This is a genomic window from Novosphingobium mississippiense (assembly GCF_044029535.1).
Taxonomy (GTDB): domain Bacteria; phylum Pseudomonadota; class Alphaproteobacteria; order Sphingomonadales; family Sphingomonadaceae; genus Novosphingobium.
The window spans coordinates 285,540-398,841 of sequence record NZ_CP147001.1; the positions used below are offsets into that span (position 1 = coordinate 285,540).

The 113,302-nt window shown below is 65.6% G+C and carries 106 protein-coding genes and 1 tRNA gene (1 of these 107 running past the window's edge); 72 read left to right on the forward strand and 35 right to left on the reverse strand.

The window, feature by feature from the left end; all coding sequences use genetic code 11:
- Positions 1-146: 146 nt before the first annotated feature.
- The 3 genes from WBP06_RS01345 to WBP06_RS01355 form a co-directional block, all read right to left on the reverse strand.
- A complete protein-coding gene (locus WBP06_RS01345; protein WP_395331094.1) occupies positions 147-1,508 on the reverse strand; it encodes an HD-GYP domain-containing protein in 1,362 nt (453 codons plus the stop codon).
- Positions 1,509-1,599: 91 nt separating this feature from the next.
- Complete coding sequence (locus WBP06_RS01350; RefSeq protein ID WP_395331096.1) at positions 1,600-3,237, reverse strand: DUF389 domain-containing protein; 1,638 nt, start codon at positions 3,235-3,237, stop codon at positions 1,600-1,602.
- 161 nt (positions 3,238-3,398) lie between these two features.
- The gene (locus WBP06_RS01355; protein ID WP_395331098.1) at positions 3,399-5,048 is read right to left on the reverse strand and encodes an alpha-amylase family glycosyl hydrolase; all 1,650 of its coding nucleotides are present in this window, start codon (positions 5,046-5,048) and stop codon (positions 3,399-3,401) included.
- Positions 5,049-5,346: 298 nt separating this feature from the next.
- Between WBP06_RS01355 and WBP06_RS01360 the strand changes: the two genes are divergently transcribed.
- The 5 genes from WBP06_RS01360 to glgX are packed head-to-tail and all read left to right on the forward strand — an operon-like array spanning position 5,347 to position 14,524.
- A complete protein-coding gene (locus tag WBP06_RS01360; protein ID WP_395333982.1) occupies positions 5,347-7,728 on the forward strand; it encodes a glycogen/starch/alpha-glucan phosphorylase in 2,382 nt (793 codons plus the stop codon).
- Between the two features lie 14 nt (positions 7,729-7,742).
- Positions 7,743-9,920 (forward strand): 1,4-alpha-glucan branching protein GlgB, encoded by a 2,178-nt coding sequence (gene glgB / locus WBP06_RS01365; protein ID WP_395333984.1) that lies wholly within the window; start codon positions 7,743-7,745, stop codon positions 9,918-9,920.
- A 50-nt stretch (positions 9,921-9,970) separates the two neighbouring features.
- Positions 9,971-11,230: a glucose-1-phosphate adenylyltransferase gene (glgC, locus tag WBP06_RS01370; protein ID WP_395331100.1), complete on the forward strand. Its 1,260-nt coding sequence runs from the start codon at positions 9,971-9,973 to the stop codon at positions 11,228-11,230.
- A gap of 22 nt (positions 11,231-11,252) precedes the next feature.
- Positions 11,253-12,710 (forward strand): glycogen synthase GlgA, encoded by a 1,458-nt coding sequence (gene glgA, locus WBP06_RS01375; RefSeq protein ID WP_395331102.1) that lies wholly within the window; start codon positions 11,253-11,255, stop codon positions 12,708-12,710.
- Positions 12,707-14,524, forward strand: a complete 1,818-nt coding sequence (gene glgX, locus WBP06_RS01380; protein ID WP_395331104.1) for a glycogen debranching protein GlgX — start codon at positions 12,707-12,709, stop codon at positions 14,522-14,524. Before glgA ends, glgX begins: the two co-directional genes overlap by 4 nt.
- Positions 14,525-14,703: 179 nt before the next feature.
- On the opposite strand, the gene WBP06_RS01385 is transcribed toward glgX, so the two are convergent.
- Entirely contained in the window at positions 14,704-15,411 is a 708-nt protein-coding gene (locus WBP06_RS01385) for a sugar transferase (RefSeq protein WP_395331106.1), read from the reverse strand.
- 992 nt (positions 15,412-16,403) lie between these two features.
- Here WBP06_RS01385 and WBP06_RS01390 point away from each other — a divergent pair.
- The 9 genes from WBP06_RS01390 to WBP06_RS01430 all read left to right on the forward strand — a co-directional run bounded on the left by WBP06_RS01390 (position 16,404) and on the right by WBP06_RS01430 (position 28,832).
- Positions 16,404-18,623: a GumC family protein gene (locus WBP06_RS01390; RefSeq protein ID WP_395331108.1), complete on the forward strand. Its 2,220-nt coding sequence runs from the start codon at positions 16,404-16,406 to the stop codon at positions 18,621-18,623.
- 25 nt (positions 18,624-18,648) lie between these two features.
- On the forward strand, positions 18,649-20,502 hold the full coding sequence (locus tag WBP06_RS01395) for a type I secretion system permease/ATPase (RefSeq protein ID WP_395331110.1): 1,854 nt from the start codon (positions 18,649-18,651) through the stop codon (positions 20,500-20,502).
- On the forward strand, positions 20,495-21,868 hold the full coding sequence (locus tag WBP06_RS01400) for an HlyD family type I secretion periplasmic adaptor subunit (protein ID WP_395331113.1): 1,374 nt from the start codon (positions 20,495-20,497) through the stop codon (positions 21,866-21,868). Before WBP06_RS01395 ends, WBP06_RS01400 begins: the two co-directional genes overlap by 8 nt.
- A 96-nt stretch (positions 21,869-21,964) precedes the next feature.
- A complete protein-coding gene (locus WBP06_RS01405) occupies positions 21,965-23,431 on the forward strand; it encodes an MBOAT family O-acyltransferase (protein ID WP_395331115.1) in 1,467 nt (488 codons plus the stop codon).
- Between the two features lie 20 nt (positions 23,432-23,451).
- The gene (locus WBP06_RS01410; RefSeq protein WP_395331117.1) at positions 23,452-24,615 is read left to right on the forward strand and encodes a hypothetical protein; all 1,164 of its coding nucleotides are present in this window, start codon (positions 23,452-23,454) and stop codon (positions 24,613-24,615) included.
- Positions 24,616-24,779: 164 nt separating this feature from the next.
- Positions 24,780-25,445, forward strand: a complete 666-nt coding sequence (locus WBP06_RS01415) for a polysaccharide biosynthesis/export family protein (protein ID WP_395331119.1) — start codon at positions 24,780-24,782, stop codon at positions 25,443-25,445.
- Between the two features lie 9 nt (positions 25,446-25,454).
- Positions 25,455-26,453, forward strand: coding sequence for a glycosyltransferase family 2 protein (locus tag WBP06_RS01420; protein ID WP_395331121.1), 999 nt, complete (start codon positions 25,455-25,457; stop codon positions 26,451-26,453).
- Positions 26,450-27,874 carry a lipopolysaccharide biosynthesis protein gene (locus WBP06_RS01425; protein ID WP_395331123.1) on the forward strand — a complete coding sequence of 475 codons (1,425 nt, stop codon included), beginning with the start codon at positions 26,450-26,452 and terminating at the stop codon, positions 27,872-27,874. The genes WBP06_RS01420 and WBP06_RS01425 overlap by 4 nt, the downstream gene beginning before the upstream one ends.
- A 472-nt stretch (positions 27,875-28,346) precedes the next feature.
- The gene (locus tag WBP06_RS01430; protein ID WP_395331125.1) at positions 28,347-28,832 is read left to right on the forward strand and encodes a PilZ domain-containing protein; all 486 of its coding nucleotides are present in this window, start codon (positions 28,347-28,349) and stop codon (positions 28,830-28,832) included.
- A gap of 61 nt (positions 28,833-28,893) precedes the next feature.
- Here the strand turns inward: WBP06_RS01430 and WBP06_RS01435 are convergent, their stop codons facing one another.
- The 5 genes from WBP06_RS01435 to WBP06_RS01455 form a co-directional block, all read right to left on the reverse strand.
- Positions 28,894-29,391, reverse strand: coding sequence for a hypothetical protein (locus WBP06_RS01435; protein WP_395331127.1), 498 nt, complete (start codon positions 29,389-29,391; stop codon positions 28,894-28,896).
- A 290-nt stretch (positions 29,392-29,681) separates the two neighbouring features.
- Positions 29,682-30,011, reverse strand: a complete 330-nt coding sequence (locus WBP06_RS01440; protein ID WP_395331129.1) for a hypothetical protein — start codon at positions 30,009-30,011, stop codon at positions 29,682-29,684.
- Positions 30,012-30,134: 123 nt separating this feature from the next.
- Entirely contained in the window at positions 30,135-31,175 is a 1,041-nt protein-coding gene (locus WBP06_RS01445) for a glycoside hydrolase family 16 protein (protein WP_395331131.1), read from the reverse strand.
- Complete coding sequence (locus WBP06_RS01450; RefSeq protein WP_395331133.1) at positions 31,172-32,488, reverse strand: glycosyltransferase family 2 protein; 1,317 nt, start codon at positions 32,486-32,488, stop codon at positions 31,172-31,174. The genes WBP06_RS01445 and WBP06_RS01450 overlap by 4 nt, the downstream gene beginning before the upstream one ends.
- An 81-nt stretch (positions 32,489-32,569) precedes the next feature.
- Positions 32,570-35,518, reverse strand: a complete 2,949-nt coding sequence (locus WBP06_RS01455) for a family 16 glycosylhydrolase (RefSeq protein ID WP_395331135.1) — start codon at positions 35,516-35,518, stop codon at positions 32,570-32,572.
- 535 nt (positions 35,519-36,053) lie between these two features.
- Here WBP06_RS01455 and WBP06_RS01460 point away from each other — a divergent pair.
- Together WBP06_RS01460 and WBP06_RS01465 are read left to right on the forward strand one after the other, a co-directional pair.
- A complete protein-coding gene (locus tag WBP06_RS01460; RefSeq protein ID WP_395331137.1) occupies positions 36,054-37,076 on the forward strand; it encodes a hypothetical protein in 1,023 nt (340 codons plus the stop codon).
- 160 nt (positions 37,077-37,236) lie between these two features.
- Positions 37,237-38,568 carry an O-antigen ligase family protein gene (locus WBP06_RS01465; protein WP_395331139.1) on the forward strand — a complete coding sequence of 444 codons (1,332 nt, stop codon included), beginning with the start codon at positions 37,237-37,239 and terminating at the stop codon, positions 38,566-38,568.
- On the opposite strand, the gene WBP06_RS01470 is transcribed toward WBP06_RS01465, so the two are convergent.
- Positions 38,558-39,817 carry an outer membrane beta-barrel protein gene (locus tag WBP06_RS01470; RefSeq protein WP_395331141.1) on the reverse strand — a complete coding sequence of 420 codons (1,260 nt, stop codon included), beginning with the start codon at positions 39,815-39,817 and terminating at the stop codon, positions 38,558-38,560. The two genes, WBP06_RS01465 and WBP06_RS01470, sit on opposite strands and share 11 nt — an antisense overlap.
- A gap of 451 nt (positions 39,818-40,268) precedes the next feature.
- On the opposite strand from WBP06_RS01470, the gene WBP06_RS01475 reads away from it, so the two are divergent.
- The 3 genes from WBP06_RS01475 to WBP06_RS01485 all read left to right on the forward strand — a co-directional run bounded on the left by WBP06_RS01475 (position 40,269) and on the right by WBP06_RS01485 (position 43,705).
- Positions 40,269-40,703, forward strand: coding sequence for a Rap1a/Tai family immunity protein (locus WBP06_RS01475; protein WP_395331144.1), 435 nt, complete (start codon positions 40,269-40,271; stop codon positions 40,701-40,703).
- Entirely contained in the window at positions 40,682-41,752 is a 1,071-nt protein-coding gene (locus WBP06_RS01480; protein ID WP_395331146.1) for a cell wall hydrolase, read from the forward strand. The genes WBP06_RS01475 and WBP06_RS01480 overlap by 22 nt, the downstream gene beginning before the upstream one ends.
- 216 nt (positions 41,753-41,968) lie before the next feature.
- Positions 41,969-43,705, forward strand: coding sequence for a TolC family protein (locus WBP06_RS01485; protein WP_395333986.1), 1,737 nt, complete (start codon positions 41,969-41,971; stop codon positions 43,703-43,705).
- A gap of 28 nt (positions 43,706-43,733) precedes the next feature.
- On the opposite strand, the gene WBP06_RS01490 is transcribed toward WBP06_RS01485, so the two are convergent.
- On the reverse strand, positions 43,734-44,744 hold the full coding sequence (locus WBP06_RS01490; protein WP_395331147.1) for a glycosyltransferase family 2 protein: 1,011 nt from the start codon (positions 44,742-44,744) through the stop codon (positions 43,734-43,736).
- On the reverse strand, positions 44,741-45,943 hold the full coding sequence (locus WBP06_RS01495; protein WP_395331149.1) for a hypothetical protein: 1,203 nt from the start codon (positions 45,941-45,943) through the stop codon (positions 44,741-44,743). The genes WBP06_RS01490 and WBP06_RS01495 overlap by 4 nt, the downstream gene beginning before the upstream one ends.
- Positions 45,944-46,275: 332 nt before the next feature.
- Here WBP06_RS01495 and WBP06_RS01500 point away from each other — a divergent pair, with 332 nt between their 5' ends.
- The gene (locus tag WBP06_RS01500; RefSeq protein WP_395331151.1) at positions 46,276-47,640 is read left to right on the forward strand and encodes a glycosyltransferase; all 1,365 of its coding nucleotides are present in this window, start codon (positions 46,276-46,278) and stop codon (positions 47,638-47,640) included.
- Here WBP06_RS01500 and WBP06_RS01505 read toward each other — a convergent pair.
- From WBP06_RS01505 to WBP06_RS01540, 8 genes are all read right to left on the reverse strand, one after another.
- Positions 47,559-48,401 carry a TorF family putative porin gene (locus tag WBP06_RS01505; protein WP_395331154.1) on the reverse strand — a complete coding sequence of 281 codons (843 nt, stop codon included), beginning with the start codon at positions 48,399-48,401 and terminating at the stop codon, positions 47,559-47,561. The genes WBP06_RS01500 and WBP06_RS01505 overlap by 82 nt on opposite strands.
- A 305-nt stretch (positions 48,402-48,706) precedes the next feature.
- Positions 48,707-50,236 (reverse strand): SulP family inorganic anion transporter, encoded by a 1,530-nt coding sequence (locus WBP06_RS01510; RefSeq protein ID WP_395331156.1) that lies wholly within the window; start codon positions 50,234-50,236, stop codon positions 48,707-48,709.
- Positions 50,233-50,922 carry a carbonic anhydrase gene (locus WBP06_RS01515; protein WP_395331159.1) on the reverse strand — a complete coding sequence of 230 codons (690 nt, stop codon included), beginning with the start codon at positions 50,920-50,922 and terminating at the stop codon, positions 50,233-50,235. The genes WBP06_RS01510 and WBP06_RS01515 overlap by 4 nt, the downstream gene beginning before the upstream one ends.
- A gap of 379 nt (positions 50,923-51,301) precedes the next feature.
- Positions 51,302-52,627: an ATP-binding protein gene (locus WBP06_RS01520; protein ID WP_395331161.1), complete on the reverse strand. Its 1,326-nt coding sequence runs from the start codon at positions 52,625-52,627 to the stop codon at positions 51,302-51,304.
- Entirely contained in the window at positions 52,627-53,364 is a 738-nt protein-coding gene (locus WBP06_RS01525; protein WP_395331164.1) for a response regulator transcription factor, read from the reverse strand. Before WBP06_RS01525 ends, WBP06_RS01520 begins: the two co-directional genes overlap by 1 nt.
- 115 nt (positions 53,365-53,479) lie before the next feature.
- A complete protein-coding gene (locus tag WBP06_RS01530; RefSeq protein ID WP_395331166.1) occupies positions 53,480-54,121 on the reverse strand; it encodes a hypothetical protein in 642 nt (213 codons plus the stop codon).
- Positions 54,118-54,426: a hypothetical protein gene (locus WBP06_RS01535; protein WP_395331168.1), complete on the reverse strand. Its 309-nt coding sequence runs from the start codon at positions 54,424-54,426 to the stop codon at positions 54,118-54,120. Before WBP06_RS01535 ends, WBP06_RS01530 begins: the two co-directional genes overlap by 4 nt.
- A 208-nt stretch (positions 54,427-54,634) precedes the next feature.
- Positions 54,635-54,726 (reverse strand) — tRNA-Ser (locus WBP06_RS01540).
- Positions 54,727-55,048: 322 nt separating this feature from the next.
- Here WBP06_RS01540 and WBP06_RS01545 point away from each other — a divergent pair.
- The 3 genes from WBP06_RS01545 (at position 55,049) to WBP06_RS01555 (ending at position 57,854) form a co-directional block, all read left to right on the forward strand.
- Positions 55,049-55,801, forward strand: coding sequence for an EipA family protein (locus WBP06_RS01545; RefSeq protein ID WP_395331170.1), 753 nt, complete (start codon positions 55,049-55,051; stop codon positions 55,799-55,801).
- A 323-nt stretch (positions 55,802-56,124) separates the two neighbouring features.
- Positions 56,125-57,303, forward strand: a complete 1,179-nt coding sequence (locus WBP06_RS01550) for an aromatic amino acid transaminase (RefSeq protein ID WP_395331172.1) — start codon at positions 56,125-56,127, stop codon at positions 57,301-57,303.
- A gap of 17 nt (positions 57,304-57,320) precedes the next feature.
- Positions 57,321-57,854, forward strand: coding sequence for a GNAT family N-acetyltransferase (locus WBP06_RS01555; protein WP_395331174.1), 534 nt, complete (start codon positions 57,321-57,323; stop codon positions 57,852-57,854).
- A gap of 241 nt (positions 57,855-58,095) precedes the next feature.
- On the opposite strand, the gene WBP06_RS01560 is transcribed toward WBP06_RS01555, so the two are convergent.
- The 6 genes from WBP06_RS01560 to WBP06_RS01585 form a co-directional block, all read right to left on the reverse strand.
- Positions 58,096-58,713: a riboflavin synthase gene (locus WBP06_RS01560; protein WP_395331176.1), complete on the reverse strand. Its 618-nt coding sequence runs from the start codon at positions 58,711-58,713 to the stop codon at positions 58,096-58,098.
- Positions 58,714-58,716: 3 nt separating this feature from the next.
- The gene (ribD, locus tag WBP06_RS01565) at positions 58,717-59,688 is read right to left on the reverse strand and encodes a bifunctional diaminohydroxyphosphoribosylaminopyrimidine deaminase/5-amino-6-(5-phosphoribosylamino)uracil reductase RibD (RefSeq protein WP_395331178.1); all 972 of its coding nucleotides are present in this window, start codon (positions 59,686-59,688) and stop codon (positions 58,717-58,719) included.
- Positions 59,685-60,212: a hypothetical protein gene (locus WBP06_RS01570; protein WP_395331180.1), complete on the reverse strand. Its 528-nt coding sequence runs from the start codon at positions 60,210-60,212 to the stop codon at positions 59,685-59,687. Before WBP06_RS01570 ends, ribD begins: the two co-directional genes overlap by 4 nt.
- Positions 60,213-60,432: 220 nt before the next feature.
- Complete coding sequence (locus tag WBP06_RS01575; protein ID WP_395331181.1) at positions 60,433-61,158, reverse strand: M48 family metallopeptidase; 726 nt, start codon at positions 61,156-61,158, stop codon at positions 60,433-60,435.
- Between the two features lie 2 nt (positions 61,159-61,160).
- Positions 61,161-61,664: a YcgN family cysteine cluster protein gene (locus tag WBP06_RS01580; RefSeq protein WP_395331184.1), complete on the reverse strand. Its 504-nt coding sequence runs from the start codon at positions 61,662-61,664 to the stop codon at positions 61,161-61,163.
- Between the two features lie 19 nt (positions 61,665-61,683).
- Positions 61,684-62,307 (reverse strand): SCO family protein, encoded by a 624-nt coding sequence (locus WBP06_RS01585; protein WP_395331186.1) that lies wholly within the window; start codon positions 62,305-62,307, stop codon positions 61,684-61,686.
- A 132-nt stretch (positions 62,308-62,439) separates the two neighbouring features.
- On the opposite strand from WBP06_RS01585, the gene WBP06_RS01590 reads away from it, so the two are divergent.
- The 6 genes from WBP06_RS01590 (at position 62,440) to WBP06_RS01615 (ending at position 67,184) form a co-directional block, all read left to right on the forward strand.
- On the forward strand, positions 62,440-63,081 hold the full coding sequence (locus WBP06_RS01590) for an ankyrin repeat domain-containing protein (protein ID WP_395331188.1): 642 nt from the start codon (positions 62,440-62,442) through the stop codon (positions 63,079-63,081).
- Positions 63,082-63,110: 29 nt separating this feature from the next.
- Positions 63,111-63,791, forward strand: coding sequence for a COQ9 family protein (locus WBP06_RS01595; protein ID WP_395331190.1), 681 nt, complete (start codon positions 63,111-63,113; stop codon positions 63,789-63,791).
- Between the two features lie 16 nt (positions 63,792-63,807).
- A complete protein-coding gene (fdhD, locus tag WBP06_RS01600) occupies positions 63,808-64,644 on the forward strand; it encodes a formate dehydrogenase accessory sulfurtransferase FdhD (protein ID WP_395331192.1) in 837 nt (278 codons plus the stop codon).
- Positions 64,645-64,737: 93 nt separating this feature from the next.
- Positions 64,738-65,964 (forward strand): toxic anion resistance protein, encoded by a 1,227-nt coding sequence (locus tag WBP06_RS01605; protein WP_395331194.1) that lies wholly within the window; start codon positions 64,738-64,740, stop codon positions 65,962-65,964.
- A 33-nt stretch (positions 65,965-65,997) separates the two neighbouring features.
- Positions 65,998-66,723: a hypothetical protein gene (locus WBP06_RS01610; RefSeq protein WP_395331196.1), complete on the forward strand. Its 726-nt coding sequence runs from the start codon at positions 65,998-66,000 to the stop codon at positions 66,721-66,723.
- Positions 66,724-66,794: 71 nt separating this feature from the next.
- Entirely contained in the window at positions 66,795-67,184 is a 390-nt protein-coding gene (locus tag WBP06_RS01615; RefSeq protein WP_395331198.1) for an EthD domain-containing protein, read from the forward strand.
- 217 nt (positions 67,185-67,401) lie between these two features.
- Here the strand turns inward: WBP06_RS01615 and WBP06_RS01620 are convergent, their stop codons facing one another.
- Complete coding sequence (locus WBP06_RS01620) at positions 67,402-68,193, reverse strand: SDR family NAD(P)-dependent oxidoreductase (RefSeq protein WP_395331201.1); 792 nt, start codon at positions 68,191-68,193, stop codon at positions 67,402-67,404.
- 197 nt (positions 68,194-68,390) lie between these two features.
- Between WBP06_RS01620 and WBP06_RS01625 the strand changes: the two genes are divergently transcribed.
- The 4 genes from WBP06_RS01625 to WBP06_RS01640 are packed head-to-tail and all read left to right on the forward strand — an operon-like array spanning position 68,391 to position 73,175.
- On the forward strand, positions 68,391-69,104 hold the full coding sequence (locus WBP06_RS01625; RefSeq protein WP_395331203.1) for a CoxG family protein: 714 nt from the start codon (positions 68,391-68,393) through the stop codon (positions 69,102-69,104).
- Positions 69,101-69,970 (forward strand): FAD binding domain-containing protein, encoded by an 870-nt coding sequence (locus tag WBP06_RS01630; RefSeq protein ID WP_395331205.1) that lies wholly within the window; start codon positions 69,101-69,103, stop codon positions 69,968-69,970. Before WBP06_RS01625 ends, WBP06_RS01630 begins: the two co-directional genes overlap by 4 nt.
- The gene (locus WBP06_RS01635) at positions 69,967-70,458 is read left to right on the forward strand and encodes a (2Fe-2S)-binding protein (protein WP_395331207.1); all 492 of its coding nucleotides are present in this window, start codon (positions 69,967-69,969) and stop codon (positions 70,456-70,458) included. The genes WBP06_RS01630 and WBP06_RS01635 overlap by 4 nt, the downstream gene beginning before the upstream one ends.
- Positions 70,455-73,175, forward strand: a complete 2,721-nt coding sequence (locus WBP06_RS01640) for a xanthine dehydrogenase family protein molybdopterin-binding subunit (RefSeq protein WP_395331209.1) — start codon at positions 70,455-70,457, stop codon at positions 73,173-73,175. Before WBP06_RS01635 ends, WBP06_RS01640 begins: the two co-directional genes overlap by 4 nt.
- A gap of 323 nt (positions 73,176-73,498) precedes the next feature.
- Here the strand turns inward: WBP06_RS01640 and WBP06_RS01645 are convergent, their stop codons facing one another.
- Entirely contained in the window at positions 73,499-74,317 is an 819-nt protein-coding gene (locus WBP06_RS01645) for a ferredoxin--NADP reductase (protein WP_395331211.1), read from the reverse strand.
- A gap of 602 nt (positions 74,318-74,919) precedes the next feature.
- The gene (corA, locus tag WBP06_RS01650) at positions 74,920-75,885 is read right to left on the reverse strand and encodes a magnesium/cobalt transporter CorA (protein ID WP_395331213.1); all 966 of its coding nucleotides are present in this window, start codon (positions 75,883-75,885) and stop codon (positions 74,920-74,922) included.
- A 177-nt stretch (positions 75,886-76,062) separates the two neighbouring features.
- Here corA and WBP06_RS01655 point away from each other — a divergent pair, with 177 nt between their 5' ends.
- Positions 76,063-76,410: a hypothetical protein gene (locus tag WBP06_RS01655; RefSeq protein ID WP_395331215.1), complete on the forward strand. Its 348-nt coding sequence runs from the start codon at positions 76,063-76,065 to the stop codon at positions 76,408-76,410.
- A gap of 183 nt (positions 76,411-76,593) precedes the next feature.
- Here the strand turns inward: WBP06_RS01655 and mprF are convergent, their stop codons facing one another.
- Genes mprF through WBP06_RS01670 form a run of 3 tightly spaced genes read right to left on the reverse strand, consistent with a single transcriptional unit; the run spans position 76,594 to position 80,431 of the window.
- Complete coding sequence (gene mprF / locus WBP06_RS01660) at positions 76,594-79,188, reverse strand: bifunctional lysylphosphatidylglycerol flippase/synthetase MprF (RefSeq protein WP_395331217.1); 2,595 nt, start codon at positions 79,186-79,188, stop codon at positions 76,594-76,596.
- A 29-nt stretch (positions 79,189-79,217) separates the two neighbouring features.
- Positions 79,218-79,643, reverse strand: coding sequence for a DUF2147 domain-containing protein (locus WBP06_RS01665; protein ID WP_395331219.1), 426 nt, complete (start codon positions 79,641-79,643; stop codon positions 79,218-79,220).
- Between the two features lie 8 nt (positions 79,644-79,651).
- Positions 79,652-80,431, reverse strand: coding sequence for an AcvB/VirJ family lysyl-phosphatidylglycerol hydrolase (locus WBP06_RS01670; protein ID WP_395331221.1), 780 nt, complete (start codon positions 80,429-80,431; stop codon positions 79,652-79,654).
- A gap of 168 nt (positions 80,432-80,599) precedes the next feature.
- Here WBP06_RS01670 and WBP06_RS01675 point away from each other — a divergent pair, with 168 nt between their 5' ends.
- The 5 genes from WBP06_RS01675 (at position 80,600) to WBP06_RS01695 (ending at position 85,079) form a co-directional block, all read left to right on the forward strand.
- The gene (locus tag WBP06_RS01675; protein WP_395331223.1) at positions 80,600-81,067 is read left to right on the forward strand and encodes a PDZ domain-containing protein; all 468 of its coding nucleotides are present in this window, start codon (positions 80,600-80,602) and stop codon (positions 81,065-81,067) included.
- 44 nt (positions 81,068-81,111) lie between these two features.
- A complete protein-coding gene (locus WBP06_RS01680; RefSeq protein WP_395331225.1) occupies positions 81,112-81,798 on the forward strand; it encodes a winged helix-turn-helix domain-containing protein in 687 nt (228 codons plus the stop codon).
- Entirely contained in the window at positions 81,795-83,198 is a 1,404-nt protein-coding gene (locus WBP06_RS01685; protein ID WP_395331227.1) for a sensor histidine kinase, read from the forward strand. The genes WBP06_RS01680 and WBP06_RS01685 overlap by 4 nt, the downstream gene beginning before the upstream one ends.
- 53 nt (positions 83,199-83,251) lie before the next feature.
- A complete protein-coding gene (locus tag WBP06_RS01690) occupies positions 83,252-83,752 on the forward strand; it encodes a hypothetical protein (protein WP_395331229.1) in 501 nt (166 codons plus the stop codon).
- A gap of 1,123 nt (positions 83,753-84,875) precedes the next feature.
- Complete coding sequence (locus WBP06_RS01695; RefSeq protein ID WP_395331231.1) at positions 84,876-85,079, forward strand: hypothetical protein; 204 nt, start codon at positions 84,876-84,878, stop codon at positions 85,077-85,079.
- Positions 85,080-85,123: 44 nt separating this feature from the next.
- On the opposite strand, the gene WBP06_RS01700 is transcribed toward WBP06_RS01695, so the two are convergent.
- On the reverse strand, positions 85,124-86,098 hold the full coding sequence (locus tag WBP06_RS01700) for a DUF1254 domain-containing protein (protein WP_395331233.1): 975 nt from the start codon (positions 86,096-86,098) through the stop codon (positions 85,124-85,126).
- Positions 86,099-86,499: 401 nt separating this feature from the next.
- On the opposite strand from WBP06_RS01700, the gene WBP06_RS01705 reads away from it, so the two are divergent.
- The 4 genes from WBP06_RS01705 to WBP06_RS01720 all read left to right on the forward strand — a co-directional run bounded on the left by WBP06_RS01705 (position 86,500) and on the right by WBP06_RS01720 (position 90,710).
- Positions 86,500-86,946, forward strand: a complete 447-nt coding sequence (locus WBP06_RS01705; RefSeq protein WP_395331235.1) for a spore coat U domain-containing protein — start codon at positions 86,500-86,502, stop codon at positions 86,944-86,946.
- The gene (locus WBP06_RS01710) at positions 86,946-87,752 is read left to right on the forward strand and encodes a molecular chaperone (protein ID WP_395331237.1); all 807 of its coding nucleotides are present in this window, start codon (positions 86,946-86,948) and stop codon (positions 87,750-87,752) included. The genes WBP06_RS01705 and WBP06_RS01710 overlap by 1 nt, the downstream gene beginning before the upstream one ends.
- Before the next feature lie 148 nt (positions 87,753-87,900).
- Entirely contained in the window at positions 87,901-90,186 is a 2,286-nt protein-coding gene (locus tag WBP06_RS01715) for a fimbria/pilus outer membrane usher protein (protein ID WP_395331239.1), read from the forward strand.
- A complete protein-coding gene (locus WBP06_RS01720; protein ID WP_395331241.1) occupies positions 90,183-90,710 on the forward strand; it encodes a spore coat U domain-containing protein in 528 nt (175 codons plus the stop codon). The genes WBP06_RS01715 and WBP06_RS01720 overlap by 4 nt, the downstream gene beginning before the upstream one ends.
- Positions 90,711-90,731: 21 nt before the next feature.
- On the opposite strand, the gene WBP06_RS01725 is transcribed toward WBP06_RS01720, so the two are convergent.
- Positions 90,732-91,304: a hypothetical protein gene (locus WBP06_RS01725; RefSeq protein WP_395331243.1), complete on the reverse strand. Its 573-nt coding sequence runs from the start codon at positions 91,302-91,304 to the stop codon at positions 90,732-90,734.
- A 417-nt stretch (positions 91,305-91,721) separates the two neighbouring features.
- Between WBP06_RS01725 and WBP06_RS01730 the strand changes: the two genes are divergently transcribed.
- The 5 genes from WBP06_RS01730 (at position 91,722) to tuf (ending at position 97,729) form a co-directional block, all read left to right on the forward strand.
- Entirely contained in the window at positions 91,722-92,777 is a 1,056-nt protein-coding gene (locus tag WBP06_RS01730; RefSeq protein ID WP_395331247.1) for an acyltransferase family protein, read from the forward strand.
- A gap of 524 nt (positions 92,778-93,301) precedes the next feature.
- Entirely contained in the window at positions 93,302-93,673 is a 372-nt protein-coding gene (rpsL, locus tag WBP06_RS01735; protein ID WP_007682177.1) for a 30S ribosomal protein S12, read from the forward strand.
- Positions 93,674-93,775: 102 nt separating this feature from the next.
- On the forward strand, positions 93,776-94,246 hold the full coding sequence (gene rpsG / locus WBP06_RS01740) for a 30S ribosomal protein S7 (RefSeq protein ID WP_395331251.1): 471 nt from the start codon (positions 93,776-93,778) through the stop codon (positions 94,244-94,246).
- A gap of 117 nt (positions 94,247-94,363) precedes the next feature.
- On the forward strand, positions 94,364-96,448 hold the full coding sequence (gene fusA, locus WBP06_RS01745; RefSeq protein ID WP_395331253.1) for an elongation factor G: 2,085 nt from the start codon (positions 94,364-94,366) through the stop codon (positions 96,446-96,448).
- 90 nt (positions 96,449-96,538) lie between these two features.
- Positions 96,539-97,729, forward strand: coding sequence for an elongation factor Tu (gene tuf / locus WBP06_RS01750; protein WP_395331255.1), 1,191 nt, complete (start codon positions 96,539-96,541; stop codon positions 97,727-97,729).
- A 99-nt stretch (positions 97,730-97,828) separates the two neighbouring features.
- Here tuf and WBP06_RS01755 read toward each other — a convergent pair whose 3' ends face one another.
- A complete protein-coding gene (locus WBP06_RS01755; RefSeq protein ID WP_395331257.1) occupies positions 97,829-98,329 on the reverse strand; it encodes a hypothetical protein in 501 nt (166 codons plus the stop codon).
- A 213-nt stretch (positions 98,330-98,542) separates the two neighbouring features.
- Between WBP06_RS01755 and rpsJ the strand changes: the two genes are divergently transcribed.
- The 24 genes from rpsJ to secY all read left to right on the forward strand — a co-directional run.
- Complete coding sequence (gene rpsJ / locus WBP06_RS01760; RefSeq protein ID WP_007011873.1) at positions 98,543-98,854, forward strand: 30S ribosomal protein S10; 312 nt, start codon at positions 98,543-98,545, stop codon at positions 98,852-98,854.
- 347 nt (positions 98,855-99,201) lie between these two features.
- Entirely contained in the window at positions 99,202-99,957 is a 756-nt protein-coding gene (gene rplC / locus WBP06_RS01765) for a 50S ribosomal protein L3 (RefSeq protein WP_142635117.1), read from the forward strand.
- Positions 99,958-99,959: 2 nt separating this feature from the next.
- Entirely contained in the window at positions 99,960-100,586 is a 627-nt protein-coding gene (gene rplD, locus WBP06_RS01770) for a 50S ribosomal protein L4 (protein WP_395331261.1), read from the forward strand.
- Complete coding sequence (locus tag WBP06_RS01775; protein WP_086490055.1) at positions 100,579-100,890, forward strand: 50S ribosomal protein L23; 312 nt, start codon at positions 100,579-100,581, stop codon at positions 100,888-100,890. Before rplD ends, WBP06_RS01775 begins: the two co-directional genes overlap by 8 nt.
- Before the next feature lie 5 nt (positions 100,891-100,895).
- On the forward strand, positions 100,896-101,732 hold the full coding sequence (gene rplB, locus WBP06_RS01780; RefSeq protein ID WP_267219974.1) for a 50S ribosomal protein L2: 837 nt from the start codon (positions 100,896-100,898) through the stop codon (positions 101,730-101,732).
- A 6-nt stretch (positions 101,733-101,738) separates the two neighbouring features.
- Positions 101,739-102,020 (forward strand): 30S ribosomal protein S19, encoded by a 282-nt coding sequence (gene rpsS, locus WBP06_RS01785; RefSeq protein ID WP_142635109.1) that lies wholly within the window; start codon positions 101,739-101,741, stop codon positions 102,018-102,020.
- Entirely contained in the window at positions 102,017-102,394 is a 378-nt protein-coding gene (gene rplV / locus WBP06_RS01790; protein WP_132386855.1) for a 50S ribosomal protein L22, read from the forward strand. The genes rpsS and rplV overlap by 4 nt, the downstream gene beginning before the upstream one ends.
- Positions 102,395-102,397: 3 nt before the next feature.
- A complete protein-coding gene (gene rpsC, locus WBP06_RS01795) occupies positions 102,398-103,093 on the forward strand; it encodes a 30S ribosomal protein S3 (protein ID WP_395331266.1) in 696 nt (231 codons plus the stop codon).
- A 22-nt stretch (positions 103,094-103,115) separates the two neighbouring features.
- Positions 103,116-103,550 carry a 50S ribosomal protein L16 gene (rplP, locus tag WBP06_RS01800; RefSeq protein WP_147091447.1) on the forward strand — a complete coding sequence of 145 codons (435 nt, stop codon included), beginning with the start codon at positions 103,116-103,118 and terminating at the stop codon, positions 103,548-103,550.
- A gap of 12 nt (positions 103,551-103,562) precedes the next feature.
- A complete protein-coding gene (rpmC, locus tag WBP06_RS01805; RefSeq protein WP_395331269.1) occupies positions 103,563-103,763 on the forward strand; it encodes a 50S ribosomal protein L29 in 201 nt (66 codons plus the stop codon).
- Positions 103,764-103,775: 12 nt separating this feature from the next.
- On the forward strand, positions 103,776-104,045 hold the full coding sequence (gene rpsQ / locus WBP06_RS01810; RefSeq protein ID WP_021233437.1) for a 30S ribosomal protein S17: 270 nt from the start codon (positions 103,776-103,778) through the stop codon (positions 104,043-104,045).
- 204 nt (positions 104,046-104,249) lie between these two features.
- On the forward strand, positions 104,250-104,618 hold the full coding sequence (gene rplN / locus WBP06_RS01815) for a 50S ribosomal protein L14 (RefSeq protein WP_395331271.1): 369 nt from the start codon (positions 104,250-104,252) through the stop codon (positions 104,616-104,618).
- Entirely contained in the window at positions 104,618-104,935 is a 318-nt protein-coding gene (gene rplX, locus WBP06_RS01820; protein WP_395331274.1) for a 50S ribosomal protein L24, read from the forward strand. Before rplN ends, rplX begins: the two co-directional genes overlap by 1 nt.
- Complete coding sequence (gene rplE / locus WBP06_RS01825; protein WP_142635097.1) at positions 104,928-105,509, forward strand: 50S ribosomal protein L5; 582 nt, start codon at positions 104,928-104,930, stop codon at positions 105,507-105,509. Before rplX ends, rplE begins: the two co-directional genes overlap by 8 nt.
- 26 nt (positions 105,510-105,535) lie before the next feature.
- Entirely contained in the window at positions 105,536-105,841 is a 306-nt protein-coding gene (gene rpsN, locus WBP06_RS01830; RefSeq protein WP_086490047.1) for a 30S ribosomal protein S14, read from the forward strand.
- Positions 105,842-105,853: 12 nt separating this feature from the next.
- On the forward strand, positions 105,854-106,249 hold the full coding sequence (rpsH, locus tag WBP06_RS01835) for a 30S ribosomal protein S8 (RefSeq protein WP_395331277.1): 396 nt from the start codon (positions 105,854-105,856) through the stop codon (positions 106,247-106,249).
- Positions 106,249-106,782, forward strand: a complete 534-nt coding sequence (gene rplF / locus WBP06_RS01840; RefSeq protein WP_395331278.1) for a 50S ribosomal protein L6 — start codon at positions 106,249-106,251, stop codon at positions 106,780-106,782. The genes rpsH and rplF overlap by 1 nt, the downstream gene beginning before the upstream one ends.
- Positions 106,782-107,120 (forward strand): 50S ribosomal protein L18, encoded by a 339-nt coding sequence (gene rplR, locus WBP06_RS01845; RefSeq protein WP_207078134.1) that lies wholly within the window; start codon positions 106,782-106,784, stop codon positions 107,118-107,120. Before rplF ends, rplR begins: the two co-directional genes overlap by 1 nt.
- 2 nt (positions 107,121-107,122) lie before the next feature.
- Positions 107,123-107,827: a 30S ribosomal protein S5 gene (gene rpsE / locus WBP06_RS01850; protein WP_395331282.1), complete on the forward strand. Its 705-nt coding sequence runs from the start codon at positions 107,123-107,125 to the stop codon at positions 107,825-107,827.
- 6 nt (positions 107,828-107,833) lie between these two features.
- Positions 107,834-108,010 carry a 50S ribosomal protein L30 gene (gene rpmD, locus WBP06_RS01855; RefSeq protein WP_395331284.1) on the forward strand — a complete coding sequence of 59 codons (177 nt, stop codon included), beginning with the start codon at positions 107,834-107,836 and terminating at the stop codon, positions 108,008-108,010.
- Between the two features lie 251 nt (positions 108,011-108,261).
- Positions 108,262-109,689 (forward strand): hypothetical protein, encoded by a 1,428-nt coding sequence (locus WBP06_RS01860; RefSeq protein ID WP_395331287.1) that lies wholly within the window; start codon positions 108,262-108,264, stop codon positions 109,687-109,689.
- A 117-nt stretch (positions 109,690-109,806) separates the two neighbouring features.
- Positions 109,807-111,168: a hypothetical protein gene (locus tag WBP06_RS01865; RefSeq protein WP_395331289.1), complete on the forward strand. Its 1,362-nt coding sequence runs from the start codon at positions 109,807-109,809 to the stop codon at positions 111,166-111,168.
- A gap of 152 nt (positions 111,169-111,320) precedes the next feature.
- Positions 111,321-111,800, forward strand: a complete 480-nt coding sequence (gene rplO / locus WBP06_RS01870) for a 50S ribosomal protein L15 (RefSeq protein ID WP_395331292.1) — start codon at positions 111,321-111,323, stop codon at positions 111,798-111,800.
- Positions 111,801-112,037: 237 nt separating this feature from the next.
- On the forward strand, positions 112,038-113,302 hold the 5' portion of the coding sequence (gene secY / locus WBP06_RS01875; protein ID WP_395331294.1) for a preprotein translocase subunit SecY. It continues 103 nt past the right edge of the window; the window shows 1,265 of its 1,368 coding nt (coding positions 1-1,265); it begins with the start codon at positions 112,038-112,040; the stop codon falls past the right edge of the window.

The window sequence follows — 113,302 nt, forward strand, 5'->3', positions numbered from 1 at the left end:
GATCCCGCTTGTTCTTGAGGCGGGGAGAAAGGAAGCGGGCTCCCACCTTCGCGGGGGCGACGGAGCTTGGTTCGAGAGTCAGGTTTGAGCTGGGCCTGACTTGTTTGGTCGACAGTTCCGCCAGGCAGCCCGCAATCCCGCCCGCCTCAAACCATCCGCGAAATCTGTCCGGCAATGCGTTCGCGCAGGCTGCTGGCGGGGGGCAGGGCATAGCTTTCCAGCCGCGCCACGCTGACAATCGCATCTTCGCCGAAGCAATGCGCCAGCGGGATCGTGTGGCCGCTGATGTGGCGCTCCGTCTCGGTCGAGTAGAAGGCGTGCACGGTCGGCAATTCGGGCTCTTCCGGATCCTGATCGACCACCATGGCGATCCGGCCGGAGCGTAGCAGCACGAAGGAGCCGATCGGATAGACGCCCATGGCCTCCACGAAGCGGGCGACGATCTGCCCGTCGTAACGGTTCGGCTGGTCGATCAACTGGGTGAGCACGGCCGATGGGTCCTGCACATGGCCGGTCAGCGCGCCGCAACAGGCCAGATCGTAGAAATCGCAAATCGCCGCCATGCGTGAGAACAGGTCGATGTCCTGTTCCTTCAGCCCCAGCGGGCGGCCGGAACCGTCCAGCGCCTCATGATGGCGGGATACGGCGCGCAGCACGTCCTCGGGCATGTCGCCCGCCGCTTCCAGCAGGTCGCGGCCGATGAACGTGTGGCGATCCCACAGCTTGGGGTCGAGCCGGCCGACACCGCCGGCTTCCTCCGCGATCTCCACGTCCAGCCGGCTGACGCCGACGTCCAGCAGCAGCCCGGCCATGCCGGCAACCCGCGATTCCGCCGGGGACAGGCGCATCTGCCGCGCCAGCGAGACCATCAGCGCGCTGGTCGCCAGCATGTGGCGATAGACCGGTTCGCTGTCGCTCTTGCAGCGCATCAGGCCGGAAAAGGCGTAGGGATTGCGCTCGATCGAGGCGTGGATGTCGTCCACCACCGGCGCCACTTCCACCACCCGCGGGGCCTTGCCCAGCCGGGCTTCCAGGAACACCTTGGACACCGCCTTGCGCGCCTTGCCCGCCACCAGCCGGGCATTGCCGAATTCGCGGCTGATCGGGATCGGGCCGGACCGCAAGGAGGCGCCATTGGCGATGATCGGGCCGCGAAACGCGGGCGGGACCAGGCTGGGATGCTGCGGCGCCGGGCGTTGCGCGGCGGCACGCAGCTGGGTGGGCGTAGGCACGGCCTGCAACGCGGGCGCGGTGTCGGCGACCATGGTCGGAAGGTCTCCGCCGCGCTCCGTATCGATCACCACCGCTTCCAGTTCGCTGTTGCGCACGGCGGCCAGTCGTTCGCGATCCTCGATCAGGAACTGCGCGCGCCAGAACGGGTGGCGCAGCCAGTTGCCGTGAAAGGACTGGATGAACATCCCCATTTCCACCTGCGATGGAGATATGCGCTTGAGAACCATGCCGAACCCGCGATTTGGAGAAGCCCCCTGTCGCGATAACGTGAACATGGCTGTGCTGGCGTTCGCGGGGGGATCCGTATGTTCCCGTATTATAGAGGATAATGGCCGGTGACCGGGGCGGCGGCGGGTTAAATCTGCGTCAGGGCTGTTGGGAAGGGCGGGCCGGATAGACGGTGGCGGTGACCAGCGGTGGCGGGGTGCGGCTTTCCGGTTCGGCGCGCGATGGGGGGAGCGGCGCGGGAACGGGCGACTGGTACTGCGCGGCGATCCCCGCATCGGTGAATTGGCGGGTGACCAGCGCCACCGCCTGCGGATCCTGGCCCGAGAGCATGACTTTCGCCATGCCCCAGCGTTGCAGTGCCCACACGGCAAGGTCCGGCGGCACGGCGTCGGCCGGCCGGTCCTTGCCGTTATTGCCGTCATTGGCGTCGTCACCCCCGGTCCATATCGCCAGGGTCGGTTGCGCGGGCGGCACCAGTCTTACCGTCCATCCCGGGGTGGAGCCGCTGACCCGCGCTTCGGTGGCGCGATAATCGGCCAGCGACCAGCCGGGCAGCGCGATCGGCTCCAGATAGACCTGCCGCTGCGCCCGGTCGGCCCAAAGGCTGCGGGTCGGCAGGCCGATGGCGGTGCGGATCGCGTTGTACGGCGGCGTATCGGCGGTGATCCCGGCGGCGGTGCGCTCCATCGCCGCATCGACCATGGCGCGTGTCTGGGCCTGCACATCGGCGGCCAGTATTTGCTGGAGCGTGATGCCGACATGCTCGCCCAGCGTCTGTTGCAGCCGGGTTTCCGCATTGGCCTGGGCATTGGCGGCATAGGCCGGCGTCACCACCAGGGCCTTGACCGAAGGCTCCCCGAACAGCGCCGATTGCACATCGAGCTGGGCGATCGTGCAGCCCTCTCCGGAGGCGGCGAGGATGGCCGAACGGGCGGCGATGCGTACGCGCCCCTCCTGCGAAAGCTGCATCAGCGTCATCGACAGCGGGGTGGCCAGCACAAGGAAGGCCAGGATCAGCGCGGCCACGTAGCGCGGCGTCCATTCCACTTTCCCCAGCGGCCGCGCCGCGCGGGACAGCCGCGTCACCAGTGCGACGCTGAAGGTGATGGCGGCAAGGTTGGTGAAGAACAGCAGCAGCGCGCCCAGCGCGAACATCGGCTGCAGCACGGCGATGCCATAGCCGATGACGGTCAGCGGCGGCATCAGCGCGGTGGCAATGGCCACGCCGATGGCGGTGCCGCCCTTGCCGGTAACGGTCGCATAGCCCCCGGCGATTCCGGAAAACAGCGCCACGGCAAGGTCCAGCAATGTCGGCTTGGTGCGCGAGAGGATTTCGGGCGTCGCGTCGCGGATCGGTGAAAGCAGCGTTAGCAGCAGTCCGGTGAGGATGCCGATGGCCGCGCCCACCGCAACCACGCGCGCAGCTTCGCGAATGCGTTGCCCGTCCAGCGAGGCAAAGCCGATGCCCAGCGCGGCGATCGGGCTCATCAGCGGAGAGACCAGCATGGCCCCGATCACCACGGCGGTGGAGGATTGCAGCAGGCCCAGAATGGCGATCCCCGCCGCCAGCGTGCACATCAGGACATAGCCGTTGGTCAGTTCGCCCTCCTTGCGCACCGTCTGGCGCAAGTCGAAGGCCTGATCGGGCGTCAGTTCGGGCAGCAGCAGGATATGGATGAAGCGGGTGCGCAGGCGATGGAGCCGCGCGCGTAGCAGACGCCAGCGCAGCGACGTGGCGACGTCCTGCTTTGCGGCCGGAGGCGTTTCGCCGGTCATGAGGGCAATAATCCGGACCGCGCATGGGCCGGGGCGAACGGAGGGAACGTGCGCATGACCATCAGCCTAACGCGGCGGTGGCGACATTCAAGCGTGACGGATCAAGGCGTTTTTCGGAGTTCGCCGGCGAAGCGCTCGTCGAAATGGCTCTTGTTTGGCGGTCAAACCCCCAGCCACAGCGCCCCATGGCCCGGCAGTTGTTCGTGATCGGCACCGTTCACGGACAGGATCACCATGCCCTCGGCAGGCTCGTCAAGGTCGATGGGGTCTGGGGAGAGGTTGAACAGGCAGCGCACGCGCGCGGTGCCGGCGTCGCGCTCGAAAGTGAGTAGTGAACCCTCCGCCGTGCAATCGATCAGGCTGCCGTGATGCAGCGCCGGGATCGCCTTGCGGAGCGAAAGCAGGTGGCGGGTGAAGTGCAGCAGCGAGGTGGTGTCCGCCTCCTGCGCGCCGGCCGCACGCGCCAGGTTCTCGTCCGACATCGGCAGCCACGGCGTGCCGGTGGTGAAGCCGCCTAGCGGCACGGCATCCCACGGGAAGGGGGTGCGCACGCCGTCGCGCGAGAGGGTGAGCGGCCAGTTGGCGATGGCTTCCGGGTCCTGAAGCTGTTCGTAGGCGATATCGTCCTGCACCAGCCCCAGTTCCTCGCCCTGGTAGACGATCACGTTGCCGCGCAGCGCCATCAGCAGCGCCATCTTCACGCGGGCGAAAGCGGGGCGATGTTCCGGCGCGCACCAGCGGGAGACGGCGCGCGGGGCATCGTGGTTCTCGAACGCCCAACTGGGCCAACCGCCGGTCTCCTCCGGCGCCAGTTCCCAGCGCGCCAGCGTCTCGGCCACGAACCGCGCGGTGAGCGCGGGGGCATAGAGAAAGTCGAAGCCATAGGCGCTGTTCAGCCGGTGGTCGCCCGCCGTATAGGCGCGCCGATCGGCCTGCGGATGATCGCCGCCGATCTCGGCCACGGTGTGGATGCCGGGAAAGCCATCGCAGACCGCGCGCAGCTTTTCGACCACCGCGACCATGCCGGGGTGCGACTGGCTATAGGTCTTCAACTGATAGTCGAAGGGGCGCGACCGTACCCGGCCGTCTTGCGGTGCCGGCGGATTGTTGCGCAATTCGGGATCGTGCATCGCGTGGTTCAGCGCGTCCAGCCGGAAGCCATCCACCCCGCGCTCCAGCCAGAACCGCGCGACGTCCATGATCGCGTCCTGCACTGCCGGATTGTGCATGTTCAACTGCGGCTGCTCCTTCAGGAACGTGTGCATGTAATACTGCCGCCGCCGCGCGTCCCAGGTCCAGGCCGGGCCACCGAACACCGATTGCCAGTTGTTGGGCGGGGTGCCGTCTTCGTTCGGATCCTGCCAGACGTACCAGTCGGCCTGCGTATTGTCCCGGCTCTGGCGGCTTTGCGCGAACCACGCGTGAAGGTCGGAGGTATGGGCGTAGACCTGATCGATCAGCACTTTCAGCCCCAGTTCGTGCGCGCGGGCGACCAGCGCGTCGAAGTCCGCCATCGTGCCGAACACCGGATCGATCCCGCAATAATCGGCCACGTCATAACCGAAATCGCGCATGGGGGAGGTGAAGAAGGGCGATATCCAGATCGCATCGACGCCCAGCGCCGCCACATAGTCCAGCCGGCGGGTGATCCCGGCCAGATCGCCCACGCCGTCTCCATCGCTGTCCTGAAAGCTGCGCGGATAGATCTGGTAGATCGCCGCGCCTTGCCACCACGGCAGGGCGGGTTGGGCGTCAGCCGCCTCGGCCGGTTCTGGATGGTGGGTATCGACGAGGGTGTGGTCGAGGGTCATGCGCACCTTTCGCGAAGGCTGGCGGAGCGTGCCGCTATAGCATCGGCCGGGCGGGCTGGCGAATTTTTTGCGGCAGCGCACAATGGCTCTTGCCGCTCTGCAACGCTGTGCTAGCCATGGGGGAAGGAAGACGGGAAGGGATGGGGATGCTTCCGCCGCGAAGCATCCTGACGATGACGTAAACCGCTGCTGCTGGGCGATTTCCTGTCCGGCGGTCGGCCCGTTCAGGAGTGTGCCCGTGGCTACCGATCCTGTGTCAGACAGTGCCCTGCTGGCTTCCGTGCAAACCCCGTCCGAAATGGATCAGCACATCGTTCGCGTGCTGCGCAACCGCGTGGGCAAGGACGAGCGCGCGGCCAAGCAGTACGACTGGTACACCGCATCGATCTATGCGTTGCGCGACAAGATCATCGACCGGTGGTTCGAATCCACGCGCCGCACGTACGATACGGGTGGCAAGCGGGTCTATTACCTCTCCATGGAGTTCCTGATCGGCCGCCTGCTGCGCGACGCGCTCTCGAACATGGGCATGACGCGGGAGTTCGAGAAGGCGCTGGCCGCGCATGGGCTGGACCTTGCCGCGCTGGAAGAGCTGGAGCCCGATGCGGCGCTGGGCAACGGCGGACTTGGGCGACTGGCTGCGTGCTTCATGGAAAGCCTGGCGACGCTGGACATCCCCGCCTACGGATACGGCATCCGCTACAAGAACGGCATGTTCCGCCAGCGCATCGACGATGGCTGGCAGGTGGAACTGCCCGAAACCTGGCTGGCCCACGGCAACCCGTGGGAGTTCGAGCGGGTGGAAAGCACCTACCGCATCGGCTTCGGCGGCGAAGTCGTGGCCGAGGGGGAGGGTGTTTTCTGGCACCCGGCCGAGCAGGTGGAGGCCACCGCCATCGACACCCCGATCGTCGGCTGGCGCGGCAAGCGGGTGAATACGCTGCGGCTGTGGACGGCCAGCCCGCTCGATCCTTTGAAACTCGATGCCTTCAACGCGGGCGATCACTTCGGCGCGCTGGCGGAGCAGGTGCGGGCGGACAGTCTGGTGCGTGTGCTCTATCCCGCCGATTCCAGCCCCGCCGGGCAGGAACTGCGGCTGCGGCAGGAGTATTTCTTCACCGCCGCCTCGATCCAGGACATCGTGCGCCGCCATGTCCAGTACGAGGGCGATATCCGCACGCTGCCCGAAAAGGTGGCGATCCAGCTGAACGACACGCACCCCTCGGTGGCGGTGGCAGAGCTGATGCGCCTGCTGGTCGATGAAAACGGCCTTGAGTTCAACGAGGCGTGGGACATCTGCCGCCAGACGGTATCCTACACCAACCACACCCTGCTGCCGGAAGCGCTGGAATCCTGGCCGCTGCCGTTGTTCGAACGGATGCTGCCGCGCCACATGCAGATCATCTACGCGATCAACAGCCGCGTGCTGCGCGAAGCGCGCAAGGCGGGCTGCGACGATGCGCAGATCGCGGCAATCTCGCTGATCGACGAGGGCGGAGAGCGGCGCGTGCGCATGGCGAACCTGGCCTTCGTAGGGTCGCATTCGGTGAACGGCGTGGCCGCGCTCCATACCGAACTTATGAAGGAAACGGTCTTCGCCGACCTTCACAGGCTCTATCCCACCCGCATCAACAACAAGACCAACGGCGTCACCCCGCGCCGCTGGCTGCAGCAGTGCAATCCCGGCCTGACCCGCGTGATCCGCGATGCCATCGGCGATGGGTTCCTGGACGATGCGGAAAAGCTGGTGGACCTCAACGCCTTTGCCGAAGACGCACAGTTCGGGGAGCGGATTTCCGAAGTGAAGCGCGCCAACAAGGTGGCGCTGGCGGACTATATCAAGAAGACGATGGGCGTGCGCCTCGATCCTGATGCGCTGTTCGATGTGCAGATCAAGCGCATCCACGAATACAAGCGCCAACTGCTCAACCTGATCGAGACGGTGGCGCTCTACGACCAGATCCGCAGCCATCCGGAACGGGACTGGGTGCCGCGCGTGAAGATCTTCGCGGGCAAGGCGGCGCCCAGCTATCACAACGCCAAGCTGGTGATCAAACTGGCGAACGATATCGCCCGGCGCGTCAATGCCGATCCCTCCGTCGGCGGGCTGCTGAAGGTGGTGTTCGTACCCAACTACAACGTCAGCCTGGGTGAACGCATCTTCCCGGCGGCGGACCTTTCCGAACAGATTTCGACCGCGGGCATGGAAGCCTCCGGAACCGGGAACATGAAGTTCGCGTTGAACGGGGCACTGACCATCGGCACGCTCGATGGTGCCAATGTCGAAATCAGGGATCACGTGGGCAATGACAATATCGTGATCTTTGGCCTTACTGCCGAAGAAGTCGCCCAGAAGCGCGCTAATGGCTACAATCCCCGCGAAGTGATCGAATGCTCGCGCGAGTTGAGCCAGGCGCTGACGGCAATTTCGTCCGGCGTATTTTCTCCCGACGATCCGAACCGCTACAAGGATCTGATCGGCGGCATCTACGACCATGACTGGTTCATGTGCGCGGCCGACTTCGACAGCTATGCCGGCGCGCAGCGTTCGGTTGACGCGTGGTGGGAAGATACTGCACGCTGGCGTGCGGCGACGATACGCAATATTGCCAATGTCGGCTGGTTTTCGTCCGACCGGACGATCGCCGAATATGCGCGAGAAATCTGGAAGGTTCTGTGACGCCAAGGGACAGTCTGCAACCACCGGAAAGTGCGATAGAGGCTCTCCTTCAAGGCGTTCATGCCGACCCGTTCTCGCTGCTGGGCGTGCTGCCGGGCCCTGACGGCACGTTCCTGCGCGTCATCCTGCCCGGCGCGGAGGAGGTGGAGGCGTTCAGCCTGGACGGCCGGCGGCTGGGCGTGCTGGGCAAAGTGGACGATCGCGGCCTGTTCGAAGGCCGCCTGATCGCCAAGCCCCAGCCGATCCGCTACCGCTGTTCGGACGGGCATCACCAGTGGCTGGTCACCGATCCCTATACGTTCGGCCCGGTGCTGGGGCCACTGGACGACCTGCTGATCGCGCAGGGCACGCATTTCCGCCTGTTCGACAAGCTGGGCGCCCACATCATCACGCATGAGGGCGCCAGCGGCGTCCATTTCGCGGTCTGGGCGCCGAACGCCCGGCTGGTCAGCGTGGTGGGGGACTTCAACGACTGGGATCCGCGCCGCCATGTCATGCGCGATCGCAAGGACATCGGCGTGTGGGAAATCTTCATCCCCGACATCGCCGACTATCGCGCCTACAAGTACCACATCATCGGTGCGGACGGCGCCGAACAGCCGCTGAAGGCCGATCCCTTCGCCTTCATGTCGGAAATCCGCCCGGCCACCGCCTCGATGACCGCGCATCCGGCCAAGCTGGACTGGGGGGACGAGGCGCACCGCGCGCACTGGGCCTCCATCGATCCGCGCAAGGTGCCGGTCTCGATCTACGAAGTGCACGCCGGATCGTGGCAGCGCGATCGCTGGAACTGGTTCCTCAACTGGGACGATCTGGCCGACCGGCTGATCCCCTACGTGGTCGAGATGGGCTTCACCCATATCGAGTTCCTGCCGATCAGCGAGCATCCCTACGACCCGTCATGGGGCTACCAGACCACCGGGCTCTACGCCCCCAGCGCCCGCTTCGGCGAACCGGCCGGTTTCGCGCGCTTCGTGGACGGCGCGCACCGGGCGGGGATCGGCGTGATCCTGGACTGGGTGCCCGCGCACTTCCCAACCGACCAGCACGGCCTCGTCCGTTTCGACGGCACCGCGCTTTACGAACATGCCGATCCGCGCATGGGTTTCCAGCCGGACTGGAACACGCTGATCTACAACTTCGGCCGGCGCGAGGTGGTGAGCTTCCTGGTCAACAACGCGCTGTTCTGGGCGGACCGCTATCACGTGGATGGTCTGCGCGTGGATGCCGTCGCATCGATGCTCTACCGCGATTACTCGCGCAAGGAAGGCGAGTGGCTGCCCAACGCGCAGGGCGGGCGTGAGAACTGGGAGGCGGTGGATTTCCTGCGCGCCGTGAACCGCGCGATCTATGGCCAGCATCCCGGTGTCATCACCATTGCCGAGGAATCGACGGCGTGGCCGGGCGTTACCCAGCCGGCATACGAGGTGGACGACGGCAAAAGGGCCAGTTCGCTGGGTTTCGGGTTCAAGTGGAACATGGGCTTCATGCACGACACGCTGCGCTACATGGCGCGCGATCCGGTGCATCGGCGCTACCATCATAACGACATCACCTTCGGGCTGACCTACGCTTTCAGCGAGAACTACGTCCTGCCGCTCAGCCATGACGAAGTGGTCCATGGCAAGGGATCGCTGCTGGGCAAGATGAGCGGGGACGACTGGCAGCAATTCGCCAACTTGCGCGCCTATTACGGCATGATGTGGGGCTATCCCGGCAAGAAGCTGCTGTTCATGGGGCAGGAATTCGCCCAGCGCCGCGAATGGAGCGAGGAGCGCCCGCTCGATTGGGAACTGCGCGAGGCCCCCGCGCATGAAGGCGTGCGCAATCTGGTGAAGGACCTGAACGCGCTCTACCGCGCCCGGCCGGCGCTCCACGCGGGCGATTGCGATGCGGGCGGGTTCGAATGGCTGGTGGTGGACGATGCCGAGAATTCGGTCTTCGCGTGGCTGCGCAAAGCGCCGGATGCAAATCCCATCGCCGTGATCTCCAACATGACCCCGGCGCTGCTGACCGGTTATCGCCTGCCGCTGCCGCTGGCGGGCAACTGGAACGAAGTGCTCAACACCGATGCGCTGACCTATGGCGGCAGTGGCAAGGGCAATCTGGGGCACGTTACCGCCGCCGATGGCCATGCCACCGTCACGCTGCCGCCACTGGCGACGATCATGCTGGAATTCGACGGAAACTGAATACGCGCGCCCATGTCAGGGGCTCTGGATGCTTAAGGAGAGTGATTTAGATGCGTACCTCCGGATCGCCGCTCGCACGCGACGCCATGGCCTATGTGCTCGCGGGGGGGAGGGGTAGCCGACTTGCCGAACTGACCGACAATCGCGCCAAGCCGGCGGTCTATTTCGGGGGCATGAGCCGCATCATCGACTTTGCGCTGTCCAACGCAATCAATTCCGGCATCCGCCGCATCGGCGTGGCCACGCAGTACAAGGCGCATAGCCTGATCCGGCACATGAACCGCGCGTGGAACTTCATGCGGCCGGAACGTAACGAAAGCTTTGACATCCTGCCCGCCAGCCAGCGCATTTCCGAAATGCTGTGGTACGAAGGCACGGCGGATGCGGTGTTCCAGAACATCGACATCATTGCATCGTACAGCCCCAAGTACATGGTGATCCTGGCGGGCGACCACATCTACAAGATGGATTACGAGTTGATGCTGCAACAGCACGTCAATTCCGGCGCGGACGTGACGGTGGGCTGCCTTGTCGTGCCGAAGAAGGAGGCGACCGCTTTCGGCGTGATGCATGTCGACGAGAACGACGTGATCACCTCGTTCCTCGAAAAGCCGAAGGATCCGCCGACGATCCCCGGCGATCCGGACAATTGCCTGGCTTCCATGGGCATCTACGTCTTCGATACGGAGTTCCTGTTCGAACAGCTTCGCCGTGACGCGGCCGAGCCCGATTCCAAGCGCGATTTCGGAGGCGATATCATCCCCTACATCGTCAAGCACGGGAAGGCGCAGGCCCACCGCTTCACCAATTCCTGCATCCGCGCGGCGGAAGAGATCGAGGAATACTGGCGCGATGTCGGCACCGTGGATGCCTACTTCGACGCCAATCTCGACCTGACCGACACCGTGCCCAAGCTCAACATGTACGATCGCGACTGGCCGATCTGGACCGACACCGTCGTCGCCGCACCCGCCAAGTTCGTCCATGACGAGGAAGGGCGAAGGGGCGAGGCGATATCCTCGCTGATTAGTCAGGACTGCATCGTCTCCGGATCGCTGGCGCGGCGTTCGCTGCTGTTCACCGGGGTGAAGATGGGCAGTTATTCGTCCGTCAACGAAGCGGTGATCCTGCCCTATTGCAACATCGGCCGCCACGCCCGGCTCAGTCGCGTCATCATCGATTCCGGCGTGCGCATTCCGGAAGGGCTGGTGGTGGGCGAAGACCCCGTTCTGGACGGGCAGCGTTTCCGCCGCACCGACAATGGCGTATGCCTGATCACCAAGCGCATGATCGAGCGGCTGGAACTATAACCGGCCTGAAAAGGATAGATAATTGAAGGTTCTGTCGGTCGCATCCGAAGCGGTTCCCCTGATCAAGACCGGCGGGCTGGCCGACGTTGCCGGGGCATTGCCCGGCGCGCTGGCACCGAACGGTGTGGAGGTGACCACGCTGCTGCCCGGCTACCCATCGGTGCTGAAGACGATCGGCCGGGCCAAGGCGGTCCATGCGTGGGAGTCGCTGCTGGGCGTGCCGGCGCGGCTGCTTTCGGCCAAGATCGACGGATATCCGCTGCTGGTGCTGGATGCGCCCGCACTCTTCACGCGCGACGGGGCGCCTTACACCGATGGCGCGGGGCGCGACTGGGGTGACAACTGGCGGCGCTTTTCCGCCTTCGGCCGGGCCGCTGCCGATATTGCGGGCGGGGTGGTCGTCAGCCGTGGCAAGCCGCAGCGCTTCGACGTTCTGCACGCGCATGACTGGCAGGCGGCGATGGCCTGTGCCTATCTGCGTTTCGCCCCGCTTGGCGGGGAGGAGGGCCGCGTGCCCTCGGTGGTCACCGTCCATAACATGGCCTTTCAGGGCTGGTTCGGCGCCGAGATCTTCCCCAGCATTGGCCTGCCCACGGCGGCATGGACGATGGACGGCGTGGAATACCACGGCGGTCTGGGCATGTTGAAGGCAGGCCTCGCCTGCGCCGATGCGGTCACCACCGTCAGCCCGACTTACGCGCGCGAAATCCGCTCGTCGAACTTCGGCATGGGCTTGGAGGGGCTGGTGATCGCGCGCGGCCATGCGGTGTCCGGCATCCTCAACGGCATCGACACCGAACTGTGGAACCCGGCTGCCGATCCGGCCCTATCCGCCCGCTACACCGCGCGGACGTTGGACAAGCGCAAGACTAACAAGCGCGCGCTGGAGATCGAGTTCGGGCTGGACGAGGATGACGGCCCGCTGTTCATCGCCGTCAGCCGGTTGACCTGGCAGAAGGGCATGGACGTGCTGCCCGAAGTGCTGGACCATCTGGTCGGCATCGGCGGCAGGCTGGCACTTCTCGGCGCCGGGGACCGCGCGATCGAGCGCCAACTGCGCGAAGGGGCCGCGCGTCACCCGGGGCGGATCGGCCTGCGCTTCGGCTATGACGAGGACCTGTCGCACCGCATGCAGGGCGGCGGCGATGCGATCCTGATCCCTTCCCGCTTTGAACCTTGCGGGCTGACCCAGCTATACGGCCTTGCCTATGGCTGCATTCCCGTGGTGGCACGCACCGGCGGGCTGGCGGACACCGTGATCGACGCCAATCCCGCGGCGCTGGCGGCAGGCGTTGCCACCGGCGTGCAGTTCGATGGCGTGCACTACGACGCGATGGCCGCTGCGCTCACCCGCACGCTGGAGCTTTGGCAGGAGCCGGAAACCTGGGCCGCGATCCAGCGCAACGCGATGAAGGCGGACTTCTCGTGGAAGGCCAGCGGCGCGGCTTACGCAAGGCTCTATCACAAGATCGCCAGATGAGCGGCTTGGGCGTCGAGCTGGCGGCAGGGATGACGCGCTTTGCGGTGCGTGCGCCCGCCGCCGACATGGTCTGGCTCTGCTGCTTCGACGATGCGGGAGAAACGCGCCACGCCATGGCCCGGCAGGGGCCGAGCTGGACATTGGAACTACCCGGCACGCTGACCGGCCTGCACTACGGCTATCGTGCCGCCGGGGAATGGGCGCCCTCGCGCGGATTGTGGTTCGATCCCGCCAAGCTGCTGGTCGATCCGCGCGCGATCGAACTCGATCGCCGTTTCGTGCAGGATCCCCGGCTGGCGCAGTTCGGGGAGGATACCGCCGATATCGTGCCGCGCGCCGTGGTGCCTGCACCGTTGGAGCCGGTATTGCAGCAGCCGGTTCATTTCGCGCCCGGCGGACTGATCTACGAAGTCAACGTCCGCGCTTTCACCAAGCTGCACCCCGACGTGCCGGAGGACATGCGCGGCACCGTTGCCGCACTCGCGCATCCGGCGGTCGTCGCGCATCTGAAGAAGCTGCACATCTCCGCTGTCGAACTGATGCCGATCGTGGCGTGGATCGACGAGCGCCACCTGCCGCCGCTCGGCCTCGTCAACGCCTGGGGGTACAACCCGGTGGCGGTCTCGGCGCTCGATCCTGGCCTCTGCCCCGGCGGCGTGGCCGAACTGCGCGCGACGGTGGCGGCCCTCCATGCCGAAGGGATCGGCGTGCTGCTGGACATGGTGTTCAATCATACGGGCGAAAGCGATGTGCAGGGCGGCGTGGTCTCGCTGCGCGGGCTGGACAATGCCGCCTATGCGCATGCACCCGATGGCACGCTAATCAATGATACCGGTTGCGGCAATACGCTGGACTTCGCCAATCCGGCGGTGCGCGATCTGGTGCTGGACGCGATGCGGCATTTCGTGACCGCGTGCGGGGTGGACGGCTTCCGCTTCGACCTGGCGCCGGTTCTGGCGCGCGGCCCGGGCTTCGATCCCGCAGCGCCAATCTTTGCCGAGATCGCCGGCGATCCGGTGCTCTCCACCCGCGTGATGATCGCCGAGCCGTGGGACGTGGGCCCCGGTGGCTATCAACTGGGCAACTTCCCCAGCCACTGGCTGGAATGGAACGACCGCTTTCGCGACGATGTGCGCCGTTTCTGGCGGGGCGACGAAGGCATTGGCACGCTGGCGACGCGGCTGGCTGGATCGTCCGACGTGTTCGGCCCGGTTCAGCCCGGCGCCGCCTGCCGCTCGGTCAATTTCCTGGCCGCGCACGACGGCTTCACGCTGGCCGATACGGTATCCTACGAAAACCGCCATAACTGGGCCAATGGCGAGAACAACCGTGATGGCCATGGCGAGAATTTCAGCTGGAACCACGGCGCGGAAGGGACGACGGACGACCCCCAGATACTCGCTGCGCGCAAGGCCGACCTGAAGGCGATGCTGGGCACGTTGTTTGCTTCTACCGGCACGATCATGCTGACTGCGGGTGACGAATTCGGCCGTACGCAGCACGGCAACAACAATGCCTATTGCCAGGACAATGCGATCGGCTGGGTGGATTGGGAACACCGCGACCGCGAACTGGAAGACCATGTGGCGGCACTGGCCGAATTGCGGGCGAAGAACCTGAAACGCTTCCGGCGCTTCGACGATCTGGGCACGTGGCGTGGCCGCGATGGCCAGACCATGACGGTGGCCGATTGGGAGCGTCCGGGGGGGGACTGGCTGCGCTGGTCCGCGTCGGACCCGGCTGCCCCGCTGGACATGCAGATCGATCGCGAACGCCGGCAGGTCATCGTCACGTTACGCCCGCCGGTCGGCTGAATATCAGCCGGGTTCGGGCGCTTCCGTGGCGGCCTTGCCTGTTCCGGATCGTTGCCGAACCTCCCGCGCCAGCGTGGCCTGCCGCAATTTGTGGGCAAGGAGCACAGCGGTGCGCAAGGCGCGGGAATGCGGCCGATCATCTGCAAACTTCATTGTGGCACTGCTCTTCGAAAATCCGTTCAATAACAGCCGCGTGAAGCCAGCACGGCCGGAACGGTACGGAGGCAGATCGCCAGATCGTAGTAAAGCGACTTGCGTTGAGCATACCGCGCGTCAAGGCGAACGCGCGCTTCGTAAGAGACTTCGTTGCGGCCGCTGACCTGCCAAAGGCCCGTCAATCCCGGACGCACGGAGCAATAGGCATCGAAGCGGCGGCCATAGCGGTCGATCTCCGCCATCACGATCGGGCGTGGCCCGACAATGCTCATGTGGCCCAGCAGGACGTTGAGCAGTTGCGGCAACTCGTCGAGGCTGCTCTTGCGCAGGAACCGGCCGACCGCAGTGATGCGCGGATCGCGGCGCAGTTTCTGGTCACGCTCCCATTCGTCCCGCGCGTCCGGCGATTCCGCCAGAAGCCTTTCCAGCACGTCCTGCGCATTGCAGACCATGCTGCGAAACTTGAAGCAGGGGAACAGGCGGCCCCCATGGCCGACGCGTTGCTGCACGAACAGCACTGGCCCCCGGCTGGACAGCCGCACCGTCAGCGCCACCAGCAGAATCATCGGCAGGAGCGCCACCAGCGCCAGCGCGGAGGCAAGGATGTCGAAGCTGCGGCAAAGCGACGATGGGATGCCATCGGGCATTGCAAAATCGTCGGCGGGCCATGACGCCTCGGTGAAAGCGGCGCTTCCCACCAGCCGTATGGCGGAGCGTTCGGGCAGGGGCATTGCCCCAAGTGTTGCCGTTGTTGTTGCCGTTGTTGTTGCCGTTGCCGCCGCCGCTGTCGGGGTTCGCTCAATCAATGCGCTGGTCATGTCGGGCGTCCTGTCGGCGGATGGCGCGCCTTGGCCCGATCCCGGACGGGTCGGCGGCGCCACGAGTGGTGTTCCGGCAGGGATCTGGCACGGCGCAGCGCGTGCCGTTCCGGCTGAAAGCGGGTCTATCCATGCCGCTTCGCCTAGCGGGCTGTCGCCGGCCTGCGTTTCCCGCACATGCGGAGATGCGCCGCGTGGGCTGGAAAGGGGCAGGTCTATTCGGGAGACTATAGCGTCCATCGATCCATCCAACTGAAGAAGAAACAGTTTTGGGAAGCGACCGACTTGTTTTTGTTGACGTCATCGTAATTGAAGTTGAGTGGTCGTCAATAGATCGATGCTGCAGTGCGGAATGTATAAATGATCCGTATCGTATGAAAAAATACGAGATTTACTGAAGGGATCAGCGAAAATCGCCGGGATCCGTCATTGGATGAGGGTGATGTTCAATCCATTTTGGTATGTCTGCGGCATAATGTCTCCATAACGGCGGCGTATGGCGCGTTTTTCTGCCCGATTTACGCAATATCGGATCATTATCGAATGGTTCCTGCGCGCGAAGATGTGTCAGTCAGGCACGGTCTCCTGATCGGGGGCGACAGACCTGGTTCGAGAACCGCAGATTTCATCCCCCTATACCCGTACGGGACGGAATGGTGTTCCGTATCGGACTATTGATGTGAAGGAATTGCCGGAGTTTTCGCGCGCCGGGCGGCGATTAGATCCAATACAGGCGTAAATCTCCGCAAAATGGGCGAAATCGGAATAATACATAACTTGATCGATTTCTCGTTACTTGTTGCAATGCAGATATTGGGGTGAGCGGCGGGTAACGGAAAAGCGCGTTATTTCGGCGCGATTGCGTGGAGCGGCTGACCGTTCGGCGGTTTGTTAAGGGGCATTTGATGGCGAGCATCGCGTCCGGTGATGGTGTGGGATTCGTTCGAACCGCCGGGGAGGCCCGGCGCACGCGCCTGCTTCCCGATCCCCGGCATGTCTGGATGGTGTTCCGGCGCCGGCAGTGGCTGTTCGCGATCGTTGCGGGGCTGGCCTTCTCGGCCGTTGCCGCTGCCGTGCTGCTGGCGCGGCCGGTCTATGTCGCCACTGCCAGCGTGCTGATCGAACCGCGCAAGGCCGATACGATCGATCTGCAATCGGTGGTGCAGGGCCTGCCCGCCGATACCAATGTGGTCGATACGCAGACGCAGATCATGGCCTCACCCGCAACTTCGCTGGCGGTGGTGCGCCAGCTTCATCTCGATCGGGAGCCGGACTTTACCGGTGATGCCGGCCTTCGCGGGGGCGCGAAGGGCGCGCCCTCTTCGGCGCAGCCTGTTTCCAGCCAGGACCCCGATCAGGCGATGAGCGCGGCCGAACGGCGTGCCTCCGCCATCCTGCAGAAGATCGTCACCGTGCGGCGTCAGGGGCTGACCTATGTGATCGACATTGCCGCGCGATCGGGAGATCCGCGTCGTGCCACCAACATCGCCAACGCCTATGCATCGCAATACATCGCCATGCAGGTGGCGCACCGGGCCGGCGTGACGGAGCAGGCATCGCAGTTCGTGTCCCGTCGTGCGGACGACTTGCGCCAGCAGGCCGTGGCCGACGATGCGGCGGTGCAGAACTACATGATCGCGCACAATCTGATGAGCGCCGAGGGCGCCACCATGGCCGAGCAGGAGGCTTCCCAGCTCAACCAGCAGATCACCCAGGCGCAGGCCACGCTGGCGCAGGAACGCGGCAAGCTGGCGGCTGCACGCGCGCAGCTCAGCCGCGGCGGGGGTTCGGACATCGGCGCCGTACTTGCGTCCGAAACGATCCGCGCGCTGCGCTCTCAGGAGGCTGTCGCCAGTGCCGAAGTGGCGTCACTGGCGTCGCACTATGGCGACAGTCATCCCGAGATGAAGCGCGCCCGCCAGAATCTGGCCGACATTCGCGGCCAGATCGCGGCCGAGCAGGAACGGATCATTTCCACGCTGCAGGCCAATGTGCAGGTGGCCGAGAGCGGGCTGGAATCGTTGCTGGCCAGCCGTTCGCATGCGCGTACCGCGCTGGCGACGAACGGCACCGCGCAAGTGGGCCTGCTGGAATTGCAACGCAAGGCGGAAGCCAGCCGCACGATCTATTCGGCTTTCCTACAGCGCGCGAAGGAAACATCGGCGGCGGCGAACCTGCCGCAGGCGGACGCCAGCATTTCGTCTCTGGCGCGCCTTCCCGACTATCCGGTCTGGCCCAACTATCGGCTGGGGCTTGCGCTGGGTGCAGTGGGGGCGATCATCGTCGGCCTGCTGGCAGTAGGGCTGGCCGAATACCTCGATGGCAGCATCGTCACGCGTGAGGATGTGGAAAGCCAGTTGGGGGCGACTTACGCCGGCGCCCTGCCAGATCTGCGGACCTCCGCCGGGCGTGAGCATCGCCAGACCGCCCCGCACCTCTACATTCTGGAGCGGCCGTTCTCCGTCTTTGCAGAGGCGGTACGCGCGGCCGGTGCCGTCGTCGTCCGTTCCAAGGATCGCGGCGGGCAGGTGATCGCGGTGACGTCCGCCCTCCCGCGTGAGGGCAAGACCACCTTTTCCATCTGCCTGGCGCGCATTCTGGCGGCGGGCGGCCGCAAGGTGGTGCTGGTGGATGGAGATTTGCGCCGCCATTCGGTGACGTCGACCTTGCTGCCCGAACTGGGCGCGGATGAGCGCCTGCTGGCGGTGCTGGAAGGCAGGCTGCCGCTGGATGACGCGCTGGTACGCGATCCGCTGGTGCCCTTGATGGTGCTGCCGACCGCTGGACCCACCGGGACGGAGGATTACCTGACCGACGATCGTGTGAAGGCGCTCTACGCCGCGCTGCGCGAACGGTTCGAAGTGGTGATCGTCGATACCGCGCCGGTCCTGGGCGTCGTCGATACGCGCAGGCTGACGACGCATGCCGATGCCACGATGATGCTCTGCCGCTGGCGCAAGACGGCGATCCGCGCCGCGCAGGCTGCCGTCGACATTCTCGACCAGGCGGGCGTGCGGACGCTGGCCGTCAGCCTGTCCCAGGTAAACATCCGCCAATACGCCAGCGCCGGTCACAACGACGTCTATGGCTATCAGCAGAAATTCGCCGGCTACTACGTGAGCTGATGCGGCGGTCGGTGGGAGAAATCATATGATCGCCTTTCCCGATACGCCTGCCGCCCGGCCGATCCGGCAGGCGATTGCGCGTTGCCGCCGGCATTTCATCAATGCCGGCCTGTTCAGCGCCTTTCTCAACGTGCTCTACCTGGCGCCGTCGATCTACATGCTGCAGGTCTACGACCGGGTCGTGCCGACGCGCGGCGTGCTGACGCTGGCGGGGCTGACAGCGATCTTCATCGTCGCGATCCTGTCGGTGGGATTGCTCGATCTGGTGCGCAGTCGGCTGTTGCTACGGGCCGGCGCGCGGCTGGATCAGCAACTGGCCGCGCCGATCATGGAGGCGCTGCTGGAAGTGTCCACGGTGCGCGGTGGGCAGGTCAACGCGGCGACCTTGCGGGAATTCGACGTGCTGCGCCAGACGATCACCGGGGTTGGCGTGCTGGCGCTGTTCGATGCGCCCTGGGCGCCGATCTACATCATCGTCTGCTTCCTGATTCATCCGGCGATCGGGCTCCTGTGCATCGGCGGCGCCGTGGTGCTTTCCCTGCTGAGCTGGCTGAGCGAACGCAGCAGCAGCGGGCCGATGAAGGAGGCGATCCGCCGCGAGCAGTTCGCCTATTCCAGCCTGGAACTTTCGCTGAGCGCATCCGGCGTGATCGGCGCGCTGGGTATGCGCGATGCGATGGTGCAGCGGCATCTGCGCGAACGGCTGGAAGCCAACGGCATGGTCAGCCGGGCCGGGTTGAAGGCCACGCGCTATACTTCGACGATCAAGGCCGCGCGCCTGCTGCTGCAATCGCTGGCATTGGGCATGGGGGCGCTGCTGGCCATCGAGCAGCAGATTTCCGGTGGCGCGATCTTCGCGTCCTCGCTGCTGATTGCGCGCGCCCTGCAACCGATCGAACTGGTGAACGGTGCCTGGAAGAACCTGCTGCAGGGCGCAGCGGCCTACACCCATATCGTCGAACTGTTCGGCCAGCGTGGGGATGACCGGGTGCCGACCGCGCTGCCCGCGCCAAGCGGGGCGATTGCCGTGGAGAACCTGGGCATCGCCGCGCCCAGCCGCGATCGGCTGCTGATCGGCGGCGTGACTTTTGCGCTGGAGCCGGGCGAACTGCTGGGTGTGATCGGGCCAAGCGGTGCCGGCAAGTCCACGCTGGCGCGCGCGTTGGTGGGCATTCTGCCGCCGGCGCAAGGCGCGGTACGGCTGGATGGATCGGACCTGCGCAATTGGCCGGCGGCGCAACTGGGGCAGGCGATCGGCTACGTTCCGCAGGAACCGGTGCTGTTTCGCGGCACGATCAAGGAGAACATCGCCCGCTTCGCCACCGAAGGCGCCATGCCCGGCACGCTGGACGAACGGGTGATCCAGGCGGCGCAAGTTTGCGGGGCGCATGACTTCATCGTCCGCCTGCCGCAGGGCTACGATACCGAACTGGGCTGGGCAGGCGGCGGCCTTTCGGTGGGCCAGGCCCAACGCATCGCGCTGGCGCGGGCGCTGTTCGGCGATCCGGTGCTGATCGTGCTGGATGAACCCAATGCCGCGCTCGATGCCGAGGGGGAAATGCGGCTGGGGCAGGCGTTGGACAGTCTCAGGAAGAAGGGCGTGACGCTGGTGGTGATCGCCCATCGCGCCGGCATTCTGCAAAGCGCGGACAAGCTGCTGGTGCTGCGGGGCGGGCGTGTCGACATGTTTGGAGAGCGTAACGAGGTGGTTGCGCAGCTGAACGCGCCGAAAGCCCCGGTTGCCACGGAGGGGACTGCCGACGCCAGCGCGCGCCCGTTCGTGGCCCCGCCGGAGCAAGCGGACGGTCAGGGGAAACAGGGCGGCCAGCAAGGCGGAGAATCGCGCTCGGTCGAAACGGAAGGGGTGGAGCATGGCTAGCCAGGTCGCGACGATCGACGGCGTCTTGGCGCCATGGAATGCGGTTCCCGCCGCGCCGCTGGAAGACAGCGAGGCCCGCGACAGCCGTTTGGGCTGGATCGTGGTGCTGCTGTTCTTCGGCGTGTTCCTGGGCTTTGCCACGGTCGTCAGGCTGGACGCGGCAGCTTATGCCGATGCGACGGTCAGCGTGGCGGGAAGTCGGCAGGCGGTGCAGCACCGCGATGGCGGCGTGGTGGCGGCGCTTCACGTGCATGAGGGGCAGCACGTGAAGGCGGGTGACGTGCTGATCGAACTGGCGGGCGCGGAAGTGGCCGCCAACGAACGCGCGGCTGCTTCGCAAGTGATCAACCTTCAGGCCGAACGCGCCCGGCTGCTGGCGCAGCGCGCCGGCGTGCAGACCCTGGTGGCGCCGCCGGAGTTTCGTGCGCTGACGGGGGAGGACAGGCTGCTGGCGGAAGAGGCGATGCGCCTTCAGGCCGGGCTGCTGGGCAGCCAGCGGCGCTCGGTCGTGGCGCAGAAGGATGTACTGGATCAGCAGGCGGCCCAATTGCGCGAGCGGATCTCGGGCATCGGCAACCAATTGGTCGAAAACCACAAGCAGAGCGAACTTTTCGACGATCAGTTGGAAGGCATGAATCTGCTGGTCGAGAAAGGGTATGCCAGCATCAACCGTGTGCGCGAGCTGGAGCGCGCGCGCGCCAACGTGGCCAGCGATCGCGCCAACCTGGCCTCATCCGGTGCTGCCGCGCGGGAACAGATCGGGGAACTGCGGATGCAGGCGCTGACGATCGACGCCAAGACGCTTCAGGACGTGTCGCAGGCGCTGCGCGAAAACGAACAGCAACTGGGCGAAGCGCTGCCCAAGTGGCAGGCCCTGCGCCGCCAGCGCGACCAGACCTTGATCCGTGCACCGGCTACCGGGCAGGTGGTGGGGCTGAAGATCTTTACCGTCGGTGGCGTGGTGCCGGCGGCACAGAGCCTGATGGAGATCGTGCCCGATGCCGCGCCGCTGGTCATAGAGGCGCGTTTCAGCCCCAACGATGCGGACGATGTCCATGTCGGGCAGACCGCCGAAATCCGCTTCACGACCATGCATGAGCGAGACATTCCGGTGTTCGAGGGCACGGTGACGCGGTTCTCGGCGGACAGCTTCACCGATGAACACACCGGGGCGCGCTACTACACGGGCGAGGTTACCGTGCCGGTGGAGGCGCTGCGCGTGCTGCGGGACATCAAGGGCAGCGCGGACGGCATCAAGCCGGGCCTGCCGGTGCAGGTGCTGGTGCCACTGAAGAAGCGCACGCTGCTGCAATACCTTGTCGAGCCGCTCAACCAGGTGCTGTGGCGCAGCGGCCGGGAGCATTGAGCGCACGCCGCCGCCTCCCGCGATCCGCCTCCCGCCCATCCATTCCGCTGCCGGGCGACCTGTGCCCGCCCACCTTCCATGGAGTGCCAAACCGCGATGTTGTTCGGATCGCTCGTCTTCATCTTCGCGTTCCTGCCGGTAGCGCTGTTTGGCTATCACGCCTTGCGCCTGTCTGGCCGGCAGGGCGGGGCCAAGGCCTGGATGGTGGCCTGCTCGCTGGTGTTCTACGGGTGGTGGGATTGGCGCTACCTGTTCCTGGTAGGCATCTCGATCGTGGCCAACTTCCAGTGGAGCCGCGTCATGGAACGGCATCCGCAGGCGCGCTGGATGCTGGGCGCGGGCGTGATGGGCAACCTGATGCTGCTGGGGTACTACAAGTACGCGAACTTCTTCGTGCAGGCGGCCGATAGCCTGACCGGGCTGGACTGGCAGGTGGGGCGGATCGTGCTGCCGCTGGCGATCAGCTTCTACACGTTCCAGCAGATCGCCTATCTGGTGGAAAGCCGGCGAGACGGAAAGGCGGCGGACAGCATCATCGATTACGCGCTGTTCGTCCTGTTCTTTCCGCACCTGATTGCAGGGCCGATCACCCATCACAAGGAGATGCTGCCGCAATTCGCGGTGGCCGGCCGTGGACCTCTGCCTGCCTCCTACGTGCGGATCGGAACCACGATCTTCGTGCTGGGGCTGGCCAAGAAAGTGCTGCTGGCGGACGGTTTCGCGCTGCTGGCGGATCCGGCGTTCAACGCCGTGCGCGATGGCGCGGTGCTGGGAACCGCCGACGCATGGCTGGGCGCACTGGGCTATACCTTGCAGCTCTATTTCGACTTTTCCGGCTATTCGGACATGGCGATCGGGCTGGGGCTGATGTTCGGCATCCTGCTGCCGGTCAACTTCGCATCGCCCTACAAATCGACGAGCGTGGTGGAGTTCTGGCGGCGCTGGCACATCTCGCTCTCACGCTTTCTGCGCAACTACCTTTACATCCCGCTCGGGGGGAACCGGCACGGAACCGTGCGGCGCTATGGCAATCTGCTGGCGACGATGGCGCTGGGCGGGCTGTGGCACGGCGCGAGCTGGACGTTCGTGCTGTGGGGCGTGCTTCACGGGCTCTACCTGATCGTCAATCACGCCTGGAACGCCATGGTGCCGGGGCGTTCGGCAAGCGCCATGACCCGCGCTCTGGCCTGGTTGCTGACCATGCTGGCGGTGGTGGTCGCCTGGGTGTTGTTCCGGGCGGAATCGTTTGCCAGTGCCGCATCGGTGCTGCTCAGCATGGGTGGGTGGCACGGACAGGGTACGGTGGCGGGCTTTCTCTTCGCGCGGCCGCTGGGGTGGACGGCGGTGATCGCCGGCTGGATCGTCGTCACCCAGCTTCCCAGCGTGCTGGAACTGGCGCGCTATCCGCAATCCACGCCGGGCCTGCCGATCGAGCATGACGGCATCGTTCCGGTGCGCCGCGAAACACGGCCCTGGGCGGCGGCCGCTGCGCTGGGCGCGATAGCGGCCCTGGCCTTCGCCCGCCTGCCCGATCCGGGCGTGTTCCTCTACTTCAACTTCTAGCGCGCGGAGCCCAGGCAAAGATGACCGGACCCGATCACACTGGCCCGAAAACGGCGCCGCTTTTCGCGATTGGCGTGGCCACGTTCCTGGCCACGCTGGCGCTGATGGTGGCCCTGCCGCATCGCGACTATATCCGCTGGCAATCGGTCCAGACGGAGGCCTATGCGCGGCTCGGCTGGTCTTACGAGCGCATTCACGACGATCCCGCGCCGCTGGACATCGCGCTGATCGGCACATCGCACACCATGAACGGGATCGACGGGCTGGCGGTGGCGCAGACGCTGGCGGCCAGTGGCGTGCGCGATGCCGGCGGGCGGTGCCTGACGGTGACGAACCTGGCGATTCCCAATTACGGGCGCAACCTGCATTACCTGATGACGCGCGAGCTGCTGTCCGCCCGCAAGCCGCGCGCCATCGTTCTGGAAGTGCTGGAGAACGAAACGCGCAAGGCGCATCCGCTCTATTCGCACGTGGCCGGTATTGCCGACCTGATCGATGCACCGCGCATCGGCAATGTGAACTATCTGTCGGACCTTGCGCGGCTGCCCTATCGTCAGCTGGTGCTGGGGGTGGAGAGCCTTGCCCCGGCCGAATTCGGCCTGAAGCCCAGTTTCGATCCCGCGAACTATGACGGGTCCACCGTGGACAATACGCGCGTGGTGAATGTCCACGGCCGGGCGCTGACCCCGTCGCTCGACACCGCGATCGCGCCGGACAGACTGGAGCGGGAGGCTATGGCCCTGCGCGCCGACAAGCGCCTCAATTACCTGCCGAAAGCGCTGGAGGATTACGAATATGCGATGCCCCGTCGCTATGTCGCCGCCATTCTGGACCTTGCCGACCGGCAGGGGGTGCCCGTCTACCTGTTGTATCTGCCCGGATACGGAAAGCCGGACCGTCCCTATGACATGAGCTATTACGGCAATCGGCCGATGCTGGCGCTGAACGATCTGTTGGCCCGCCGCGACTATTGGCACGATGTTCATCACCTCAATGCCCAAGGGGCGGCGGCGGTTTCGCACCGGTTGGGGGAACTGCTTTCCCGCCGGCTGGCCGGCACCGCCGCGCCGGGCGTCGCGGAGCGGGGGACATCCGCTTTCGATTGCAACTTCGGGATCGCTCAAAGGCCGCTCACCGTGCCGTTTGCGGGGCACCGCGCCATCGCGTCCGCCTCGGCAGATTGAGCGTGTTGGGGGGAGGGGAGAGTTTCATCCGAAATGGCGGCATGGCGGGACTGGGTAATAATCCATGCTAGCCTGCGGAATGCAAAAGTGCCGCTGCCGGGGGGCTCGGCCGACACGGCGGATCCCTGCAATCGAACGCGCCACCCTATGGTGGGAAGGAGTGAATGATGACGATCCATTGCCGACTGTCGACCGCGCGGACGCTTGTGATCGCAGCGGCCCTGGCCGTCCTGTCCGCAGGCGTGGCGCCGCATGAGGCGGCAGCGCAGCAGGCCCCGTCGCTGGCAGCGATCGCACCGCTGGCCTCCGCGCCATTGACCAGTGCGGCGCCCGGCGCCGCTGCCGTCGCGGTCGCCCAGCGGGATGACCGATACAAGCTGGGCGCTGGCGACAAGGTGCGGATCACCGTGTTCGGCGAAGCGGCGATGACGGGCGATTACGCCGTGGCACCGAATGGAGAAATCTCGTTCCCGCTGATCGGCACGGTGGATGCGCGCGGCCACACGCTGGACGAAGTGGCGCAGGATATCCGCAAGCGCCTGCTGGACGGATATCTGAACGATCCGCGCGTCGCGATAGATCTGCTGGAATATCGCACGTTTTTCATCCTGGGAGAGGTGAACCGGCCCGGCGCCTATCCGTTCACGGCAGGGCTCACGCTGGGGCAGGCCGTGGCTACCGCAGGCGGCTACACCTACCGTGCGCGCAAGTCGAAAGTGCATGTTCGCCATGACGGCACGGCGCAGGACCAGCTTGTCACCATCGAAGACATCGGCGGGCTGGCCATCGAGCCGGGCGATACCATCACCGTTCCCGAACGGTTCTTTTAGGCCATGGCCGTGGCACCGGCCTCCATCGATGTGATCATCGCCTGCCACGATGCCGCCGGCACGATCGTGCGTGCCATCGATTCCGCGCTGGCCAGTCCGCACGTGCGCTGCGTGATCGTGGCGGACGATGCGTCGAATGACGGTACGCCCGACCTTGTCGAGCGTCACTACCAGGGCAACGCGGCGGTCACGGTGTTGCGGGCCACGCGCAATGCCGGGCCGGCACAGGCCCGCAATCGTGCGATCGAACATGTGCAGGCGCCGTGGTTCGCGATCCTGGACAGCGACGATTTCTTCCTGCCTGGTCGGTTCGATGCAATGCCGGCCACCGGTGATTTCGATCTCTGGGCGGACAATATCCTGTTTACCGACCGGCCGGATCGCCTGCCTCCGCCGGCCGAGCGAAGGGCAGTGGCGGATGCGGGCGAGACGATCGATGTTGCGCGCTTTCTGCGCGGAAATCTGGCCAATTTCCGGCAGCGGCGGCACCAGCTCGGCTTTTGCAAGCCGGTGTTCGGCACGCAATTCTTTCGCGCCTGCGGGGCCAGGTATGATGAGCGTCTTCGGCTGGGGGAGGACTTCGTGCTGGTATTGGGCCTGCTGATCGCGGGCGCCCGATTCCGGTTCACCCGGCACTGCGGCTATGTGGCGATAGAACGTTCGGATTCGCTCAGTGCCGCGCACACCCTTGCCGATCTTGAGCACTTGCTGACGGCGGAAGAGCGCCTGTTTCGGGACTATCCGCAGGGCGGCGGGGCGCAAAAGGCATTCGCGCGACGGCTGCGCGAAACCCGCTGCAAGGTCAACCACCTGACCACGCTGGCGCGCCGACAGGAACGCGGCGTGCTTTCCGGCATGACGGGGGCGCTTTCGCTTCCCGGCCGGCAGCGATGGGATCTCGCCGGGGCGATTGCGGCGGACAAGGCCAGGGCCGCGCTTACGCGTCTATCGCCGCCGCGGGTAAGTTTTGCCTACTATCTGCAGCCGCCCCACGGTTTCGGCGCATGAGCGAACGGCGGTTGCTGGGCGGTGCGGCGGCGATGTCGATCGCGGGTATCGTCCGGGTCGGCCTGCAGACGCTGAGTCTGCCGATCCTCGCCCGCATACTGGGGCCGCATGAATATGGGCTGGTGGCGCTGGCCATGCCGATCGTCATCCTTTCGATGATCCTCTGCGACGGCGGGCTGCCCGCGCCGCTGATGCGCCGCGTCGAAGATGACGAACGCGTCTGGGCCACCGCGCATTGGACGATCTGCGCCAGCGGGGCCGTGCTGGCGCTGTTGGTGGCGATTGCGGCGTGGCCATTGGCATGGCTTTGCGATCAGCCGGATCTGGCCCCGGTGGTGATGGCGCTGGCCTTCACGCTGGTGTTGCAGGGCTTCGGTGCGGTGCCCGCAGCGCGCCTGCAAAAGGCGCAGGATTTCCGCAGCCTCAGCCTGGTGGAAATCGGCGCGACGCTGGGCGGCGTGGCGGCGACGTTCGCCTTTGCACTGCACGGTGCCGGAGCATGGTCGCTGGTGGCGCAACAACTGGCGTACTGGCTGCTGCGGATCGCCAGCGTGACGATCCTGTCGCGCTGGCGCCCGCTGCGCCAATACGATTTCCACCTGATTGCACCGGATTTGGCATTCGGCTGGTCGGTACTGAAAGTGAGCCTTGTCAATTTCGCCACGCGGTCGCTCGACGTGGTGCTGCTCGGCATGGTTCGGGACAGTGCGCAGGTCGGCCTTTATGCCATGGCGCTGCAGGTTGCGCGCCTGCCTGCCAATGTCATTCTGGGGCCGTTCCAGGGCGTGTTCCTGTCGCATCTGGTGCGGATCAAGGACAGTCCGGAGCAAGTTGCCGCGATGCTGGTCAAGGTGTCTGCCGTGATGGCGGCGCTGGTGGTGCCCTCTACTGCTTGCGCGGCGCTGATCGCGCCCGATATCTTCGCCGTCATGCTTTCGGAAAAGTGGCGCGCGGCCGGGATCATCTATGCCGCGCTGGTGCCGGGGGCGGCAATCCAGGCGGTGGTCTTTCTGGTCATGCCATGTCTGGTGGCGCTGGGGCGCCCCGATCGGCAATTGCGGCAGACCGTGCGGCTGACGGGGCTTTGGCTGGCCTTTGCGACATTGGGCGCGATGGGCGGCGCGATAGGTATCGCGACGGGCATCGGCTGCGCCTATCTGATCGGTGGCCCGTGGATGATCCTTTCGGTGCGGGACGTGGTTCCCGTGCCCTTGCGCGCCTATCTGGGCGTGATCGCGCAGAGCCTGCTGGCGGCGACTGTTGCCATGGCTGCCTTGGCGGCATTCCGGCAGATCAGTGGCGTGACCGGGATTGCGCTGGTTGCTGCCGGCGCGGTCTGCGCGGGTACCGGCGTGGTTCTGGCGCTTGCCCTGAACAGGTCGATCCTGGGCGTGCGGCGGAGCTTGCCGATCGCCGCGTAAGGCGTGCGGCCCGTCATCAAAGGTGGAACTGGCGCGGTGGCAGACCTGGCTCCGGCAGACCCCGGCCGACCGTATCGGACTCCAGGCTACGGGTTGATGCTTCCAAATCGGATGTGATTTCTATAGTGCGGTCGAAAACGACTCGGCCGATTCTCGATCAGGAATGGATGCTTTTGGTTTCTTGGTTCCGATTACTTGCATCGGTGCGTCGTTGGGCGGTGCGCGTCGTGGGCCATGTGAAGCCGTATCAAGCTATTGAAAATACCGCATAAATACATGTTCGCGCGCATGTGGGCCGCTTTTTCGGTGCTCGTTCGTCTCTCGAAAGGTGCCATTGAAGAGGCTTGGAAAAAGTCATTATCGGTCGATTTTGCCCCTGTTTTGCCAATTTTTGCTGTGGAGCTGAACGGAGCGAAGTATAACGACTTATATACTACGGCGGGGCTAATCGTCGCCAGACGGGAGAACTGCGATGCTGAATGCGACGATCAAGATCTATCATGCTGCCGATCGGGACGACCGGCGCGATCGGGATGATCCGCGGTTTTCCGTCGATCAGGACAGCACCCTGCGCAAGCCCGATGGGGAGCCAGTGGCGATCAAGGTGGAGAATTTCTCATCACGGGGATTCCGCTTCAATTCGCGAAGCTGCGATCTTGATGTCGGCACCGTGGTCTGCGTGGGGCTGGACGGCGCCGGATCGCAAAGGGCGGCAGTGGTGTGGCGATCGGGCTCCATCTACGGCTGCGAATTCCTGACCCCCGTTCCGCGCGATCGCATGGCCAAGGCGTTTACCCATGCCCGGGTCGCCCGTGGCCGGTTCGCCAGGCATGGCGGCCACGCGCAAGAGCCGCAGGTTGCCAAATGGCCGGGATCGGTTCGCCTTGCCTTGCTGCTGTCCGGGGCCATCGGTTCCTGGGCGCTGCTCTACGCCGCGGCCAGGTTCCTGCTTTCCTGATTGGGGGCATGATGGAAATGGAACGGGAGAGCCGCACCGTGCAGGCCCTCCCGAAACGCATTCAGACGGGAACCGACGAATAGAAGTGGAAATCGTCGGTGGTCAGCAGCTTGCCGTTCGTGGAGGTGACCATGATCGTCTCCGAATGGCCCGATGCGGCATCGTACAGCGTGTACTTGTAGATCGTGCCCCGGCCGTCGGGCAGAACCTGCCCGCGTCCATCGGTGGTGAAGGTCGATCCCTCTCCGAAGCCATAGAATATCATGTCATCGCCGCTGGCCACACCGGCGCCTTCGAAATCGTAGACCATGTCGACAGTGGCGTTGTCATCGCTGAGGTCGGACGCATGCCAGAGGAAGGTGTCGTTGCCGGCGCCGCCCCACAGGAAGTCGTTGCCCTTGCCGCCGGTCAGCACGTCGTGGCCCGAACTGCCGTTCAGATGGTCCCGGCCCGCGCCGCCATCAAGCTGCGTGCCGCCTTTCAGTGCCACAAGAACGTCGTCACCGGTGGTGCCGACGACATAGAATGTGCTGCCGTCGCCATAGATATTGTCTGCCATTTTGAATAGCTCCATCTGAATTGAATCGTTCAGACCCCCTGTTAGGTCGCTAACGATCGTGGTTTGATGATGTGGTTACAATTGAATTTACTAATGATGTTTACTTTGATTTGGGTAACCCGCGCGCATCGTACCTTTGCGTAGTTACGGCGGTTGCAGTGATGAAAGCGGAATTTTCAAGGGTCTTGAAATTCTGCTTTCAATGTCGCTTTTTATTATGGGGAGACCCGATCATCGTATCGTAGGCGTCGCCGCAGGGGGCGGCGCAATGCGGCGCAGGGACGGAAACGTCACGCCGTGGAAGTTTGAAACTCCAGGAAATCATGGGTGTTGGACGAGATCATCCAACTGATGCGATCGTACCGCTTGCGCAGATCCTCGAAGCTTTGCAGCGGCACCCAGTAGCGCGGATCGCCCAGGCGGCCTTCGACGCAGTCGCACTGTTCCAGCCGTTCGGACAGGCCGTCGATCAGGGCTGCCAGCTTGCGGAACTGCTGGGCGGGCATGGATACCGGCGTTTCGTCCGCTGCCTGGGCGACGGCGTTCACCATGCGACGCGCCTCCAGGCGGGCAAGCGTCGCAAAATCGTCGGATCGCGGATCCTGGTTCAGATTGCCCATCGCGCCAGCCTTGCAGGGAAGGCGCGCCGCGTCACGGTAAGCCGTCGCGGTTAACGCCTTGGTCGAGACTTGCGAATAGGCTGCGCGGGGCGTTGTACAAAGTATAACCCGATCCGAATCCGATCAGCTCTGCTCCGATTGTCGGTGTTTGCAAGAATTGATCGGGTTGTCTTCCGAAATTAGCGGATAAACCCGTATGTAATCGACGGTAATAGTGCCGTTGACGGGATGGTCGGGGGCCGGATCATGCGCCCAGGGGCCGCCCACGGCCAGGTTGACCAGCAGATACATCGGTGTGTGCATGTCTGCCGGCGTCGGCATGCGGGAGATTTCGCGGTCGTCCAGATAGAAGGCGATCTGTTCCGGCGTCCATAACAGGCCGTACGTGTGGAAGGCGCTGGCTGCTGTGGGCAGGGTGGCGACGGCGTGCGTATGGACGGGGCGCTTTTGCCCCGATGTGGTTGCGTTGGACACGGTGCTCATGGTGATCGTCGCGGGATCGCGCCCCAGTTGTTCGAACACGTCTATTTCCGGCGGCCACGATCCATCCGCCGGCAGCAGCCAGAAGGCGGGCCACAGCGATGCGCGATCCGTCAACCGCGCGCGGATTTCGAAATAACCGTAGCGCTGCGCGAAACTGTGCCGCGTGGTCAGGAGGCCCGAGGCATAGCGATAGCCCCACATCTTGCCCGCCTGCGCGTCGGTGACGGGCGCGGCGGTGATCGTCAGCATTCCCTTGGCAATGTTGAAGGGGTTCAGGCCCAGCGGCGATGACGCCGTTCCGCGAAAATCGCGATCGACGTAGAGTTGCTTTTCGCCATTGCTGGCCAGCGTGTAGGCGGCAATGCCCGCATAGTCGAAACGGGTGCGCCATGGCCCGCCCTGGCCCTGCAGCCGCAACTGGTCGAACTCTTCCGCGAATGACGGATGGCGTCGGTCTATCGGCAGAGGTGTGGGGAGCGGCGGGTTTACGGGTTGGTCGGCGGCGGGGGCACGCGTCAGGTCCGGCGCCAGAACCAGCAGCAATGCCAGCATCGACAGGCCGAGCATGAGCCCGCTTGTCAGTTGGAGCAATCGGGGATGATGGCCTGCCGCCACCGCTGCCGCCGCCGCCGTCCGACTCCACCATGTACGCTCGCGCGGGGGCATCGGTCTTGCGGTCATGCCGGACCGGGCATCGCGTGGGAAAATGCGCCGTCCGGCGGGGCCGCGCTCGACATCGGCGGCGCTTCACGCCCCGCAGTTTCGAGCGGGGCCGCCATCGCGCCATCCGCGTGGACGATGGCATATCCGCCATCGTCGGCGGAGGCGGGCGGGGCGATGAAGGAGGCTTTCAGTGCCGGCAGGCCGTTGACCAGCATTGCCCGTGCCGCATCGTCAACGGGGGGTGGGCGCGTGACGATCTTCGTGCCGGCCGCCGCAAGCTGGGCGATCTGCGCGTGAAGCGCCGTGCCGCGCTCGACCGTGCCGATAACCAGCGCGACCGGGGCCGATGCGGGGCGCGGTTGCGGCCGCGATGCCAGCCTTCGGCCCACGCCCTCCCACGCCGATGCCGCCAGCAGAGACCATGCGCGCCAGTCGCGGCCAAGCGCGCGCAGGGCCGCGCCGGGATTCCGAGCCTTGAGGTGGCCGATCGCGCGGGTGTGGCGCAGCGATGTCCCGATGCCGGCCTTCCTTTGCGCAACCGCGGAACGCAGATCGGCGGTGCTGCCGCTGCCGAGCACGGCATCGGCGGCAGCCAGCATGGCCGAAAGGTCGGTCTCGCTCTGGCGGTGAGAGGTGGAGGCGCCGTGCCGGCGATAGAAATAGGTCGGCCGGGGCAGGTAGGCGAAGCGGGCGCCGCGCGCCATCATGCGGGCGACAAGATCGTAGTCCTCGGCAATGCGCAGGTGGGGATCGTAGGCCAGATCGTGGCGGCGCAGGAACGCCAGATCCAGCAGCGGCTTCAGATAGCCGGCGCAGACCGGATCGCCGAAGGCGCTGTTCGCGCGTACATATTCGGCCAGCCCGACCTCCCGGGCGACACGCCAAGGTGGCGTCTTGGCGAACAGGGCGGTTTGGGCCACGCCTTGCGTGATGGCGAAGCTGACCATGTTGGCGGCAACGATTTCCGCCCTGCTGACGCGCGCTTCTGCAACAAGCCGTTCGATGTGGCGAAAATGGAGCAAGTCGTCGCTGTCGAGAATGGCTGCCCATCGCCCGCGCGCGGCGGCGAGGCTGGCGTTGCGGACGGCGGCCAGCCCGATGCGGGGGCCGTCGATCACCCTGACGCGCGGATCTTGCGCCGCATGGGCAAGCGCGATGGTGCGTGTCTCGTCGGTCGATCCGTCGTCGACGACGATGATCTCGATATCCGCGAAACTCTGCGCCCGGGCCGAGCGGAGCGCGGCGCCGATGAACGGCGCAGTGTTGCGCGCCACCATCAGCAGGGAGACTTGGACTGCCGATGCGGAACCGGCGGATGGGGATGGCGACATGCAATACCGGACCAGATGCTGACAAAAGGAAACGGGGCCCCCGAACGGGAGCCCCGAACCCTTGCTCCGGCTATTCTTGGATCAGCCGTAGAAGCCGAAGTCATCCGAAGAAAGCGCCGATCCGGACATGGAAGTCACGTGTAGCGTTTCGTAGTGCTGCGTGGCGGTGTCGTAGAGCTTGTAGACGAAGACGTTGTGGCCGGCGCCGTCGAGATAAGTGCCGTTCTTGTAGGTGCTGGTATCCAGCGACAGCGTGGAACCGGCGCCGAACCCTTCAAGGCGCAGCTTGTCACCACCGGACACGCCGGCGCCTTCGAAGTCGTAGATGCGGTCCACGGTCTTGTTGTCCGTGCCGATATCGCCGGCGGCGAAGACGAAGGTATCGTTGCCGGCTTCGCCGCGCAGGAAATCGTTGCCTTTGCCGCCGTTGATCGTGTCGTCACCCGCGCCGGCATTGATGCTGTCGTTGCCGTCCATGCCCATCAGCACGTTGTTGGCGCTGTTGCCGGTGATGGTGTTGGCCAGTTCGTTGCCGGTGCCGTTGATGGCGGTGGTGCCGGCCAGCGACAGGTTCTCGACATTGGCGGTCAGCGTGTAGGAGATGCTGGCGCAGACCGTATCGGTGCCTTCGTTGAGCTGTTCGACCACCAGATCGCCGGCGCTGTCGACGCGGTAGTAGTCGTTGCCCAGGCCGCCCACCATCTTGAACTCACCGCCCACGCCGGTGAGCGAGTCGGCGCCGTCGGTGCCGGTCTTCACCGAAGTGAAGGGGACCACGCGGTCGGCGAAGGTGTAGTCATCGGCGCCGAGCGGCGCGCCCGACAGCGAGGTGACGTGCACCGTTTCGAAGTGCTGCGTGGCGGCGTCGTAGAGCTTGTAGACGAAGACGTTGTGGCCGGCGCCGTCGAGATAGGTGCCGTTCTTGTAGGTGCTGGTGTCCAGCGTCAGCGTGGAACCGGCGCCGAAGCCTTCGAAGCGCAGCTTGTCGCCACCGGCCACGCCGGCGCCTTCGAAGTCGTAGATGCGGTCGATCGTCTTGTTGTCGGCGCCAAGGTCGTTGGCGTCGAACAGGAAGGTGTCGTTGCCGGCTTCGCCGCGCAGGAAGTCGTTGCCCTTGCCGCCGATGATCGTGTCGTCACCCGCGCCGGCATTGATGCTGTCATTGCCGTCCATGCCCGAGAGCACGTTGTTGGCGCTGTTGCCGGTGATGGTGTTGGCCAGTTCGTTGCCGATGCCGTCGATGGCGGCAGTGCCGGCCAGCGACAGGTTCTCGACATTGGCGGTCAGCGTGTAGGAGATGCTGGCGCAGACCGTGTCGGTGCCTTCGTTGAGCTGTTCGACGACCACGTCGCCGGCGCTGTCGACGCGGTAGTAGTCGTTGCCCAGGCCGCCGACCATCTTGAATTCGCCGCCCACACCGGAGAGCGAGTCCGCGCCGGCAGTGCCCAGCTTCAGCGTGGCGGTGGGAGTGGGTGCGGTAGTTCCAGTCGTAGTTCCAGTCGTCGTGCCAACGGTGGTTTCCGTCGTGGGAGCGGTCGTGGTGGGGCCAGTGGTAATGGGGGCAGTGGTGGTCGGGGCAGTAGTGGTCGGAGCCGTCGACGTGGAACCGCCGGCGGTGATCACGGCCGCGGCCTGATCCAGCGAATAGGCATGGACATAATCGATCGAATAGGTGCCGGACACGCCGTCTGCCGGGGCGCCCGCCCAGCTGCCGCCCACCGCAAGGTTCAGCAGCATGTACATCGGCTTGTTCATGTCGGTCGGGGTCGGCACCTGGCCCACTTCCACGCCGTCGATGTAGAAGGTCAGGTAATCCTTGTCCCACAACACGCCGTACTTGTGGAATTCGGTGGTGGCGGTGGGCACTTCGATGATGTCGTGCGTGTAGGTCGCCTTCCCGCTCGCCTTGGAGATCGAGGTCATCCACAGCGCGGTCGGATCGCGGCCAAGCTGTTCGAACACGTCCAGCTCGGGCGGCCACGAACCGTCGGCGGGCAGCATCCAGAATGCGGGCCACAGGCCCTGGCCCGCCGGCAGCTTGGCGTTTACTTCAAAATAACCATAAAGCTGCGAGAAAGTACCCTTCGTGGTCAGCAACCCCGAAGCATAGTCGTAACCCCACATCGCGTTCGACTGGTCGTCGGTCACCGGCTTGGCGGTAATGTCCAGCACGCCGTCGTGGATGTTGAAGGGGTTGAGGCCCAGCGAGGTGCTGCCGGAACCTTTGAAATCGGCGTCGACGTAAAGCTGCCGCTCTCCGTTGGAGGTCAGCGTGTACTTGGCGATGCCCGCATAGCCGTAGTTGGTGTTCCACAGGCCGCCGGCCGACTTCAGCGAGAGGCTGTTGAATTCGTCGTCGAACGTCATCTTCATCTTGCTGGTGTCGATCTGCAGCTGGAAATCGTCTGCCGTGAAGTCGCCGACCGAATGGTTGCGGAACAGCAGCCCTTCGCCGCTGGCCAGCGTCAGCTTCACATCGCTGCCGACTTGCGTAAGCAGCGGGCGGACCTGATCGAACGAGGTAAGGCCGAAACCGTCGAGGCGGACCGAGTCCACGCCGTTCTGGAAATCGACGATGACATCGGTGCCGCCGCCCTTGGACATGACGAAGGTATCGTTGTCGGCGCCGCCGACCAGCACGTCGTTGCCGCCCATGCCGTTCAGCGTCTGATGGCCGGCCTGGCCGATCAGCACGTTGTCCAGCGCATTGCCGAAGCCGGTGGTGTTGGTCAGCGACAGCGAGAGGATCTCGACATTGTCGGGCAGGACGTAGCTGACGGTGGAGCGGACCATGTCGATGCCGCCGCCGGCCAGCTCGGTGACCACGCTGTTCTTGTTGTAGACCTGATAGGTGTCATCGCCCAGTCCGCCGGCCATCGTGTCGGCGCCATCGTTGCCGAAGAACCAGTCGTTCTTGGCGGTGCCGGTCAGCACGTCGGCGCCGGCGGTTCCGTAGATCGAAGAATTGCTTGCGGCCTGATTCCCGATGGTCACTTCGAAAGCGTTCAAATAGGAAGTCTGAATACCCATGGCATTTATTCCTGATCAAAGAGCCGGGGGGGCTCGGTGTGATCGAGGAAATAGCCGAGCGGATTAAGCGAACTCGCAACGCCTTTGGTTTCCAGCGTGGTAATAATTTTAACCGATTGGAAATGATAATAGTCTATTTCGTTACATATAGGTATATGCCGAAAGCTGTATTCGTAAGTTGCGATTTTTGCGGCGTTATTTTACAGTCGATCGCCCCGTGAATTCGGAGCGTGCCCGCTCGGTAGCGTAATTTTATTGCGCACAGGGGAGGGGGAGGGCCGATTTCTTGCAAAGGATTGCTGCTTTTGCCGGATGGGCTCGGCGCCCGGCCGCGCGGCTCTGCAAAAAATTTTTGCGCTTCCTGGTCCGATCGACACGCAATGGCGTGGCGGCACCCGAAATCCCGGCAGTTTACACCATTTCGGAGGCTGTATCCGGGCCCGAATCGGGGCCGATCCATTGTCGCATCCCATTTTTTTCATAGGCTTGGACGATCGCCGACCGTGATTCGCAGGTCGTGTTTGAGAGGTTCAGAATGGGGCTTCATTCCCGTCAGGCCGAACGCGTCGATCTGGCCCTGCGCCCCGGCGTGGATGCCTATGCCTTTGTTTGCATGGACGACTTTTCGATTTCACCGGCGGCCGAACCGCCGTTGGACGATTCGCAAATCGCCTGCCTGCGCGATGCGATGGTGCCCTATGCGGTGGATTGGCGGCGGCGGCAGATGCTTTTCACGCTGCACGCGTCGCGCGATTTCGCGGCTGGCCATGCCTTTCTCTATCAGGCGCAGCGCGAACAGGCGCAGCAGGGGGTGCTTGTTTCCTTCGATGCGTTGGACGCCTTGTTTCCGGCATCGCTGCCGCCCACGGGCGTGACCTTTCTCTTTTCGGTGGGGCGGTGCGGATCCACGCTGGCGGCAGACCTTCTGGGCGCGGTGGGCATTCCAAGCGCGTCCGAACCCGGCGTCTATGAGCAACTGGTGGCCGGGCATCGCCGGTCATGGCTGAACCGGCGCGACAGGGCGCGGGTGATCCGCGCGACCACGCGGGCCCTCAGCGCTTTCGTCGGCGAACCGCTGGTGGTGAAGCTGCGCGCGCAATGCACCATCGTCGCGCGCGAAATCGCCGTGGCCACCCAGGGGCGTTGCGCGATGATCCTGCGGGCGCTGGAACCCTGGGCCATGTCCACCTATCGCGCCTTCGGGCAATGGCCGGACAATCGACCGGACGAACTGGCGTGGCGCTATGCCAACGCGGTCAGGGTGTTCGACGTGCTCACCCGCGCCGGCCGTCGCCCGCAACTGGTATGGTATGAAGACATGCTGCGCGATCCCGCCACGCTGCTGCAGGCGGTGGGTGCGCAAGCGCCGGTTTCCGCACCGCAGCAGCAGGCGCTGGCCGCCACCTACCAGCGGGATTCGCAGGAAGGGCTCAGCATCGGCCGCGCGGGATCGAGCGCCCGGATGCACGCGGACGTCCTGCAGGAATTCAAGCATCGATGGGCGCGACAGGCGCCGCATCGGCTGTTGCATCGCTATGGCATTGCCGATCGCCTGTGATGGCGGGGGTGAACGCCGGTACCCCGCGTGACCGGGTGACAGATTCGCGCCGCGATTGGCTCCGATACGGTCGCTTCCGATCCCATGGGGCTTCTGCGATGCTGTACGATTCCGGCAAGGCGGCGCGGTCTTGCGGCGCGTTCCCTTCATCCGGATGACCATGCAAGCACCAGATCAGTCGGGCTTCGATTGCCCCGATCCCGATTCCCAGTCCGATCCCGAAACCAAAGCCGGCCTTGAAGAAAGCGCCGTCGCCAAGGCGCTGTCTTCCATTCTGGCGGCCGCGATCCTCTTTGCCCATCTGGGCAGTGCGCTGGGGCCGGTGGTTCCGGTCGTTTCGCTTGGTGCGCCGCTGGCGATCTTCCTGTTGCTGAGGAACCGCGTGGACGCCCGGTTGCAGCCGGTCGGCTGGTTGCTGGCCCTGCCGACCTTCGCGCTGGCATCGACGATATGGTCGCGCATGCCGATGATGACGTTCCATTATGCCGGGCAACTGGCGATCACGGTGCTGGGCGCGCTGGCGATCTGGCTGACGGCGGACGTGCGCGGCTTCGTTCGGCAACTGTTCGCGGCATCGCTGGCGATCTGCCTGGTCTCGCTTGCCTCGGGTCATACCGGCCCTTCGACAACCGGGCCGGTGCTTGTGGGCATTACCGGCAGCAAGAATGCCATGGCGGCGGTTGGCCAATGCGTGGTGTTCTGCGGCCTGGCGCTGGCGCTGGACCGGGGGCAGCCACCGTTGTGGCGCGTGGCCGGGGCACTGGCCACGCCGCTGGGCGGATGGATCGTCGCGGTTACCCAGGCGGCCACGATCAAGCTTCTGACGTTGCTGGCACCGGTGATCTGCGTCGCGGTCATGGCGCTGCATGCGTGCCCGGCGAAGATCCGCCCGTTCCTGACGGCGGGCCTCCTGCTTGCCACCGTGGCCGGTGGCTCCGTCGCGGGGAAAGTGGCGGAGCGGGCGGAAGACGCCACGCTCAAGACCTTCAACAAGGACAAGGGGCTTACCGGCCGCACCTATCTTTGGGACGTGGCATGGCAGAAAATCGTGGAGCGGCCCGTGCAGGGATACGGCTACAAGGCCTTCTGGATGAGCGGGTCCGCCGATTCCATCGGCCTGCTGCGATCGCAGCGCATCGCCGATCCGCGCACCTTCAGCCTGCATCAGACGTATCTGGAGGTCTGGCTGGACCTGGGGCTGGGCGGACTGGCGATCGCCGCGACCATGTTGGCCAGCGGCCTGATCGCCGCGCTCTATCGCGCGGTGCGGTTTTGCGCCGCGCCGGATATCTTTCTGGCGGTATCGTTGGTCAGTCTGGTCGTTCGTTCCTTTGGCGATACGCTGTTCCAGCCCTTCTATGCCTACGGCACGATCGCGGTGGTCCTGATTGCCTTCGCCTTGTTCGGCGCCGGTACGTCGGAGCGTTCGGTTGCCGTCGCCGATCCGCGTCGGCGCCGCCAAGATCGGGCGGCGATGTCGTTCAGAACGTGACCAGCGTGGCGATGGTCACGCGATTTTCGCGATAGGTATGGTCCACGCTGGCAGAAGTGCGGTCGGCAAACCGATAGCCCAGGCTGACCGAAAGGCGGCGGTTCAGCAGCAGCCGTGCACCGGCACTTGCGCGGATTTCGTGGCTGGAGGGGGCGGGCCCCAGCGGCGCGATGGTCACGTGCCGGGCGCTGGCCGAAAGGATCAGGTTGCGGCGGTATTCATGGTCTGCGGCCAGCCCGAATTCGGTCACGCGATTGCCCGCGATCGTGGCGGAGGCAGCCTCGTCGATCCGCTTGTCCGCGCTGAAGCGCAGCGATGTCAGACCGGTGACGTTCCACAAGAGGTCCGCGCCGAACGACGGACCTGCCGTGTCGCGCAATTGGCCCGCACTGTAGTTGCGCCGAAGATAACCGACACGCGCCTCCCCCGTCAGCAGACTGGTCAGTTCGAAGCGCAGCCCGGCTTCGATGCGAAGGCCGCGTGAATCGCGGTTGAGGTGCGATGGCTGGCGCGGATCGTCGGCGGGCAGCGTATAGTCGATATGATCGACAGCGGCGCGCACGATGGCGCGGATGCCGGGCCGGAATTCATAGCCGATCAGCAGATCTGCGGCATAGGCGTTGTTGTCGCGATAGCGCTGCGAAAGGCTTTGCCCACCGGCGTAGGCGACGGACGAGAAGCGCAGCGCCGTGATCGAACCACCCGCGCCCAGCGTAAGCCGGCCAAGGGTGCGCTGGGCCTTCAATGTGCCGCCTTCGCGCGAAAAGCGGGAGGGTTCCGATGCGCCGGTGGGGCTGTTGAAGCTGCTGCGCGGCTCCACCTCCCGGTCCGCCGTGCCGGAGGCGGCGATCCAGCTGTCGGTAGCGATGTCGTACCGGCCCTCCAGCCGCGCGCCATAGCGCGAGACGTTCTCCGACGTCTGCCGCGCATGAAAGGACCGGTCGTAATGCGCCGAAAGGTCCAGCGCGTGCCGGGTGAAACCGGATTGCAGAGAGGCTTTCGTCGTCAGCAACGCGTCGAGATCGGATCGGCGGTTTTCGGCAGTGGCCAGCACGTTGTCGGTGGCTTCGGCGCCAAGGCCGAATTCGGGATAGACGAAGAACGAGCCGATCCGCCCGCCGATCGGGGCATATTCGGGGCGCGGGCGATCGGCTACGCTGGCTCCCTGCGTCGGCATGGCCGACTGGGCAAATGCCGGCGCGGCCGGAACCATAAGCGCGAATATGCCGAACCAGCCCCTTTGTCGCATAAGTCCCGGACCCCCATTCCTGCCGCGCATGCGCTCTATGACCAGCCATGCGCAGGCCCCCGGGGATCATGCATAGGGGCAGGGGCGGCGGGCAGTTACCGGTGAAGGATCGGAAACGCACCTTTTCGTATCTCTGCAAGCACGCCCCGTTCGGTCGGTGCCGCGCGGCGCGTTCCCGAGGTGCCCTTGGCGTGCCGTTGGGTGCGGGAAAGCATGGCGATGCGGGGCGGAGGAGATGCATCCGGAACGGAGGAGGAATGCGCTGATTTGAACGAGTTATACGGTTACCGCGCCGGGAAGAACTGCCAAATACTTGCCCAGGTCGCCTCGGGATATTCGTTGCCGGGCCGCCCGTGCCGTTCATCGCCATTGAAGGGAGCCAGCCCATGCCGGATCGTCGGCCCTGCCCATGCGAAGCGCCGCTATCGCCGATTCCGTGCGGCGGGTCTGCATGATCCGCGCGGTCGCCCTCCTGGTGGCGCTTGGGCTGTTCCTTGGCGGTGCCGATGAAGGGCATTGGCAGCCGCAGGCCCGCGCCGCCACCCCGGTTTCGGCGTCTTCCCCCGCTGCCATGAAGGCCGACGATGCGGCCGCGATCGGCTTTCTCACTGCCGGGCAACTGGCCCAGCAGTGCCGGGAGGGAACGGCCTTTTCGGTCACCTATTGCCTGGCCTTTCTCGCTGGCGTGCACGATTCCATGCGCGCTTACGAACAATGGCTGGACCAGCGCGAATTCTGCGCGCCGAACACCGTGAAGCAGCGGGATCTGAGCAATGCCTTCCTGGCCTTCGTGACGGCCCACCCGGAATATCGCGACGGATTGGCATCGTCGGTGGCCGTGGTCGCGCTGAAGGAGGCATGGCCATGTACCAGCCCAGGCCGCTGATCGCCGACGAAATCGCGGCAGCGCGCACCGAAGGCGAGCCGCCGGTGCGCCATCTGCCGCCCCCTCTGGCGCTGGCGGGCGGGGTCCTGCTGCTGGCGCTTGCCCTGATAGTGGCGACCGTGTTGGCGGCAGGCGATGACGGGCAGGGGCAAGTCGCGGCCGGGCGGGCGCCAGCGCCCACGCAGTCCGCGCGACAATTGGATCCGGCCCGTCTTGTCGTGGCCGATCCATCCCAGATCGAAGCGTTGACGCAGGCACAGGCGCAGGCGGTGAATGCGGGCCGGCCGATCTCGGCACTGCCCAACCCGCCCGCGCAGGCTTTCATGCTGGCAAACCATGCGCCCGATTATCCTCGTGCGCTGGCCTGCCTGACGGCCGCGATCTATTACGAGGCGGCCTACGAGCCGGTCGATGGGCAGCGGGCGGTGGCGCAAGTCGTGCTCAACCGCGTGCGCCACCCGCTCTATCCGCATACGGTCTGCGGCGTGGTGTTCCAGGGGGCGGAGCGGGCCACCGGCTGCCAGTTCACTTTCACTTGCGACGGTTCGCTGGCACGGGCCCCGGTTCCCGCCGTCTGGGCGCGGGTGCGCACTGTCGCGGAGGCGGCGCTGGCCGGTTATGTCTTTGCCGCCGCCGGCCTGTCGACCCATTATCACGCGGATTATGTGGTTCCTTATTGGTCGGGGATGATGGTGAAGTCGGCGGTGATCGGCCAACACGCATTCTATAGAATGCCCGATGGTTACGGTCGGCCCGGCGCCTTTGCCGCGCGCTATCAGCAGGCCGAGCCTGTCGTGGCCTTCGGCATGGCGGCGATGCTGGCAGGCGTGGACGATGCACCGGCAGCGATGGCGGAAGTGACGCCCGAGGCACGCCCCGTTCTGGACCAGTCGGGCGCCATTGTCGGAGCGGATGGCGATCCGGCGGCAAACGCGGCAAATCCCGTCCGAACCGCCGTGGTCCGCAAGGGCGAAGGGCGCTGGATCATCGGGATGGATGGCAATCGAAAGGCGTCCACCGCAAGTATAGGCTATGAATCGGTCAATTGATTGCTCGGTTTTGAAGCTAACCTTTCTTGCCCGGAATGCGCCAATGCTTGATCACTTTGGGTGAAGGGCGGCCGCTGGCGGTCCGGTTTCGACATTTTCTCTGACATCGGGCCGATGGACGGATGACACGCGGGCAGGATGTTCCTGCGCGGTGCTGTCGTGCGCCCGGCTCGTGCCCGGGCACAGGACTTCCAGGGGGGAAGCGGCGTGACGATCATGGCCTTGAGGCCGATCCTGCTGGTCTGCACGGCAGGATTGGCAAGCTGCCTGGCGGCAGCGCCGCTCTCCGCGCAATCCGGGCAGGTGCAATCCGGGCAGCCGCAATCGAAGGCGTCCTCTTCAAAGCCCGCGCGATCGCCGGGCGCCAGGCCCGACGCCATAGCCGAAGCAATGGAGGCATCCGCCTCCCGGCAGCCCGTTGCACCCACGCCGATGGGCGTCACGGCCACGGCGGTTCCTTCGCCGGACGCGCTGGGCGCTTATCCGCCGCCGCTCTATCATCCGGATCCGGGCGGCACCCAGCAAGCGATGCCGGCGCAAGTCACCACATTAAGCGCGGCCCTGGCATTGGCCTATGCCACCAACCCGCAACTGCTTGCTGCCCGGGCGGAGGCGCGCTCGGCCGACTATGGCTTTGCGGAGGCCCGCTCCGCCTTCGGGCCGACGCTGTCCGCCTCCGCCAACTATGCCTTCACCCGGCTGCGGGAGGAGACGGCGTCCGGCCCCTTCGTGGGCGCGCAGGGATGGGCCAACGGGGCCAACCTGGTGCTGTCGCAACCGATCTGGAGTTCGGGCCGTCTGGCCGCCGGGCAGGAGGCGGCGCTGGCCACATCGCAATACCGGCGAGAGGCCCTGCGCCTGACCGAGGCGCAAGTGCTGGGCAACGTGATCTCCGCATATGTGGCGGTGCGCCGCGATGCCCAGTCGGTAACGATCGCGCGAGAGAACCTGCAGCTGCTGGAACAGCAACTGGAAGAAAACCGGACGCGCTTCGGCGTGCGCGACCTGACGCTGACCGAACTGGACCAGACGCGCACCCGGCTGGAACTTGGCCGTGCGCAACTGTTGCAGGCGCAAGGGCAACTGGGCCTGTCGCAGAAGCAGTTCCTTCAATACGTCGGCGCGCCGCCGGGGGAACTGGCGGTGCCCGACGTGCTGGACGTTCGTTTCGCCTCGCTTGAGGACGCCTATGCCTATGCGGAGGTCAACAGCGGCGTGATCGGGGCGGCGCGGGCGAAAGAGCGGATTTCGCGCGCGCAGGCGACGGCGGAAAAGGCCGAATACGGTCCGAACGTCGCGTTGCAGGGCACTTTCGCCTATGCATCCCAGTCCCCCTACAACGACGCGCTGCGCTACACCGAATTCGTGGGGCAGGTGGTGGTCCGCCAGACCCTGTTCGATAGCGGCCTGCGCCATGCGCGGACCCGCGCGGCGCAAGAGGCCAATCAGGCGGACTGGCGCCTGCTTGATTCCGCCTATCGCGACACGCGTGAGGCGGTGGGATCGTCATGGGATCAACTGGCATCGCTGCGCTCTGCCATGGTCAAGTACCGGCTGGCGATCACGGCGGCAGAAGAAGCCTATCAAGGCGCCCTCGTCCAGCAGAAGACCGGAGACCTGAACACGCTGGACGTGCTGGACCTGGCGCGCGACCTGCTGACGGTGCGCAACAGCTACAACGTCACCCAGGCGGACGAACTGATCGCGCGCGCCAACTTGCTGGCAGCGGCGGGATTGCTGGAAGGCCCAAGACTTGCGGGGGACATCGCGCCCTACGATGCGGATGCCCATTTCGAACGGGTGCGCGATCAGGGCGACGTTCCGCTGATCACGCCGATACTGGCCGGGCTGGATTCCTTCACCAATGGCAATCTGCGCAAGGAACGCGCGGTGCGCGATGCCGGGGCTGAGGCGGCATTGGGGGCGGCCATGCCCTTGCCGCCGCAGCCTTAGCAACGTCCGGGTAGTCCCGGCTCCGGTCTCAGACGAGCGCTTCGATCGGGCGGGGCGGCAGGCCGGGCCGGGGGCCGCGCAGTTTCTGGCCGATGAATCCGATCGACCAGGCAAGATGCATGACCATCGCCGCCACCCCCGCTGCCGCCGTGCAGCGGCAGCCTTGCCTGAGGCCCAGCCCCAACCCGAAGCCAAGACACAGCGTGGTCCAGATCAGCGCCGGCATGGCCAGCGCGGTGGCCAGGGGCAGGACCGGTGCCAGGCACAGGCCGACCAGCGCGAGCAGCACGGCGGGCGCCACCACCACCGGAATGGCCTGCCGTGGCTTGATCGGCGCGGCGTGGCGGGCCAGCGTCATCGCGCGTCCACGGCCGTAACCGCGATATTGCCGGAACAGGGGCCTGGGCGCCGCGCGCGGCCAGTAGCCCAGCGCCAGCGAGGGCTCCAGCCAGATGTTTCCGCCTGCCGCGCCAAGACGCAGGTCGAATTCGGCATCTTCGTTATGCGAAAAGGTTTCGTCATAGCCGCCGATCTGCCGGAACAGCGCCAGGTCCATCAGCGCGTGATGGCCGTGATCGACGAATTGGCCTTCGCCTATGCGCCGGTGCGCGGAACCGCCATTGCCCAGCGCCGAATTCTGCGCCGCCGCCGCCGCCTTCTGAAAACATCCGCCGCCGTGCGTGACCATCGGCACCACCACCGAGGCTGCGCCATGTCGCCGTGCCGCTGCGACCAGTCCGGCCACGTAGCCGGGCGGATAGTCGCAATGGGCGTCGATCCGAACCAGCCAGCGATGTCCGGCGGAGTGGCGCCTGACGGCAAGGTTGATGCCCGCGCTCTGCAATCGGTCCGGATTGTCCAGCAGGATCAGGTTGGGATGGATCGCGGCATGGCGGGCGACGATCGCGCGGCTGGCATCGGTGCTGCCGCCATCGGCGACCACCACCGTGGCCTGCGGATTATCCCGCAGCAGCATGGCGAGCAGGCCCGGCAGGTGCCGTTCCTCGTTCAGGCAGGGGATGACGATCAGCACGCTCATCCCGCCAGCCCCAGCAGGTTTCTGCCGATCGCACGGGCTTGCGCGGCATCCATGACGACGGCCGTGGCGGGAATGCGCGCGCTGGCCTGCCGCAGCCGGGCAAGGATTTCGGGCGAAAGCATGGCGAACATGTCCGGCAATTGCCGCTCGGGCGCGGTGGTCAGCATGCCGGCGCCGTGACTTTCCAGCCATTCGCCGGTGGCCACTTGCGCCAGCGCGATGGGCACCGCCCCATGGGCAAGGCTTTCATAAAGCCGGTTCGGCAGCAGCCACGCCGAGTTCAACCCTTCCTCGAAATAGTCGATGGCCCAGGCGAAGTGGACTTGCCCATAGAGTTGCGGGAGATCCTCCGCAGAATAGGCGCCCACGAAGGTGACACCGGGGGCAGCGGCGATTTCGGCTGCAAGATCGGGGAAAATATCGGGCGAGGGGCGCCCGGCGATCAACACTTCCACCATTCCGGGATGCGCCTTGGCCAAGGTGCACAGCATGTCCAGCGAGCGGCGGCAGCGCAGCATTCCGAACCAGCCGATCCGCCATGGCGGAGCCGGCGAGGGATCGGGCAGCGGCGGCCTGGCTTCCGGCGGCATGCCGGTCGCCGGGACGAGGTTCTCCACCAGCGCGATCGGGCCCTTCCAGCCCCGCCTTTCGCGAAAGTAGCGATCGCGAAAGGCGGGCGCGCTGACGACGACCAGATCGACATGGCGCATCGCCCATGTCTCCACCATTCGCAGCAGGTGCGAGGCGAGGCCGGCGCCCAGCAGCAGGCGGTGAATGTCGAGACATTCGTAGACCAGCCGTTGCCCCCGCTGCCGGAGGCGCGCCGCCAGCACCAGCGTTTCCAGATTGCGCGCCACGATCACCTGCGCTCCCCCGGTGACTCGCCGCAGCCGCGCAGGTGCCAGCCACTGCCGCGCCACGGTGACGATGCGCGCCAGCAAAGCCCCGTCGCGGGTATGGCCCAGCGGTTGGGGAACCAGTCCCTCCACTTCGGCGGGCGCGCGTTCGGTCCGGTGAAACCCGGCAAGCCGAATGGCCGCGCCGGCCGATCGCAGCAGGCCAATACGGCGGCGAACGGCCGCATCGGCAAGGTCGTGGACGATGTAGGCCGTCGCAATGCCCCCATCCGCGCTGGTCGCGGCATTCGGAGGGGCAGCGCCCGCCATTGCATGGGGCACCTCGAAAGTGGGGTTTTTCATCTGGGAGGGCCTCGATCGCTCCGGAGCCACGATGATAGGCGGAGGGACAGGCTTCCCGGCGGCGGACTGCATCCGTTCTGGTGATGAACCTGCGGGGTTTTCCGTGGCCGCTGCCTGCCGGCGAAGGAGTGGGGCGGCCCGACGGCGAGGGCGGAACGCGCAGGGAAACGGCAGATTGGCGGTCCATCGTCCCTGCCCGGTGGAGTGCCCCGGAAACTCCGGAATCGAGGCATCGTGCGGCGCAAGCACCGCGATCTTGGGCACAGTGCCACGGCGATGGGCCGCCTCCCGACCCATCAGGAGGTCCTGGCGATCCGATGACGAACCGGCACGTGCTTTTTATCAGTCGCCAACGCCTGGTCGGGGCAACCAATGGCAGTTCGACCTACTTGCTGGACCTTGCCCGGACGGTGCGCCGGGCGGGCATGGTGCCCCACTTGCTGCAACCCTCTCCCGGCGTGGCAGGGCGCTGGCCGGTGCTGTCCATGCGGCCGGAGATGGCGGTGTTCGAAAGCCATCGCATTCGGGGGCTGGTCCGCGTGGGGCGGCATTTTGCGGTGCTGCGGCCGGGTGTCTATCTGGCCATCGCGGCGGCCCTGGCGCGGCGGCTGGCGCGCAAGCTGGGCGTGAATGCCGGCTGGGCTGCCGACCGGCCGATGCCCTATGCGATCGCCCAGCCGTGGAGCATGGCCGACCATCGCTGGTTGCGCCGCGCGGCGCGCGGACTGGCGAACGGGGCAGGGCCGCACATCGCCGTTGCCGATTACATGTTCTGCACGGATGGCTTTGCCGATGTGCCCGGCGTGCCGACCGCGATCGTCATGCATGACCTGTTTCACGCGCGAACCGGCGGCAAGGTGGATTCCGTCGTGGCAATCGATCGCGGGGCTGAGATCGCACTGCTGGCGCGGGCCGATGCGGTGCTGGCGATACAGGCGACGGAGGCCGAATTCCTGCGGGACAACCTGCCCGGCGTTGCAACGATCCTGACCCCGATGGCGGCGCAGCCGGTACCGGCGGCGGCCCCCGGCGAAAGCGGGCACTTGCTGTTCGTGGGCAGCAATACCGCGCCCAACGTGGTCGGGCTGGAATGGTTCTGCGCACATGCATGGCCACAGATCCGGGCCGCGCGGCCGGGCGTGATGCTGGATGTGGCCGGAACGGTGGCGCGGGGATTGTCCGGCAAGCTGCCGGATGGGGTGCGCCTGCTGGGCCTGGTGGATGATCTTGGCCCGCTCTACGCGCAGGCGTCGGTCATCATTTCGCCGCTGACGTTCGGCTCAGGGCTGAAGATCAAGCTGGTGGAGGCGATGGCGCAGGGCAAGGCGGTGGTCGCCACGCCGGTGACGGTGGAGGGCGTGGAGGCGACCTGTTCCGCCGCCGTCCGCGTGGCCGCTACGGCGGATCAGTTCGCCGCCGCCGTGATCGCGCTGGATCGAGACCCGGCGGCGCGGCGGGCACTGGCCGAGGCGGCGCGGCAGGTGGTTGCCGATCATTTCGGCGCGGAAAAGTGCCATGCCGGTTTCGCGGCGTGGCTGGCGCAATGTGCGGGGGAAGATGCCGGGGAAGAAGGTGACGGGGCGCCAGGCCCCGATCACCCGCCGATCACCGCGCCTCAGAACGCCGCGGTGGCCGAGAACAGAACGGTCGAACCGGCGATCGACGATCCGTTCTTGGTCGATGAGAAGTTCGGATAGAGGTAGGCGCTTTCCGACTTCGAGATATCGGTATCGACATAGGCCACGCCCAGCGTCACCGGGCCCAGCGCCAGGTCGGCGCCGATCAGCCAGTCGAGATATTCGCCGGTGGGCGCCACGCTGGTGCCGTTGGGGCCAAGGCCGGAGTTGCCGTTGGAATAGCCGAAGTGGCCCTTCACGGTCAGCGGCGTGTCCGGAATGCCGGCGCTGGCGTCCGCCCACATGTAGAAGTTGTCCGACTTGGCGCCGGGGCGGCCGATGCCGTCCGCATAGTCCGCGCCGCTGGCATAGACCTTGCCCAGCGCTTCCTGCTTGGGCGCATAGGCCACGCCCACCAGCACGCTGGCCGGGCCCAGATCGCCGGAAAGCTTCACGTAAGGCTCTGCAAAGTCCGTCTTGCTGGCGCCGCCCGGATACATGTACCAGGTGAGGCCCACGTCCACCTTCAACCCGCTCATCACCTCGGTCGAATAGCCGGCGATCAGGTCCAGTTCCATGTTGGATCCGCCGAAGGTGCCCCAGCCCGAAAGGTTGGAACCCCAGGTGCCGACGTAGATGCCGCTTTCATGGGTGACGGTGGCGCCGGCCTGTACGGCCATTTCCTTGTCCGTCTGCGATACGCCGCGGAAGCGGTAATCGGTGACGAGCGCGGCGCTGCCGGAGACGGTGATCGCCTTGGGCGCTTCTGCCTGTGCGAAAGCGGGGGTGGCGCAAGCGGCGCCCAGCAGGCCCAGCAGGCCGGTGGCAAGACGGTAATTCATAATCGGAACGCCCTCATGTTTCGATTTGGTCGCGTTCCTTCCTGCGTCCGGCAGCCGGGCCGCGCATGCGTGGCGGGCCCGTTTCGTGCCGGAAATTGCTGCTTACCGACGGGCGGTGTCCGCTCGCTTGCCCTTCCGTGACAAAGTGTTGCCGGGATGGAGGCGATGGGGCGGGTAAAGAGGGCACAAAAAAGCCGGGCGGCCCGAATGGGAAAGGCCGCCCGGTAAGGAGAGGTGGAGAGTGAGGGTCTCCACCGGTCTGTCTGGTTCGCCGTCCGGCCGTCAGGCCATCGGGCGAGAGGTCGTCAGGCCGCGATCGGCAGCGGGCGCAGAATGTCCTCCGGCCCGGTCACGGTATCGGCCTGTCCGCTCTGGCGGCGGCGGCCCAGCCATTCGCGGATGGTTTCCGCGGTGGTGTGGTCCATCACCTTCACCTGATGCAGGTCGAGGTGGACCGGCTTGTGGTGCGGCATCTTCTCCAGCACGTTGTTCAGGCGGGTAAGGCCCAGGAACGTCGCGCCGCCGCCCAGTTCCAGGCGGGTCTGCTCGTCGCTGTCATGCTCCTGCACTTTCAGGCGCAGGTTCCTGGCATGGGGCAGCAGTTCCACCAGCGTCAGGGCCAGGCCGGCCAGCACGCCGGTCAGCAGGTCGGTCGTCACCACCAGCACGAAAGTCACCGCCCAGATCACGGCGGGGAACGCGCCGTAGGAGTGGAACAGGTGACGCACGTGGCTGAGGTTCACCAGCTTCCAGCCGGTGACCACCAGCACGCCGCCCAGTGCCGCCATCGGCACTTCGCGCAGCAGCCAGGGCAACAGGGCGACGAAGGCCAGAATCCAGACGCCGTGCAGGATCGTCGAGATACGGGTCTTCGCGCCGGCCTGCACGTTGGCGGAACTGCGCACGATCACGCCGGTCATCGGCAGGGCGCCGAAAATACCGCAGAGCAAGTTGCCGATGCCCTGTGCGCGCAGTTCCTTGTCGTACTTGGTACGCTCTCCATCGTGCATCCGGTCCACCGCAGCGGCCGAAAGCAGCGTTTCGGCACTGGCGATGAAGGCGATGGCCAGCGCCGCCACGATCAGCGCGGGCTGGGCGAGCGGGGCAAACCACGCCGCGCTGGTCGGCAGCGCGAAGGCGGCGCCGATCGATTCGGGCACGGCGATGCGCGCGACGTTGAGGCCAAGGCCCCAGGCGACCAGCGTGGCCGCCATCACGCCCAGCAGCGCGCCGGGGACGAGGCCCAGGTTTTTCGGGCGCAGCTTTTCCCAGCCGATCATCACGGCAATGGTCAGCAGGCCCAGCATCAGCGCCAATTCGGTGGAACTGACGTTGGTGGGATCGATGCCAAGGATGCGCGCAGGCATCATCGCGATGTTTTCCAGCCCGCTCGACATCGGCTTCTGGTCGAACAGGATGTGGAACTGGCCGATCACGATCAGCGCGCCGATACCGGCGAGCATGCCGTGGACCACCGCCGGGCTGATCGCGCGGAACAGGCCGCCCAGCCGCAGCACGCCGGCAACGATCTGCAGCACGCCGGCCAGCAGCAGCACGGGACCAAGCGCTTCGAGGCCGTGCTCGCGCACGAATTCGAAGACGATAACGGCAAGGCCGGCGGCGGGGCCGCTGACCTGAAGCGGCGATCCGGCCAGCAGGCCGACGACAAGGCCGCCGATGATGCCGGTGACGAGGCCCTTTTCAGGCGGCACGCCGCTGGCGATGGCGATGCCCATGCAGAGCGGCATCGCGACCAGGAACACCACGATGGACGCGGTGAAATCCCGGCCGAAGTGGGCGAAAAGCCCACTCCTGCTCTGGGTGGCGGAGTTCACTCTGCCGCCTCTGCGAATTCGGTGGCGGTACGGGTTTTGGCGGCCAGCGCGACCGGCAGCGGGCTGTCTTCGCGCAGCGGCACGAACTGGCCGGTATCGCCGTCAAGGCCCAGCACCTGACCGGCGTGGATGTCCACGAACCAGCCGTGCAGCGTCATTTCGCCACGGGCAATGGCGGCCGCGACGGCGGGGTGCGTGCGCAAGTGGGCGATCTGGGCGATGATGTTCTCAAGGCTGATCGCGCGCACGCGCTCTTCACCGCTGAGGTGGCCGTGGCAGGTGCTGACGATGTGCTCTGCCGCGGCACCATGCTTCAGCCAGGCGGCGACGTTGGGCATCGTTTCCAGCCCGGTGGGATCGCTCAGCGCCTTCATCGCGCCGCAGCCGGAATGGCCGCTGACGATGATGTCGCGCACGCCCAGCGCCGCAACGGCGTATTCCACCGTGGAGGTGACGCCGCCGTTCTGCGTGGCATAGGGGGGCACCATGTTGCCGGCGTTGCGGCACACGAACAGGTCGCCGGGCTGCGCCTGCATGATCTGTTCGGGCACGATTCGCGAATCGGCGCAGGAGATCATCAGGGCCTTGGGCTCCTGACCTTCGGAGGTCAGCTTGCCGAACAGCTCGCTGCTCGCGGGGAAAATGGTCTTCTCGAAGTGGAAGACGCGACCGATCAGTTCGTTCACTCTCTTTACCTTTCCAGACAGGGCGCCCCGCGCGCATCGAAGGGGGTGGAGACGCGCGCGAAGCTTGTAGGAAAGGTATGGATGGTCGTTTTCGGCCATCGTGCGCGTTTGTCAGGAAATGTTGCTGCGCTGCAGCAGGGCAGGGTTTGTCGCGAGAGGAGAGCGATGCCTAATCGCGCAGCGAAATGGGCATCGCGGGTGTTACCCCACGTGATTTTTGCTTGGAGGCCTGGTCGTCCCCGCGCAGGCGGGGACCCCGCTTTTCTGTTGGGCGTTGCGGGGAAGAACAAGCGGGACCCCCGCCTGCGCGGGGGCGACGGGGTTTTTACTGCGGTGTGGGAATTGCTGTGCGAACGGCGAGGTCGACAACAATGGCAACCTATGCCGCTTCCAACGGCAGTCGGATCGTGGCGCGCAATCCACCCTCGGGCCGGTTGCGCAAGTCCAGCGTGCCGCCTTCCAGCCGCACGGCCTTGCGCACGATCGGCAGGCCCAGGCCCATGCCGGCGGTGTCGCGCGCGCGCGCGGTGTCGAGGCGGACGAAAGGTTGCAGCGCGTCGGGAATGCGGTCCTCCGGAATGCCGGGGCCGTCGTCTTCCACGGTGATCTCCGCCGCGCCGCCGTCGCGCCGCAGCGAGACGCGCACGTTGCCGCCATAATGCAGCGCATTCTCGATCAGGTTGGACAACGCGCGGCGGATCGAGACCGGGCGGGCCATGATCTCCAGGCTGGGCAGGCCTGAATAGGTTGCATCCGCGCCGCGATCGGCGGCGGTGTCGACCAGCGTTTCGGCCATCACCGCAAGGTCGATGCGCTCGGCCGGGATATTGGTGCCGCCGGTATCGACATAGGCCTGAATCGAATCGAGCAGCAGGCGCATCTCCTCGATATCGTGGTCCAGCCCCTCGCGCACTTCGGGATCGACATCGCCGTCGTCTAGGCGCAGCCGCATCCGGGCGAGCGGCGTCTTCAGGTCGTGCCCGATCGCCAGCATCGTATGCGTGCGGTCCTGCAGGGACTGGTGGATGCGTTCCTGCATCTCGTTCATCGCGCGGATCAGTTCGCGCATTTCCTCCGGCCCGTGTTCCGGCACCAGCTTGGGCGGCCCGGCGCCGAGATGGCGGGTGGCGCGCACCAGCGAGCGCAGGGGATTGAGCGCGGCGCGCAGCAGCAGCCAGGCGAGCGAGATCAGCAGCAGCGTCGGCACCAGCAGGCTGGCCATGCGCCCGGCGGTCAGCGTCCAGGCGGCGCGGGCATGGGTGCGGAAGGAGACGAGGCTATCGTCGTTCAGCCGCAGCGATCCGCCGATATTGCCGCGGCCGGGGATCGATTCGAGGTGCAGCTCCAGATCGGCATGGGCCAATTCCGGCTGGATCGCCACGACTTGCGCGCGCAAGTTCGCCAGCCCCAGCGATCCGCGATGGCGCTGCGACGGGGCGGACCATTCCAGCACGAAGCGCTTGGTGGACAGTGCCTGCGTCACATGGGCGCGCTCGCTGCCCGGCGCGCGTTCGATGGCGCGGCGGGCAAGGACGAGGTTTTCGGCAATGCGTTCGGCGTCGTCGCGGTGCAGTTCGAACGAGCTGGCCCGTTCGAACAGCACGGTATTGGCGATGAAATCGACGGCGACGACCAGCAGCAATACGGCGATCAGGCGTTCGACCAGCCCGAATCGCCCGAAACGGCGTGATTCGGGCTTCTTCATCAGGCGCGCGTGACCTCGGCCTTGAACATGTAGCCGACGCCGCGCACGGTGACGATCGGCGGTTCGGCGCCATCGGCCTGCAGCTTGCGGCGCAGGCGGCTGACCAGCACGTCCACGCTGCGGTCGGAGCTATCACCCAGGCGCGCGCGGGACAGTTCGATCAGGCGTTCACGGCCCAGCACGCGCTGGGGATAGGCCAGGAAGGTGGCCAGCAGGTCGAACTCCGCGCCGGTCAGGTCGATCATCGCGCCGGTGGGCGAGCGCAGTTCGCGCCGCGCCATGGAGAGCGTCCAGCCATCGAAATGGATCGCTTCGGGCATGCGGCCATCGGCCACGCCATCGGCGGCCGGGGCGTCCATCCCCGCATTGTTGCCGCCGCGCCGCAGGACCGCGCTGACGCGCGCGGCCAGTTCGCGGGTGCTGAACGGCTTGGCGAGGTAATCGTCCGCGCCCAGTTCCAGGCCCAGCACGCGGTCTTCCTCACTGCCGCGGGCGCTGACGAAGATCACCGGCACATCGCTTTCGCGGCGCAGGCGGCGGAACAGGTCGAAGCCGCTGGTGCCCGGCAGCATGACGTCCAGCACCACAAGGCTGACGGGGCCTTCGCGCAGCGTCACCCACATTTCCGCGCCGGTGGCGGCGGTGAGCACGTTGAAGCCGGTCTGGCGCAAGGCGCGCGCGGTCAGGGTCCGCAAGGGACCGTCGTCCTCGACTAGCAGGATTGTGGGGGTGGACATGGGTGCTTCGTCGAGGTGGCGGTAAATCGGGGCGACACTCTGGGTCATGATCTCGTCGTCTGATGACTGTAGGGGGAGGGGCGACGATTGGCAAATCGAACGGCGTGGGAAACGGTCAGCGAACCGTTTCCCCGCCATCTGCCAGCAAGGCGGGCCGGGGTTGCAGCGTCTCTACCACGGAGGAGAGGCCGGCAACTTCGGCCGGGTGGATGGAAGCGTGGAACGTGCGGCCGATGCTGTCGCTGAAGGCCAGCGACACCGGAGCCGCGCTTTCGGCCATGCGCGCGACGGCCTCGGTCGGGACGTCGAAGGCATAGTGCACGCGGGTGGTGCAGGCGGTGACCAGCGCGTCCTGCGCGGGGCAGTGCTCCGGCTGGCGCTCGACATGGGCAAGCGGGGCCGTGGCCGGCGCACCGTCCACATCGAAGGCAAGGCCGGTCAGCGAACGGGCGAGGCCCGCGTGCGTCATTTCCTGCCACAGCTGCCAACGCACCGCGCCGCTTTCGCGATCGACATGGGCGCGCAGATGCGCCGGGCCGACTTCCACGGAGCGCGATGCCGCCCAGCCGTGGCCGGGCTTGCCGGGCCGATGGGTGCTGGCCAGCACGTGCGGCAGGGTGGGATCGTCGATGACGGCAGCCTGCGTGGCAAAGTTCTGCGCATCCGGCGTCGGGACGTCACGCGCGGCCGCTTCACCCGCAAGCAACAGCGCGGGCAGGCCCAGAATGCCGGTCATGCCTGCGCGGAGCGAAATCACCGGGCGCGCTCGTTGGCGGCCAGTGCGCCTGCCTGGGGGCTGGCGGCCTCGGTCTGGGCGAGCGCGGCTGCCCCAGTATTGGCCCCGATAGCCTTGGCATTGGCCTGAGCGGTGCGGTGGCGGCAATCGCGGCCCTTGCTGGGTTCCGGATGGCAGGCGGGGCGCGCCGAAGAGGCGGCCTGCGGCTTGGGAGCGGGAACGGCAAGATTGCCCTTCAGATGGGCCACGGTCTCATTGGCGATGGCAGCGCCGGGCAGGGCGAGCGAGAGGGCGGCGATAGCGGCAAAAACGGGGAACTTGATCACGTTTCAGGTCTCCAAAGACTTGCGATGGGCCTGAATGTGGGGGAGCCGCGTGTCTTGCTTCGTACCAATTTGTAACGAAGCATTGCTGATGCGAAACTATCGGAAACGGTTCAGCAACACACTTGCGCGGGCGAGAATGTCGCTTTCCCCCGGAGGGGTTGTCTCGCTCTGTCTGTGTAAAGGGAAAAGGCTGAAACCGAATGCCGCATGGCGGAGACGGAGGGATTCGAACCCTCGGTACCCCCTTAAGGGTACGACGGTTTAGCAAACCGCTGGTTTCAGCCACTCACCCACGTCTCCGTGATGCGGCTAGGAGGCGCCCTATAACGAGGGGATTTCGGTCGGGCAAGGGGGGCTTTCGCCGTATTTGCGCATTTCCCGAAATGCTTGGCCAAATGCCTGTGGACTGTTTGCGATGCCGGATTGTTTCCGCGCGCTTGAGCGCCGATTCGGTCTGCCGTGATTTGGACTCGCCCTGCCGCCCGTTCATTGCAGGGTCAGGCGGGGTGGATTCTCTAGTGAGCTGCCGCAATGCGCCGCCCCCCGGCGCCTGCGTGCCGGGTTCGCACTATTCAGGGGAGCGAGGGAAATGCCAGTCAAAACGCCAGCAGAAGGACGCCGGATGCGCGTTGCCGTGGGAATCGCCATGATGGTGGCGGGGCTCGCCGCGCCGCTCGGCTCGGCCATGGCGCAAGTGACCACGGTCGATCCCGACGCCGCGATCGATTCCGACATCGGCACGCCGCCGACCACCTATTCGCAGACGCAGCAGGTGCCCGAACAGACGCCGGTGGAACCGCAGGGCAACGGCATGCCGGTGGATCAGGGCCGCACCGCGCCCGCTGTGCCGGCCACTGCACCGGTCACTGCGCCGGCGCCGGCCAGCAGTGCGGACACCTATCACCAGGATGACCTGATCGGCGCCGCCGAAGGCGTGTTCGGCAAGGGCGCCAAGGGTCTTGCCGGGCTGATCGAGGATCTGCTGAAGAAGCAGGGAGAGCCCAACGGCTATATCGTCGGCCGTGAGGCGGGCGGCGCCTTGGCCGTGGGCCTGCGTTACGGTTCGGGCACGCTCTATCACAAGGTGGAGGGCGAACAGCCGGTCTACTGGACCGGCCCGTCGCTGGGCTTCGACGCCGGGGCCAACGCGGGCAATGCCTTCGTGCTGGTCTACAACCTCTATGACAGCGAAGACCTTTACCACCGCTTCGGCGCGGGCGAGGGGCAGGCCTATCTCGTGGGTGGCTTCACCGTCAGCTATCTGCGCCGTGGCAACGTGGTGCTGATCCCGGTCCGCGCCGGTGCCGGCCTGCGCCTGGGCGCGAACATCGGCTACATGAAGTTCTCGCACAAGCAGAACTGGCTGCCGTTCTAAGGAAGTAGCGGATTCGTCCGTAAGTCCGATGGTGGCGATTTCTCGCCGATTCTTAGCATCGTCGCCCCCGCGCAGGCGGGGGCCCCGCTTTCTTCTTCAGCCTCTCACCATGGCGCCAGAAAAGCGGGATCCCCGCCTGCGCGGGGATGACGGGATTTGGTTGTACGCGCTTTCGGGTCGGCGAGGCACGCCATTGGCGCGCCAAGAAAATTGCTCGATCGCAGGCAATTCGTGACGGCTTCGCCACTGCGATCGCATCATCTCGCAATTCCCTGCCAATCCCGGTTGCGCGTCGAAGCAGCCCGGAGTAAGGCCCGCCCGCCATGCTTACGAACCTTCAGCAACAGCCCGCCGACGCGCTTCTTGCGCTGATCAAGCTCCACAACGACGATCCGCGCGCGGACAAGATCGACCTTGGTGTCGGCGTGTACCGCACCGGTGAGGGCGACACTCCGGTGTTCCGCTCGATCAAGGCCGCAGAGGCCAAGCTCGTCGCCGAGCAGGATTCGAAAGCCTACCTCGGGCCAGAGGGCGACATGGGCTTCGTCGAAGCGCTGATGCCCTACGTCTTCGGCAAGGCCGACCCCAGCATGGGCGGCCGCATCGAAGGCATGCAGACCCCCGGCGGCACCGGTTCGCTGCGCCTCGCGCTCGCCATGGTGAAGCGCGCGGGTTACCACCGCATCATCGTCGGCGTCCCCAGCTGGCCCAACCACGCCCAGATCTGCGCCGACCTCGGCCTTGAAGTCGTTGAATTCAACCACGCCCTCGCTTCGGGCAACACCGACATGGACGCGCTGCGCGGCGCCATCGCCAATGCCCGGGAAGGCGACGCCATCCTGCTGCACGGCTGCTGCCACAACCCCACCGGCATCGATTACAGCAATGCAGAGTGGGACGAGATTGCCGGCCTGATCGCCGCATCGAAGATCCTGCCCATCCTCGACCTCGCCTATCAGGGCCTGGGCAAGGGCATGGAAGAAGACGCCTATGGCCTGCGCCGCGTGCTCGCTGCCGTGCCGGAAGCGCTGATCTGCTATTCGTGCGACAAGAACTTCGGCCTCTATCGTGACCGCGTCGGCGCGCTCTATGCGATGGTTGCCGATCCGGCCGACCTCGCCAAGGTCATGTCGAACGGCCACAACCTGGCCCGCGCCAACTGGTCGCAGCCGCCAGACCACGGCGGCGCCGCTGTCCGCCTTGTCCTTGAGGACGAGAAGCTGACCGCCGACTGGCTGGCCGAACTGGACGAGATGCGTGACCGCATGCGCGAAGTGCGCGCCAAGCTGGCCGAGGCCGGCACTGCCGGTTCGGCCGACCTGACGCCGATGGGCAGCCAGAACGGCCTGTTCTCGATCGTGCCGCTGAACAAGGACCAGGTCCTTGCCATGCGCACCAAGCACGGCGTTTACATGGCAGGGTCTGGCCGCATCAACGTGGCGGGCCTGACGATGGGCAACATCGACAAGTTCATCGCCGCCGTTGCGGACGTGACGGCTTAAGCCGTGGCCAAGTGCCGATGAACAGACAGCCGGTCCTCGAAGGGGACCGGCTGGTCCTCCGTCCCCTTCGCGCAGACGATTGGGACGCGCTTTTCGCGGTCGCTTCGGACCGTGAGATCTGGGCGGTTCATCCCGCCCACGATCGCTGGCAGGAACCGGTGTTCCGCCGCTTCTTCGCCGACGCCATCGCGGGCGGCGGTGCATTCGCCATCGTCGACAAGCAGAGCGGGGCCGTGATCGGCTCCAGCCGCTATGGCCCGCTTGAGGGCGACGAGATCGAGATCGGCTGGACTTTCCTTGCCCGCAGCTATTGGGGTGGCGGCTTCAACGCCGAGATGAAGCGCCTGATGCTGGCCCACGCGCTTGCGCATTTCGATCGCGTGGTCTTCATGGTTGGCGCGGATAATGTGATTTCCCGCAAAGCCATGGGGCATATCGGCGGGCGTTTGACCGATCGCACCTTCCAGCGGGAAATGTGCGGCGTGATCGTGCCGCATGTGCTGTTCGAGATTACGAGCGAGAGTTTCGCGACGGGGCCTTTGGCGGCTTAGTTCACGCGGAGGCGCAGAGAAGTCGCGTCTTCCGCCTCGGCAGCACTCACAACGCGGCCCGCACCCTAAAACTCCGTCATCCCCGCGAAGGCGGGGATCCCGCTTATCTTGGCGGGCGTGGCAGAAGGAAGCGGGGCCCCCGCCTTCGCGGGGGCGACGAGGTTGATGGTGCAAGGATAGTGGCGGTTTGAGCGCATCGGTGCGGTCGAGCGCTGCTCCTCCACCGTCCGCGCGAACCCGATCAACCGCGCAGCGACTGCATCCGTTGCAGATAGCGTGCCAGCACATCGATCTCCAGATTCACCCCGTCGCCGGCCTTCAGCGCGCCGATGGTCGTCACTTCGGCGGTGTGCGGGATGATGTTGAGCATGAAGTGGCAAGTGCCGTCGCTCTGGTCCGCCACGTCGTTCACGGTCAGCGAAACGCCGTCCATGGTGATCGAGCCCTTGGGCGCGAGATAGGGCGCCAGTTCCGCCGGGGCGGCGATCACGAAGCGCAGCGAATCGCCTTCGGGGGTCACGCTGACCACGGTGCCGACGCCGTCGACATGGCCGGTGACGATGTGCCCGCCCAGTTCGTCGCCCAGCTTCAGCGCCTGCTCCAGATTGAGCGGCGTCCCTTCGGCCCAGCGGCCGGCGACGGTGCGGGAGACCGATTCGGCCGAAATCTGCACCGCGAACCACGCGTCGCCCGGCACGCCGCCCTTGTCGACGACGGTAAGGCACACGCCCGAACACGCGATCGAGGCGCCCATGGCGATCCCGGTCGGGTCCCAGGGGCAGGTGATGACGGCACGCAGGTCGCCCGACTGGCGCGCTTCGCGGATTTCGCCGACGGCGGTGACTATTCCGGTGAACATGGCTTATTTCCCGTTGGAATTTGGGGCCTCGTAGACTTCGAGCGTGTCGCTGCCAAGCTGGCGCCGTTCGGTCAGCGACCAGCGGCCGTGAGCGTCGGCAAGGCGGGCAAGCCCGTAATCGCCCAAGGCGGGGCGACCGCCGACCAGGATCGGCGCGCGATAGAGCAGGAGGCGATCGACCAGCCCGGCGGCAAGGAAAGCCGTTGCCGTGACTGCGCCGCCTTCGACGAAGAGGTGTTGCACGCCCTCCATCGTGGCGATGGCCTGGGGCGAGGGGAGCGCGCGCCAGCCCTCGGGCGCTTCGCCGCGCGTCAGCACCCAGCGGTCCGGGCTGCGCTCGGCAAGGCCCGGCAGGCGCACGTCGAGGCGCGGATTGTCCGCGCGCAAGGTGCCGCCGCCCACAAGAATGGCGTCCGCTTTCGCCCGCATGGCATGGGTATGGGCGCGGGCTTCGGCACCGGTGATCCACTGGCTTTCGCCGTTCGCCATGGCCATGCAGCCGTCGAGCGAGAGCGCCAGCTTCAGCGTCACTTCGGGACGGCCGAGGCGCTTGGAGATCAGGTAGCCGGAAAGGCTGCGCGCGCAGGCGGGGGAGGGCAGGTATTCCGCCGCAATCCCGGCTTCGCGGACGCGGGTAAGGCCGGCTCCGGAGGTGCGCGGATCGGGGTCCATGCAGCCGATCACCACGCGTTCGACGCCCGACGCGCTGACCAGATCGGCACAGGCCGGGCCGCGCTGCGATCGGTGTGCGCAGGGTTCCAGCGTGACGTAGAGCGTGGCCCCGCGCGCCGCTTCGCCCGCCAGCGCCAGCGCCACGGCTTCGGCATGGGGGCGGCCGCCGGGCCGGGTCCAGCCGCGTGCGATCACTTTGCCGTGCTTCACCAGAATAGCGCCGACGCCGGGATTCGGGCGGCTAAGCGGACGTGCCCGCGCGGCCAGCGCCGCCGCTGCTGCCAGCCAGCGGGCGTCGCTCACTGTTGCTGTTGGGCCTGAGCTTGCGGGGAAGCCTTGGCGGAGGCGGCCTGCTCGTCATACTTCGGCATCGTCACGCCTTCGGGCAGCTTCGGCGCGCCGATGCGCTTGGCCTCGGCGGCCTTGCGGGCGGCTTCGTCGGCCTCTGCCTCACGCGCGATCTTGTCCACGTCCATGCCGGAATAGCGGCCGATCACCTTGTACATCTCGCGCACGTCCTTGTCGCGGCGGGCGAGTTCGGCGGCCCAGGCTTCCTTGCGCTGCTGGTTCGCAAGGTTGGAGTCCATGATCTCCTGATCGCTGCGGTGTTCGGGCAGCACGGTGATCCACGTCACCTTGGGTGGCAGATGCGGGCCCTTGGCCTCCTGATTTACCATCAGGTAGAACACGCCGAATGTACAGGCGGCCGAAACCGCGGCGATGCGCCAGCGGTTGTGCCCGGCCTGCTTCCACACCGCGCGGAAATCCGCGATCATGCCGACGGGATTGACGTCTTTCCAGTAACCGGTGCGCTTTAGTAGACCCATGCCGCGCTATGTAGGCGTTAATGGTGTGTTTGAAAATCCGCCACGGACGGATTTTAGCGGCGCCGGCCCGCTCCCCCACGCGACCACCCGTCAGGATACACTCGTGGGAGGTCGGCCCCCTCAGCGAAAAGATCCCCCGGACCTTTTCGTGTTCTTCGGGACCTGAGCGGGCTGGTGCCGCAAGCCAGTCACGGATGTGACGGGCGCATCAAACAAATCGCTACCCGAACGGTACGTAGAGGCTTCGACCGTTCTCTTTCAGCCAGCGGTTGGCGGAAGGCACGCTGCCTTCGAAGATTTTCGCCAGAAAGGCGTGAAACGCGGGCGAGTGATCGAAGTGGACGAGGTGTGCCACTTCATGTGCCACCACCGATCGTCGCACCGAATCGGGGGCCATGATCAGCCGCCAGTTGATGCGGATCGAACCGTCTGCCGCGCAGGAGCCCCAGCGCCGATTGGCACTCGACAGGCCTAACCCCGGCACCGCTTGTCCCGCCACGGCGCAGTAATGTTCCAGATCGTCCGTCAGCAACGTGCGTGCCTCGGTCTCCAGCCAGCGCTTCAATCGCGTAGGCAGCGAGGATTCGGGGCCGCCCAGCAGCAGTTCGCCATCGTCCGGCACCGGCTTGCGCGGGTAGGAGGCGTCATGCCGCACCACCAGCGTTTCGCCCCGGAAGGCCAGCGTCATGCCGTCCGCCAGCGGCTGCGCGGCGGGCAGCGCCTCGATCTGGATCGCCAGCCATGATTGCTTGGCGCGCGCGAAGGCAAGGGCGTCCTCGGTCCGTGTCCAGCGCGGGACAGAGATGCGGATCTCGCTGCCGTCCGGCGCCAGCCGCATCGTCATGCGCCGGGCATGGGCCAGGCGGCGGATCATCACGGGCACTTGCCGCCCGGCGATTTCCACAACCGGGTCTTCATCGGGAGCGCGGCGCAGCCAGTCCAGCACGCCTATTCGCTCTCCCGGTCCCAGGGGGCGGGCCCTTCGGCCTCGATCTCCCAATCCTCCATCTCATCCTCGCCATAAGGCCAGACGATATGGTTTTCGAGCGGTCCGGCCACCGTCTCGCTGATCGCCTTGCCGGCGACGGACATGCCCGCCTCATGCACGGCATTGCGATCGCCGGAGATCAAATAGTGCCATTCGGGCAGCGGATCGCCGTCCGCGCGCAGGCGATAGGCGCAGCTGGGTGGCAGCCACGAAAGGTTGCCGGCCGTTTCCGGCGTCAGCTTCAGGCAATCGGGCACGAACTTGCGGCGGTTGGGATAGTCGCTGCACTGCGCCGTCTTCAGGTTCAGCAGCTTGCAGGCGACATTGGTGTGGTAGATCTCGCCGGTGTCGGCATCTTCCACCTTGTGCAGGCAGCACTGACCGCAACCGTCGCAGAGGGCTTCCCACTCCGTACGGTTCAGGGTGTGGAGCGGCCGCTCCCAGAAGGGCCGTTCTTTGGACATCAGGGTATCGATTCTACGCTCAGCTCACCCATTTGGCGAGTTCTGCGGCCACCGCCTCCGGCCCCTTGTCCACCGGAAGCATCGCGATCGGCTCCCCATCCGGGTCCATCAGGAAGGCGATGCGGCTGTGATCCATCAGATAGCCGCCGGGCGTCGCCTCACCCTTCTTGTAATAGACCGCGAAGGCATCGGCGGCCTGCTTCACCTGCGCGGCGCTGCCGGTCAGGCCCAGCAGGCGCGGGCCGAAGGCGGCGGTCCACTGGCCGACGATTTCCGGCGTGTCACGCGCGGGGTCGATGGTGATGAAGATCGGCTGCACCTTTTCGGCCGCCTTGGTGTGCTCCTTCTCGAACAGCGAGAAGCCGCGCATCATCGCCTGAACGTCCATCGGGCAGGCATCGGGACAGAAAGTGTAGCCGAAGTAGACGATGCGCCACTGGCCCTTGAACGAATCCCAGGTGTGCGGCTTTCCGGCCTTGTCCACCAGGGTGAAGGGCCCGCCGATCTCCGCCCCTTCCAGCGGCGGCGCCTCTCCGCCGGACTTGCCGCAGGAGGCGAGCGGGATCGAGCAGGCCAGCGCAATTGCGGCGAGTGCAAACGGGCGGCGGAACTTGGCAAGGTAGGTCATGGCGCCGCGCTTCATGCTCTGCTAGAGCCGCGCGTGCAAGGGTGCGATTTACACGGCGCATCGGGGCAGGCGTCGGAGACGGACGGGCCGCCCGGATGGCGCCGAAGGCCCAGTAATGACGATCAGCGTCTGGAAGGAAATTCAAACGTGTCGAAGACGATCTCCGGGAACGCCAGCAGGTTTTCGCGCCGGATCCTCGCGTCGGGTCTGGCCGCACTGGCGGCCGGCATGACGATCGCGTCGCCCGCCTATGCCGACTATTCCGAAGGCTACAAGTTCCTCGAATCGGTCAAGAAGAAGGAAGGCGACAAGGTCGAGAAGGCGTTGATGGACAACAGCCAGATCGTCAACGCGAAGGATGTGACGACGGGTGAGACCGCGCTGATGATCGTCACCCAGCGTCGCGATGCCACCTGGCTGAACTTCCTGATCGGCAAGGGCGCCAACGTCAATCTGGCCGACGATCACGGCCGCACGCCGCTGCAGATGGCGGTCAGCCTGGGCTGGCGCGATGGCCTGCTGATCCTGCTGGACGCCAAGGCCAATACCGACGTTTCCAACGATGCCGGCGAAACCCCGCTGATCTTCGCCGTCCACCGCAAGGACGTGGACATGGTAAAGGCGCTGCTTCAGGCAGGCGCCAATGCCGACCGCGCGGACAATTCCGGCCGCAGCGCGCGTGACTATGCCAATACCGAAGGCGGCAAGGGCAGCCAATTGGCGCAGACCGTGGAGACCTACGGCGTGAAGGGCGGCAAGGCCAAGGCCGTCTACGGGCCGGTAATGTAAGACAGCGGCAGCTGCGGAAGGTATCAGAGATGGAAGAGCCCCAGACGTTGGAAGCGCTGCGTCGCCAGCTTGCCCCCGCCATCGCGGAGGCGGCCACGTTCGACGGGTGGAGCCCCAAGGCCGTGGCGGAAGCCGCGCGCCTTGCCGGCGTCGACCCGGAGCTTGCCAGCTATGCCTTCCGCGCCGATTCCGCGCACGGCGCCCAGATGGCGATGATCGAGGCGTGGATCGCCCATGTCGATGCCGAAATGGCGCGCACCACCCCGGCCGCCTCGCTGGTCGGCCTGCCGATCCGGGAGCGGATTCGCCGGCTTGTCATGGCCCGGCTGGATGCCGTGGCCGGGCGGGAGGAAGCGCTGAGCCGCGCGCTGGCGGTGATGGCGATGCCGCGCAACGTGCTGGCTGCCACCCGGCTTGGCTGGCGCAGCGCCGATGCGATGTGGCGGCTGGCCGGCGATACGGCCACCGATTACAACCATTATACCAAGCGTGCGACGCTGGGCGCGATCTATGCCGCCACGCTGAAGGTCTTCGCCGCCGATACCAGCGAGGATGCGACCGGCCCCAAGGCCGAGACCCGCGCCTTCCTGGACCGCCGGATCGAAGGGATCATGCGGTTCGAGAAGACCAAGGCCCAGCTTTTCCGCCCGCGGGAAGAGCGGATCAGCCTGGTCCGGCTGATGGGCCGCCTGCGCTACCCCGCGCGCTGATTGCAGGATCGCCGTCATGGACGGTGCACAGACCATCCGGCTCCGCCGCAACAGCTATCGCATCGGGACCGAAGACACCGAACGCTTCGTCATCCCGGTCGAAGCTCCGATCGCCATCGAGACCAACGGCATCGCCTATGCCGTGATGATGGGCACCCCCATCGAGATCGAGGATTTCGTCACCGGTTTCCTGCTGGCGGAAGGGCTGGCAGGGGGGGGCGAGATCGGCGAAGTGGCGGTCCATTGGGTCGAGAACGGCGAATGGGGAACGGGCTGCGTCGCCCGCGTGAACCTGCCGCCCGAACGCCTTTCGCTGATCGTCGAACGCGCGCGCCGGCGCACGGGAGACAGTTCCTGCGGAATCTGCGGGATCGAGGGGGTGGAGGCCGCCTTGCGCCCGCTGCCACCGCTCTCGCGCCGAAGCGCGGCCGGGCCCGAGGCGATCCGGCGCGGCCTCGATGCGCTGGATGCCATGCAGCGATTGGGCCGTGAAACCCGCGCCACCCACGCGGCCGCGTTCTGCAGCGAGGAAGGCGACTTGCTGGCGATCCGCGAGGACGTGGGCCGCCACAACGCGCTCGACAAGCTGGTGGGCGCGCTGGTCCGTGGCGGCATCGATCCGGCGCAGGGCTTCGTCGTCATGACCTCGCGCTGTTCCTACGAACTGGTCGAGAAGACCGTGCGCGCGGGGATTCCGCTGCTGGTGACGATTTCCGCCCCCACCGACCTTGCCGTGCGCCGCGCCCGGGCGGCGGGGCTTTCGCTTTGCGTCGTGGCGCGCGACGATGCCATGTTGGTGATCGGCGATACCCAGCCTTCCGACGAAGGGGCCACGCCGCTCGTCGAACCGTAGGGCGGTCGTTTCCTGTTTTGCTTGTAGTTTTTCCGGCCCGACCTAGATTCGTGCCGGACGACTACATTTCTTGCAGGACGGGGATTTTCTTAGATGGCTACCACGACGGATCAGGCGGCGAATGCCGTTGGGGCGGGCGAACTGAAGCTGACGCCTCCCGATCCGGTGCCGGTGGTGCAGCCTGAAAAGGCCGCCGGCCTCGTGCCGGTGGGGGACGAGCAGCGGTCCAAGCTGCAGGTCCGCGTCGATGAATTCGTGAACGATCTGGTCTCGCAGGATTCCAACTCGCCCGAATTCGGCCGCCGCGTCGACCAGATCACCAACATGGGCCGCAAGGAAATTGCCGAGGCTTCGGGCCAGTCCAACCGCTTTCTCGATCGGCCGGTGCGCGCGATGGACAAGGATGCCGGCGTCGGTGCCGACCTTGCCGAACTGCGCCGCACGGTGGAAGACCTTGATCCCTCGACCAAGGGCGACCTGCTTTCGCGCCGCAAGATCTTCGGGATCATCCCGATGGGCAACAAGCTGCGCAACTACTTCGACAGCTATTCAAGCGCGCAGGGCCACATCAGCGCGATCCTGGCCCGGCTGCAGGGCGGCAAGGACGAACTGCTGATGGACAATGCCGCCATCGATGTGGAGCGCCAGAACCTCTGGGCGGCGATGGGCAAACTTGAACAGATGATCTTCATGTCGAAGGCGCTGGACGAGACGCTGGAGCAGAAGGCCAACGATCTTGACCATACCGACCCCGCCAAGGCCAAGGCCCTGCGCGAATCGGCGCTGTTCTACGTGCGCCAGCGCACGCAGGACCTGCTGACGCAGATGGCAGTTTCGGTGCAGGGCTATCTCGCGCTCGATCTGGTGAAGAAGAACAACGTCGAACTGATCAAGGGCGTCGATCGCGCTTCCACCACCACGGTGGGCGCGCTGCGTACCGCGGTCACGGTGGCGCAGGCGATGGCCAACCAGAAGCTGGTGCTGGACCAGATCACCGCGCTCAACACCACCACGGCGAAGATCATCGACGGCACCGGCCAGATGCTGAAGGACAACACCGCGCGCATCCACCAGCAGGCGGCGAACTCCACGATTCCCTTGGAAACGCTCAGCCGCGCGTTCCAGAACATCTACGACACGATGGATTCGATCGACACCTTCAAGATGCAGGCGCTCGATTCGATGAAGCAGACGGTGCAGTCGCTGGAGGGAGAGGTCACCAAGTCCAAGGCCTATATCGCCCGCGCGCAAGGGCAGGCCGAGGGCGCGGCGCTGGGGGACGGCAAGGCCGCCAAGGCGCTGCTGGAGGCGCTGGACTGAGCCTGATAGACTAGAGCCATGTCGGACCCGATCATGAAAGGCCCCACCTCGCGCGCGGTATCGACGCGCAGCACCGTCAATCAGGAGATCATCCGCGCCGCCCGCCGCCAGCGTGCCGCGCGGCTCTACACCGCGCGCCGCGAACGCTGGGCGTTCCGCTGGCGCCGCCTGCGCCGGGCATTCCTGGCCGTGGCGGGCATCTTCATCGTGGCGCTGACCGCCGGGCTGATCCTGGGCGGGCTATCGTTTGCGACCACGGTGCTGACCACGCTGCTGGCCTTCGCGGTGTTCTGCGTGCTGTCGATCTACCCGTCGAGCCCGCGCCTCAACGCCGGCGATCTGGGCAGCGCCACGCTGCCGGAACTGGCCGGATCGACCGAGATCTGGCTGGAAAGCCGCCGCCGCGCACTGCCCAGCGCAGCCGTGGACGCGGTGGACATGATCGGCGTGCGCCTGGAACAGATCGCCCCGCAGCTGGCCTCGCTGCCGGAAAACGGCCCCGCCGCGCATGAGGTGCGCAAGCTGCTGTCCGAACATCTGCCCTCGCTGGTGGACAGCTACACGCGCATCCCGGCGGAACTGCGCAACAAGCCCCATGCCGGCGGCACCACGCCGTCCGAGCAGCTGCTTGAAGGGCTGGACGTGATCGCGGGACAGATCGAGGCGATGAGCCTGGACCTTTCGCGCAACGATCTGGACGCGCTGGCCACGCGCGGCCGCTTCCTCGAAGCCAAGTACATCGATTCGCGCGACGAGTAATCGCCATCGCTCCGGCGGTTGGGGCGGGCAGCAGCGGGGTGTTACCGCTGCCCTCAACCGGGAGAGAAGGCATGGCGGGTACGGTGTTCAAGATTCTGCTGTTCATGAAGCGTCGGCCCGACCTGACGCCGGAACAGTTTCGCGACTACTACGAAACCCGCCATGCGCCTCTGGCGGAACGCTATTCGCAGGGGCTGTCGCGCTATGTGCGGCGCTATCTGGAACCACAGGTCCATCCCGAGACGGGGGCGTTCACCGATGGGCCGGACGTGATCACCGAACTCTGGTTCGCGGATGAAGCGACCTTTCGCGGCACTTTGCGCTACATGACCACCAGCCTGATGCCCGAGGAAATCGTGGCGGATGAGGCCAACCTGTTCGATCGCACCTCGTTCCGGATCGCCACGGTGGTGGAGTGCGAGAGCGATTTGAAGGGGTTAGGGGCCGAGCGGGCAGGCTAGAAGCGGCTGAGCTCAGCGCCAACCCTACTAAGGGGCGATCCGAACACGACCTGCCCCCATAAACCTCGTCATCCCCGCGAAGGCGGGGATCCCGCTTCCTTAATCCATGCGCGGACATTGCAAAGAAAAGCGGGGCCCCCGCCTGCGCGGGGGCGACGGAGTGTCTTGGGAGAGGGGAGATTTGGCCGGAGAGAGAGTTGCTCTCTCCGGGCCTGGTTCAAAACCCCAAGCGCCCCAGAATCCCGCCGTCCACCGGAATGTCGCACCCGCTGACATAGGAAGCGCCGGGCGAGCAGAGGAATTCCGCCACCGAGGCGATCTCGTCGCCATGGCCCAGGCGGCCGGCCGGGGTCATCCCGATCATCTGGCGCATCTGTTCGCTTTCCTGCTGCTCGGCGCGGCTCATCGGGGTGTCGATGAAGCCTGGCGCGATCGAGCAGATGCGCAGGCCGCGCGCGCCATAGGCTGCCGCCTCGCGGCCGACCAGCGCGATCACCGCGCGCTTGGAAAGGGTGTAGCCCATGCCCGGATTGACGGCGAAGCGCTCCACATCGGCATGGCCCTTGCCAGCCACCATGTCACGCACGGCGGCGACCATCGCCGGGTCGGTCAGCAGGTATCCTGACATCGACGAGATCAGCACCGCGCAGCCGCCTTCCTCGAAGCGGGGCAGTAGCGCGGCGACCAGCCGCTCGGTGGCGAAATAGTTGACCTCAAGGATGCGCAGCGGATCAGCCATCGTCGGCGAGAGCCCCGCCGTGTGCACCAGTGCATGGAGCGGCGCATCGCCCAGCGCGGCGATCAGGTCCTGCGGGAACGAGGGGGCGGAAATGTCGCCCGCCAGCGTGGCCACTTGCGCTCCATCGGCGCGCAGTTCCGCCGCGAAGGCCTCCAGCTTTTCGGCGCTGACGTCGCACAGCAGCAGCGGGCGGCCCTGCGCGGCAAAGCGCTTCGCGGTGGGAATGCCCATGCCGCCGGCGGCTCCGGTAACGATGACGGTTGCGCTCATGCCTCTCCTCCTGCCTCGGTTTTCCGGGCTTCGGGCGAGAGTGGTAGTGGCAGCGCGGGGGGATCGCCACCGAGGCGGCGCAGTCATCGCCCCGGGGAATAAGATACAGCAACGCTCATAAGTCTTGCGCGCGGCGGGAAGATCGCGTTCAATCCGCCACCGACAGAAGAACACGGCCGAGCGGGGGAGAGCGCGGGATGCAGATGACGGGCGAGCAGCAGGTTGCAGCGCCGCGCCAGCGCGTGTGGGAAGCGCTGAACGATCCGGCCGTGCTCGCACAGTGCATTCCGGGCTGCCAGTCGCTCGAACGCGATGGCGACAACCGCTTCGTGGCGGCGGCGGAAGTGAAGATCGGCCCCATCGGCGCGCGGTTCAAGGGCGCGGTGGAACTGTCCGATCTGGACGCGCCGAACGGCTACACGATCACCGGATCGGGCAACGGGGGCGTTGCCGGAACGGCGAAAGGCGGCGCGAAAGTACGTTTGAGCGATGCAGCGGGCGGGGGCACGCTGATCGCTTACGAGGTCGATGCGGAAGTCGGCGGGCGCATGGCCCAGCTCGGGGGACCGATCATCGATGCCACTGCGAAGAACCTGGCCGGCAAGTTCTTCGCAAAGTTCGGCGATGTGGTTGCTTCCGGGGGGAAGGCAAGCATGTCGACCGGACAAGGGGCGACGGCACCGGTCGCGGCGGTCGGGGGACCTGCGGCCGGTGCCGTTCCTGTTTCCATTTCTACAGGGGCGGCACCCGGCGGCCTGTGGGGCTGGGTGGCGGCGCTGATCCTGGCGGTGGTGGCCGGTTTCCTGCTGGGCGCGGCGCATCTGCGGACCGAGATGCTGGTGGTGCTGGTTTTGCTGATCGTCACCGCTGCGGCCGCGTTCGAGGCCGGACGGCGGGGAGGGCGGCGATGAAGCCCGCACCTTTCGATTACGAGCGGCCCGGCACGGTGGCGGACGCCTGCCGCATCCTGTCCGAAGCGGGTGGCGGGGCCACGGTGATCGCCGGTGGTCAGACGCTGATGCCGCTGTTGAACTTGCGGATGAGCCAGCCCTTCATCCTGGTCGATATCGGCCGGATCCCCGTCTTGCAGGGCGTCAGCCGTGTAGAGGGCGGCACCCGCGTCGGCCCGATGACGCGGCAGGCCGATGCGCTGGCCGACCCGGTGCTGGCGCGGCATCTGCCGGCGATGGTCACGGCGCTGGGCCATGTCGGCCACCACCAGACGCGCAACCGGGGCACCGTGGGCGGCTCCATCGCGCTGGGCGAGCCGGCGGCGGAAATGCCCGCGACTGCCGTGGCGCTGGGCGCGCGGTTGGAGATCGCCTCGGTGCGCGGCACCCGCATGGTCGAGGCGCCGGACTTCTACATCGGCCCTTACATGACCGCGCTGGAGCCGGACGAATTGCTGACCGGCATTACGTATCCCGATTGGCCGGAGGGGCATGTGGTGCTGTTCCGAGAGGTGGCGCAGCGGCCGGGCGACTTCGCGCTGGCCGGCATGGTCGGCGCCGCGGTGGTGGAGGGGGACACGGTGACCCGCGCGGGCCTCGCCTGGTTCGGCATGGGCCCCACGCCGATCCGGATGCGGCAGGCGGAAGCGGCGCTGACCGGCGCCTCACTGGCCGCACTCGATCCCAAGGCCATGGCCGAACTCGCGGTGGCGGACACCGCCCCGTTCGACGATCATCATGCCAGCGCCGAATACCGCCGCACCGTCGGTCGCCGCATTTTCGCGCGCTGCCTGCGGGAAGCGCTTGCCCTGAAGGAGGCGGCATGAGCGACCATGCGATCGACCTGACGCTCAACGGCCAGCACCGCGCCGCTACCGTGGAGGCGCGCACCAGCCTGGCCGATTACCTGCGGCTCGATGCAGGGTGCACCGGCGTGCACCTTGGTTGCGAACACGGTGTCTGCGGCGCCTGCACGGTGATGGTCGATGGCCGCGCGGTGCGATCCTGCCTTATGCTGGCGGTGCAGGCCGATGGCTGCAACGTGACCACGGTGGAGGGCCTTGCCGCGCCGGATGGCACATTTCACCCGGTCCAGCAGGCGATGCGGGAAGCGCACGGGCTGCAATGCGGGTTCTGCACCCCGGGCGTGCTGATGACTTTCGCGGCGCTGACCGGCGGTGAGGAAAGGGCGAGCGAGGATTCGCTGGTCTCGGTGATGAGCGGCCATATCTGCCGCTGCACCGGCTATCAGGGCATCCGCCGCGCCGCCAAGGCGCTGGCCGAGGGCACCGTGGGCGCGGGAGCGGCCGAATGAACGCGCCGAACTCCAACCTCGGCGCCACCCGCTGGATCGGCAAGCGCGTCCCTCGCAAGGAAGATCCGCGCCTGCTGACCGGGCGCGGCCAGTTCGTCGATGACGTATCGCTGCCGGGTATGCTCCACGTCGCCTTCGCGCGCAGTCCCATCGCGCGAGGGCGGATTGTCTCGATCGATACGCAAGCCGCGCGGGATATGCCCGGTGTCCACGCGGTGCTGACGATGGCGGACCTTGCCGCGCGGCCGATCAAGCTGCTCTCGTTCTTCTTTACCGAGGCGGAGATCCCGATCACCCCGCTGGCGGACGGCCACGTCTCCTACGCGGGCGAGCCGGTGGTCATGGTGGTCGCCGAAACCCGCGCGATGGCGGAAGACGCCGCCTCGCTGGTGGAGATCGACTACGCCGAACTCGACCCCGTCGTCACCATCGCCCAGGCCAAGGCCGCCGGCCCGATCCATCCCGGCATGGACAGCAATGTCGCGGCCGAGATCGGGGACGAGGAGATCGAGGACGAGCTGGAGGACAAGCTCGCCGCCTCCACGCTGCGCCTGTCACACCGGATCGTCCACCAGCGCATCTCGCAATCGCCGATGGAAACGCGCGGCGTCGTCGCCTCGCGCGATGGGCCGGAGGAGCTGACGCTCTGGATCACCTGCCAGAGCCCGCATCTGGTCGCCCGCTGGGTCAGCCTGGCGCTGGGCCTGCCCGATACCGCGATCCGGGTGATCGCCAAGGATGTGGGCGGCGCCTTCGGCCTGAAGAACCACCCGTGGAAGGAAGAGAGCGCGGTGATCGTTGCCGCGCTGCTGCTGGGCAAGCCGCTCAAGTGGATCGAGGACCGGTACGAGGCGCTTACCGCCTCCAACCAGGCGCGCGAGGCGGAGATGACCTTGCAGGCCGGGTTCGATGCCGAAGGGCGGCTGACCGGATCGCACGGCATCTATGACTGCAACAACGGCGCGTTTCCGCAGGGTGCGGATAGCAACATCGCCGTGCACATGTTCGTCTGGGCGGCCTATCGCGTGCCTGCCTACGCCTTCGTTTCGCGCGGCTGGTACACCAATACCAACGGCCTTGCCGCCTATCGCGGCCCCTGGGCGATGGAGTCGCTGGCGCGTGAGACCCTGCTGGACCGCGCGGCGCGGCAGCTGGGCATCGATCCGGTGGAAATCCGCCGGCGCAATCTGGTCTACCTGACCGACCAGCCGACCGTGACCGGCATGGGCATCCCACTGGATGACATCACGCCGGGCGAGTGCCTGGAAAAGCTGCTCGACCATTTCGACATGGCCGCGTTCCGGCGCGAGCAGATGGCGGCGCGGGCGCAGGGGCGCTATCTGGGCGTCGGCGTGGCATCCTATGTGGAGCCTACCGGATCGGCCGGTTCGATGGCGCCGATGACGGGCGAATTGGCGCAAGTGCGGATCGAGCCGACCGGCAAGGTCACGGCCACGCTCTCCACCCATTCGCAGGGCCACGGCACCGCGACGACGATGGCCCAGTGCATCGCCGATCGACTGGGCGTGCGCTACGAAGATGTCTCGGTGTTCGAGGGCGATTCCACGCGCGGCGGCTTCAGCCCGGGCGCGGCGGGCAGCCGGCAGGGCGTGATCGCGGGCGGCGCGGCGATCCGCTGCTCGGAAATGCTGGCAGACAAGGTGCGCGCGCTCGCCGCGCACTTGCTCAACGCCAATGTGGAGAGCGTCGTCATCGATGATGGCATGGTCCGCGTGGAAGGCGCGCCGGAAATGGCTCGCCCGCTCGCGGAGATTGCCGCGATTGCCTATGGCGAGCCGGACCGCTTGCCGGCCGGGTTCGAAAGCGGGCTGGAAATGCAGTTCCGCTACCAGCCGCCGCCGATGACTTTCACCAGCGCCACGCATCTGGCCGTGGTGGACGTGGATGCGGAGACCGGCTTCGTGAAGATCTTGCGCTGGATTTCGTCCGAGGACTGCGGGACGGTGATCAATCCCGCGGTGGTGGAAGGGCAGATTTCCGGCGGGTTGGCGCAGGCGATCGGCATGATCCTGCTGGAAGAGATGCCCTACGACGCGCGCGGCAATCCGCAGGCGGCGACGTTCAAGGACTACATGCTGCCCTCCATCAGCGATGTGCCGACATTCGAATTCGTCCATGCCAACACCCCGTCGAAGACGATCGGCGGGATGCGCGGCGTGGGCGAGGGCGGGGCGATCATCGGGCCGCCGACTCTGGTGAACGCCATAGCCGATGCCCTCTCACCCTTCGGCGAACTGGGCGACGTGGTCCTGCCGCTGACCCCGGCGCGCATCCTTGACGTGATCGAACAGCGCGACGTTTCGGGCGTGCACGCGCCGGAGCCGGTGCGGGCCGAACCGGCCGCGCCAGCGCCGGTGGTGGCGGAGCCGGAGCCGGTTGCGGAGGCACCCGCGTCCTCGGCGGGGCCGGAGGGAGACTGGAACATGGTGCTGAAGACGCCGATGGGGCCGCAGGCGATGCTGGCGCACTTCGACGTCTCGGCCGGAGTGCTCAGCGGCTATCTCTCCGCGCCGGAGGGACGGCAGGACTTCGCCGGCGGAACCGTGGAGGGCAATCGGCTGAAGTTTGACCTCAAGGTCGAGAAGCCGATGAAGATCACGCTGAAGTACGATCTGGAAATCAGCGGCGATGCCATCACCGGCAAGTGCAAAATGGGGATGTTCGGCTCCGCCAAGGTGACCGGCGAGCGGGCTTAGCGGCGCCATCCGCTGCCTTAGGGGGCGCCTCCCGAAACGACTTCGCCACACCCCCTCGTCATCCCCGCGAAGGCGGGGATCCCGCTTGTTCTTTTTTAAAGCACGCAGAGACGCGGAGACGCAGAGGTGTCAGACTCGGCGCGATATCTCTGCGTCTCCGCGTGAATCTCAAGAAAGCGGGGCCCCCGCCTTCGCGGGGGCGACGGAATGTTTGGGTTAGACGTAGGGCGGGGCGGCAGCGAAAGGCTCCGCTCCCCCTCATCAGGCAAAGAAAAAGGGGCGCATCGCTGCGCCCCTTTCCTTGTCTTTGAAACCGCTGCCGATCAGTCGACGAAAGCGCGTTCGATCACGAAGTCGCCCGGCTTGTTGTTCGAACCTTCCTCGAAGCCCATGGCTTCCAGGCTGTGTTCGAACTCGCGGATCATCGCCATCGAACCGCAGAGCATGATGCGGTCGTTCTCGGGATCGAGCTTGGCCGGGCCGCGCAGTTGCGGGATGAACAGGCGGCCGTCCTCGATCATGGTGCCGATGCGGCCCTGCGTGTGGAAATCCTCACGCGTGACGGTGGGCAGGTAGTGGAACTGCAGCAGCGCCTCGTCGGCGATCAGCGGATCGTCGGCCAGCTGGCTTTCCAGTTCGGTGCGGAAGGCCAGATCGCTGACGCGGCGGACCGAGTGGACCAGCAGGATCTGCTCGAAACGCTCATAGATGTCCGGATCGCGGGCCAGGCTGAGGAACGGCGCCAGGCCGGTGCCGGTCGAGAACAGGAACAGACGCTTGCCCGGGCGCAGCGCGTCGGCGACGAGCGTGCCCACCGGCTTGCGGCCGAGGTAGATCTGGTCGCCCGGCTGGATCTTCTGCAGGCGCGAGGTCAGCGGACCGTCCGGCACCTTGATCGATAGGAATTCCAGTTCTTCGGCATAGGCGGGGCTGGCGATCGAATAGGCGCGCAGCAGCGGCTTGCCGTTGTCGCCCGGCAGGCCGATCATGATGAACTCGCCCGAACGGAAACGGAAGGTGGACGGGCGGGTGATCTTGAAGCTGAAGAGGTGGTCGTTCCAGTGATGGACCGACAGCACTTCCTCAACCGTCAGTGCGCCGGTGGGGGTCAGGGTCGCCGTATCGGCGGCGCTATCGCTCATTACTATCGAATCCTTCGGAAAAAATGCTGTGTCCGGGTAATACTGTCGGCGGCGGTCTTCTTGGGGCGGCTGACCCTGTACTACAGGGCGTGAAGTCGCCGCGCGAACCGTCTGGTTCGCAGGCCGAACAGGATCGCCTCGTCCTCGCCAATGATGCGCCCATCCATCGGCGTGAGTCGAAACCGTTCGCGCGAATGACCTGTCATTAGCGGCATGGCAAGGCGAAAATGGCCGCGCCCCGGGGCGCCTTGGCGGGGTGGAACCTTTGGGAATGCACGGATTGCCTGCCCATTCGGCGCACGTGCGCGCCGGCCACGCTGCGTCGCAGGCCGAAAACGCCCCAAACTGCGCGGGTTTGCCGCGGTTGTCGCCGCGAATGGATGCATGGTTCACTCCTTGGTCTTGCGGGTTGTAGCTAATGATAACCAATTGCAATAATGGAGTGAGGATTTCTAACAGCGGGGCAAGCTGGGGTTTTTGGCCGGCGGAAAGGGTCTCACCGGGGTGGAACCAGTCCGGCTTTGGGGTGTTTTTTCAGGGTGTCCCCTGATGGCTCCGGGTGGGTCGGTCCGCCCGGAGCCATTTCATGCGCTGCCAATCGCTTAAAGCCACTTTGTATGGCGGAACCAGGCGTAGAGCCCGCTGCACAGCACCAGGATCACGCCCATCACGATGAAGTAGCCGTAACGGGCGTGCAGTTCGGGCATATTCTCGAAATTCATGCCGTAGATGCCGGCGATCGCCGTGGGCACGGCCAGGATTGCCGCCCAGGAGGCAAGCTGGCGGGTGATCTCGCTCTGGCGCTGCGATTCCAGCAGGTGGCTGACTTCGAAGACCGAGGTGAGCACTTCGCGCAAGTTCGCCACCATCGATTCCACGCGCCGCACATGGTCGAACACGTCGCTGAAATAGGGCTTCACCGCCGCGTCCAGGAACGGCATGTCCAGGTGGACCAGCTTGCTGCATACTTCGCCCATCGGCCCCAGCACGCGCTGGAAGCGGATCAGTTCGCGGCGCAGCGCGAAGAGGCGCATGACCTGCTCGCGATCGAGGAAGGCGTCCAGCGCCTGCCGCTCGATCTCCAGCACTTCCTCCTCGATGGTCTCGACGATCGGCAGATAGCCGTCGACGATGAAGTCGAGGATCGCGTGCAGCACATAGTCCACCCCGTGCTGCAGCAGCGTCGGCGCCGCCTCCAGCTGCGCACGCAGCGAGGTATGCGCGCGCGCCGAGCCGTGGCGGACCGAAATCACGTGATGCTCGCCCACGAACATCGAGGTTTCGCCGTAGACGATCGTGTCGTCCTCAAGATGCGCGGTGCGGGCGACGACGAAAAGCTGGTCGCCGTAAACGTCCACCTTGGGCAACTGGTGCGCCTTTAGCGCGTCCTCCACCGCCAGCGGGTGCAGGCCGTAGGTCTTCTGGACCGAGCGGAGTTCGGCCTCGGTCGGTTCGTAGAGGCCGATCCACACGAAGTCTCCGTCCTGCCGCATCGGCGGGCAGCTTTCGAGCGAGACGGACTCGGCCGAGCGGCCGTTGTGGTAGAGCTGGGCGGCAATGACGGTCATTCGTGGTCCGGTGCGTGGGGTTTTGCGGGGCGACACTAGCGGCAGGTCGCGGTGGGGGACAACCGCCGGCGCGGCGGGTGGAGTGGAGAAGTCCTTTGCCCTGGCACAGGCCGGCGAAGATGCCGTTTGCCACCGCCTTCGTTCGCCTCTAGCCCGGCGCGACAGGAGAGGGGGCTCATGACGATCTATCAGCTGATTTTCATTCCTTTTGCGCTGGCTTCCATCGGTTTGAGCGGGTGGGCCATCGTTGCGATCGTCAGGTCGAAGACACTGCGGTGGAAGCCGGCGTGGATCGTCGGCAGCCTGCTGGGAACCGGCGGCTTGGGCATCAACTGGTCGCAGCCAGATGACATCATATTGCTGCTGGGGCTGATGGTTCCGCCGTTGATGGTGTTCAAGGTGCTGCCGCTTGGTCCCGTGCTGGCCAAGGCAGGCTTTCCCGTCATCGCCATGATTGCCCTGGGTAAAGTGCATATGCCATCGGGCACGTCTGGCCGCTCTCCGGATGAATGGACCGCAGAGTAGCTTCTCCGTTCCCTCAACCCGTCATCCCCGCGAAGGCGGCGATCCCGCTTCTCTTGCGGGTGGACGTGAGGTTGCCGGAAGCGGGGCCCCCGCCTTCGCGGGGGCGACGGGGGTTGGGTTGGGGAGCTTGCTCCCAAGAGGCCGCTCGATCCGTTTCGGGGTTTCAGCGCGCAGGGTTTAGGCTCACGAAGCCGTCTTCCGCTGCCCCCCACGCAGCCGGCCCACGCTACGCCCGTCGCCGATCAGCGCTTGCAGGTCCAGCAGGGCGCGGCCGGTCGCCACGCCGCCGCTGCAGGCGATGAAGCGGGGTTCCCACACGGGTGCGAACTTCTCCTTGTAGTTGCGTAGCCCCTCGAAGCCGTAGAACGCGGCGCCGTGGCGGAACAGCATGCCGGCGGCGCGGGCCCAGGTCGGGGCGAGGCGGCGGGCCTCGATGCCGGAGAGCGGGGCCAGGCCGAGGTTGAACCAGGCGTATCCTTCCTGGCGGCCCCACAGCATCAGGCGCGTGAACAGGAAGTCCATGCAGCCATAGGGCACTTCGGCGCGGTGGCGCATCAGGTCCACCGAAAGTTCCTCGCGACCCGCGGTTTTCCAGAGGTTGGCGAAAGCGACGATCGCGCCTTCGCGGCGGACCACGGCGATATCGCAGCGGGCGATATAGGCTTCGTCGAAACGACCGACGCTGAAGGCTTTCTCACGCTGGCCCTTGGCGTGGAGCCATTCGTCGGAGACCAGCCGCAATTCGCCCATGATCGCCGGTACGCGCGCGGCGGGGACGATGGCGAATTCCGCGCCCTCCCGCTCGGCGCGGCGCATGGCGTGGCGCAAGGGGCGGGCGGCGGGGCCGTCCAGCGAGAAGCTGGCGAGGTCCACGCGCGCTTCTTCTCCGTACTTCATCAGTTGCAGGCCCATGTCGATGGCGATGGGCAGCACGGCCGGCGTCACCTGATAGAGCAGCACGCGGCCCTGGTTGGCGTCCGCCCGTTCGCGCAGGCGCCAGAGCAGTTCGGGCCAGTCGGCAGGCTCGCCCACCGGATCGCCCATCACGATCCACGAATGGCCGCGCACCTGGTACATCAGCAGGCTGCGGTTGTCCGGCCCGGCCAGGAACAGCTTGTCCCCCGTCAACGCCAGCATCGATTCGGAGCGGACGGCGTGGGTCAGCGCCTCGTCCACGTCCACCGGCGCCTCATCGGGGCGCGCGCAGTGGCTGGAGGGGCGCAGCAGGGCCAGCACCACGAAGGCGCCGGTTGCCACCGCCGTCGCGAAACTGGCGCGCATGTAGCGCGAGGCGTCGCCGGACCAGGCGAACTTCCACCACAGGCTGTCGCGATAGGCCGGGAATGTCTGCGTGAAGTAGCCGATCACGATCACCAGCGTGATCGTTGCCACCATGGCCAGGATCCAGTTGGCGCTCATCACGTCGGTGGTCAGCGCGGTACGCCGCCAGAAGCCCTTGCGCGCCAGTTGCAGCACTCCGGCGACGGCGAGCAGGGTCAGCGCCTCCTCATAGTCCAGCCCTTTGATCAGCGAGAATACCGCACCCGCCACCAGCAGCGCGCGGGTCAGCAGGAAAGCGGCGTCCAGCCGGCGATAGAGCGCCGGGGCCAAGACCAAGAGCAGGGTGCCGACAAGGCTGGCGGCGATCTGGCTGGCTTCGACGAAGGGCAGCGGCACCAGCCCGCGGATCGCCGCCATGCGTTCGGGCAGCGCCGGCGTCGCGCCCGAGAGCAGCAGCACGCCGCCACCCAGGAACACCAGAAGGGCGATGACGCGCGGGGCCAGCGCAGTCAGCATCGTCTCACCCGCTTTCAGCGCAAGGCCCGCGGGGCGCTTCCAGCGGGCGTGCTCGTGATGCAGCAGCAGCACCAGCGCGACTGCAAGCGGCAGCAGGTAATAGATGATGCGATAGACCAGCAGCGCCGAAAGCAACATGCCCGGCGGCACTTGCGGGCAGAGCGCCACCACCGTCGCCTCGAACACGCCAAGGCCGCCGGGCACATGGCTGACCAGTGCGACGACGATGGCCAGGACATAGGCCAGCAGCAGCGGCGCATAGAGCGCGGGCGCGGCCTGAGACACTACGGGCGGCAGCAGCACGAACAGCGCGGCGCAGGCGGCGCCGATATCGGCCAGCGCCACCATGGTCATGCGCGCCATGCCGGCGGGGCCGGGCAGGTGCCAGCGCTTCCCGGCCAGCGCCACCGCCGCCAGCAGCGCCAGCAGGCCGGCGCCGACGCTGTGCTGCATCGACAGCGGCAGGACGTGGCCCGCCACCACCAGCGGCCGTTGATGGACCAGCAGCGCCAATGCGCCGGATGCCAGCACCCCGGTCCAGAACGTCACCCCGGCGATTGCGGTCACCCGTGCCACGTCTCCCGCGGTCAGGCCGCGCGCGCCATAGACGCGCAGCCGCGCGGCGGCGCCGGTGATGATGCCGAAGCCCAGATTGTGGCTGAGGGTATAGCTGGTGAAGGAGGCGAGCGCCGCGCTGCGCCACGGCAGCGGCTTGCCGATCGCGCGCAGGGCCATCACGTCGTAGATCGTCAGCAGCAGATAGCTGGCCGCCGTGAAGCCCAGCGCCGCCGCCAGCCGCCAGGCGGGCAGGGCCTGCGCATCATGCAGCACCGCATGAAGGTTCAGCCGGGTTGCCATGTGATGCAGGCAGATCCCCGCCAGCAGCAGCACCATCGCCGCCAGCGCCAGTTGCGCGGGAACCGCCAGCCGGTGGGCCAGCGGTTTCAGCTGCGTCAGGCGTTTCTGCATCGGCGTCGTCACGGTAGTCGCATCCCGTCGGTTTCGCTCGCTTATCGTCTCGTCCAGATCTGCGATTTGCAGAGCAGGCCGTGCAGGATGCAGCCACTGATCTTCAGATGGCCGTCATCGGGCTGGTGAATGCGCGAGAAGAAGGTGGAGCCCATGTCGGGCACGAAGACCTGGCCCTGCCAGTTGCCGGCGTCCTGGCGGCGGTAACCCTGCAGCAGCTGGGTGCCCACAAGGTGTTGCACGCCCGCGTCCGACGCATCGGCCAGCGCCTGTCCGCCCACCCATGTCACCGTGCCGCACAGCAGCGAACCGCAGGGCGCGACCGATACCTCCACATCGCCCGCCGGGTTGAGCCAGCGGCCATAGGGGTTGAGCGCGGCCGGGCGCGCCACCGTGGGCACCGCTCCGGCCGGAGCGACGGCCGCCAGTGCAAGACCCAGGAAAAGGGCGCGGAAGGGGGTGGTCATGCGGCGGATCATGCAGTGGACTCCGGGAAATTCAGGCTCTTGGCGGGTTGGAAATGGCCGGCGATCACGGTGCGCAGGGTCGTGAACAGCCGGTCGGCGTCGTGTTCCAGGTAGTGATCGCCGGGCAGGGCGAGTTGCGTCAGGCGGGGCAGGTGCAGCAGCGGGCAGAGGCTGTCGGTCTCCTGCGCGCCGCGGATGCAGACCACCGGCACCCAGTCCAGCTTGCGGGCGGTGGCGATGGCGGGCGCGTCCGGCGTGGTCTTGTCCAGCCATTCCAGCGGAGAGACGCGCAGGAACACCGTGCGCGTGGGCACCGTCAGCACCACCAGCGAAACGTGGGTGCGCAAATCGGCCGGCAGGTTCTCCAGGCCGACATGCACCATGTCCGCCCCGAACGACTGGCCGAGCACCACCACTTTGTCGACATGGCCCAGTGCCATCGCATTGCGGATCGCCTGTCCCATCATCGCGGTGACTTCGGCGGGGGTGCGGCGCACGCGGAAATAGTTCAGCGAATTGACCGAGACGGTGGCGACGCCGTGTTCGGCAAGGCCCTGCGCCACCGGGGCGCCCATGCCGGCGCGCGGGCCCATGTCGCCCGAAATCAGCACGGCGGCATAGTCCTTGCGGGCATCGCCGCGCGCGGGAAGCTGGCGGAAGGGGCTGGCGTCGAACGCGCCCAGCCAGGTCAGCCAGCCGATCACGCCCAGCACGATCACCATGATCGCGACAAGCGCGTAACGCCCTTTCCTGCGGCTCTTTCGCTGAAATGTTGCAGCCCTGTTCATGCTGCACCCCTGCGCCAACGGTCCTTGCCGCAGCGTGGAGCGAACATGGAATTTCCTTAATGTGACAATCGCACCCGGCACTGCGATACGTAAGGGCAAGGGTGTGCTTGAGCCGCCGACTTTCGCGTATCGACCATCGCGTATCGGAGGCGTGGATTTTTCCGTTTGATGACCGAAGCTGACGACACCCATAGAGACTCCGACGCCAAGAACCGCGTGCTGGACCTCCTGCCGATGCTGGGGGCGCTGCTGGTCGTGACCGGCGCGCTGACCTGGGGCGATCTCTGGGCGCAGCACCATTTCGGCCTGATTGCGCCCGATGCCGCTGCCGTGCACGATACCGCCACGCGGGACGAGGCCAGCCGCCGCGTTCTGGACTTCACTGCCGACGATCTGCCCGATGGCAAGCCGGGGCTGGTCGTCACCTCGGTCCGTTCGGACGGCAATGCCGAACATGCCGGGCTGGTGGTGGGCGATCGCATCGTCCACGTCGACGGGCGGCGGCCCACCTCGTTCGGTTCGCTGGCGCAGGAGTTGTCTGAGCGCGGACGGCAGCCTATGCATCTGGACGTGGTGCATCTGGGGGCGGTCCGCAGGATCGACCTTGCCGGTACGCCGCAGGCCGGCAATCCCTGATCTGCCGGGAGCGTTCAATGCTGGCGGAAGCGGGAAAGCAAGGCATGGGGCACAAGCTGCTGGTGGTCGAGGATGACGAGGCCACCGCCATCTACATCGTGAAGGGTTTTGCCGAGGAAGGCTTCGTGGTCGACCGCGCGGCCAATGGGCGCGATGCGCTGTTCCTGGCCAGCGACGGCACGTACGACGCGATCGTGCTGGATCGGATGATCCCGCAGATGGACGGCATGTCGGTACTGGGCGCCCTGCGCGCGGGCGGGATCGAGACGCCGGTGATCGTGCTTTCGGCGCTGGGATCGACCGACGATCGGGTGACCGGGCTGACCAGCGGCGCGGACGATTATCTCACCAAGCCTTTCGCCTTTGCCGAACTGCTGGCCCGCGTGCGCCTGCTGGTGAAGCGCGGCGTCAGCCAGCCGGCGGTGGAGACGCGGTTGACCTGCGGCGACCTTGAAATGGACCTGCTGGCCCGCAAGGTGAAGCGCGGCAGCCGCACCATCGACCTGCAACCGCGCGAATTCCGCCTGCTGGAATACTTCCTGCGCCATGTCGACGAAGTGGTGACGCGCACGATGCTGCTGGAAGCGGTGTGGGACTATCACTTCGACCCAGGCACCAACGTGATCGACGTGCACGTCAGCCGGTTGCGCCGCAAGCTGGATGAGGATGGGGCCAGCCCGCTGCTCCATACCGTGCGCGGGGCGGGGTATCGGCTGGGCCTCTCGGCTTGAGCGACAAGGGCGCCGGCAGGACCGGGCGGCGGGTGGCGCGGCTGTTGCGCTCCACCTCGTTCCGGCTGTTCGTTCCGGTCGTGCTGTTCCAGCTGGTCGCCACCGGCGGCGTGCTGGCCTTCGTGTGGATTTCCAGCCAGCAGAGCGTGCACGACGAACAGCACGCGCTGGTGGAGGATCTGCGCGACGATCTGCTCGCCGCGTTCGAGGATGGCGGGCTGGCGGGCCTGCGCACCACCATAGACACCCGCCTGCGCGCCGAAGGGCGGCGCGCGCCGGTGATGTTGCTCACCGCGCCGGACGGCCAGCGCGTGACCGGCAATCTGGACGCACTGCCGCCGCGCGGCGACCAGCGGGGCGACTGGTTCTCCACCACGCTCTACCGCAGCGACTATCCCCAGCCCGAACAGATGATGCTGACCGAGGTGCGCCTGCCCGATGGATCGACCCTGCTGGCGGGTGTCGAGACCGGGCGCGACCTGAAGCTTCAGCGCAGTTTCGAACAGGCGCTGTTCGCCGCGCTGTTCCTGGCGCTGCCGCTGACCACGCTGGTGGCGGTGCTGACCTCGCGGCTGGTGGGGCGGCGCGTGCATGACATGGCGCAGACCGCGCACCGCGTCGGCAGCGGCGCTTTCGACGCGCGCGTGCCGCTGGACGGTTCGGGCGACGCTTTCGACGAGCTGGCGGGCGAGATCAACGTGATGCTCGCCCGGATCGAGACGCTGGTGGGCGAATTGCGCGTGGTGGCCGAAGGGCTGGCGCACGACTTGCGCTCCCCCGTCACGCGCCTGCGCGCCGCGCTGGAACAGGCGGCGGTGGAGGCGCGCGACCCGGTGGCGGAAGCGGCGATGAACCGCGCGCTGGCCGAAGCCGATACGTTGACGCGCATCCTGACGACCGCCCTGCAGATCGGCAGGGCAGAGGCGGGCATCGGCCGCGAGCGTTTCGAACAGACGGCGCTGGCCCCGTTCCTGGAAGACCTTGCCGCGCTCTACGAACCCTATGCGGAGGATGAAGGCTTCACCCTCTCGGCCGAGGCGCCGGCGGCGCTGACCTGCCTGCTCCACCGCGAACTGATGGTGCAGGCACTGGGCAACCTGATCGACAATGCGGTGAAATATGCCGAGGGCGGCAGCCGGATCACGCTGTTCGGTTTCCGTCAGGACGGTCATGTGGTGCTGGGCGCGCGCGACGATGGGCCGGGCATTCCGGCGGTGCAGCGCGAAGCCGCGCTCCAACGCTTCGGCCGGCTGGACCCCACGCGCGCGGTGGCCGGATCGGGCCTTGGCCTTGCCCTGGTGGAGGCGGTGGCCAAACTGCACGACGGCCGCGTCGAACTGGCGGACGCGGTGGGCGGTGGGCTGGAAGTGCGGCTGGTCCTGGGCGCGATGGCCGGTTGACCGTTCCGCCGCCGGATGCCAGCCTGCGCATGGGTTCCAAGGGAGCACATGTCATGCGCAGGGTGACCATCTTTGCCGCCATCGTATCGTTCGCCGCGTTCGCCGTTCCGGCCGCGGGGCAATATGGCAACAACGGCTACGATAACAGGAATGATAACCGGAACGACAGCCGTTACGGCCAGGGCGAAGGTTTCTACCGCGAGAAGCGGGACCGTACCGTCTATTACCAGTATGAGAGGAACCGGTACTGCGGCGTGCAGAACGAAGAGCAGATGAAGATGCTCGGCGGTTTCAATCAAGTGCGGGAAGTGGATCGCCTGCGTTTGAACGGCCGGAACACCGGCGGCTGCCGCTGGCCCAACGGCTTCTATCGCCGCGATAACGGTGCTGCCGTCTACATGCTGGAAGGTTACGGCAGCGGACAGGACGGCGGCCGCATCTGCGAGATCGCCACCCCGCAGCAACTCCGCCAGCTTGGCGGAAACAAGCGCGTGAAAGTGGTTCCCGGCAATTCGAACCTTGAGGCAGGAAGAAGCCGGGTTCGCCCTTGCTGAGCATCTGATCGCGGAAGTCGTGAAAGCCCACCCCAACCCCTCCCGCCTGCGGGAGGGGAGCGTCAGCGCGCATGACGAGACCCGGAGCAGCCCCACCCTCCCGCAAGCGGGAGGGTCGCGAGACTTACGGAGCGCAGCGGAGTTAGTCGCAGCGGGGTGGGCCAGCGCGCTCCGCTTTCCCGAACTCCCGGCCAAAGGCGGCGCGCGGCCACGATACCGAAAACTGGAATGGCAGGATTGCCAGAGCTTAATCCCGAACCGGCCGGGCAGAAAACGCCCCATCGCCGCCATTCAGTAAGCTCCATTCGCTCCCGGAACCGGCCATACCGGACCGCACCGTAATAGTGCTGATATCTTGCAATGTAGATCAAACGCACCACATCAATTGCGAAACGAATATATGAGAAGTTTCTAAAGGGGGTTATGATGTGGTGGTTTTCAAGATATTCTCGGGCTCGTCGACGTTTTTTTCGTGAGCTGATGGAGATTTATAGGTCGGATGACTTGGAGTCGCTCCTGCGCTATGAGGAATCCGTCGATAACGTCAACGATCGGCTTTTGATTAGAGCGTTGCATGCTTACATGTTGTTCGATAATAACGATGCTTCGAACTCTATTCGAGGACTATCCGGTATCTACGCTGAGGCGAAAGAATTGGATGGCAGTCTTGCGGGATACATAAAGCGTTTTGCCTTGTACCACATCTGCTTGTCTCGAGGTGACTACGCCGCCGCAAAATCTCATGAACAGAACGCGAAGTCGATGGGGGTGGACGCCAGAATTAGAATTCTATTACCCATACCAGTCATTTATTATGTTCCGTATTCACCACCCTCCGTATCTGCATCAGCCTAATTGAGTGCGGTCAGGTACGCTGCGACGCCGCTCACCCGATCGGTTTATTCCAAAGGCACCGTTGGCTTCGGATGGCAGCTATTACTTCCTCCGCCCCGTGTCCGCCCGGTCGGCACCCCTTCCAGTGATAGGCGGGACTCAGCCGCGCTCCCGAAACCGGAATGGCAGGATTGCGCGATTTTAATCCAGAACCCGCCCTTCCGGAGCCGCCAACATAGCGCACGTAACGCTATGAAGGTATGTAGGGGCGTTCAGCGGGAGATTGGCTTTGAGCGTGACAGCTACGGTCGCTATTGGTGCAGCCGTCATCGTGGCGCTGCTGACTGTCGACTTTCTGTTCTATCGCTTGATGATCCGTGGGCTGGAGCGGCTGATTGATCTACTGCCGCCTTACCGTCCGGGTGGGCGCTACCGCTCACAATCGACACCAAAGAAATATGCTTCGCTGCGCTGGCCCCGGAGCGGCAGCTAACCCTTAAATCCGGTCATCGGCAGCCCCGCCAGCGACGCACGCGCTCAGTCGATCGGCTGCGCCATCGGGAAACTCCATGATCCGTCCAGGATTTCGCGACGCGGGCGGTAGAGGCGCACCATGTAGTTCCAGCCCGGCGCGATCGGGATGCAATTGCCGCCGGTATCCTCCCCACCGAACCGGATCGTGATCGATCCATCGGCATCCTTGCCGGCGGTCAGGCTGTTGAACGAATAGACGCCCCGGCCATTGGCGGGGATGAAGCCTTTGGCGTCGTAGACGATCACCGACCAGAACGCGTCCACCGGCACGTCCTTCACCGTCAGGCGATAGGCCGTCTGCCCGTCGTTCCGCGTCGGCGTGGCGTTGACGTACATCGCATCCCCGGGCGGGTTGGCGCCCCAGGCCGCGGCGCCGCCGATCAGCCGCTGGACCGGATCGACCGTGCCGCGCGGGCCGAAGCCCTTGCCGGTATCGGGCATGTGCCGGGCCAGCGTCAGCAGCGCGTCGCGTACTTCGTCCTGACTCTGGTAGTCCCAGGTCGGCGGTGCAAAGCTGCCGATGTCGATCTGATCGACCCGGATGGCATCCTGCAGCGCGCGGGCCCTGGCAAGGTCGGCCGGGTCTTCGGGATCGACCAGCGTGCGCACCGCCGCCATGGCATAGCGCGTGCCGATCTCTTCCCGCACCAGCCGATGCGGCAGGGCGTCGTAATAGACGCCCGGCACGTACTGATCCTCATCGATGATCTGCAACGACATGAAGCGGCCGCCGGCATCGGGCAGCGTCACCGTGACCGGCCCCGCCTCCAGATCGAAGACGGCCGCCGAATAGAGCGTGTCGCGGTTCTGGCGGATCACGTTCTGGCGATCGATGGGCGAAAGCTCCCGCTTGTGGCTGAACTTGCCGAAGCCGCCGTCGCGCACGGCAACGGCGGTGAAATAGCGATCGGATTCGGCGCGCAGGAAGTTTTCCGGAGTCACCGGGATCGGGGGGGCGAAGGTCGATCGATGGGACATGTACGGGAAGCTCCCCTGTTCAAGCCGATTTTGGGGAGCGGACCGGAAGGGTGAAATCAGGGAATACCCGCAAGCGGCGGCTGGGTGGATCGGTAGTTCGAAATGGGGAGGGGCGGGGGGGAGCGGGGGGCGGTGCCGCTGGCAAGCAGGCCGGCGCCGCATGTGAAACGCCCGGACGGGCGTTTTCCAAACCCGCGCTCTTAACCCTTCAAGTCGCGGGGAATGCTGGAAACTAGGTAGAATCCGCAGGGTACCCAGCCAGCCGGTATCAAGGATTTTCGGCGATAATCGAAGTCATGGAAAATCTTGCCTTTCAATTCGCCATGCGTCGGAAGCGGCTTTGTGCAAAGGTTTGCAAGGCTAAATTCCTGACGTTTGCGGTAACCGCGTTTGCTTTTGCCTTGCCCCACGGCGCGCAGGCAGCCACCGCGCAGAACACCTTCCTCGTCACGGCGACGGTTCAGCCATCCTGCACCGTTACCGCCACGGGGCTGGCTTTCGGAAACTACAACCCGCTGTCGTCGACTCCGCTCGATGCCACCAGCACGATCACGGTGAATTGCACCACGGGCACCGTCTATACCGTGGGGCTCAATGCCGGCACCACCAGCGGCGCCACCGTGACCACCCGGCAGATGCTGCTGAGCGCCAACGCGCTGAACTACACGCTCTATCGCGATTCCGGCCGCACCAACAATTGGGGCAACACGCCGGGCACCGATACCCCGGGCTCTGTCACCGCCACCACGGCGGCCGGTACGCTCACCGTCTATGGGCGGATTCCCGCGCTGCAGAACGTGCCTGCGGGCAGTTACACGGATACGGTCACGGTCACGGTCAATTACTGATGCGCCGGCGACCGGCTGCTCCGGTTTCGGCCCTGATCGCGGCGACCCTTCTGGCTATCGGCATCGCCGCACCGGCGGCGGCGGGCAGTCTGCGGATCATGCCGATCCGGGTGGAAGTGGCGGCGGATGCGCGGTTCTGCAGCCTGACCATCACCAACGACGATGTCACCCCGGTATCGGTGCAGGTGCGCGGCTATGCCTGGTCCAAGGACGCCGCCGGCGCGGACGTGCTGAGCGAAGACGCGGGCTTTCAGGTCAATCCCACCATCGTGACGCTGGGCGCCGGTCAGAATCGGCTGGTGCGCTGCGGGTTGCCGCCCGCGCGCGAAGTCGGCGGGCCGGGCGGCGAACCGAGTGGTGGCACTGGCGGAGCAGAGGAGAGCTGGCGCATGGTGCTGGACGAACTGCCGCGACCCGGCCCTGCGAACGGCGGCATTCGCACCTTGCTGCGGATCAGCGTGCCGGTCTTCCGCACACCGGCCGATGCGCGGCCCGATCTCGTCTGGTCCATCGGTGACGCGCCGGGGGCCGGCCCGCTCTCTTCCGGATCGGCCGGGCCGGTGCTGGTGATAGAGAACCGGGGCCAGCGCCACGCGCAAGTGCTCTCGCTGGAATTGACCGCACGGCCTGGCAGCGGGCGCGCGAGTGGGGGCGGCTCTGGCGCCGTCATCAAGCGCAGCTTCTATGTGCTGGCTGGCGGGCGCATGGAAGTGGCGCTGCCCGCCGGTTTTGCCGGCGCGCCCGAATCCGTGCGCGCCACCACGCCCGACGGCCCGCTCGACCTGCGCTCGCGCGCGGGCCCTTGAGCGGCGCCATGGCCGATCCCAGGTGTCCCCGCGCCATGCCCTCATGCTTGCGGCTGCCGTGTCGGCGCTCTCGGCCCCGGCGGCGCGCGCGCAAAACTCCGGCGATGCGCCGGACTCCGTCGCAGCCCCAGTGCCAGAGCCGATGCCAGTGCCAGAGCCGATACCGGTGCCCGTCGGCGTGGTGGTCAACGGGCAGGATCGCGGTTGCAACGGGTTGCTGCTGGTGATCGGGCGGCGCCTGCTGCTGCGACAGGCCGACCTGCCGGCCTGCGGCGTTCCGATGCCCGCCGAAGGGCCGGGCCACGCGGTTGCGACCAGTCTGGCGGGGGAGGATTACGTCGCGCTGGACGATGTGCCGGGGGTGTCCGCCCGGCTGGACGCCAGCGGGACGCTGCTGCTGCTGGACGTTTCGGCGGAACGCTATGCCCCGGTGCGGCTGGGACCGCCCGACGCGGCGGTGGCGGTCAGCCGGTCGATCCCGGCGGCCTATATCGACTATGACCTGACCTTCACGCAGGATCGCCGGACCACCGCGTTCTCCGCGCTGCTCGATGCCGGGGTCTCGGGCGGGTGGGGCGTGCTGGCGGCCACCGGTCTCGTCGGCACGGGACGGACGCCGAACGTGCGGCTGGATACCGCCTATACGCTGGACTTTCCCGGCCGGCGCATCCGGCTGGTGGTGGGCGATACGCTGGGCCACGGATCGGCATGGAGCCAGCCGGTGCGCTTCGGTGGCATCCGCATCGGCACCGATTTCTCGCTCGACCCCTCGCGCCTCACTTATCCGCTGCCGGTGCTGCAGGGCGGGTCGGCGCTGCCGTCCACCGTCGAACTGGCCGCGCGGGAGGGCGTGCGCGACTTCGCGGTGGAGCCGGGGCTGTTCAGCTATGCCTACCGCCCGCAGTTCAGCGGCGCCGGGGACGTGACGATGATCGTGCGCGACATTGCCGGCAATCAGCGCGTGGTGACGCGCAGCTTCTACGCCAGCACGTCCCAACTGCGTGCGGTGCTGGCCGATTTCTCGCTGGAGGGCGGGTTGCTGCGGCGCGATTACGGCATTCGCAGCTTCGATTACGGCGCAGCCTTCGGCGCGGCATCCCTGCGCTATGGCCTGACTTCGACCCTCACGCTGGAGAGCCGGCTGGAAAGCGGCGGGGGGGTGAGCGTGGGTGGCTTCGGCGGGCAGCTGGTGGTGCAGCCGCTGGGCGAGATCCGCCTTGCCGGTGCCCTCTCCAGCAGCGAGGGGCGGACCGGCACCTTGCTACAGGTCCAGGCCCAGCGGTTGACCCGCGCCTATGGCCTCACCGCCAGCTACCGCGCGATGAGCGCCGACTATCGCCAGGTGGGCGACCCCTGGACCACCCTTGGCGCGCGGCGCGAACTGGCGTTTTCGGGCAGCCTGGCGATGGGGCGCGCGGGCTCGGTCAACCTCGGCTACCTCTCCACCCGCACCGGCGCTTCGCGCAGCACGCTGGCCTCCGCCAGCTATTCGATCATGCTGGGCGACGCGTTCGTCAGCCTCGGCGCGCAGCGGCAGAGCGGCGACGATGGCCGGTCGGACTGGCTGTTCGGCATGGTCACCCTGCCGCTGGGCCGCACGCGCCACCTGTCTTTCAGCGCCGATTCCCAGCAAGTCTCCGCGCTTTACGAGAAGGCCGTGCCCACCGACGCGGGCCTTGGCTACCGCGTGGGCCTGGGGCGCGAGAACCACGGCGCCGGCTGGGCGGAAGGCATGGCGACGCTGCGCACCGCTGTCGGAGACCTTGAACTGGCCGGCCTCTATCGGGAGCAGGCGCTGTTCACCCGGGTGGAGGCGCGCGGCGCGCTGGTCGCTGCGGGCGGCGAACTGGCCGCCACGCAGCGGGTGGGAGACGCCTTCGCCGTGGTGGACGTCACCGGCGATCCCGGCGCGGCGGTCATGCTGGAAAACCGCCCGGTGCCGATGCCCGCGGTCAAGGCGGGGGCCGGCGGCCACGTCCTCGTCACCGGCCTTGCCCCCTATGTCGCCAACCGCGTCGGCATCGATCCCACCAGGATCCCGATCGAGGTGCCGCTGGGCGACGTGGAGCAGGTCGTCACCCCTGGCTGGGGCAAGGCGGTGAAAGTCACCTTCGGCAAGCACGGCACCCACCCCGCGCGCCTGCGCGTCGTGGACCTTGCCGGCGCCCCGCTGGAGGCCGGCCGCGAAGTGGTGATAGAAGTGCAGGGCCGCCCCCGTCCCACGGCGGCCACCGCCAGCCCGGCCACCGTAACCCTCACCGGCCACGACGGCGAAATCTATCTGGAAGACTTCCCGCCCCACGCCGTGCTGCGCATCGCGGACGGGCAGGGCGGCCACTGCATCGTCCGCCTGGGCGACGCCGCCCCCGCCGACGTGCTGGCCCACCCCATAGAGGCCGCCTGCCAGCCCGAACCCCGGATCGCCGGATCATGACGCCGCGCAAGATCTTGCTCAAAGCCGGGGCCAACAAACGGGGCCGAGCCCTGCGCATCCTGCCCGCCGCGCTGGCCCTCTGCGGCCTGACCCTGCCAGCCGAACCGGCGGAGGCGCTGTGCATCTGCTCCTGCACCGTCAGCACCACACCCATGGCCTTCGGCAACTACGACCAGACCGCGGCCGCCCCCAGGGACGTCAACGCCACGGTGACCATCAACTGCACCAGCGTCGCCAGCGTGCTCAGCACCGCCGACATCGCGCTCAGCACCGGCGGCTCCAACAGCGCCACCGCGCGGCGCATGATTTCGGGCAGCAACCTGCTCTATTACAACATCTATGCGGACTCCGGACACAACACCGTCTGGGGGGATGGCACCGGCGGCGCGTCCATCGTGCAGGTGCAGCTCAACGGCCTGCTGAACTTCAGTTCCAGCGCCACGGCCTATGGTCGCATCCCGGCGCTGCAGAACGTCCCCGTGGGCAGCTACAGCGATACGCTGACGATCACCGTCACCTATTGAGTGCTGATATGGAGAGGGCACTCAGTCGCTCTCCTCCCGCGCCCGGCGCGCCTCCACTTCCTCCCGAAACCGCGCCAGCTTGGCGTGGAGCGAGGCGCGCACTTCCTCTACCGAGGGGCCGTCCGCCTCGATCTCCGCGCGAATCCGCTCATAGGCGGGCGAGCCGGGGCGCAAGTCCACATCCGCGCCATAGCGGTGCGCGCGGCGCTGGCGCAGCAGGAACAGCATCAACTGCGTATCGTGGCGGGTGTAGGTGGCCACCACCTCGCCCCGGCTGACAACCGGCCGCTGCTCACCCCGGATCGCACGCTCCAATGCGCAGTCTTCCAGTCGCGCCATGCCCCGGTCGATGGCCATTTCCCACGCGGCGGCGAACCCTTCCGCACCGGGCAGCGTACGCAGCTTGTAGAGCGCCTCCATCGAAGCGCCCACCGCCCGCGCCGCCTGCGTGACGATGCCACTGGCGGCGAGGGCGGCAATGAAGGCGCGCTGCCGGTCGGGCGTGATCGCATTCCGGCGCGGTTGCTTGTGGAGATAAGGCGCAAAGCCCAGCAGTGGATCGTCGTCGCCGGGCTCGTCCTCGAAGAACGCCACCCGCGAAGTCCGCCGCCCCGGTCGCCGCGAAGCACACTGCAAGTCCTCCCCCGAGCTTTGTCTGGTATTGGGGGAAGGGGGATCGCCGCAGGCGGTGGAGGGGGCAAGCGCCACGCTATCAGAAGATTTCACGCGGAGCCGCGGAGACGCGGAGGGGACTCTGCGCCGGACGCTTACTGCGCGCGCCCGGACGTTTCGTGGAGGACATAAGGCAACCTCGCTCACGCTGTTGGACCTGATTTCCCCTTGGCGGGACGGTGTATCGTGAGCGGGGGGATGTAGGAAAATGGTTTGTTTTGAGAGGCAATTTTACGATGCCCGCGGGCGATCAGAGTAACGGTACCTAAACTACTCACTTATAGATCGGTGTGACGGAAGCCGGCGTGTTGCCTGCGCGTGAGCAGAGGCAGGTCGATCATGCAGTCTCAACGGCATTATGTATCATTTGATGGACTGCGGGGAGTTGTGGCGACGGCCGTAATGGCGACGCACGGTTGGATTCTCCTTGGTTTCGTGACGTTGCCGCGCGGCTATCTTGGAGTTGATTTCTTCTTCTTGCTTAGCGGGTTCGTTATTGCCCACTCATATCAAGAGAGACTGGCTGCAGATATGACTGCGGGGGTGTTCGCGCGGACACGATTTGCAAGGCTCTTCCCGATGATCGCGTTGGGAGCGCTCATGGGCGGCGCGGTTATGATGCTTACGGGAGGGGTGGCATCGCCTTTGCTACTTGGTGGTATGCTAGCGCAAATGCTTACGCTGCCTGCGCCATTCGCATCGGGGTCTGGTGATTTCTTATGGCCGATCAATCCGCCGTCATGGTCGCTCTTTTGGGAAGTCCTCGCGAACGCCGCTTTTGCTCTTGGGCTTTTTCGCTTCAATTCCCATACTTGGCTTCGCTTGGCAGCTATATCCATGTTATCTTTAGGAATTGTCGCTGTAACGGTCTCAACAATCGAACTTGGTTATACGCAGAGTTCGTTCCTCGTGGGTATTCCTCGAACGTTGCTGCCATTTTCAATCGGTGTTCTGCTGTGGCGCATTAGGCAATCAGGCAAATTGCCCCGTGCAAGTCCGTCAATTCCTTTAAGCGCTTTGGCCGTTGTTCTGGCGGCCTGTTTCGCTCTCCCAGGCAAATCCGGGCTTGTCGACCTGGCGCTGGTTGCGCTTGTTTTTCCACTCGTTTTGATGCTCGCGCTTTCTTCCCGTCATACATCGCCGATTTGGTCTTTGGCTGGCCGAATTTCATATCCTTTGTATCTTGTGCATTATCCGTTGCTGAATCTTCTTGTTGCCATGCAACCCGCTGCAACATCCCTGCCTGGGCGTTGGGTTTGGTATTTTTCGTTCATCTTTGGGTCCTTGGTGATTGGGCTGGTCGTCAATAAGGTGTATGACGAGCCCGTCCGGCAATGGTTGGCGCACAGGCTGATCGTGCAGCGCCGCTCCGTCAAAGTCGGAGCTTTCATCTAGCTAACTGGGCAGATGCAAAAAATTCCGGCGCCAAGAGACGCTGCTGCATGCAGAGGTGGCGCATTTCCTTGACCCCAACCCCCGGATCTCCTAAGGGCGCGCATCTCCTTTGGGCTTGCCCTCAGGAAACGACATAGAGCTGAACGTTGTCACGTCAGCATTTCCGGGGCTTTTGCCGCTGCTTCCGTAGCGGATCGGTCCAGATGGATGCCTTCACTCTTCCGATTCGGAAGGTGAGGGCGCTCCCGGAAGGCTGTGGCAGAGTAATCCGGCGATTTCGTCCGGGTGGAGTGTTTTTCGGCTCACGTGTGCAGCGGGCATTGCGCTTGCGGCCAGCGGTCCCTGCTTTCGCCGGGATGACGGGCGCAGGCAGGCGGGCTTGGTGCAAGGCGTGACCCCACACTCTTCCCATTCGAAATGCGTCGGCCCGGAGACCCCGGGGTGCGACGGGTCCGTGCCGATCCGGTCTTCCGGGCGTTTCGGCCCGGATCCATCGCACTCCAAATTTCGAAAGAAGAGTATAGATGCCCACTATCAACCAGCTGATCCGCAAGGGTCGCGAGCCGCAGAAGGCCAAGTCGAAGGTTCCTGCCATGGAGCAGAACCCGCAGAAGCGTGGCGTTTGCACCCGCGTTTACACCACGACCCCGAAGAAGCCGAACTCGGCTCTCCGCAAGGTCGCCAAGGTGCGCCTCACCAACAGCCGCGAAGTCATTTCGTACATCCCGGGTGAAGGCCACAACCTTCAGGAGCACTCGGTCGTGCTCATCCGCGGCGGCCGCGTTCGCGACCTTCCCGGCGTTCGCTACCACATCCTGCGCGGCGTGCTCGACACCCAGGGTGTCAAGGATCGCAAGCAGAGCCGCTCGAAGTACGGCGCCAAGCGTCCGAAGTAAGCTGGTGGCGGCATGAGGGCCCGACGTTCTCTGCCGCACGGTACACGATTTACCGGCCGGTGATGCTCACGCTCCCGCCCGAAAGAACAAGGAATACCAACGATGTCACGTCGTCGTCGTCCCGAGAAGCGGGAAATTCTGCCGGATCCGAAGTTCGGTGATCAGGTTCTGTCGAAGTTCATGAACAACCTCATGCTCGATGGTAAGAAGTCGGTCGCTGAATCGATCGTCTACGGTGCCATGGAAACCATGGAAACCCGCGCCAAGGCCGATCCGGTCCAGCTGTTCCACGATGCCCTGAACAACGTGAAGCCGCAGATCGAAGTTCGCAGCCGCCGCGTCGGTGGTGCGACCTACCAGGTTCCGGTCGAAGTCCGTCCGGAGCGTGCGCAGGCTCTCGCCATCCGCTGGCTGATCACGGCCGCCCGCAACCGTCCCGAGACCACCATGTCGGCGCGTCTCTCGGGCGAGCTGCTCGACGCTGCCAACAACCGCGGCAATGCCGTGAAGAAGCGCGAAGACACGCACCGCATGGCGGACGCGAACCGCGCCTTCTCGCACTACCGCTGGTAATGTGCGTGTGTGGCCCCGGGTGATCGGTCATCCGGGCGTCACACTTTTATTTCAGGGGGCGAGGTCTTATCTGAAGGCCGCCTCGCTCCCGAAACACTCCTGCTAAGGATTCTCACCATGGCACGCAGCCATCCGCTCAATATGTACCGTAACATCGGTATTATGGCGCACATCGACGCCGGTAAGACCACCACGACCGAGCGTATCCTCTACTACACCGGCAAGTCCTACAAGATCGGCGAAGTCCATGACGGCGCTGCTACCATGGACTGGATGGAGCAGGAGCAGGAACGCGGCATCACCATCACCTCGGCTGCGACCACCTGCTTCTGGACGTCCGAGGGCCAGGAATACCGCATCAACATCATCGACACCCCCGGGCACGTCGACTTCACCATCGAAGTCGAACGCTCGCTGCGCGTGCTCGACGGTGCGGTCGCGTGCTTCGACGGCGTTGCCGGCGTTGAGCCGCAGTCGGAAACCGTGTGGCGCCAGGCCGACAAGTACGGCGTTCCGCGCATGTGCTTCATCAACAAGCTCGACCGTACCGGTGCGAACTTCAAGTACTGCGTGCAGTCGATCATTGACCGCCTCGGTGCGACCCCGGCCGTGCTCTACATTCCGATCGGTCTCGAAGCCGATCTGAAGGGCCTGGTCGATCTGGTTCACAACCGTGCGATCGTCTGGAAGGACGAATCGCTCGGCGCCGAATTCTTCTACGAAGAAATCCCGGCCGAGCTGGCTGACGAAGCCGCCGAATACCGCACCAAGCTCATCGAACTCGCCGTCGAGCAGGACGACGAGGCAATGGAAGCCTACCTCGAAGGCAACGAGCCGGACGTCGCCACGCTCAAGAAGCTGATCCGCAAGGGCACGCTGGGCCACGCGTTCGTGCCGGTCGTCTGCGGCTCGGCGTTCAAGAACAAGGGCGTTCAGCCCCTGCTCGACGCCGTCGTCGACTACCTGCCTTCGCCGCTCGACATCGAAGACGTCCAGGGCGTCAAGGTCGACAGCGACGAACCCGACAGCCGTCCGCCGGAAGACAGCGCACCGTTCTCGGCGCTCGCCTTCAAGGTCATGAACGATCCCTTCGTGGGCTCGCTCACCTTCATCCGCATCTACTCGGGTACGCTCTCGAAGGGCTCGTACCTGAACTCGGTGAAGGGCAAGAAGGAAAAGGTCGGCCGCATTCTCGAAATGCACGCCAACGACCGTAAGGACATCGAAGAAGCCTTCGCAGGCGACATCGTTGCTCTTGCCGGCATGAAGGAAACCACCACGGGCGACACGCTCTGCGCGGAAAAGGCGCCGATCGTTCTCGAACGCATGGAATTCCCCGAGCCGGTCATCGAACTCTCGGTCGAACCCAAGACCAAGGCCGACCAGGAGAAGATGGGCGTCGCGCTCAACCGTCTCTCGGCCGAGGATCCCTCGTTCCGCGTCACCACCGACCACGAGTTGGGCCAGACGATCATCAAGGGCATGGGCGAACTTCACCTGGACATCATCGTCGACCGCATGCGTCGCGAGTTCAAGGTCGAAGCCAACGTCGGCGCTCCGCAGGTCGCCTATCGCGAATACCTCGCCAAGGCTGTGGATGTGGACTACACCCACAAGAAGCAGTCGGGTGGTACCGGTCAGTTCGGTCGCGTGAAGATCAAGGTCACGCCGGGCGAGCGCGGTGCGGGCATCACCTTCAAGGACGAGATCAAGGGCGGTAACATTCCGAAGGAATATATCCCCGCGATCGAAAAGGGCATGCGCGAAACCGCTGCCTCGGGTTCGCTGGTCGGCTTCCCGATCATCGACTTCGACATCGTCCTCTACGACGGTGCCTACCACGACGTCGACTCGTCGGCTCTGGCCTTCGAAATCGCCGGTCGCGGTGCTATGCGTGAAGTCGCCCAGAAGGCCGGCATCAAGCTGCTCGAGCCGATCATGAAGGTCGAAGTCGTCACCCCCGAGGAATACCTCGGCGACGTCATCGGCGACATGAACAGCCGTCGTGGCCAGATCCAGGGCACCGACAGCCGCGGCAATGCCCAGGTCGTCGAGTCCATGGTTCCGCTGGCGAACATGTTCGGCTACGTGAACCAGCTCCGCTCGTTCACCCAGGGTCGTGCAAACTACTCGATGTTCTTCTCCCATTACGACGAAGTCCCGGCGAACGTCGCGGCCGAGGTCAAGGAGAAGCTTGCCTAAACGGCAAGATCATTCTAGGGGCGGCGCCTGTTTCGGCGGGCGCTGCCTCACATTCCCGCAGATTACAATTCAAGCAAAGAAGGTTTGAAAATGGCGAAGGCAAAATTCGAGCGGAACAAGCCGCACTGCAACATCGGCACCATCGGTCACGTTGACCACGGCAAGACCACCCTGACGGCTGCCATCACCAAGGTGATGTCGGAAACGTTCGGCGGTGAAGCCGTTGACTTCGCGAACATCGACAAGGCTCCGGAAGAGCGCGAGCGTGGCATCACGATCTCGACCGCTCACGTCGAGTACGAGACCGAAGCCCGTCACTACGCGCACGTCGACTGCCCGGGTCACGCTGACTACGTCAAGAACATGATCACCGGTGCCGCCCAGATGGACGGCGCGATCCTGGTCGTGAACGCTGCTGACGGCCCGATGCCGCAGACCCGCGAACACATCCTGCTCGCTCGCCAGGTCGGCGTGCCGCAGCTGGTCGTGTACATGAACAAGGTCGACCAGGTCGACGACGCCGAGCTCCTCGAGCTCGTCGAACTCGAAGTTCGCGAACTGCTCTCGTCGTACGACTTCGACGGCGACAACATCCCCGTCGTCAAGGGTTCGGCTCTGGCCGCTCTTGAAGGCCGTGACGACGAAATCGGCAAGAGCTCGATCCTCGAGCTGATGAAGGCCGTTGACGACTTCATCCCGCAGCCGCCGCGCCCGACCGACAAGCCCTTCCTGATGCCCGTCGAAGACGTGTTCTCGATCTCGGGCCGTGGTACGGTTGTGACCGGCCGCGTCGAAACCGGCATCGTCAAGGTTGGTGAAGAAGTCGAAGTCGTCGGCATCCGCGACACGCAGAAGACCACCGTCACCGGCGTCGAAATGTTCCGCAAGCTGCTCGACCAGGGTGAAGCCGGCGACAACATCGGCGCGCTGGTTCGTGGCCTGAAGCGCGACGACGTTGAGCGTGGCCAGGTTCTCGCCAAGCCGGGCACCGTGACCCCGCACACCGAGTTCTCGGCTGAGGTCTACGTCCTGTCGAAGGACGAAGGCGGCCGTCACACGCCGTTCTTCGCGAACTACCGTCCGCAGTTCTACTTCCGCACCACCGACGTGACCGGCGAAGTGATCCTCCCCGAGGGCACCGAGATGGTCATGCCCGGCGACAACGTTTCGCTGTCGGTTAAGCTGATCGCTCCGATCGCCATGGACGAAGGTCTCCGCTTCGCAATCCGCGAAGGTGGCCGCACCGTCGGTTCGGGCGTCGTTGCCACGATCACGAAGTAATTCGTCGATCTGCAGCTACGGCTAAAGTGATTGGCCCGGGCTTCCGAAAGGAAGTCCGGGCTTTTCGCGTTGATGGGCTCGAATTACTGCCAGGCGCCTCTACCGCGCTCGCAGTTCACCCTGTCCGATCTTCCATGCATCGGAACCCTTGGGGGCTTCGGGAATGGACTTGAGGTCGATGTAGTAGACGGGTTCCGGCACGCGGCCGAACGGTATGGTGATGCAAGGACCAAGGCAGCCGGGCAAATGTCCGACGTCCGGCGGGTAGGCCGCACCCGTGCGCGTACTTTCGTCTACGGACTGCGATGCCGGGACGCGCTGGTCCGTGCCGTCGCCGCCGTGGGAGCAGACGACGATCGTGCCGTCATTGCCGCCATTGCTGGCGCGAGCGGCTTCACGACAGGCGTCGTCCACGGGGCCGCCCGTGGCATCGGGTATGGCGACGTGGGCGGTTAGTACGTCGGTGTCGTCGAGGTTGATGGGGGCACCGGTGCCGCTGTGGGCGTAGGCGGGGCCGTCCCCGGCAAGGGCGCTGGGTGCCGGGCATGCAAGAATCAGCGCGACGAACGCGCAGGAAATTGTCGTGGTTATGGAGGGCATTGAGAGCGGCTTCTGTTAGGCGTCGCACTCACAAGGTAGGAAGCGGGGAAGCGGCAGGGAAGGGCGGATGCGACGAACGGCGTCGGCAGCCCTCCAAAAACCTGCCGCGATAGGTGAAATCAGGGGTTGCCCGACTCGCCTTCGCCGTGTAGGGGCGCGGTTCGAATTTGACGGGGCGTATGCCCTTTGGCTCTTTCTCATCGGTAGTAGGTAATGGAAGCTCAGAACATCCGTATCCGCCTCAAGGCGTTTGACCATCGCGTGCTCGACCAGGCCACTGGCGAGATCGCCGACACGGCCCGCCGCACCGGCGCTCTGATTCGTGGGCCCATTCCGCTCCCGACCAAGATCGAGAAGTTCACGGTCAACCGTGGCCCGCACATCGACAAGAAGTCGCGTGAGCAGTTCGAAGTCCGCACCTACAAGCGCCTGCTTGACATCGTGCAGCCGAACGCAGCTACCGTCGACGCTCTGATGAAGCTGGACCTGGCTGCCGGCGTGAACGTCGAGATCAAGCTGGCCTAAGCCGGTTTACGGGGTGACCTTCCGGGTCGCCCCGACAGTCTTTTTGATCGGACTTAAAATGATCAGGTAGAATTCGGATCTTCGGATCCAATTACCTTGTCGGCTTTCATTGCCGGCTTTGCGAACAGCAGTTCGCAGAGACAGCGCCCCGAAGGGAAACCGAGGGGACACAAGGGATACCTCCGCCGTTTCCTTCGGGATGCGTCGGGAATGCGTCCCCCGTCTCGTTTCCGCAGCCCATTCAGGGTTTGCAGGGAACACCTGACCCGGACGGGGTTCGTATCATAACAGGGTTGGACACGCGTACGAGGGATGGTCCTGCGTACGCCTCTGTAAGGAGAAAGGTCATGCGTACAGGCGTGATCGCCAAGAAAGTCGGGATGACCCGCCTGTTCCAGGAGGACGGTCGCCACGTGCCCGTCACTGTCCTGGCACTTGAAGACTGTCAGGTGGTTTCGGTTCGTACTGCTGATCGTGATGGCTACGTCGCGGTTCAGCTCGGTGCGGGCGAAGCAAAGCAGAAGAACGTTGCCAAGCCGCAGCGTGAGCACTTCGCAAAGGCTCAGGTCCCCCTCAAGATGCGCGTCGCGGAATTCCGCGTCGCCGACGACGCCCTCCTCGAAGTTGGCGCCACGATCGCTGCCTCGCACTTCGTGCCCGGCCAGCTGGTCGACGTGGGCGGCCACACCCAGGGTAAGGGCTTCCAGGGCGCCATGAAGCGCTGGGGCTTCGGCGGTATGCGCGCCACCCACGGTGTTTCGATCTCGCACCGTGCGCACGGTTCGACGGGTAACCGTCAGGATCCGGGCAAGGTGTTCAAGAACAAGAAGATGGCCGGCCACATGGGCGACCGTCAGCGCACCCAGCAGAACCTCGAAGTCGTCCGCGTGGACGACGAGCGTGGCCTGATCTTCGTCAAGGGCTCGGTCCCCGGTTCGAAGAACGCCTGGCTCACCGTTTCGGACGCCGTCAAGGTCGACCGTCACGCCGAGGCTCCGTACCCCGCCGGCATCAAGTCGGTTGCCAACACCAATGATACGGCCGCTGCCGTGACCCCGGCCGAAGCCGCGGCTCCCGAAGCGACCGAAGGCCAGGAGGGCTAATCATGAAGGTTCAGGTCCTCAACCTCGACGGCACTGCCGGCAAGGGCGACATCGAACTGTCGGACGACGTGTTCGGTCTCGAGCCGCGCGCCGACATCCTGCACCGCGTCGTCACCTGGCAGCTCGAAAACCGTCGCGGCATCGCCCGCGCGACCCGCGAGCGCTCGGACGTTGCCCGTACCGGCAAGAAGTTCGGCCGCCAGAAGGGTGGCGGTACTGCCCGTCACGGCGATCGCGCTGCTCCCGTCTTCATCGGCGGTGGTAAGGCTCACGGTGCCCGTCGCCGCGAGTTCAACGTTTCGCTGAACAAGAAGATCCGTGCGCTCGGTCTGAAGATGGCTCTGTCGTCGAAGGCCCAGAACGGCCTCGTCGTCGTCGACTCGCTCGACGTTGCCGATGCCAAGACCAAGGTGCTCGTCGGCCAGCTCGCCAAGGCTGGTTTCGGCAAGAAGGTGCTCGTGGTCGATGGTGAGCAGGTCAACGAGGGCTTCGCCCGCGCTGCCCGCAACATCGTCGGCATCAACGTGCTCCCGGCTGTCGGCGCCAACGTCTACGACATCCTGAAGCATGATACGCTGGTGCTGACGCGCGCCGCTGTCGAGAAGCTGGAGGCGCGTTTCAATGGCTAAGAGCAACGTGGACATCCGTCACTACGACGTGATCCTCTCGCCGCACATCACCGAGAAGTCGACCCTGCTTTCCGAGCAGAACGCCGTCGTCTTCAAGGTTGCTGACAAGGCGACCAAGCCCGAGATCAAGGCTGCCGTCGAAGCTCTGTTCGACGTCAAGGTCACCGGCGTGAACACGCTGGTCGTCAAGGGCAAGACCAAGCGCTGGCGCGGTAAGGCTTACCGCCGCAGCGACGTGAAGAAGGCGATCGTCACGCTGGCCGAAGGTCAGTCGATTGACATCACCGAAGGCGTGCGGGGTTAATTCCGATGGCACTTAAGAGCTACAACCCGACCAGCCCCGCTCGCCGCGGCCTGGTCCTCGTCGACAAGTCGTCGCTCTGGAAGGGCAAGCCCGTCAAGGCGCTGACCGAAGGCAAGAGCAAGACTGGCGGCCGCAACAACAAGGGTCATGTCACCTCGCGTGGCATCGCCGGTGGCCACAAGCAGAAGTACCGCTTCATCGACTTCAAGCGTCGTAAGTGGGACATGGAAGCGACCGTGGAGCGTATCGAATACGATCCCAACCGCACCGCTTTCATCGCGCTCGTGAAGTACACCGACGGTGAACTGGCCTACATCATCGCCCCGCAGCGCCTCGCTGTCGGCGATGTCGTGATCGCCGGCGAAAAGACCGACGTGAAGCCCGGCAATGCCATGCTTCTGTCGCAGATGCCCGTCGGCACGATCTGCCACAACGTCGAGATGAAGCCCGGCAAGGGCGGTCAGATCGCGCGTTCGGCAGGCACCTATGTGCAGGTCGTCGGTCGTGACCGCGGCATGGTCATCGTTCGCCTCAACTCGGGCGAGCAGCGCTACCTGCGTGGCGACTGCATGGGCACCGTTGGCGCCGTGTCGAACCCCGACAACGCCAACCAGACGCTTGCCAAGGCCGGTCGCGGTCGCTGGCTGGGCCGTCGCCCGCTTACCCGTGGTGTTGCCAAGAACCCGGTCGATCACCCGCACGGCGGTGGTGAAGGCCGTACCTCGGGCGGCCGTCATCCGGTCACTCCGTGGGGCAAGCCGACCAAGGGCGCTCGCACTCGCAACAACAAGCAGACGGACAAGATGATCATCCGTTCGCGCCACGCCAAGAAGAAGAGGTAAGACACGATGGCACGTTCCGTCTGGAAAGGCCCCTTCGTCGACCTGTACCTTCTCAAGAAGGCCGAGGTCGCGCAGGATGCCGGCACCCGCGCTGGTCCGATCAAGACCTGGTCGCGTCGCTCCACCATCCTTCCGCAGTTCGTTGGTCTGACCTTCCAGGTCTACAACGGGCACAAGTTCATCCCCGTTGCCGTCAACGAGGACATGGTCGGCCACAAGCTCGGTGAATTCGCGCCCACGCGCACGTTCCCGGGTCACGCTGCCGACAAGAAGGGTAAGCGCAAGTGAGCAAGCAGGCAGCACCCCGCCGCGTAGGCGAAAAGGAAGCTCTGGCTGTCGGCACCACCATTCGTGGTTCGGCTCAGAAGCTCAACCTGGTCGCCGCGCTTATCCGTGGCCGCAAGGTCGAGGACGCGATGAACATCCTGGCCTTCTCCAAGAAGGCGATGGCCCAGGACGCTCGCAAGATCCTCGCTTCGGCGATCGCGAATGCGGAAAACAACCACAACCTCGACGTCGACGCTCTCGTCGTCGCCGAGGCGTCGGTCGGCAAGTCGATCACCATGAAGCGTTTCCACGCTCGTGGTCGCGGCAAGTCCACCCGTATCCTCAAGCCGTTTTCGCGCCTGCGGATCGTCGTTCGCGAAGTCGAGGAGGCCTGATCCATGGGTCATAAGAGCAATCCGATCGGTCTGCGTCTGCAGATCAACCGTACCTGGGACAGCCGCTGGTTCGCGGAAGGCCGGGACTACGGCAAGCTGCTTGAGGAAGACCTCAAGATCCGCAAGTTCATCGTCGCGAAGCTGCCCCAGGCCGCTATCTCGAAGGTGGTCATCGAGCGTCCGGCCAAGCTGTGCCGCATCTCGATCTACGCAGCCCGTCCCGGTGTGATCATCGGCAAGAAGGGTGCTGACATCGAGAAGCTCCGCAAGGAGTTGGCCAAGATGACCGGCAGCGAAGTGAAGCTGAACATCGTCGAAATCCGCAAGCCGGAAATCGATGCCAAGCTTGTCGCTCAGGGCATTGCCGATCAGCTGATCCGTCGTGTGGCCTTCCGCCGTGCGATGAAGCGTGCGATGCAGTCCGCGATGCGTCTGGGCGCCGAAGGCGTCAAGATCATGTGCGGTGGCCGTCTCGGCGGCGCTGAAATCGCCCGCGTCGAGCAGTATCGCGAAGGTCGCGTTCCGCTCCACACGCTGCGTGCGAACATCGACTATGCCGAAGCCGAGGCGCTGACCGCCTACGGTATCATCGGCATCAAGGTCTGGATCTTCAAGGGTGAGATCCTGGGCCACGACCCGACGGCGCAGGACCGCCTGATGCTGGAGGCTCAGACCTCCGGCGTTCGTCCCGCGCGTTGAGGCTTAGGATAGAGTAAGCACCATGCTGCAACCAAAGAAGACCAAGTTCCGCAAGGCCTTCAAGGGCCGGATCAAGGGCGACGCCAAGGGCGGCACCGACCTGAACTTCGGTTCGTACGGCCTCAAGGCCCTCGAGCCGGAGCGGATCACCGCCCGCCAGATCGAAGCGGCTCGCCGCGCGATCACGCGTCACATCAAGCGCCAGGGCCGTCTCTGGATCCGCGTTTTCCCCGACGTGCCGGTTTCGAAGAAGCCTGCTGAAGTCCGTCAGGGTAAGGGCAAGGGTTCGATCGAATACTGGGCAGCTCGCGTCAAGCCGGGCCGCATCCTGTTCGAACTGGACGGCGTCGCTGGCCCCCTCGCAGCGGAGGCTTTCAGCCGCGCTGCGATGAAGCTGCCGATCAAGACCAAGGTCGTTGCTCGCCTCGGCGACACTTCGCACCTTGGCGGCGAGTAAGGAAGTCGTATCATGGCTAACAAGATCGAAGACCTTCGCGCCAAGACCGACGACCAGCTCCTCGCTGATCTCGTCGAGCTGAAGCGCGAGCAGTTCAACCTGCGGTTCCAGGCCGCGACCAGCCAGCTTGAGGCGCCCGCGCGCATCAAGCAGGTGCGTCGTGACATCGCCCGCATCAAGACGCTCCAGGCCGAGCGTTCGGCGCAGGCCTAAGGAGGAAACACGATGCCCAAGCGTATTCTGATCGGGACCGTCGTTTCCGACAAGACCGACAAGACCGTGACCGTGCTGGTCGAGCGCAAGGTGAAGCACCCCCTTTACGGGAAGATCATCCGTCGCTCGAAGAAGTATCACGCTCACGACGAAGACAACGCCTTCAAGACCGGCGAACGCGTCCGGATCGAGGAGACGAAGCCCTTCTCGAAGACCAAGACCTGGAAGGTTCTTGACCGTCTTCAGGCGAGCAAGGGTACGGCACTCGAAGCCGAGGTATAAGATCTGAAACGGAAATGTCCTTCGGGGCATTTCCGGATCAAGTCAGCCTCGGCCTCAAGGCCGGACAAGAGTGTTGACCTGGACGGGTGAATGCGGCAAAGGCCCGCACTTCGCCCGTCGGGGCGACTCGGGCCCCTCGTGGGCCTGTCTTTTTAGGAACTGCCGGACTGGTTCCGGCAAGCCAGTTGAGAAGGACTCGGATCGATGATCCAGATGCAATCCAATCTCGACGTCGCGGACAACAGCGGCGCAAAGCGCGTCCAGTGCATCAAGGTGCTGGGTGGCTCGAAGCGTCGTTTCGCAGGCGTCGGCGACATCATCGTGGTGTCGATTAAGGAGGCGCAGCCCCGCGCTCGCGTCAAGAAGGGCGACGTTCACCGTGCGGTGATCGTGCGTACCAAGAAGGACGTGCGTCGTGCAGACGGCAGCGTGATCCGCTTCGACGGCAATGCCGCCGTGCTGATCAACAAGAACGAGGAGCCGATCGGCACTCGTATCTTTGGCCCCGTCGTGCGCGAGCTTCGCGGCAAGGGCTTCATGAAGATCATCTCGCTTGCTCCGGAGGTGCTGTAATGGCTGCCGCGAAGATCAAGAAGGGTGACTCCGTCGTCGTCCTGTCCGGCAAGGACAAGGGCCGCACCGGCACCGTGCTTCAGGTTATGCCGAAGGACGCCAAGGTCGTGGTCGAGGGCGTGAACGTCGCTACCAAGCACCGCAAGCCGACCCAGCAGAACCCGCAGGGCGGCATCGAGCGCACTCCGGCTCCGATGGCGATCAGCAAGGTTGCCGTTGCCGACAAGGACGGCAAGCCGACCCGCGTTCGCTTCGAAGTCAAGGACGGCAAGAAGGTCCGCGTGGCCGTGAAGTCCGGGGAGACCATCGATGGCTGATTACACTCCGCGCATGCGCACCCGCTATGACGACGCGATCGTCAAGGCGATGACCGAGAAGTTCGGTTACAAGAACGCGATGGAAGTGCCCAAGATCGAAAAGATCACGCTCAACATGGGCGTGGGCGAGGCGAGCCAGGACAAGAAGAAGGTCCAGACCGCCGCTGTCGAAATGGAAGCCATCGCTGGTCAGAAGCCGGTGATCACCAAGGCCCGCAAGTCGATCGCACAGTTCAAGCTGCGCGAAGGCATGCCGATCGGCTGCAAGGTGACCCTGCGTCGCGAGCGTATGTACGAATTCCTCGATCGCCTAATCACGATCGCGATGCCCCGCATTCGCGACTTCCGTGGCCTGAACCCCAAGTCGTTCGACGGCCGCGGCAACTACGCGATGGGTCTCAAGGAGCAGATCATCTTCCCAGAGATCAGCTACGACAAGATCGAGAAGGTGCGTGGTATGGACATCATCGTCACCACCACCGCGAAGACCGACGAAGAAGCACGCGAACTGCTGCGTCTTTTCGGTTTCCCGTTCCCGGCCGAAGCGGCTTCGGAACAGAAGGAAGCGGCGTGAGCCGCTGATAGAGAGAGCTTAAGTCCATGGCGAAACTGAGTTCCGTGAACAAGAACGAGCGTCGCAAGAAGCTCGTCAAGAAGTATGCAGGCAAGTACGAGCGCCTCAAGGCGGTCGCTGCTGATGAATCGCTCGATGAAACCGAGCGTCTCATTGCTCGCCTGAAGCTGGCCGAGATCCCGCGCAATGGCAACCCGACCCGGGTTCGCAATCGCTGCGCCACGACCGGCCGTCCGCGCGGTTATTACCGCAAGTTCGGCCTCTGCCGCGTCGAGCTGCGTGATCTTGCCAACAAGGGCATGATCCCCGGCGTGACCAAGTCGAGCTGGTAAGGGTTAGAAGCAATGGCATTGACCGATCCCCTGGGTGATATGCTCACCCGCATCCGCAACGGCCAGCAGGCGAAGAAGGACTCCGTCCTTTCTCCCGCCAGCAAGCTGCGTGCGCGCGTGCTCGAAGTTCTGCAGCGTGAAGGTTACATCCGTGGTTTCAGCGATGACACCACCGGTGCCCACCCGCAGCTGCGCATCGAGCTGAAGTATTTCGAGGGCGAAGCCGCTATCAAGCACATCGCCCGCGTCTCCAAGCCTGGCCGCCGCGTCTACTCGGGTTCGAAGGAACTCCCGGTTGTGCGCAACGGTCTCGGCATCACCATCGTCTCGACGCCGCGTGGCGTGCTTTCGGATGCCGAAGCGCGCGCTGCCAACGTCGGTGGCGAAGTGCTGGCGGAGGTGTTCTGATGAGCCGCATCGGCAAAAAGCCGGTTGTGATCCCTGGCGGGGTCACTGCCGCCATCGACAACGGCGTTCTCAGCGTCAAGGGCCCCAAGGGCACCCTGACCCTGGGTCTGTCTGACCTCGTGACCTATTCGGTCGAAGAAGGTTCGATCGCCGTTCAGCCTGCCAACCAGACCAAGGCTGCCCGCAGCCACTGGGGCATGCAGCGTACCCTCGTTTCGAACCTGGTCGAAGGCGTTACCAACGGCTTCTCCAAGGTCCTCGAGATCAAGGGCGTCGGCTACCGCGCCGCGGCTCAGGGCAAGAACCTGAAGCTGCAGCTCGGCTACTCGCACGACGTGGACATCGCTGTGCCGGAAGGCATCGAGGTCAAGACCCCGGACAACACCACGGTCGAGATCTCTGGTATTGACAAGCAGAAGGTCGGCCAGCTTGCGGCCGAAATTCGCCGCTGGCGCAAGCCCGAACCCTACAAGGGCAAGGGTATCAAGTACCGTGGCGAGTTCATCTTCCGCAAGGAAGGGAAGAAGAAGTAATGGCCAAGCTTTCCCTTTTTGCGCGCCGCGCCCGGCGCGTCCGCACGGCCCTGAAGGCCCGTTCGGGCGGCCGTCCTCGCCTGTCGGTGCACCGCACCGGCCGTCACATCTATGCGCAGATCATCGACGATGCGCAGGGCCGTACGCTGGCCGCCGCCAATACCCTTGGCGGCAAGGGCACCGACAAGGATGCCGCTACCCGCGTTGGCAAGGAACTTGCTGAGGCCGCCAAGAAGGCGGGCGTTACCTCGGTTGTGTTCGACCGTGGCGGTTTCCTCTTCCATGGCCGCGTCAAGGCGCTGGCCGAAGCCGCCCGTGAAGGCGGGCTGGAGTTCTGATCATGGCTGACGCAAACACCGAAATCCAGACCGAGGCTCCGGCCGCTGAAGGCCAGGAAGTCCGCGAAGGTCGTGGTCGTGGTCGCGGCCGTGGCGAACGCGGCGAGCGTGGCGGCCGTGGCCGTCGCGACGACCGCCGTGGCGGCCGTGGCAACAACGAGGAAGAACAGGGCGAGGAGCTCATCGAGAAGCTCGTCCACATCAACCGCGTTTCGAAGACCGTGAAGGGCGGCAAGCGCTTCGGTTTCGCAGCTCTCGTCGTCGTTGGCGACGGCAAGGGCCGCGTCGGCTTCGGCCACGCCAAGGCGCGCGAAGTGCCTGAAGCGATCACGAAGGCCACTGCTTCTGCAAAGAAGAAGATGGTCCGCGTGCCGCTCAAGGACGGTCGCACCCTGCACCATGACGGCAAGGGCCACTTCGGCGCCGGCAAGGTGAACGTGCGTACGGCTCCCGCCGGTACCGGTATCATCGCCGGTGGTCCGATGCGCGCCGTGTTCGAGAGCCTGGGCGTCCATGACGTCGTGACCAAGTCGGTCGGCACCTCGAACCCGTACAACATGATCCGCGCCACCTTCGACGCGCTGACCAACCAGACTTCGCCGAAGTCGGTTGCCCAGCGTCGTGGCAAGAAGGTTGCCGACCTGCTGGGTCGCGGCGGCGCGAACGAGGCAGAGGCGGAAGCCGCTGCCGAAGCCATCGCGGAGTAAGCAGTCATGGCGAAGATCAAGATCAAGCAGATCGGTTCGCCGATCCGTCGCCCCGAGAACCAGAAGAAGATCCTGATCGGTCTGGGTCTCGGCAAGATGCACAAGGTTGTCGAGCTGGAAGACACTGCGGAAGTCCGCGGTGCGATCGCCAAGCTGCCGCACATGGTTGCGGTGATCGACTGATCGACCTTCCGATCCCGAGCCGTAACGGTTCGGGTCAGGAACACGAAAGGGCCCCGGTGGAAACGCCGGGGCCTTTTTCGTTGCCCTTCGCCCATCCGCGAAAGTCTTCGTTAACCGTGTCTCGCCTATGCCGGGGCGGATAAGGGGGGCGTGTGGATCAGGCCGGGGCATTGCAGCGCAGTGAATTGAACGGGCGTGCCGGAACCGGCGGTACCTTGGCGCGAATCGCAAGCGCCTTGGGCTCCGGCTCTATGGCATCCGCGCTGCTGTTCCTTGGCGTGGCGATCCTGCTGCGCGCCAGCACCTACGGCGATCCCAATGTCCACGGCGACGAGGTGTTCTACCAGACGGTAGGGCTGGCCATGCACCACGGGGCCGTGCCCTACGTCGATGTCTGGGACCGCAAGCCTTGGGGGCTGTTCTTCCTCTATTACCTGATCACCGCGATTTCGGACCAGCCGATCGCCTATCAACTGGCCTCGACCGGATTTGCGGCAGCGACGGCCTGGGTGATCGGCCGCATCGCGAACCGATGGCACGGCAGGCAGGGGGGCTTGTTCGCGGGCCTGGCTTATCTGCTCTGGCTTGAGCAGGCGCAGGGGTTTTTCGGACAGGCGCCGGTCTGGTACAATCTCTTCGTCGCGACCGCGGCGCTGCTGGTTCTTCAAGCCACGCGGGAACTCGGAGCGGGCAGGGTAGGGTGGCGGTGCTGGGCGGCGATGGCGCTGGGCGGATGCGCGATCACCATCAAGCAGACCAGCCTGTTCGAATGTGCATGGCTGGGTATCTACGCCGCGTATCAGTTCTGGCGTTCGCCCCTTGCCACGCGACGCAAGCTGCAGACCATCGCGGGGTGGGCAACGCTGGGCGCTGCGCCCACGCTGGCGATCGGCTTTGGCTATGTGCTTTCCGGCGATGGCGCGATCTGGTGGCACGCGATGGTCGGGGCGAACCTGCACAAGACGATCGATCCCACGTCCTCTGCCATCCGCGCGCTGATCATGTTCGTCATGCTGGCGCCTTTCGCGATGCTGCTGGTTCTCAGCCTGCCGAACATGAGGCGGGAGGAGCGCGGCTTTCTGTTCGGATGGCTTGTCGCGGCCGGCCTGGGGTTGCTGTCGGTGCCGAACTTCTACCTGCACTATGCCCTGCCGATTCTGGTTCCGCTCTCCATCGCCGGGGCCGGTTTCCTGGCCGGCCTCTGGTCCGGGCCGGCGGCACTGGCGGTCATGGCCCTGCTGGCTTTCCGCGACACACAGGTTTTCGACTTCGATCATGCCGCGCGATCCCGTGCCGCGATGGCCGAATTGGAACGGGCCGTCCGCAGTCATGACGATGGCGGGCCGCTGTTCGTCTATGACGGCCCCTTCCAGTTGTATCCCATGACCGGGCACCGCTTTGTCAGCCCGCTGGTCTTCGGTCCGCATCTGGCCCAGGGTATCGAGAAGGACGTCAGCCATCTTTCCACGCTTGGTGAGGTTCGCCGGGTACTGGCCGAACGGCCGAGCACGCTGGTCATGGCCAGCAAGCCTCGACAGGGCCCGGTGAACTGGGAGACCATGGTGCCGGTGCGGGCCTATGCCCTTCGCAACTGCCGCCTCGTTGCCCGCGTACTCACGCCGGAATGGCTGCACGAAGAGACCATCGACGTCTGGGCGGACTGCAATCGCGGCCGCTGATTGTGGCGCCGAGAGACGAAAAGCTGTGCGTTGGTGCAAGTTCATCTCCACCCGGGGGCGAATCCTGTGCTAAGCGCCCCCCAAATTCCGGCACCTTGCACTTCCCTGGGGGATACCTTGCTTCGCAGGACAATCGCGGCCTCATCGCTGATTCTCGCTACACTTGCCGTCACTGGCTGCAGCGGCGGCACGTCCGGTGAGGATGAGACTTATGTGGAGGAAAGCCCCGCTGCGGAGCCACCTTGCGCCGATCCGCTGGCCGATCCGGCCGTGCTGGAGCGCAACCGCAATGCCGACCGTGCGCTGAAGGCCGCGCTTGCCTCCGGCCGGGCCGATCCGATCGAGGAAGCGCAGAAGGCGGCTGCCGCCGGCGATTTCCGCCTTGTGGCCGCCGTCACCGTAGAGGGAATCGATACGCGCGAATTCGGGGCGATCTGCGCGCTGCGCGGCGGCCTCAATCCGCGCATGGCCCGTGTCGTCACCTATTATGGCGAGGATGGCGAGCCTTCGCCCGAACCTTCCGATACCGCCAGCGGATCCGCCGAAGGGGGGAGCGAGGACAAATTGGTCGCCTTCGCACGCGCCTTCAACCAGACGCTGATTGCCGATCCCGCCTATCCCTACCGCGACGTCTGCCGCCCCTTGGCCGCGCAGGAGGCTGACGCGGCGGGCAAGGACGTGGGTTCGGCACGCGGCGCAGTGGTGCGTGCCGTTAGCGAGGCGCCTGCGCGCGCCTATGGGTTCCCGGATCTCGGCCCGCTGCAGACCGGCGCGACTCTGGCCGACGCGGCGCGGCGCGGCAATATCGCGGCGATGCGCCGGATGCTCGATGAAGAGGCGCGCGAACTGAAGAAGGCTGCGGCGGCCGCAGCGGACAAGCCGACTGCGAAAGCAGGCGAGAAGCCCGCCGATAAGCCCACCGACAGGCCGACGCCGACAGGCATGATCGATGCCCCGGACCTCTTCGGCATGACGCCGCTGGCCTGGGCCATGGCCTATCACCGCGATGAGGCAGTGCGCTTCCTGCTTTCGCGCAAGGCCAGCCCCTCGGGCGCGCAGTGCCAGGCGCTGGTGGATCGCGATTCGCCGATGCAGATCGCGCGCAGGTCGGGATGGGTCGGCATGGTGCGCCGGATGAAACCGATGGTTTCCGAAGAGGATTATGCGGCACTGGCGGAAGAGCCGAAGCTGGCCGACGGCAGCAAGGCGGATTTCAACAGCGAACTGGGCAAGCTGGGCGAACGCTACGGCACCATCTTCCACAAGGACGAGATGACCCGCCATTCGCTGACCTTCAAGGTGGACGCGCGCGGCAAGATGACCTCGTGCGAATTCGCGCCGAAGACCATCTCGCCCGAATTCGATGCCGACATCTGCAAGCTGGGCCGCGATGTGCTGGAATGGCAGCCCGGTCGCGATTCGGAAGGTCGTCCGGTTGGCGGCGAAGGCAAGGTGATGATCCGGCTGCGCGGCACCTGAGCGCGGTCGATCCAGGCCCGGGACAGCCTGAAAAGGCCGGAAACCGGCGGATCGCGTGGCATTTTCAGGATTAGGGGGTGACAGCCCGGCGCCTTTCCCCTAAGGGCGCGCCTTCCTTCAAGCGCGACTTAAAGCGAAAGCGAGTGCAGATTATGAAACTGAATGACATCCGTGACAACGCCGGCGCCCGTCACCGCCGCATCCGCGTGGGCCGTGGTATCGGCTCGGGCAAGGGCAAGACTGCCGGCCGCGGTCAGAAGGGTGCGAAGGCACGCTCGGGCGTTTCGATCAACGGCTTCGAGGGCGGCCAGATGCCGCTCCACATGCGTCTTCCGAAGCGCGGCTTCAGCAACAAGAAGTTCGCCAGCGACTATGCCGAAGTGAACCTGGGCATGATCCAGAAGGCGATCGACGCCGGCAAGCTGGACATCGCCAACACCGTCGACCACGCCGCCCTCAAGGGCGCCGGTCTGGCGCGCGGTGGCAAGGACGGCGTGCGTCTCCTCGCCAAGGGCGAACTGACCGCCAAGGTCACCTTCAACGTTGCCGGTGCCTCGAAGGGCGCCGTTGCCGCGGTTGAGAAGGCCGGCGGTTCGGTGATCGTTCCTGTCAAGGAAGCCGCCGAGGCCTGAGGCCCGTTGGCATCGCATCCGCGATAAGCTCATAGGAGAGGGCGGGCGCCATGCGCTTCGCCCTCTCTTTGTTCCCGGACCGGTATTATGACCGTTGATAAGGGAACAATGACAGCGGCGGGTCTTCCAGACCCGGGACGAATGTCTATATGAGCGGACCAGAACCGGGGTTCGACAAGCCTGCGCGCAGTCGCTAAGGCAAGTGCGAACCGACTATTCGAGGCATTACCAATCGTCATGGCTTCTCGCGCCGACAACATTGCCAGCTCGCTGAACCTGGCCAATTTCTCGAAGGCCACCGAACTGAAGAACCGTATCTGGTTCACGGTCGGTGCGCTGATCGTCTTCCGCTTCCTGAGCTTCGTGCCGCTTCCGGGTGTGAACCCGGTGGTTCTGGCCAAGCTCTATGACAAGACGCAGGGCGGCATTCTCGACCTGTTCAACACGTTCTCGGGCGGTTCGCTTTCGCGCATGAGCCTGATCGCGCTTGGCGTGATGCCCTACATCACCGCCTCGATCGTGGTCCAGCTGGCCGCGGCGCTGCACCCGGCGCTGATGGCGCTGAAGAAGGAAGGCGAAGCCGGCCGCAAGAAACTGAACCAGTACACGCGCTATGGCGCGGTCGTGCTCTGCGCGATCCAGGGCTGGTTCCTGGCCGTCAGCCTCGAAGCCTATGGCGCGTCCAGCGGCCTTGCGGCCGTGGTCGATCCGGGCATGGTCTTCCGCATCGGCGCGGTCATCTCGCTGGTCGGCGGCACCATGTTCCTGCTGTGGCTGGGTGAACAGATCACCTCGCGCGGGATCGGCAACGGCGTCTCGCTGATCATCATGGCGGGCATCGTCGCCCAGATGCCGACGTTCGCCAGCAACGTGGGCCAGGCCTACAGCGCCGGCGACACCGGTTCGCTGCTGATCGTGGCATTGATCGCGCTCGTCGTGGCGATGATCATGATGATCTGCTTCATGGAGCGTGCCACCCGCCGCCTGCTGATCCAGTATCCCAAGCGCGCCACCCAGCGCGGCATGATGCAGGCGGATCGCAGCCACCTGCCGCTCAAGCTGAACACGGCCGGCGTCATCCCGCCGATCTTCGCCAGCTCGCTGCTGCTGCTGCCGCTGACCATCACCCAGTTCGCCGGCAAGTCGTTGAACCCGGATTCGATGGGCGGCAAGATCGTCGTCACGCTCAACCAGTACCTCGGTCACGGCAAGCCGCTCTACATGGCGCTCTATGCCGCGGGGATCATCTTCTTCTCGTTCTTCTACACTGCCGTCGTCTTCAATCCCGAAGAGACCGCGGACAACCTGAAGAAGAATGGTGGCTTCATTCCCGGCATCCGTCCGGGCAAGAACACCGCGAACTATCTGGATTACGTGCTGACGCGCGTGACCGTGATCGGCGCGCTGTACCTGACTGTGGTCTGCACCGTTCCCGAGTACTTCCTCTCGATGACCGGTCTGCCGCTGCTGTTCATGGGCGGCACCAGCCTGCTCATCGTCGT

Excerpts from the sequence above, each read along its gene's own strand:
- WBP06_RS01435 (WP_395331127.1), bottom strand. The coding sequence starts at position 29,391 with ATGGCAGACAATATCTATGGCGACGGCAGCACATTCTATGTCGTCGGC.
- WBP06_RS01635 (WP_395331207.1), top strand. The coding sequence starts at position 69,967 with ATGAGCGACCATGCGATCGACCTGACGCTCAACGGCCAGCACCGCGCC.
- WBP06_RS01720 (WP_395331241.1), top strand. The coding sequence starts at position 90,183 with ATGACGCCGCGCAAGATCTTGCTCAAAGCCGGGGCCAACAAACGGGGC.
- fusA (WP_395331253.1), top strand. The coding sequence starts at position 94,364 with ATGGCACGCAGCCATCCGCTCAATATGTACCGTAACATCGGTATTATG.
- WBP06_RS01775 (WP_086490055.1), top strand. The coding sequence starts at position 100,579 with ATGGCTAAGAGCAACGTGGACATCCGTCACTACGACGTGATCCTCTCG.
- rpmC (WP_395331269.1), top strand. The coding sequence starts at position 103,563 with ATGGCTAACAAGATCGAAGACCTTCGCGCCAAGACCGACGACCAGCTC.
- rpsQ (WP_021233437.1), top strand. The coding sequence starts at position 103,776 with ATGCCCAAGCGTATTCTGATCGGGACCGTCGTTTCCGACAAGACCGAC.
- WBP06_RS01580 (WP_395331184.1), bottom strand. The coding sequence starts at position 61,664 with ATGTCCAAAGAACGGCCCTTCTGGGAGCGGCCGCTCCACACCCTGAAC.
- WBP06_RS01415 (WP_395331119.1), top strand. The coding sequence starts at position 24,780 with ATGATGACGATCCATTGCCGACTGTCGACCGCGCGGACGCTTGTGATC.
- rplX (WP_395331274.1), top strand. The coding sequence starts at position 104,618 with ATGGCTGCCGCGAAGATCAAGAAGGGTGACTCCGTCGTCGTCCTGTCC.
- WBP06_RS01755 (WP_395331257.1), bottom strand. The coding sequence starts at position 98,329 with ATGCCCTCCATAACCACGACAATTTCCTGCGCGTTCGTCGCGCTGATT.
- WBP06_RS01860 (WP_395331287.1), top strand. The coding sequence starts at position 108,262 with ATGGCATCCGCGCTGCTGTTCCTTGGCGTGGCGATCCTGCTGCGCGCC.
- WBP06_RS01360 (WP_395333982.1), top strand. The coding sequence starts at position 5,347 with ATGGATCAGCACATCGTTCGCGTGCTGCGCAACCGCGTGGGCAAGGAC.
- WBP06_RS01610 (WP_395331196.1), top strand. The coding sequence starts at position 65,998 with ATGAAAGGCCCCACCTCGCGCGCGGTATCGACGCGCAGCACCGTCAAT.
- WBP06_RS01440 (WP_395331129.1), bottom strand. The coding sequence starts at position 30,011 with ATGGGCAATCTGAACCAGGATCCGCGATCCGACGATTTTGCGACGCTT.
- rplP (WP_147091447.1), top strand. The coding sequence starts at position 103,116 with ATGCTGCAACCAAAGAAGACCAAGTTCCGCAAGGCCTTCAAGGGCCGG.
- corA (WP_395331213.1), bottom strand. The coding sequence starts at position 75,885 with ATGACCGTCATTGCCGCCCAGCTCTACCACAACGGCCGCTCGGCCGAG.
- WBP06_RS01690 (WP_395331229.1), top strand. The coding sequence starts at position 83,252 with ATGCGCAGGGTGACCATCTTTGCCGCCATCGTATCGTTCGCCGCGTTC.
- WBP06_RS01410 (WP_395331117.1), top strand. The coding sequence starts at position 23,452 with ATGACCGGACCCGATCACACTGGCCCGAAAACGGCGCCGCTTTTCGCG.
- rpmD (WP_395331284.1), top strand. The coding sequence starts at position 107,834 with ATGGCGAAGATCAAGATCAAGCAGATCGGTTCGCCGATCCGTCGCCCC.
- rplB (WP_267219974.1), top strand. The coding sequence starts at position 100,896 with ATGGCACTTAAGAGCTACAACCCGACCAGCCCCGCTCGCCGCGGCCTG.
- WBP06_RS01680 (WP_395331225.1), top strand. The coding sequence starts at position 81,112 with ATGGGGCACAAGCTGCTGGTGGTCGAGGATGACGAGGCCACCGCCATC.
- WBP06_RS01585 (WP_395331186.1), bottom strand. The coding sequence starts at position 62,307 with ATGAAGCGCGGCGCCATGACCTACCTTGCCAAGTTCCGCCGCCCGTTT.
- rpsN (WP_086490047.1), top strand. The coding sequence starts at position 105,536 with ATGGCGAAACTGAGTTCCGTGAACAAGAACGAGCGTCGCAAGAAGCTC.
- rplE (WP_142635097.1), top strand. The coding sequence starts at position 104,928 with ATGGCTGATTACACTCCGCGCATGCGCACCCGCTATGACGACGCGATC.
- WBP06_RS01640 (WP_395331209.1), top strand. The coding sequence starts at position 70,455 with ATGAACGCGCCGAACTCCAACCTCGGCGCCACCCGCTGGATCGGCAAG.
- rpsL (WP_007682177.1), top strand. The coding sequence starts at position 93,302 with ATGCCCACTATCAACCAGCTGATCCGCAAGGGTCGCGAGCCGCAGAAG.
- rplR (WP_207078134.1), top strand. The coding sequence starts at position 106,782 with ATGGCCAAGCTTTCCCTTTTTGCGCGCCGCGCCCGGCGCGTCCGCACG.
- WBP06_RS01550 (WP_395331172.1), top strand. The coding sequence starts at position 56,125 with ATGCTTACGAACCTTCAGCAACAGCCCGCCGACGCGCTTCTTGCGCTG.
- glgX (WP_395331104.1), top strand. The coding sequence starts at position 12,707 with ATGAGCGGCTTGGGCGTCGAGCTGGCGGCAGGGATGACGCGCTTTGCG.
- WBP06_RS01665 (WP_395331219.1), bottom strand. The coding sequence starts at position 79,643 with ATGACCACCCCCTTCCGCGCCCTTTTCCTGGGTCTTGCACTGGCGGCC.
- rplF (WP_395331278.1), top strand. The coding sequence starts at position 106,249 with ATGAGCCGCATCGGCAAAAAGCCGGTTGTGATCCCTGGCGGGGTCACT.
- rpsG (WP_395331251.1), top strand. The coding sequence starts at position 93,776 with ATGTCACGTCGTCGTCGTCCCGAGAAGCGGGAAATTCTGCCGGATCCG.
- WBP06_RS01730 (WP_395331247.1), top strand. The coding sequence starts at position 91,722 with ATGCAGTCTCAACGGCATTATGTATCATTTGATGGACTGCGGGGAGTT.
- rplD (WP_395331261.1), top strand. The coding sequence starts at position 99,960 with ATGAAGGTTCAGGTCCTCAACCTCGACGGCACTGCCGGCAAGGGCGAC.
- WBP06_RS01630 (WP_395331205.1), top strand. The coding sequence starts at position 69,101 with ATGAAGCCCGCACCTTTCGATTACGAGCGGCCCGGCACGGTGGCGGAC.
- WBP06_RS01545 (WP_395331170.1), top strand. The coding sequence starts at position 55,049 with ATGCGCGTTGCCGTGGGAATCGCCATGATGGTGGCGGGGCTCGCCGCG.
- WBP06_RS01495 (WP_395331149.1), bottom strand. The coding sequence starts at position 45,943 with ATGAAAAACCCCACTTTCGAGGTGCCCCATGCAATGGCGGGCGCTGCC.
- WBP06_RS01560 (WP_395331176.1), bottom strand. The coding sequence starts at position 58,713 with ATGTTCACCGGAATAGTCACCGCCGTCGGCGAAATCCGCGAAGCGCGC.
- WBP06_RS01625 (WP_395331203.1), top strand. The coding sequence starts at position 68,391 with ATGCAGATGACGGGCGAGCAGCAGGTTGCAGCGCCGCGCCAGCGCGTG.
- WBP06_RS01620 (WP_395331201.1), bottom strand. The coding sequence starts at position 68,193 with ATGAGCGCAACCGTCATCGTTACCGGAGCCGCCGGCGGCATGGGCATT.
- WBP06_RS01465 (WP_395331139.1), top strand. The coding sequence starts at position 37,237 with ATGCAAGCACCAGATCAGTCGGGCTTCGATTGCCCCGATCCCGATTCC.
- tuf (WP_395331255.1), top strand. The coding sequence starts at position 96,539 with ATGGCGAAGGCAAAATTCGAGCGGAACAAGCCGCACTGCAACATCGGC.
- WBP06_RS01670 (WP_395331221.1), bottom strand. The coding sequence starts at position 80,431 with ATGAACAGGGCTGCAACATTTCAGCGAAAGAGCCGCAGGAAAGGGCGT.
- WBP06_RS01445 (WP_395331131.1), bottom strand. The coding sequence starts at position 31,175 with ATGACCGCAAGACCGATGCCCCCGCGCGAGCGTACATGGTGGAGTCGG.
- rplN (WP_395331271.1), top strand. The coding sequence starts at position 104,250 with ATGATCCAGATGCAATCCAATCTCGACGTCGCGGACAACAGCGGCGCA.
- WBP06_RS01355 (WP_395331098.1), bottom strand. The coding sequence starts at position 5,048 with ATGACCCTCGACCACACCCTCGTCGATACCCACCATCCAGAACCGGCC.
- WBP06_RS01400 (WP_395331113.1), top strand. The coding sequence starts at position 20,495 with ATGGCTAGCCAGGTCGCGACGATCGACGGCGTCTTGGCGCCATGGAAT.
- WBP06_RS01350 (WP_395331096.1), bottom strand. The coding sequence starts at position 3,237 with ATGACCGGCGAAACGCCTCCGGCCGCAAAGCAGGACGTCGCCACGTCG.
- WBP06_RS01595 (WP_395331190.1), top strand. The coding sequence starts at position 63,111 with ATGGAAGAGCCCCAGACGTTGGAAGCGCTGCGTCGCCAGCTTGCCCCC.
- WBP06_RS01425 (WP_395331123.1), top strand. The coding sequence starts at position 26,450 with ATGAGCGAACGGCGGTTGCTGGGCGGTGCGGCGGCGATGTCGATCGCG.
- WBP06_RS01345 (WP_395331094.1), bottom strand. The coding sequence starts at position 1,508 with ATGTTCACGTTATCGCGACAGGGGGCTTCTCCAAATCGCGGGTTCGGC.
- rpsC (WP_395331266.1), top strand. The coding sequence starts at position 102,398 with ATGGGTCATAAGAGCAATCCGATCGGTCTGCGTCTGCAGATCAACCGT.
- WBP06_RS01490 (WP_395331147.1), bottom strand. The coding sequence starts at position 44,744 with ATGAGCGTGCTGATCGTCATCCCCTGCCTGAACGAGGAACGGCACCTG.
- rpsE (WP_395331282.1), top strand. The coding sequence starts at position 107,123 with ATGGCTGACGCAAACACCGAAATCCAGACCGAGGCTCCGGCCGCTGAA.
- WBP06_RS01455 (WP_395331135.1), bottom strand. The coding sequence starts at position 35,518 with ATGGGTATTCAGACTTCCTATTTGAACGCTTTCGAAGTGACCATCGGG.
- WBP06_RS01605 (WP_395331194.1), top strand. The coding sequence starts at position 64,738 with ATGGCTACCACGACGGATCAGGCGGCGAATGCCGTTGGGGCGGGCGAA.
- glgC (WP_395331100.1), top strand. The coding sequence starts at position 9,971 with ATGCGTACCTCCGGATCGCCGCTCGCACGCGACGCCATGGCCTATGTG.
- WBP06_RS01570 (WP_395331180.1), bottom strand. The coding sequence starts at position 60,212 with ATGGGTCTACTAAAGCGCACCGGTTACTGGAAAGACGTCAATCCCGTC.
- WBP06_RS01475 (WP_395331144.1), top strand. The coding sequence starts at position 40,269 with ATGATCCGCGCGGTCGCCCTCCTGGTGGCGCTTGGGCTGTTCCTTGGC.
- WBP06_RS01480 (WP_395331146.1), top strand. The coding sequence starts at position 40,682 with ATGTACCAGCCCAGGCCGCTGATCGCCGACGAAATCGCGGCAGCGCGC.
- WBP06_RS01430 (WP_395331125.1), top strand. The coding sequence starts at position 28,347 with ATGCTGAATGCGACGATCAAGATCTATCATGCTGCCGATCGGGACGAC.
- rplO (WP_395331292.1), top strand. The coding sequence starts at position 111,321 with ATGAAACTGAATGACATCCGTGACAACGCCGGCGCCCGTCACCGCCGC.
- WBP06_RS01470 (WP_395331141.1), bottom strand. The coding sequence starts at position 39,817 with ATGCGACAAAGGGGCTGGTTCGGCATATTCGCGCTTATGGTTCCGGCC.
- WBP06_RS01395 (WP_395331110.1), top strand. The coding sequence starts at position 18,649 with ATGATCGCCTTTCCCGATACGCCTGCCGCCCGGCCGATCCGGCAGGCG.
- rpsH (WP_395331277.1), top strand. The coding sequence starts at position 105,854 with ATGGCATTGACCGATCCCCTGGGTGATATGCTCACCCGCATCCGCAAC.
- WBP06_RS01520 (WP_395331161.1), bottom strand. The coding sequence starts at position 52,627 with ATGAAGAAGCCCGAATCACGCCGTTTCGGGCGATTCGGGCTGGTCGAA.
- WBP06_RS01655 (WP_395331215.1), top strand. The coding sequence starts at position 76,063 with ATGACGATCTATCAGCTGATTTTCATTCCTTTTGCGCTGGCTTCCATC.
- WBP06_RS01405 (WP_395331115.1), top strand. The coding sequence starts at position 21,965 with ATGTTGTTCGGATCGCTCGTCTTCATCTTCGCGTTCCTGCCGGTAGCG.
- WBP06_RS01460 (WP_395331137.1), top strand. The coding sequence starts at position 36,054 with ATGGGGCTTCATTCCCGTCAGGCCGAACGCGTCGATCTGGCCCTGCGC.
- fdhD (WP_395331192.1), top strand. The coding sequence starts at position 63,808 with ATGGACGGTGCACAGACCATCCGGCTCCGCCGCAACAGCTATCGCATC.
- WBP06_RS01645 (WP_395331211.1), bottom strand. The coding sequence starts at position 74,317 with ATGAGCGATAGCGCCGCCGATACGGCGACCCTGACCCCCACCGGCGCA.
- WBP06_RS01450 (WP_395331133.1), bottom strand. The coding sequence starts at position 32,488 with ATGTCGCCATCCCCATCCGCCGGTTCCGCATCGGCAGTCCAAGTCTCC.
- WBP06_RS01485 (WP_395333986.1), top strand. The coding sequence starts at position 41,969 with ATGGCCTTGAGGCCGATCCTGCTGGTCTGCACGGCAGGATTGGCAAGC.
- rplC (WP_142635117.1), top strand. The coding sequence starts at position 99,202 with ATGCGTACAGGCGTGATCGCCAAGAAAGTCGGGATGACCCGCCTGTTC.
- WBP06_RS01505 (WP_395331154.1), bottom strand. The coding sequence starts at position 48,401 with ATGAATTACCGTCTTGCCACCGGCCTGCTGGGCCTGCTGGGCGCCGCT.
- rpsS (WP_142635109.1), top strand. The coding sequence starts at position 101,739 with ATGGCACGTTCCGTCTGGAAAGGCCCCTTCGTCGACCTGTACCTTCTC.
- WBP06_RS01385 (WP_395331106.1), bottom strand. The coding sequence starts at position 15,411 with ATGCCCCTGCCCGAACGCTCCGCCATACGGCTGGTGGGAAGCGCCGCT.
- WBP06_RS01675 (WP_395331223.1), top strand. The coding sequence starts at position 80,600 with ATGACCGAAGCTGACGACACCCATAGAGACTCCGACGCCAAGAACCGC.
- WBP06_RS01710 (WP_395331237.1), top strand. The coding sequence starts at position 86,946 with ATGCGCCGGCGACCGGCTGCTCCGGTTTCGGCCCTGATCGCGGCGACC.
- WBP06_RS01525 (WP_395331164.1), bottom strand. The coding sequence starts at position 53,364 with ATGTCCACCCCCACAATCCTGCTAGTCGAGGACGACGGTCCCTTGCGG.
- WBP06_RS01390 (WP_395331108.1), top strand. The coding sequence starts at position 16,404 with ATGGCGAGCATCGCGTCCGGTGATGGTGTGGGATTCGTTCGAACCGCC.
- rpsJ (WP_007011873.1), top strand. The coding sequence starts at position 98,543 with ATGGAAGCTCAGAACATCCGTATCCGCCTCAAGGCGTTTGACCATCGC.
- WBP06_RS01615 (WP_395331198.1), top strand. The coding sequence starts at position 66,795 with ATGGCGGGTACGGTGTTCAAGATTCTGCTGTTCATGAAGCGTCGGCCC.
- WBP06_RS01555 (WP_395331174.1), top strand. The coding sequence starts at position 57,321 with ATGAACAGACAGCCGGTCCTCGAAGGGGACCGGCTGGTCCTCCGTCCC.
- WBP06_RS01700 (WP_395331233.1), bottom strand. The coding sequence starts at position 86,098 with ATGTCCCATCGATCGACCTTCGCCCCCCCGATCCCGGTGACTCCGGAA.